This is a genomic window from Cryobacterium sp. N19 (assembly GCF_002929595.1).
In the GTDB taxonomy this organism is placed as follows: Bacteria; Actinomycetota; Actinomycetes; order Actinomycetales; family Microbacteriaceae; genus Cryobacterium; species Cryobacterium flavum.
Genome location: NZ_PJJR01000048.1, coordinates 170501 through 281747, shown reverse-complemented (window position 1 = coordinate 281747; position 111247 = coordinate 170501). Strand labels below are relative to the sequence as shown.

107 protein-coding genes (2 of these 107 cut by a window edge) are annotated in these 111247 nt (G+C 65.9%); 33 read left to right on the top strand and 74 right to left on the bottom strand.

All coding sequences use genetic code 11. From position 1 onward, the window contains the following. From CXY78_RS07570 to thyX, 6 genes are all read right to left on the bottom strand, one after another. Positions 1 to 2806, bottom strand: partial view of a DNA translocase FtsK gene (locus tag CXY78_RS07570; protein WP_104088839.1) — the 5' portion only. Its footprint begins 110 nt before the window's first position; 2806 of the gene's 2916 nt are visible here — the first part of the coding sequence; it begins with the start codon at positions 2804 to 2806; the stop codon falls past the left edge of the window. 107 nt (positions 2807 to 2913) lie between these two features. Continuing rightward, positions 2914 to 4140, bottom strand: a complete 1227-nt coding sequence (locus CXY78_RS07565; RefSeq protein WP_104088838.1) for an ABC transporter permease — start codon at positions 4138 to 4140, stop codon at positions 2914 to 2916. Continuing rightward, entirely contained in the window at positions 4137 to 4847 is a 711-nt protein-coding gene (locus CXY78_RS07560) for an ABC transporter ATP-binding protein (protein ID WP_092341030.1), read from the bottom strand. The genes CXY78_RS07565 and CXY78_RS07560 overlap by 4 nt, the downstream gene beginning before the upstream one ends. Further along, positions 4844 to 5905, bottom strand: a complete 1062-nt coding sequence (locus tag CXY78_RS07555) for an efflux RND transporter periplasmic adaptor subunit (protein ID WP_199182597.1) — start codon at positions 5903 to 5905, stop codon at positions 4844 to 4846. The genes CXY78_RS07560 and CXY78_RS07555 overlap by 4 nt, the downstream gene beginning before the upstream one ends. Positions 5906 to 6012: 107 nt before the next feature. Beyond that, a complete protein-coding gene (dapA, locus tag CXY78_RS07550; protein WP_092341106.1) occupies positions 6013 to 6990 on the bottom strand; it encodes a 4-hydroxy-tetrahydrodipicolinate synthase in 978 nt (325 codons plus the stop codon). 35 nt (positions 6991 to 7025) lie between these two features. Next, positions 7026 to 7736 (bottom strand): FAD-dependent thymidylate synthase, encoded by a 711-nt coding sequence (thyX, locus tag CXY78_RS07545; RefSeq protein WP_233206122.1) that lies wholly within the window; start codon positions 7734 to 7736, stop codon positions 7026 to 7028. A gap of 128 nt (positions 7737 to 7864) precedes the next feature. Between thyX and CXY78_RS07540 the strand changes: the two genes are divergently transcribed. From CXY78_RS07540 to CXY78_RS07525, 4 genes are all read left to right on the top strand, one after another. Then, positions 7865 to 8320 carry a thioredoxin family protein gene (locus CXY78_RS07540; protein ID WP_104088836.1) on the top strand — a complete coding sequence of 152 codons (456 nt, stop codon included), beginning with the start codon at positions 7865 to 7867 and terminating at the stop codon, positions 8318 to 8320. Between the two features lies 1 nt (position 8321). Further along, positions 8322 to 8801 (top strand): DUF4395 domain-containing protein, encoded by a 480-nt coding sequence (locus CXY78_RS07535; RefSeq protein WP_092341027.1) that lies wholly within the window; start codon positions 8322 to 8324, stop codon positions 8799 to 8801. Between the two features lie 154 nt (positions 8802 to 8955). Then, on the top strand, positions 8956 to 9387 hold the full coding sequence (locus tag CXY78_RS07530; RefSeq protein ID WP_092341026.1) for an OsmC family peroxiredoxin: 432 nt from the start codon (positions 8956 to 8958) through the stop codon (positions 9385 to 9387). 8 nt (positions 9388 to 9395) lie between these two features. Beyond that, complete coding sequence (locus CXY78_RS07525; protein WP_104088835.1) at positions 9396 to 10286, top strand: TIGR01777 family oxidoreductase; 891 nt, start codon at positions 9396 to 9398, stop codon at positions 10284 to 10286. 8 nt (positions 10287 to 10294) lie between these two features. Here the strand turns inward: CXY78_RS07525 and CXY78_RS07520 are convergent, their stop codons facing one another. Beyond that, entirely contained in the window at positions 10295 to 10711 is a 417-nt protein-coding gene (locus tag CXY78_RS07520; protein WP_369827280.1) for a hypothetical protein, read from the bottom strand. Between the two features lie 23 nt (positions 10712 to 10734). Continuing rightward, the gene (gene dapB, locus CXY78_RS07515) at positions 10735 to 11502 is read right to left on the bottom strand and encodes a 4-hydroxy-tetrahydrodipicolinate reductase (protein WP_104088831.1); all 768 of its coding nucleotides are present in this window, start codon (positions 11500 to 11502) and stop codon (positions 10735 to 10737) included. A gap of 56 nt (positions 11503 to 11558) precedes the next feature. Between dapB and CXY78_RS07510 the strand changes: the two genes are divergently transcribed. After that, entirely contained in the window at positions 11559 to 12074 is a 516-nt protein-coding gene (locus tag CXY78_RS07510) for a GNAT family N-acetyltransferase (RefSeq protein ID WP_104088830.1), read from the top strand. Here CXY78_RS07510 and CXY78_RS07505 read toward each other — a convergent pair. Both CXY78_RS07505 and CXY78_RS07500 read right to left on the bottom strand, forming a co-directional pair. Then, entirely contained in the window at positions 12071 to 12673 is a 603-nt protein-coding gene (locus tag CXY78_RS07505; protein WP_092341105.1) for a histidine phosphatase family protein, read from the bottom strand. The two genes, CXY78_RS07510 and CXY78_RS07505, sit on opposite strands and share 4 nt — an antisense overlap. 64 nt (positions 12674 to 12737) lie before the next feature. Beyond that, positions 12738 to 14081: a pitrilysin family protein gene (locus tag CXY78_RS07500; RefSeq protein ID WP_104088828.1), complete on the bottom strand. Its 1344-nt coding sequence runs from the start codon at positions 14079 to 14081 to the stop codon at positions 12738 to 12740. 213 nt (positions 14082 to 14294) lie between these two features. Between CXY78_RS07500 and CXY78_RS07495 the strand changes: the two genes are divergently transcribed. Continuing rightward, positions 14295 to 14885, top strand: a complete 591-nt coding sequence (locus tag CXY78_RS07495; protein ID WP_092341016.1) for a TetR/AcrR family transcriptional regulator — start codon at positions 14295 to 14297, stop codon at positions 14883 to 14885. Positions 14886 to 14895: 10 nt separating this feature from the next. Here the strand turns inward: CXY78_RS07495 and CXY78_RS07490 are convergent, their stop codons facing one another. Beyond that, positions 14896 to 15912: an aldo/keto reductase gene (locus CXY78_RS07490; protein ID WP_104088827.1), complete on the bottom strand. Its 1017-nt coding sequence runs from the start codon at positions 15910 to 15912 to the stop codon at positions 14896 to 14898. A gap of 328 nt (positions 15913 to 16240) precedes the next feature. On the opposite strand from CXY78_RS07490, the gene CXY78_RS07485 reads away from it, so the two are divergent. After that, positions 16241 to 17854: a peptide chain release factor 3 gene (locus tag CXY78_RS07485; protein ID WP_092341013.1), complete on the top strand. Its 1614-nt coding sequence runs from the start codon at positions 16241 to 16243 to the stop codon at positions 17852 to 17854. A gap of 66 nt (positions 17855 to 17920) precedes the next feature. On the opposite strand, the gene CXY78_RS07480 is transcribed toward CXY78_RS07485, so the two are convergent. Continuing rightward, positions 17921 to 19606, bottom strand: coding sequence for a ribonuclease J (locus tag CXY78_RS07480; RefSeq protein ID WP_104088825.1), 1686 nt, complete (start codon positions 19604 to 19606; stop codon positions 17921 to 17923). 272 nt (positions 19607 to 19878) lie between these two features. After that, the gene (locus CXY78_RS20990) at positions 19879 to 20055 is read right to left on the bottom strand and encodes a hypothetical protein (RefSeq protein WP_158253290.1); all 177 of its coding nucleotides are present in this window, start codon (positions 20053 to 20055) and stop codon (positions 19879 to 19881) included. 339 nt (positions 20056 to 20394) lie between these two features. Between CXY78_RS20990 and CXY78_RS07475 the strand changes: the two genes are divergently transcribed. Beyond that, a complete protein-coding gene (locus tag CXY78_RS07475) occupies positions 20395 to 20898 on the top strand; it encodes a glutathione peroxidase (RefSeq protein ID WP_092341012.1) in 504 nt (167 codons plus the stop codon). 103 nt (positions 20899 to 21001) lie between these two features. Here the strand turns inward: CXY78_RS07475 and CXY78_RS07470 are convergent, their stop codons facing one another. From CXY78_RS07470 to CXY78_RS07450, 5 genes are read right to left on the bottom strand one after another with little or no spacing between them, the layout of a single operon-like run. Beyond that, the gene (locus CXY78_RS07470; protein ID WP_104088824.1) at positions 21002 to 21925 is read right to left on the bottom strand and encodes a CoA ester lyase; all 924 of its coding nucleotides are present in this window, start codon (positions 21923 to 21925) and stop codon (positions 21002 to 21004) included. Further along, complete coding sequence (locus tag CXY78_RS07465) at positions 21922 to 22419, bottom strand: MaoC family dehydratase (protein WP_104088822.1); 498 nt, start codon at positions 22417 to 22419, stop codon at positions 21922 to 21924. The genes CXY78_RS07470 and CXY78_RS07465 overlap by 4 nt, the downstream gene beginning before the upstream one ends. Before the next feature lie 22 nt (positions 22420 to 22441). Next, positions 22442 to 23608, bottom strand: coding sequence for an acyl-CoA dehydrogenase family protein (locus tag CXY78_RS07460; protein ID WP_104088821.1), 1167 nt, complete (start codon positions 23606 to 23608; stop codon positions 22442 to 22444). Next, entirely contained in the window at positions 23605 to 25650 is a 2046-nt protein-coding gene (locus tag CXY78_RS07455; protein WP_104088819.1) for a biotin carboxylase N-terminal domain-containing protein, read from the bottom strand. Before CXY78_RS07455 ends, CXY78_RS07460 begins: the two co-directional genes overlap by 4 nt. A gap of 3 nt (positions 25651 to 25653) precedes the next feature. Next, positions 25654 to 27261 carry a carboxyl transferase domain-containing protein gene (locus tag CXY78_RS07450; RefSeq protein WP_092341103.1) on the bottom strand — a complete coding sequence of 536 codons (1608 nt, stop codon included), beginning with the start codon at positions 27259 to 27261 and terminating at the stop codon, positions 25654 to 25656. Positions 27262 to 27374: 113 nt separating this feature from the next. On the opposite strand from CXY78_RS07450, the gene CXY78_RS07445 reads away from it, so the two are divergent. After that, a complete protein-coding gene (locus CXY78_RS07445) occupies positions 27375 to 27971 on the top strand; it encodes a TetR/AcrR family transcriptional regulator (protein ID WP_104088818.1) in 597 nt (198 codons plus the stop codon). On the opposite strand, the gene CXY78_RS07440 is transcribed toward CXY78_RS07445, so the two are convergent. Continuing rightward, the gene (locus tag CXY78_RS07440; protein WP_104088816.1) at positions 27968 to 28591 is read right to left on the bottom strand and encodes a LysE/ArgO family amino acid transporter; all 624 of its coding nucleotides are present in this window, start codon (positions 28589 to 28591) and stop codon (positions 27968 to 27970) included. The genes CXY78_RS07445 and CXY78_RS07440 overlap by 4 nt on opposite strands. 69 nt (positions 28592 to 28660) lie before the next feature. Here CXY78_RS07440 and CXY78_RS07435 point away from each other — a divergent pair, with 69 nt between their 5' ends. Then, positions 28661 to 29560: a LysR family transcriptional regulator ArgP gene (locus CXY78_RS07435; RefSeq protein WP_104088815.1), complete on the top strand. Its 900-nt coding sequence runs from the start codon at positions 28661 to 28663 to the stop codon at positions 29558 to 29560. 3 nt (positions 29561 to 29563) lie between these two features. Here the strand turns inward: CXY78_RS07435 and CXY78_RS07430 are convergent, their stop codons facing one another. From CXY78_RS07430 to pdhA, 4 genes are all read right to left on the bottom strand, one after another. Beyond that, positions 29564 to 30226: a 4a-hydroxytetrahydrobiopterin dehydratase gene (locus tag CXY78_RS07430; protein WP_104088813.1), complete on the bottom strand. Its 663-nt coding sequence runs from the start codon at positions 30224 to 30226 to the stop codon at positions 29564 to 29566. 194 nt (positions 30227 to 30420) lie between these two features. Continuing rightward, a complete protein-coding gene (locus CXY78_RS07425; RefSeq protein ID WP_104088812.1) occupies positions 30421 to 31842 on the bottom strand; it encodes a dihydrolipoamide acetyltransferase family protein in 1422 nt (473 codons plus the stop codon). After that, complete coding sequence (locus CXY78_RS07420) at positions 31839 to 32798, bottom strand: alpha-ketoacid dehydrogenase subunit beta (protein WP_233206121.1); 960 nt, start codon at positions 32796 to 32798, stop codon at positions 31839 to 31841. Before CXY78_RS07420 ends, CXY78_RS07425 begins: the two co-directional genes overlap by 4 nt. 89 nt (positions 32799 to 32887) lie before the next feature. Continuing rightward, positions 32888 to 34000: a pyruvate dehydrogenase (acetyl-transferring) E1 component subunit alpha gene (gene pdhA, locus CXY78_RS07415; protein WP_092340997.1), complete on the bottom strand. Its 1113-nt coding sequence runs from the start codon at positions 33998 to 34000 to the stop codon at positions 32888 to 32890. A gap of 131 nt (positions 34001 to 34131) precedes the next feature. On the opposite strand from pdhA, the gene CXY78_RS07410 reads away from it, so the two are divergent. The 7 genes from CXY78_RS07410 to CXY78_RS07380 all read left to right on the top strand — a co-directional run bounded on the left by CXY78_RS07410 (position 34132) and on the right by CXY78_RS07380 (position 41840). Next, on the top strand, positions 34132 to 34593 hold the full coding sequence (locus CXY78_RS07410) for an Lrp/AsnC family transcriptional regulator (RefSeq protein WP_092340996.1): 462 nt from the start codon (positions 34132 to 34134) through the stop codon (positions 34591 to 34593). A 186-nt stretch (positions 34594 to 34779) separates the two neighbouring features. Beyond that, complete coding sequence (locus CXY78_RS07405) at positions 34780 to 35265, top strand: NADH-quinone oxidoreductase subunit B family protein (protein ID WP_092340995.1); 486 nt, start codon at positions 34780 to 34782, stop codon at positions 35263 to 35265. Further along, positions 35262 to 37280 carry a proton-conducting transporter membrane subunit gene (locus CXY78_RS07400; protein ID WP_104088809.1) on the top strand — a complete coding sequence of 673 codons (2019 nt, stop codon included), beginning with the start codon at positions 35262 to 35264 and terminating at the stop codon, positions 37278 to 37280. The genes CXY78_RS07405 and CXY78_RS07400 overlap by 4 nt, the downstream gene beginning before the upstream one ends. Beyond that, complete coding sequence (locus tag CXY78_RS07395) at positions 37277 to 38230, top strand: respiratory chain complex I subunit 1 family protein (protein ID WP_092340992.1); 954 nt, start codon at positions 37277 to 37279, stop codon at positions 38228 to 38230. The genes CXY78_RS07400 and CXY78_RS07395 overlap by 4 nt, the downstream gene beginning before the upstream one ends. Positions 38231 to 38242: 12 nt before the next feature. Beyond that, positions 38243 to 38902, top strand: a complete 660-nt coding sequence (locus tag CXY78_RS07390) for a hypothetical protein (RefSeq protein WP_092340991.1) — start codon at positions 38243 to 38245, stop codon at positions 38900 to 38902. Then, positions 38902 to 40350 carry a proton-conducting transporter membrane subunit gene (locus CXY78_RS07385; protein ID WP_092340990.1) on the top strand — a complete coding sequence of 483 codons (1449 nt, stop codon included), beginning with the start codon at positions 38902 to 38904 and terminating at the stop codon, positions 40348 to 40350. Before CXY78_RS07390 ends, CXY78_RS07385 begins: the two co-directional genes overlap by 1 nt. Continuing rightward, the gene (locus CXY78_RS07380) at positions 40350 to 41840 is read left to right on the top strand and encodes an NADH-quinone oxidoreductase subunit C (protein ID WP_198412797.1); all 1491 of its coding nucleotides are present in this window, start codon (positions 40350 to 40352) and stop codon (positions 41838 to 41840) included. Before CXY78_RS07385 ends, CXY78_RS07380 begins: the two co-directional genes overlap by 1 nt. A gap of 34 nt (positions 41841 to 41874) precedes the next feature. Here CXY78_RS07380 and CXY78_RS07375 read toward each other — a convergent pair whose 3' ends face one another. The 3 genes from CXY78_RS07375 to CXY78_RS07365 form a co-directional block, all read right to left on the bottom strand. Continuing rightward, complete coding sequence (locus tag CXY78_RS07375) at positions 41875 to 42210, bottom strand: metalloregulator ArsR/SmtB family transcription factor (protein ID WP_198412796.1); 336 nt, start codon at positions 42208 to 42210, stop codon at positions 41875 to 41877. A 51-nt stretch (positions 42211 to 42261) separates the two neighbouring features. Beyond that, positions 42262 to 43119 carry an SGNH/GDSL hydrolase family protein gene (locus CXY78_RS07370; RefSeq protein ID WP_092340989.1) on the bottom strand — a complete coding sequence of 286 codons (858 nt, stop codon included), beginning with the start codon at positions 43117 to 43119 and terminating at the stop codon, positions 42262 to 42264. Positions 43120 to 43286: 167 nt separating this feature from the next. Further along, a complete protein-coding gene (locus CXY78_RS07365) occupies positions 43287 to 45575 on the bottom strand; it encodes a polyribonucleotide nucleotidyltransferase (protein ID WP_092340988.1) in 2289 nt (762 codons plus the stop codon). Positions 45576 to 46204: 629 nt separating this feature from the next. On the opposite strand from CXY78_RS07365, the gene CXY78_RS07360 reads away from it, so the two are divergent. Next, positions 46205 to 47155: a GAF domain-containing protein gene (locus CXY78_RS07360; protein ID WP_158253289.1), complete on the top strand. Its 951-nt coding sequence runs from the start codon at positions 46205 to 46207 to the stop codon at positions 47153 to 47155. Here the strand turns inward: CXY78_RS07360 and CXY78_RS07355 are convergent. The 4 genes from CXY78_RS07355 to rpsO form a co-directional block, all read right to left on the bottom strand. After that, positions 47145 to 47966, bottom strand: coding sequence for a hydroxypyruvate isomerase family protein (locus CXY78_RS07355; RefSeq protein ID WP_198412795.1), 822 nt, complete (start codon positions 47964 to 47966; stop codon positions 47145 to 47147). The genes CXY78_RS07360 and CXY78_RS07355 overlap by 11 nt on opposite strands. Positions 47967 to 47985: 19 nt before the next feature. Further along, a complete protein-coding gene (locus CXY78_RS07350; protein ID WP_092340986.1) occupies positions 47986 to 48696 on the bottom strand; it encodes an extracellular solute-binding protein in 711 nt (236 codons plus the stop codon). Positions 48697 to 48783: 87 nt separating this feature from the next. Then, positions 48784 to 50298 (bottom strand): amino acid permease, encoded by a 1515-nt coding sequence (locus CXY78_RS07345; RefSeq protein WP_104088806.1) that lies wholly within the window; start codon positions 50296 to 50298, stop codon positions 48784 to 48786. Positions 50299 to 50659: 361 nt separating this feature from the next. Then, positions 50660 to 50929: a 30S ribosomal protein S15 gene (gene rpsO / locus CXY78_RS07340; RefSeq protein ID WP_092112143.1), complete on the bottom strand. Its 270-nt coding sequence runs from the start codon at positions 50927 to 50929 to the stop codon at positions 50660 to 50662. A gap of 206 nt (positions 50930 to 51135) precedes the next feature. Here rpsO and CXY78_RS07335 point away from each other — a divergent pair, with 206 nt between their 5' ends. Beyond that, the gene (locus tag CXY78_RS07335) at positions 51136 to 51468 is read left to right on the top strand and encodes a hypothetical protein (protein ID WP_092340984.1); all 333 of its coding nucleotides are present in this window, start codon (positions 51136 to 51138) and stop codon (positions 51466 to 51468) included. A gap of 1 nt (position 51469) precedes the next feature. Here CXY78_RS07335 and CXY78_RS07330 read toward each other — a convergent pair whose 3' ends face one another. From CXY78_RS07330 to CXY78_RS07320, 3 genes are read right to left on the bottom strand one after another with little or no spacing between them, the layout of a single operon-like run. Further along, complete coding sequence (locus CXY78_RS07330; protein WP_104088804.1) at positions 51470 to 54370, bottom strand: aminotransferase; 2901 nt, start codon at positions 54368 to 54370, stop codon at positions 51470 to 51472. Between the two features lie 57 nt (positions 54371 to 54427). Continuing rightward, a complete protein-coding gene (locus CXY78_RS07325; RefSeq protein ID WP_092340981.1) occupies positions 54428 to 55537 on the bottom strand; it encodes an AI-2E family transporter in 1110 nt (369 codons plus the stop codon). Between the two features lie 59 nt (positions 55538 to 55596). Further along, complete coding sequence (locus tag CXY78_RS07320) at positions 55597 to 56487, bottom strand: LLM class flavin-dependent oxidoreductase (protein ID WP_104088803.1); 891 nt, start codon at positions 56485 to 56487, stop codon at positions 55597 to 55599. A gap of 69 nt (positions 56488 to 56556) precedes the next feature. Between CXY78_RS07320 and CXY78_RS07315 the strand changes: the two genes are divergently transcribed. Beyond that, positions 56557 to 57708 (top strand): M4 family metallopeptidase, encoded by a 1152-nt coding sequence (locus CXY78_RS07315; RefSeq protein WP_092340979.1) that lies wholly within the window; start codon positions 56557 to 56559, stop codon positions 57706 to 57708. 9 nt (positions 57709 to 57717) lie between these two features. Next, positions 57718 to 57984 (top strand): protealysin inhibitor emfourin, encoded by a 267-nt coding sequence (locus CXY78_RS07310; RefSeq protein WP_092340977.1) that lies wholly within the window; start codon positions 57718 to 57720, stop codon positions 57982 to 57984. 50 nt (positions 57985 to 58034) lie between these two features. Here the strand turns inward: CXY78_RS07310 and CXY78_RS07305 are convergent, their stop codons facing one another. Next, on the bottom strand, positions 58035 to 59702 hold the full coding sequence (locus CXY78_RS07305; protein WP_198412799.1) for a BCCT family transporter: 1668 nt from the start codon (positions 59700 to 59702) through the stop codon (positions 58035 to 58037). A gap of 307 nt (positions 59703 to 60009) precedes the next feature. On the opposite strand from CXY78_RS07305, the gene CXY78_RS07300 reads away from it, so the two are divergent. Both CXY78_RS07300 and CXY78_RS07295 read left to right on the top strand, forming a co-directional pair. Further along, entirely contained in the window at positions 60010 to 60453 is a 444-nt protein-coding gene (locus CXY78_RS07300; protein ID WP_092340974.1) for a pyridoxamine 5'-phosphate oxidase family protein, read from the top strand. Between the two features lie 69 nt (positions 60454 to 60522). After that, positions 60523 to 60768 carry a DUF167 domain-containing protein gene (locus CXY78_RS07295; protein ID WP_092340973.1) on the top strand — a complete coding sequence of 82 codons (246 nt, stop codon included), beginning with the start codon at positions 60523 to 60525 and terminating at the stop codon, positions 60766 to 60768. Positions 60769 to 60783: 15 nt separating this feature from the next. On the opposite strand, the gene CXY78_RS07290 is transcribed toward CXY78_RS07295, so the two are convergent. The 3 genes from CXY78_RS07290 to CXY78_RS07280 form a co-directional block, all read right to left on the bottom strand. Then, complete coding sequence (locus CXY78_RS07290) at positions 60784 to 61155, bottom strand: FKBP-type peptidyl-prolyl cis-trans isomerase (RefSeq protein ID WP_104088801.1); 372 nt, start codon at positions 61153 to 61155, stop codon at positions 60784 to 60786. 183 nt (positions 61156 to 61338) lie between these two features. Then, the gene (locus CXY78_RS07285; protein ID WP_104088800.1) at positions 61339 to 62586 is read right to left on the bottom strand and encodes a PrsW family intramembrane metalloprotease; all 1248 of its coding nucleotides are present in this window, start codon (positions 62584 to 62586) and stop codon (positions 61339 to 61341) included. Between the two features lie 31 nt (positions 62587 to 62617). Then, positions 62618 to 64003: an FAD-binding oxidoreductase gene (locus CXY78_RS07280; RefSeq protein ID WP_092340969.1), complete on the bottom strand. Its 1386-nt coding sequence runs from the start codon at positions 64001 to 64003 to the stop codon at positions 62618 to 62620. Between the two features lie 75 nt (positions 64004 to 64078). Between CXY78_RS07280 and CXY78_RS07275 the strand changes: the two genes are divergently transcribed. Next, on the top strand, positions 64079 to 65668 hold the full coding sequence (locus CXY78_RS07275) for an AlkA N-terminal domain-containing protein (RefSeq protein WP_104088798.1): 1590 nt from the start codon (positions 64079 to 64081) through the stop codon (positions 65666 to 65668). Then, entirely contained in the window at positions 65665 to 66540 is an 876-nt protein-coding gene (locus CXY78_RS07270) for a fumarylacetoacetate hydrolase family protein (protein WP_166789992.1), read from the top strand. The genes CXY78_RS07275 and CXY78_RS07270 overlap by 4 nt, the downstream gene beginning before the upstream one ends. 216 nt (positions 66541 to 66756) lie before the next feature. Here the strand turns inward: CXY78_RS07270 and CXY78_RS21610 are convergent, their stop codons facing one another. From CXY78_RS21610 to CXY78_RS07250, 5 genes are all read right to left on the bottom strand, one after another. Further along, on the bottom strand, positions 66757 to 67386 hold the full coding sequence (locus CXY78_RS21610) for an MFS transporter (protein ID WP_233206116.1): 630 nt from the start codon (positions 67384 to 67386) through the stop codon (positions 66757 to 66759). A gap of 6 nt (positions 67387 to 67392) precedes the next feature. Beyond that, on the bottom strand, positions 67393 to 68127 hold the full coding sequence (locus CXY78_RS21605; protein ID WP_233197332.1) for an MFS transporter: 735 nt from the start codon (positions 68125 to 68127) through the stop codon (positions 67393 to 67395). 99 nt (positions 68128 to 68226) lie between these two features. Then, a complete protein-coding gene (locus CXY78_RS07260) occupies positions 68227 to 69084 on the bottom strand; it encodes a LuxR C-terminal-related transcriptional regulator (protein ID WP_104088797.1) in 858 nt (285 codons plus the stop codon). 53 nt (positions 69085 to 69137) lie between these two features. Continuing rightward, the gene (locus CXY78_RS07255; protein WP_369827279.1) at positions 69138 to 70565 is read right to left on the bottom strand and encodes an NCS2 family permease; all 1428 of its coding nucleotides are present in this window, start codon (positions 70563 to 70565) and stop codon (positions 69138 to 69140) included. 124 nt (positions 70566 to 70689) lie between these two features. Then, entirely contained in the window at positions 70690 to 72249 is a 1560-nt protein-coding gene (locus CXY78_RS07250) for a carboxylesterase/lipase family protein (RefSeq protein ID WP_104088795.1), read from the bottom strand. Between the two features lie 125 nt (positions 72250 to 72374). Here CXY78_RS07250 and CXY78_RS07245 point away from each other — a divergent pair, with 125 nt between their 5' ends. Continuing rightward, a complete protein-coding gene (locus tag CXY78_RS07245) occupies positions 72375 to 73652 on the top strand; it encodes a uracil-xanthine permease family protein (RefSeq protein ID WP_104088794.1) in 1278 nt (425 codons plus the stop codon). 96 nt (positions 73653 to 73748) lie between these two features. On the opposite strand, the gene CXY78_RS07240 is transcribed toward CXY78_RS07245, so the two are convergent. The 3 genes from CXY78_RS07240 to CXY78_RS07230 are packed head-to-tail and all read right to left on the bottom strand — an operon-like array spanning position 73749 to position 75749. Then, positions 73749 to 74081 carry a peptidase gene (locus CXY78_RS07240; RefSeq protein WP_092340960.1) on the bottom strand — a complete coding sequence of 111 codons (333 nt, stop codon included), beginning with the start codon at positions 74079 to 74081 and terminating at the stop codon, positions 73749 to 73751. Further along, positions 74078 to 75283, bottom strand: coding sequence for an inorganic phosphate transporter (locus CXY78_RS07235; RefSeq protein ID WP_233197330.1), 1206 nt, complete (start codon positions 75281 to 75283; stop codon positions 74078 to 74080). Before CXY78_RS07235 ends, CXY78_RS07240 begins: the two co-directional genes overlap by 4 nt. Continuing rightward, positions 75276 to 75749 (bottom strand): 8-oxo-dGTP diphosphatase, encoded by a 474-nt coding sequence (locus CXY78_RS07230; RefSeq protein ID WP_104088791.1) that lies wholly within the window; start codon positions 75747 to 75749, stop codon positions 75276 to 75278. Before CXY78_RS07230 ends, CXY78_RS07235 begins: the two co-directional genes overlap by 8 nt. Positions 75750 to 75806: 57 nt before the next feature. Here CXY78_RS07230 and CXY78_RS07225 point away from each other — a divergent pair, with 57 nt between their 5' ends. After that, positions 75807 to 76061 carry a mycoredoxin gene (locus tag CXY78_RS07225; RefSeq protein WP_092340957.1) on the top strand — a complete coding sequence of 85 codons (255 nt, stop codon included), beginning with the start codon at positions 75807 to 75809 and terminating at the stop codon, positions 76059 to 76061. Positions 76062 to 76166: 105 nt separating this feature from the next. Here the strand turns inward: CXY78_RS07225 and CXY78_RS07220 are convergent, their stop codons facing one another. The 10 genes from CXY78_RS07220 to CXY78_RS07175 all read right to left on the bottom strand — a co-directional run bounded on the left by CXY78_RS07220 (position 76167) and on the right by CXY78_RS07175 (position 88613). Then, a complete protein-coding gene (locus tag CXY78_RS07220; protein WP_092340956.1) occupies positions 76167 to 77195 on the bottom strand; it encodes a 6-phosphofructokinase in 1029 nt (342 codons plus the stop codon). Positions 77196 to 77200: 5 nt separating this feature from the next. Beyond that, positions 77201 to 79387: a DEAD/DEAH box helicase gene (locus CXY78_RS07215; protein ID WP_092340955.1), complete on the bottom strand. Its 2187-nt coding sequence runs from the start codon at positions 79385 to 79387 to the stop codon at positions 77201 to 77203. Positions 79388 to 79680: 293 nt separating this feature from the next. Next, positions 79681 to 80016 (bottom strand): DUF6804 family protein, encoded by a 336-nt coding sequence (locus tag CXY78_RS07210; RefSeq protein ID WP_233197329.1) that lies wholly within the window; start codon positions 80014 to 80016, stop codon positions 79681 to 79683. Then, entirely contained in the window at positions 80016 to 81926 is a 1911-nt protein-coding gene (locus tag CXY78_RS20985; RefSeq protein ID WP_158253288.1) for a DUF2207 domain-containing protein, read from the bottom strand. The genes CXY78_RS07210 and CXY78_RS20985 overlap by 1 nt, the downstream gene beginning before the upstream one ends. 55 nt (positions 81927 to 81981) lie before the next feature. Continuing rightward, positions 81982 to 82542, bottom strand: a complete 561-nt coding sequence (locus tag CXY78_RS07200; RefSeq protein WP_104088789.1) for a GDSL-type esterase/lipase family protein — start codon at positions 82540 to 82542, stop codon at positions 81982 to 81984. A gap of 85 nt (positions 82543 to 82627) precedes the next feature. Next, positions 82628 to 84148: an SDR family oxidoreductase gene (locus CXY78_RS07195; protein ID WP_092340950.1), complete on the bottom strand. Its 1521-nt coding sequence runs from the start codon at positions 84146 to 84148 to the stop codon at positions 82628 to 82630. Positions 84149 to 84235: 87 nt separating this feature from the next. After that, the gene (locus tag CXY78_RS07190) at positions 84236 to 85099 is read right to left on the bottom strand and encodes an aldehyde dehydrogenase (protein ID WP_092340949.1); all 864 of its coding nucleotides are present in this window, start codon (positions 85097 to 85099) and stop codon (positions 84236 to 84238) included. Next, the gene (locus CXY78_RS07185; RefSeq protein ID WP_104088788.1) at positions 85096 to 86637 is read right to left on the bottom strand and encodes an aldehyde dehydrogenase family protein; all 1542 of its coding nucleotides are present in this window, start codon (positions 86635 to 86637) and stop codon (positions 85096 to 85098) included. The genes CXY78_RS07190 and CXY78_RS07185 overlap by 4 nt, the downstream gene beginning before the upstream one ends. A gap of 9 nt (positions 86638 to 86646) precedes the next feature. Further along, positions 86647 to 87660 (bottom strand): deoxyribose-phosphate aldolase, encoded by a 1014-nt coding sequence (gene deoC, locus CXY78_RS07180; protein ID WP_104088786.1) that lies wholly within the window; start codon positions 87658 to 87660, stop codon positions 86647 to 86649. Then, the gene (locus tag CXY78_RS07175) at positions 87657 to 88613 is read right to left on the bottom strand and encodes a sugar-binding transcriptional regulator (protein ID WP_092340944.1); all 957 of its coding nucleotides are present in this window, start codon (positions 88611 to 88613) and stop codon (positions 87657 to 87659) included. The genes deoC and CXY78_RS07175 overlap by 4 nt, the downstream gene beginning before the upstream one ends. 115 nt (positions 88614 to 88728) lie before the next feature. On the opposite strand from CXY78_RS07175, the gene CXY78_RS07170 reads away from it, so the two are divergent. Continuing rightward, positions 88729 to 89673, top strand: a complete 945-nt coding sequence (locus tag CXY78_RS07170) for an ROK family protein (RefSeq protein ID WP_104088785.1) — start codon at positions 88729 to 88731, stop codon at positions 89671 to 89673. A 6-nt stretch (positions 89674 to 89679) separates the two neighbouring features. Here the strand turns inward: CXY78_RS07170 and CXY78_RS07165 are convergent, their stop codons facing one another. Both CXY78_RS07165 and CXY78_RS07160 read right to left on the bottom strand, forming a co-directional pair. Beyond that, positions 89680 to 90903 carry an MFS transporter gene (locus tag CXY78_RS07165; protein WP_092340941.1) on the bottom strand — a complete coding sequence of 408 codons (1224 nt, stop codon included), beginning with the start codon at positions 90901 to 90903 and terminating at the stop codon, positions 89680 to 89682. A gap of 9 nt (positions 90904 to 90912) precedes the next feature. Next, positions 90913 to 91566, bottom strand: a complete 654-nt coding sequence (locus CXY78_RS07160) for a ScbR family autoregulator-binding transcription factor (protein ID WP_104088783.1) — start codon at positions 91564 to 91566, stop codon at positions 90913 to 90915. A 120-nt stretch (positions 91567 to 91686) separates the two neighbouring features. Here CXY78_RS07160 and CXY78_RS07155 point away from each other — a divergent pair, with 120 nt between their 5' ends. Next, the gene (locus tag CXY78_RS07155) at positions 91687 to 91917 is read left to right on the top strand and encodes a hypothetical protein (protein ID WP_134343594.1); all 231 of its coding nucleotides are present in this window, start codon (positions 91687 to 91689) and stop codon (positions 91915 to 91917) included. Here CXY78_RS07155 and CXY78_RS07150 read toward each other — a convergent pair. Genes CXY78_RS07150 through truB form a run of 4 tightly spaced genes read right to left on the bottom strand, consistent with a single transcriptional unit; the run spans position 91914 to position 94633 of the window. Beyond that, positions 91914 to 92861: a bifunctional riboflavin kinase/FAD synthetase gene (locus CXY78_RS07150; protein WP_092340936.1), complete on the bottom strand. Its 948-nt coding sequence runs from the start codon at positions 92859 to 92861 to the stop codon at positions 91914 to 91916. The genes CXY78_RS07155 and CXY78_RS07150 overlap by 4 nt on opposite strands. Further along, positions 92858 to 93295, bottom strand: a complete 438-nt coding sequence (locus tag CXY78_RS07145) for a hypothetical protein (RefSeq protein WP_092340935.1) — start codon at positions 93293 to 93295, stop codon at positions 92858 to 92860. The genes CXY78_RS07150 and CXY78_RS07145 overlap by 4 nt, the downstream gene beginning before the upstream one ends. Positions 93296 to 93353: 58 nt before the next feature. After that, the gene (locus CXY78_RS07140; protein ID WP_092340934.1) at positions 93354 to 93722 is read right to left on the bottom strand and encodes a hypothetical protein; all 369 of its coding nucleotides are present in this window, start codon (positions 93720 to 93722) and stop codon (positions 93354 to 93356) included. Further along, positions 93719 to 94633 carry a tRNA pseudouridine(55) synthase TruB gene (gene truB / locus CXY78_RS07135; protein ID WP_092340933.1) on the bottom strand — a complete coding sequence of 305 codons (915 nt, stop codon included), beginning with the start codon at positions 94631 to 94633 and terminating at the stop codon, positions 93719 to 93721. The genes CXY78_RS07140 and truB overlap by 4 nt, the downstream gene beginning before the upstream one ends. 69 nt (positions 94634 to 94702) lie before the next feature. Between truB and CXY78_RS07130 the strand changes: the two genes are divergently transcribed. After that, positions 94703 to 95695, top strand: coding sequence for a ketopantoate reductase family protein (locus tag CXY78_RS07130; RefSeq protein ID WP_092340931.1), 993 nt, complete (start codon positions 94703 to 94705; stop codon positions 95693 to 95695). Here the strand turns inward: CXY78_RS07130 and CXY78_RS07125 are convergent. Next, the gene (locus CXY78_RS07125) at positions 95692 to 96294 is read right to left on the bottom strand and encodes a hypothetical protein (protein ID WP_092340930.1); all 603 of its coding nucleotides are present in this window, start codon (positions 96292 to 96294) and stop codon (positions 95692 to 95694) included. The two genes, CXY78_RS07130 and CXY78_RS07125, sit on opposite strands and share 4 nt — an antisense overlap. Before the next feature lie 23 nt (positions 96295 to 96317). Here CXY78_RS07125 and CXY78_RS07120 point away from each other — a divergent pair, with 23 nt between their 5' ends. From CXY78_RS07120 to CXY78_RS07110, 3 genes are read left to right on the top strand one after another with little or no spacing between them, the layout of a single operon-like run. Further along, a complete protein-coding gene (locus CXY78_RS07120; protein WP_104088780.1) occupies positions 96318 to 97217 on the top strand; it encodes an A/G-specific adenine glycosylase in 900 nt (299 codons plus the stop codon). 22 nt (positions 97218 to 97239) lie between these two features. Beyond that, complete coding sequence (locus CXY78_RS07115; protein ID WP_092340928.1) at positions 97240 to 98061, top strand: thymidylate synthase; 822 nt, start codon at positions 97240 to 97242, stop codon at positions 98059 to 98061. Then, positions 98058 to 98576 (top strand): dihydrofolate reductase, encoded by a 519-nt coding sequence (locus CXY78_RS07110; protein ID WP_104088778.1) that lies wholly within the window; start codon positions 98058 to 98060, stop codon positions 98574 to 98576. The genes CXY78_RS07115 and CXY78_RS07110 overlap by 4 nt, the downstream gene beginning before the upstream one ends. 122 nt (positions 98577 to 98698) lie before the next feature. Here CXY78_RS07110 and rbfA read toward each other — a convergent pair whose 3' ends face one another. The 12 genes from rbfA to CXY78_RS07050 form a co-directional block, all read right to left on the bottom strand. Next, positions 98699 to 99181, bottom strand: coding sequence for a 30S ribosome-binding factor RbfA (gene rbfA / locus CXY78_RS07105; RefSeq protein ID WP_104088776.1), 483 nt, complete (start codon positions 99179 to 99181; stop codon positions 98699 to 98701). Between the two features lie 221 nt (positions 99182 to 99402). Further along, positions 99403 to 102246, bottom strand: a complete 2844-nt coding sequence (infB, locus tag CXY78_RS07100) for a translation initiation factor IF-2 (protein ID WP_092340925.1) — start codon at positions 102244 to 102246, stop codon at positions 99403 to 99405. A 76-nt stretch (positions 102247 to 102322) separates the two neighbouring features. Further along, on the bottom strand, positions 102323 to 102580 hold the full coding sequence (locus CXY78_RS07095; RefSeq protein WP_092340923.1) for a YlxR family protein: 258 nt from the start codon (positions 102578 to 102580) through the stop codon (positions 102323 to 102325). An 8-nt stretch (positions 102581 to 102588) separates the two neighbouring features. Next, positions 102589 to 103626: a transcription termination factor NusA gene (gene nusA, locus CXY78_RS07090; protein WP_092340921.1), complete on the bottom strand. Its 1038-nt coding sequence runs from the start codon at positions 103624 to 103626 to the stop codon at positions 102589 to 102591. A 195-nt stretch (positions 103627 to 103821) separates the two neighbouring features. Further along, complete coding sequence (locus tag CXY78_RS07085) at positions 103822 to 105585, bottom strand: proline--tRNA ligase (protein ID WP_104088775.1); 1764 nt, start codon at positions 105583 to 105585, stop codon at positions 103822 to 103824. Positions 105586 to 105632: 47 nt separating this feature from the next. Then, complete coding sequence (locus CXY78_RS07080) at positions 105633 to 105869, bottom strand: hypothetical protein (protein ID WP_104088773.1); 237 nt, start codon at positions 105867 to 105869, stop codon at positions 105633 to 105635. Beyond that, positions 105866 to 106186 (bottom strand): winged helix-turn-helix domain-containing protein, encoded by a 321-nt coding sequence (locus CXY78_RS07075; protein WP_092340918.1) that lies wholly within the window; start codon positions 106184 to 106186, stop codon positions 105866 to 105868. Before CXY78_RS07075 ends, CXY78_RS07080 begins: the two co-directional genes overlap by 4 nt. 83 nt (positions 106187 to 106269) lie before the next feature. Further along, a complete protein-coding gene (gene ispG, locus CXY78_RS07070; protein ID WP_174774977.1) occupies positions 106270 to 107424 on the bottom strand; it encodes a flavodoxin-dependent (E)-4-hydroxy-3-methylbut-2-enyl-diphosphate synthase in 1155 nt (384 codons plus the stop codon). Positions 107425 to 107475: 51 nt separating this feature from the next. Then, on the bottom strand, positions 107476 to 108552 hold the full coding sequence (locus CXY78_RS07065) for an alpha/beta fold hydrolase (protein WP_104088772.1): 1077 nt from the start codon (positions 108550 to 108552) through the stop codon (positions 107476 to 107478). Beyond that, the gene (locus CXY78_RS07060; protein ID WP_092340914.1) at positions 108549 to 109445 is read right to left on the bottom strand and encodes an alpha/beta hydrolase; all 897 of its coding nucleotides are present in this window, start codon (positions 109443 to 109445) and stop codon (positions 108549 to 108551) included. The genes CXY78_RS07065 and CXY78_RS07060 overlap by 4 nt, the downstream gene beginning before the upstream one ends. Next, positions 109442 to 110134: a TetR/AcrR family transcriptional regulator gene (locus CXY78_RS07055; protein ID WP_092340913.1), complete on the bottom strand. Its 693-nt coding sequence runs from the start codon at positions 110132 to 110134 to the stop codon at positions 109442 to 109444. The genes CXY78_RS07060 and CXY78_RS07055 overlap by 4 nt, the downstream gene beginning before the upstream one ends. After that, positions 110131 to 111247, bottom strand: the 3' portion of a protein-coding gene (locus CXY78_RS07050; RefSeq protein WP_092340912.1) for a class I adenylate-forming enzyme family protein. The gene runs 446 nt beyond the window's last position; the window shows 1117 of its 1563 coding nt (coding positions 447-1563); its start codon lies beyond the right edge, outside the window; its stop codon occupies positions 110131 to 110133. The genes CXY78_RS07055 and CXY78_RS07050 overlap by 4 nt, the downstream gene beginning before the upstream one ends.

Sequence of the window (111247 nt, the reverse complement as noted above, 5' to 3'; positions counted from 1 at the left end):
GCGCGGAGGCAGCACGCGAATCGTCGGACTGCGCCTTGAGGGCGTGCTGTTCGTCGTCGGAGCCGCGCAGGCGGGCGAGCACACTCGGCAGCTGTTCCGCGTTCACGAGCACGTCGCGCGCCTTGGAGCCTTCGGAGGGGCCGACGATCTCGCGGGATTCGAGCAGGTCCATCAGGCGGCCGGCCTTGGCGAAGCCGACACGCAGTTTGCGCTGAAGCATCGACGTGGACCCGAACTGGGTGGACACGACGAGTTCCGCCGCGGCAAGCAGCACCTCAAGGTCGTCGCCGATGTCGGAGTCGATTTCCTTGCGCGGGGCGACCATGGAAACGTCGGGCCGATAGTCGGGACGAGCCTGCATGGTGACATGCTTGACGACCTTCTCGATCTCGTCTTCAGTGACCCAGGCGCCCTGCACGCGCACGGCTTTGGAGGCACCCATCGGCAGGAACAGTGCGTCGCCCTGCCCGATGAGCTTGTCGGCGCCGGGCTGGTCGAGGATGACCCGGGAGTCGGTGACGCTCGTCACAGCAAAGGCGAGGCGTGAGGGCACGTTGGCCTTGATCAGACCGGTGACGACGTCGACGCTGGGTCGCTGGGTGGCGAGCACGAGGTGAATTCCCGAGGCGCGGGCCAGCTGGGTGATGCGCACGATGGAGTCCTCGACGTCGCGCGGGGCGACCATCATGAGGTCGGCCAGCTCGTCGACGACGACCAGCAGATAGGGGTAGGGCTTGAGTTTGCGTTCGCTGCCGGCCGGCAGCACGATCTCGCCATTGACGACGGCCTTGTTGAAGTCGTCGATGTGGCGAAAGCCGAAGCTCGCAAGGTCGTCGTAACGCATGTCCATCTCTTTCACGACCCACTGCAGCGCTTCGGCGGCTTTCTTCGGGTTCGTGATGATGGGCGTGATGAGGTGCGGCACGCCGGCGTAGGCGGCGAGTTCGACCCGCTTCGGGTCGATCAGCACCATGCGCACGTCGCTCGGCTTGGCGCGCATGAGCAGGCTGGTGATCATGGAGTTCACGAAGCTGGACTTGCCGGATCCGGTGGAGCCGGCGACGAGCAGGTGGGGCATTTTTGCGAGGTTGGCGATGACGAAACCGCCGCCGACGTCCTTGCCGACACCGATAGTCATCGGGTGGGTGGCATTAGTGGCGGTGCTCGACCGCAGCACGTCGCCGAGGGTGACGATTTCGCGATCGGTGTTGGGGATCTCGATGCCGATGGCACTCTTGCCGGGGATGGGCGAGAGGATGCGCACCTCATTCGAGGCGACCGCGTAGGAGAGGTTCTTGCTGAGCGCGGTAACCCGCTCCACCTTGACGCCCGGGCCGAGTTCGATCTCGTACTGGGTGACCGTTGGGCCACGGGAGAATCCGGTGACCTTCGCGTCGACCTGGAACTGGCGCAGCACCTCGGTGATCGACTTCACGACGTCGTCGTTGGCGGCCGAGCGCGCTTTGGCCGGCGGGCCGGCGGTGAGAGTGGATGCCGCGGGCACGAGATAAGGAATGGCCGGGTGGGGGTCAGTGGAGGCGAGAGGGGGAAGGGCCGCGCCAGAGGCATCCACTGCCTGGCTGAGTTCGGGGAAGACGTCGTCGAAGCCGGGTAGTACTTCGGTGTGCCCGGCCGGGTCGTCGGAGTGCAGGCCGGTGGACGGACCGGTGCCGAGGTCGACTTCACCGGTGAATCGTTTGACGGCGAGCTCCGCCTTGCGCAGGTCTTCGAGCACCTCGGTGCCGTAGTGGTCGCGTTCGGGCGGAGCTGTGTGGTCGGTGACCTCCGATTCGATGGCGCTGTCGAAGCCGCCGCGCGATTGATTGCCGCCAAGCAGCACGCTGAGCGGGTCAGGAGCCACCTCAGCCGGGCCGGCCTTCGACTCGGTCGACAGCGCGCTGCCGAAGTCGGGGTCTTCCTCGCGCTTGCTGTTGTTGCGCCGCCACCACGGCAGCGCGCCTTCAGAATCGACGTCATCGCCTGAATCAACATTGAGCCCGTCAAGCTCGACCTGCGCGGTCTTGCCCGGCTTGCCGTTCTTGGTCGCTTTCGCGGCCGCTTGCTCTTCGTCAGCCGTCAGCTGGGCGCCGAACAGCCAGTCGTAGAGCTCCCGGGAACGCTGACCGACCCGGTTCGGCGGGGTCTTGGTGATGATGAATAGGCTCAGCAGCAACAGCAGGATGACGACGATTGTGGCACCGATCGACGTGGTGAGCATGATCAGCGGGGCGGCGATCATCCACCCGATGACCCCACCGGCCAGCGCGAGGGCCGGCATGCCGTCTTGCGGCTGCGGCTGCACGCCGAAGATATGGCAGAGCCCGGAGATGGTCACCAGCAGAAGGCTGAGTCCGATGCCGATGCGGCCGTTATCGTGCACCGAACTGGGTTTGCGAAACAGCCAGACCGAGAACAGCAGCAGAATGACCGGCAGGGCGAAGGCAACCCGGCCGAACAGGCCACCGAAGGTGTAGGCGTCGAGCCGCTGGGCGACGAGGTTGTTAATGAGGAACCACTCAACGATGGCGCCGGAGATGGCGAGCAGCACGAGAAAGAACGGCAGACCGTCGCGGCGTTCGTCTTTGGAGAGTTTTTCAGGGCCAAGGGCACGGGCTGCTGCGCCCGCGAGGTGGGCCAGGCCCATCCAGGCGCGGGCACCCAGGCTCGGCTTCACGTCGACAGCGGTGAATTTGACGGTCTTCTGCGCGGTGGTACCGCCGGCGCTCGTCGCCCTCGGTTTGCGCGCCGGAGCGCCCTTCGCTGCCGGGGTGCGGGCACGCCCGGTCGACTTAGTGCTCGTAGCCATGAAATAACGCTACCAAGCACCACCGACATTCGGCCGACCCCACGCCCACGGCCCTCGCGACAGGCGGGTATTGCGCACGCGGCAGCATCCGTTTGTCGCGCGCTAGTTTAGTAGCGGATGGCGTCGATCACCTTCACCCGCACCGCGACAAGTGCGGGGATCAGCCCGGCGAGGGCGCCGACCACGGTGGCGCAGACCAGGCCGAGCACGGCGGCTTCGACCGGGAACGGTGGAAAGTCGGTGACCTGGCCCTGGCTGATGAAGTCCTCGACGAACGGACTCTTGACAATGAGAACGGCGGCGATGACGCCGACGATGCCGGCGACGACGGTGGCGACAACACTTTCCATCATCACGGCGAAGAACACCCGACCGGCGGTCGCCCCGAAGCTGCGGCGAATGCCGATCTCTCGGATGCGCTGTTTGAGGGTGACCAGGGCGATATTGACCAGTCCGAGCGCTCCGAGCAGCAGCACCAGACCGGCGATGGCGCCGACAGTGAGTTTGAGCGAGAGGTAGGGGTCGCCGTCCTGGTAAGCCGCGAAATCTTGCCGGTTCACCTGCACGAACGCGTCAGCACCCAGGGCGCCCTGCACGTCACGTTGCAGAGCGGTCACGAGCTGTTCTGAGATGTCAACGGGTACCCACAGCTCGTAGGACGGCGGCCCGAATTGAAAATTGGGGTCGGTGACGACCGGCGTGATGGCGGTGAGTGCGTCGGCGAGCATGTACATCGCCGGCTCGGTCTCGTAGGAGAGGGCCGGATAGACGCCGGTGACGACGGCCGTCGTAGAGCCTTCACCGAGCAGGGTGGTGGTCGGGTGAGTGGCGAGGTCGGGTCGGCCGAGGCGGTCCCAGAAAATGGAGTTGATGAGCACAGCCGGAGCGAGCCGGGTCTGGTCGTCATCGGTGAACCAGCTCCCCTCTTCGAGAGTAATGCGGTGCATGGTGCCGTAGGGCGGATCCACCCCGATCGTCTGCACCGGTACGGCGCCGTCGGTGAATTGCACCGTCTGCTGCGTATTGACGACACGGCTGGCGTAGTCGATTTTGTACCGTTCGAGCGCGGTGCGCCAGATTTCAGGCATCTCGGTGGGGGTGGAGCCATCGTTCATCGACGCAGACAGGTAAAGGCTGGCCGGGCGGCCGCCCGATCGTTCGTTGGATTCCACGGTGGCCTGCTGCGCGACCCCGCCGAGGCCGACTACGGTCGTGATGGCGCAGACGGCGACGGCCACCCCGATCAGGGACAGCATGACGCGGGTCTTGTGGATGCGTACTTCCTGCCAGGCCTCGATGATGGCGCCGACCACGTTGCTCGCGAGGCGCTTCATGCTGGCACGCTACTGGCGGGCACGGTGCTGGCGACCTGCAATACGCCGTGGTCGAGCCGCAGATGCCGGGTGGCCCGGGCAGCGATGGCCGGGTCATGGGTGATGGTGACCAGCGCCGCCCCGGATTCGGTGGCGACCTCGTCGATCAAGTCCATCACCGTCTCGCCGGTTTCCAGGTCGAGGGCGCCGGTAGGTTCGTCGGCGAGAATGAGCCGCGGGCCGCGCACGAGCGAGCGAGCGATGGCCACGCGCTGTTGCTCACCGCCGCTCAACTTGTCGGGCAGTGAAGCCAGCCGATCTCCGAGGCCAACCCGTTCGAGCATCTCGGTGGCGATGCGGGCGCGCTGCCAGAATTGGCGACCCTCGGCGTAGAGCAGCGGGGTCATCACGTTTTCCAGGGCGGTGCGGCCCTGGAGCAGGTTGAACTGTTGAAAGATGAAACCCACCTCACGGCCGCGGAGGCGGTCGCGGGCGCCGGAGGACAGCGACTGCACCGGGCGATCTTCAAACAGCATGGTGCCGCTGGTGGGGTTGTCGAGCAGCCCGAGCAGGTTGAGCAGGGTGGTCTTGCCCGAACCGGAGCGGCCCACGATCGAGACACGGTCGCCCACGTCGACGTCGAGGTCGACACCGGAGAGAATCGTCAGCGGCGGCGCATCAATGAGCTGAACTGTGCGGGTCACGCCCTCCAGGTGTAGAAAAGTCAATGGGAGATCCCGCTGCTGGAGATGCTCGGCATGTAGCAGACTTGGCTACCATCGGGTTGTGTATCGCAGCCGTCGGCTCCCGGAGCCACGGGGGCGCCCGGCACGAATTGATTGATCAGGTCGCCCTCGACGAGGCCATCGATGACCTGCACGTTGGTGCCGTCGGTCATGCCGAGCGTGACCGGGCGTTCCTCGGTACCGCCGTCGGCCAACACGAACCAGACGACACCGGTCTCGGCCGACCCCTTGACCGCAGTTGTTGGCACGACAAGCACGTTTTCGGCGAGGCCGGCCGCGATCGTGATCTGCGCCGCGAGGCCAGAGAACACCGTCACCTCGGCCGGAATCGCGCATGTCACGGTCGTGCCACTCGTGCCCGTCTGGCCGCCGGTCCCACTGTCACCGCCGGCCGCTTCCCCAGCCAGCGGGGTGGTGATGGTCAGGCCCGTGCAGGTGAACGGCGCCGGCCCATTGGTGATCGCGACGGATGCTTCGGTCGGCTTGGATAGCAGCCGATACTGCTGCTCGGGGCTGAGCGCTCCGCTCACCGAGAAGCTCGGTGGTGCCACCTGGCCGGTCGAATCCCCCACGGCCACGCTTTGGCCGTGGATCACCGTGAGCGAGCTCAGGATGCCGGTGATCGGGGCCAGTACCTTGGCGAAGGTGATCACCGGTTTGGGCTGGGTGATGGTGACGTTACCGTCGGCATCCGTTGTTTCGACCGGGTCTTTGATCGTCTCGACCCGAATGTCGTAGATCTTGTCGTCTTTGTTCACGGCCTGGCCGGCAGCCACGAAGATCTCGTCGACCGTTCCGATGGCGGTCGCTTTGACGGCGACGGCCGGGTCGGCGCTGACCGTGCCCGGCAGGGTGACGTCGTTGCTGATGGTGCCGAGGGCAACCGGAATCTGGGGTTCGACGATGACGCCGGTCGGTTCGGCGGGATTACTGTTTACCGCGTTGTCGGGGTAGAACGCCAGCTTGACCAGCGCCACCGCGATGGCCGCGATGACAATCAATCGAAGAATAGGAAAGACCCATTTGCGTGCAACGTTCACGACACTCCCCACACGGCCGACCCGACTTGGTCGCGCTCGATGGGCTGATCCTAGCGTTTTACGAGCGGAGACGCCTCAGCCGACTCCGGCGCCGACGGCGCAAGCGCTTAGCGGGTGGTTCCGGCGACCTTGGGCAGCGATCCGCCGGCGGCCGCGTTGCGGTCGGGGCGGAAGTTGGAGAAGTCCACGCCGGGAATGTTCTGCACCAGCGACAGCTCGTCCTCGATCTGAGCGGCTTCAGAGTCCTCCGGGCCGACCAGGGGCAGGCGAACGCGTGGGCTGCCGATGCGGCCGAGGCCGTGCAGGATGTACTTCACCGCGACGGTGCCGGGAACGTGGGTCATCACGGCGCGCACGAGCGGTTCTAGCTGCTGGTGGGCTTTGGTTGCGACCTTCAGGTCACCGCGGTTGACGGCGTCGACCATGTGCCGGTACGGGGTCGCCGTGATGTTGCCGGTGACTCCGATCAGGCCGGTCGCACCGATCGAGAGGTGTGCCAGAACGTTGGGGTCGTCGCCGGAGAAGTACAGGAGGTCGGTCTGGTTAAGTACCCGGCTGACCTGCGCGAAGTCGCCCTTGGCGTCTTTGATGGCCAGGATGTTGGGGTGCTTGGCCGCGCGCAGGATGGTCTCGTAAGCGATTGCAACACCGGTACGGCCGGGGATGTCGTAGAGGATGACGGGCAGATCGGTGGCATCCGCGATCATGCGGAAGTGGGTGAGGATTCCGGCCTGGGTCGGCTTGTTGTAGTACGGGGTAACGATCATGTTGCCGTCGGCGCCGGCCTTTTCGCTCTGCCGGGCGAGCTGCATGGCGTGTGCGGTCTCGTTCGAACCACCACCGGTGATGATCTTCGCGCGGCCGTTCGCGACTGACTTGCCGACCTCGACCAGGCGGATCTTCTCCGGGTCGGTCAGGGTGCTCGTCTCACCGGTCGTGCCCGTGACGACGATGCCGTCGGCACCGGCGTTGATGACGTCGTCGATGTGCTTCTCCACCCCGGCCCAGTCCACTTCGCCATCAAAGGTAAACGGGGTGACCAGTGCGACCAGCACCTGGCCAAAGGGATTCGTAGAGGTAGACACGAAGTACAGGCTATCGCTTCGCCGCATCCGCTCTGCTACGGGGAGACTCGGCCGTTCTTATTGAATGCGGAGTAGGTGAGGGGCATCAAGGCCTCGAAGTGGGTTTCCATCTGCTCGGCGCACATTTCGATCTCGCGCTGCGGGAACGAGGGGAACGTCGTCCCCTGCCGTTTCGTGCGCAGGCTGAGAAAGTTCATCAGCGAGCGAGCGTTGAGCGTGACGTACATGGAGGAGTAGATGTTCAGCGGCAGCACGATGCGCGCGACTTCGCGTGCAACGCCAGCTTCGAGCATCCGCTGGTAGGCCTCGTAGGCGTGAATCGCGGCGGCGCGGGTCTGCTGCTGCACCAGCGCGGTCTGCTCGGCCGTGCCGGGCAGAAAGTCGTAGGCTCCCGGCTTGCCGACCTGCACGAGGTTGCGCTCTGCGGACGGCACGTAGAAAACGGGGTTCAGCTCCCGGTAGCGGCCCGATTCTTCGTTGTAGGAGGCAATGCGGTGTCGCATGAATTCGCGGAACACGAAAATGGGCGCGCGCACGTAGAACGTCATTGAGTTGTGTTCGAACGGCGAACCGTGCCGGTCGCGAATGAGGTAATTGATCAGCCCGCGGTCACGCTTCTCATCGGCCTCACTCGCTGAGCCGTCGAGCTGGCCCTGCTCGAGCGTCTGCTCTCCCAGGGTCGACACCCGGGCGGCAAACAGTACGTCGGAATCGTGAGCGCTCGCGCGCACCAGCTCCACGGTCATTTCAGATCGAAACTCAATTTCAGACACCGCCTCAGGCTAGCTGGTCTGCTCGCCGGCACGCCCGCGCGCAGCCGTAATCTCTTGTCACAGTCCCCCGAATAGACCCGCGCCCACGTAACGTCGACAACATGAACCCACTCGAAGCGATCGGACTGTTACTGGCCCTGTTAGCGGCCACGACCGTTCTTGGACTCGTCTGGCGAGCCCGCCAAGGACGCGTGGCCCGCGTTGCCGGCGACGTCATCACGCCAGCGGATGTCGCGGCCACGGCCCCGTTCGGCGCCATCGCTACCCTGCTGCAGTTTTCGACCGAGATGTGCGCCCGTTGCCCCGGAACCCGCCGGCTGCTGGGCGACGTGGCCGCTGAGCGCCCGGGAGTCGTGCACGTCGATGTCGATCTCACCCACCGCGCCGATCTCGCCAACCGCTATTCAATTCTTCAAACCCCGACGACCCTGATTTTGGACGCGACCGGGCGAGTGCGAGCTCGCGTGGGCGGCGCGCCGAACCGGGCCGCGATCAACTCGACCCTCGATGCGATCACGCAGCACTCCCACCCCTTCATTACCAGTCAACGGAGCTGACATGTCGACGTCGTCCCGCCCCCCGCTCGATCCGCGCGGCCCCCGCTTCGGCGCAGCCATCACGGCCCTGCTGTTACTCTCGGTCGTGTTTTTGTCGCTGACCGGGGCATCCGCTGCCGCACTGGCGCTGCTGGCTGTGATTACGGCCCTGTTCGCCTGGGGCGCGTTCGCCGGCGCCGGGCGGCACCCCTACGGCCTCGTGTTCAAGCGGTGGGTTCGACCGCACCTGGCGCCACCGACCGAGCTCGAGGACGCCGCGCCGCCCACTTTTGCCCAGGGCGTCGGCCTCGTGGTGACCCTGATTGGGCTGGCACTGGGCCTGGCCGGAGTTCCCGGCGCTATCCCCATCGCCGCGGCCGCAGCATTCGTCGCGGCCTTTCTCAACGCCGCCTTTGATTACTGCCTCGGCTGCCAGATCTACCTGCTGCTCGTGCGATTCGGTGTGCTCAACCGGGCCGGCCGAACCGTCGGGAACGCCTGAGCCACCCAGCCCAATGCTGCCGGAACACGCCCGGCAGGGTACCCCGCCTGCTCCCGTGGCGTGTCGGCTGGCTCTCAGGTAATTCCCAGACGGGACTCGTTCGCGGGGCAGGTGAGACGGTTAGGGTGGAATTCAATCACCTGGAGGTAACACCATGCCCACGACGCTCACCAGTGAAGCAACCACCGTCTGGACCGGCGATCTTCCGACCGGCTCCGGCACCGTCACCCTGGATTCCTCGCACGCCGCCGAATTCTCGGTGAACTGGAAAGCCCGCGCCGAGGGAGTGTCGAACACGACCAACCCGGAGGAACTGCTCGGTGCAGCCCACGCGGCCTGCTTCTCCATGGCCCTCGCCAACGCACTCGGTTCGGCCGGCCACACTCCGGAGAGCATCCAGACCACCGCGGCCGTCACCTTTGCGGCCGGCACCGGGGTCATTGGAAGCCACCTTCTGGTCAGCGCCAAGATTCCGGGCCTTACCGAGGCCGAGTTCGAGGTGTTCGCCCAGGATGCCAAGGACAACTGCCCGATCTCGAAGGCACTCGCGGGCATTCCCATCACCATTGAAGCCGAACTGGCCTAGGTCAGGGCGTGCGCGTTCTGATCGCCGGAGCCTCCGGCCTCATCGGTCGGGAGCTTAGTCGCCAGCTGGCCGCCGCCGGGCACACCCCGGTGCGGCTGGTGCGGCGGGAAGCCCTCGGCAAGAACGAGGTTCGGTGGGACCCCGCAGCCCATGCCCTCGACGTGAACGTGCTCGACACCATTGACGCGGTCGTCAACCTCTCGGGTGCATCACTGGCGCGGCTGCCGTGGACGGCGGGGTATCGCAAAGAGATCCTGAGTTCACGGCTGTCGGCCACCCGCACGATCACCGATGCTCTTGCCCAGGCCGCCACTCCCCCGACGGTTCTCCTGAACGGTTCTGCCGTTGGGGTCTACGGCGATCGGCCCGGGGAGATCCTGAGCGAAACATCCGCTGTGGGAACCGATTTTCTAGCCGACGTCGTTACTCAGTGGGAGGCTGCGGCCCAGCTGGCGCCGGAGCCGACCCGCGTTGTGACGCTGCGCACCGGCCTCGTTCTGGCCAAGGGCGGCGCGCTGAAACCGGTGCTTCCCCTGGCCAAGCTCGGCCTGGCCGGACCACTCGGTGGCGGACAGCAGCACTGGGCCTGGATCAGCCTGCACGACGAGGCCGCGGCCATCGTGCATCTGCTGACCTCGACGTTGTCCGGCCCGGTAAACCTGGTCGGGCCTACCCCGGCGACCTCGAACGACATCATCAAGGCGCTGGCCACGGCGCTGCATCGACCGTTCGTCGTGCCGGTGCCCAAGCAGATCCTGACGCTGCTGCTGCAGGATGCCGCCCGCCAGCTGCTGCTCGCCGACCAGCAGGTCAGCGCCCAGAAGCTCCTGGACGACGGGTTCGATTTCTTTCATCGCAATCCGGCGACCGCGATCGCCTGGATGCTGCGCCAGCCGTAGCCTACTCGTTACTTCGGCGTGCGCTCGAGTGCAATCGCGGTGCGGATCGCACCGCGAGCGCGCTTGCGGTCACCGGACGCGTCGTAGGCGAGGCCGAGGCGCAGCCAGGCGTGCCAGTTCTCCGGCTCAGCATCGACCGCAGCCTGTGCCGCCGGAAACTGCTCGTCGGCGGCATCCCGGTAGGGGCGACCACTCGGACGCATCGGCAGATCGGTGCCGGGAAGCTCCCCCAGGTCGTCGAGCTGACGCACCAGGCGTTCAGAGCGGATGCCGAACGCAACTTCACGCGCCAGCGCCCAGAAGCCGATCAGCGGCAAAATGAGCAGTGCGAGCCCGATGGCGATGCCGACCGGCTCGCCGCTCTGAATGAACGCGACGGCCCGCACTCCGGCCAGCACAAGGTAGAAAACCAGCAGCACCGCCATGACGACGACGGAGATCTTGCCCTTCACTGGAAAGCCTTTTCGGTGGTGCCGGCAATGCCAAATCCCAGATCGACCACCTGATCGAGGCCGACTGTCACCCCGGTAGCCGTTCGGGTCGCATTGAGGGCCAGCAGAATGCCGCTCTCGTAGGCGTTCGGCGAGAGTGTGTTGTGGCTGATCGTGAGGGTTTCGCCGGTACCGCCGAGAAACACGTCCTGACGGGCCAACAGTCCGGACAGGCGCAGGCTGTGTACGGGCACGCTCGACACCTGCTGCCCGCGGGCACGTTGGTCGGTGTGCGGCGCGGAGACCGGACCGAGTTCGGCGCGCGCCCGGCCGATCAGTTCGGCGGTGCGCACCGCGGTCCCAGACGGTGAATCGACCTTGGATGGCTGATGGGCTTCAACGATCTCGATGGAATCGTAAAACCGGGCGGCGAGGGCCGCGAACGCCGTGGCGAGCACCGAGCCGATCGAGAAGTTCGGAATGATGATGACACCGGTATCGTCACGACCGGCGAGGCGGCGGTCGAGCGAATCGATGCCGTCCTGGCTCCAGCCGGAGGTGCCGACGAGTACGCGCAAACCGTGCTCGGTCGCAAAGTCGACGACGCTCCGGCTCACGTCCGGTCGGGTGAGGTCGATGGCAATCTCTGCCCCGAGCATCTCACTGAGCTCGCTCTTCGAGTCCAGTCGGGCGACGACCTCAAAACCCTCGGTTCGGTCGACCAGGTCGGAGACCAGGCGGCCCATCTTGCCCGTTGCGCCAATGATGGCCACCGTCGTTGTCATGAGACCAATCTACCAATTGATCGCGCCTGCACTTGCCCGCGCAATAGCCTTGGCAGATGCCTCAGTTTCACGCCGTGTCCGTCGCGGATGCCGCGGCCCTCACCCTGCTCACAGAATATTTCAGCAGCCCCGAACTGTCGTTTCGGCAACCCCAGGGCACCTACCACCCGACCTATCCGCTCGCGGAGCAGTTCGTGCCGCCGCAGGGCATCTTTCTCGCGGTGCTCGACGAACCCACGAGCGATGGCCCGGCGGGCAACGACGCGAGCGGCGCGTATGTCGGGTGCGGGGGCATCCGTCGGTTGGGTAGCGCCGAAGGAGAGAACGGACCCGTTCGCTTCGAGGTCAAACATTTGTGGATTCAACCCACAACCCGCGGGCGCGGATGGGGGCGCCTGCTGCTGGCCGAGCTCGAGCGGCGGGCGGCAGAACTCGGAGGCGCCGAAGTGGTGCTCGACACCAACGTGAGTCTCGCCACCGCCGGGGCGCTGTATCAGAGCACGGGCTACGAAAGCATTCCGTCGTACAACGACAATCCCAATGCAACGCACTGGTATTGCAAGCGACTTTAGAACATCAGGGGTTCCGGCAGCCCGGTACGCAGCTCGACCGGCAGGTGGCCAAGGTCGTTGTGGGTGACCAGGGTCCAGGGACGGCCCGGCTTTTGCTGCAGCACGGTCAAGCCGCAATTGGCCTGATTGATGCCGACCCAGCGCCAATCGGGAGCGCCGAGAACCTCACGCACAAACCAGGCGATCACGAAATTGTGGGTGATCAGCAGGTCGTGCCGCTGGCTGCGGCGCGGTTGCAGAAATTCGGCGACGGCGTCTTCCATCTGCGCTCGTCCGGCCGCGATCTCATCGTCGGTGACGGAGCCGAAGAACGGGTCGTAGGCCGACGGCGTTTCGGCTGCCCGGCCAGAGGGGATGCAGTCGAACAGCAGCGCCGACGATTCGCTGTGCAGGGCGGGCAGTCGTTCCGCCATGATCTCGGCGGTCTCAGCAGCCCGCTGCAGCGGTGAGTGCCAGGCACCGGTGAACGGAACCCCGCTCAGGCGGTCGGCGATCAGCAGCGCCTGGCGTTTGCCGCGCGGTGACAGCGGACCGTCGTGCAGGCCGTGTTCGGCATCCTGCTGCTCGCCATGGCGTACCAGGTAGATGTACTGGGGCATCATCGTCCATTTCAAAGTTCAGAAGTCCGCCGGGGCGGATGGAGCACAAGCTGTGGGGTGAAGGTCAGCCTGGAAGGATCGCGGCGAAGGCATCATCCTCGAGGGCCCCGACCGCGGCGATCGAGACCGGACCGCTCGCGAGCTCGGCGGCGAGCTCCTGCACATCGGCCGCTGTGACGAGCGCAAGGCGGCGCAGTGCTTCGTCGAGATCGGCGAACTCGCCGAGGGTGATCTCGGACCGCCCCAGCCGAGACATGCGGGTGTCCGAGTCTTCCAGGGCCAAAGCGGATGCCCCGCTCAGCTGGCCGGACGCACGTTTCATCTCGTCAGCCGTGACACCGTCAGTGGCGAGGTGGTGCAGTTCACTCAGCATGAGCTCAGCGACCTGCCCGGCCTTGGCGGGCGTGCACCCGGCATACATGCCGAACAGGCCGGCGTCGGAGTAGCCGGGCGCGAAGGAATAGACGGAATAGGCCAGGCCGCGCTTCTCACGTACTTCTTGGAACAGTCGGCTCGACATTCCCCCACCGAAGATCGAGGTGAGCACGCTCATCGTGACGCGACGGTCGTCGGTTGCCAGCAGGCCGGGCATGCCGAGCAGCAGGTTGGCCTGCTCGAGCGGACGTTTGACGATCGTCAGGGCCTGTCCTTGGCGGATTTCGGCCGGCGCACCGCCACGGCGGCTTACCGGAGTTTGCGCGATGCTGAGGTCCCAGCCGGCCCGTTCGAGCGCGCGGGTGACGGCGTCGACCAGCTGGTCGTGGTCGACGGCACCGGCCACCGTCACGACGAGGTCCTGCGGGCGATAGTTGGCCTGGTAGTGCTCCCACACGGCCGTGCGGGAGGCCGCGCGAATATCGTCGGCGCTGCCGCCGATGGGGCGGCCCAGCGGATGTTTTCCCAGCACGGCTTCGAAAAATCTCTCGTTGGCGACATCGGCCGGATCATCGTCGGCCATGGCGAGTTCCTCGAGAATGACGCCACGCTCGGTTTCGAATTCACCTTCATCCAGTTTGGAGGACGTCAACATGTCGGTGAGTACATCGATGGCCATGCCGAGGTCCCGGTCCTGCACCTTGGCGTAGTAGCAGGTGTATTCCTTGGCGGTCATGGCGTTGTGTTCGCCGCCGACCGCGTCGAACGAGATGGCGATGTCCAGTGCTGACCGCGTCGGCGTGCCCTTGAACAGCAGGTGCTCAAGAAAGTGGGTGGAGCCGAAATGCCCCGGTTGTTCGTCGCGGGAACCGACGGCCACCCAGTAACCGATCGTGAGGCTGCGGGCGCCCGGCACTTGCTCGCTGAGAATGCGAACACCGCTCGGCAAAACGGTGCGCCGCACGAGGGCATCGCCGGCGGCCCGAAACGAGAGTTCGGCCTGGTCTAGGGGAAAGTCGACTGCACCGTTCATATCATCCACCACCTTACAAGACCCGATCGGGGCGGCCGCCTCTCCCGTGGGAACTCGCTGGCCTACCCCCAGTTTGGCCGGAATGCTCCGTTGGGTCGATTGCGACAGACTGGTCTGTCTAGGGTGTGTTACAGTCTGGGAGCCGACCGGGGAAAACTCCCGGATTTGCGCTCATCTGGGGCTGTTTTCTGCCCCCTCATAAAGGAGTGCCGCATGACCACGCTGACAGCTGAAGCCGTTCGGCCGGCGACGCACGCCAAGGTGCGCATCCTCGCCACCGCCGACCGACTCTTCTATACCGAGGGTGTTCACACCGTGGGTGTGGACCGCATCATCAGCGAGTCGAAGGTCACCAAAGCAACTTTCTACAAGTACTACCGCTCGAAGGATGCCCTCATTGTCGTGTACCTGCAGGGCCGCGACCGCCTGGCTCGCGATTTTCTCGCCAGCCTTGACACGCGATACGACACCCCGGAACAGCGATTGCGCGGAGTCGTCAACGAGATCTCGGCGCAGGTCATCCGCGAAGGCTTCCACGGCTGCCCGTTCATCAACGCGGCCGCCCAGTTCACCGACCCGGCCCACCCGGTGCGCCAGGCCGTGTCTGCACACCGGGACTGGTACGGCCGGTCGATCGAGGACATGTTCCGCGGCATGGGCCACGCCCGGCCCGGGGACGCCGCCGACGACTTCTTTCTCGCCCGCGACGGCGCCTTCGCCGGTGCCAACCTCGGCGACCCGATCGGTGCCCACACCGCCCTGCTGCGCGCCATCCAGCGAGTACTCGACGAGTCGGGCGCCTAACGCTGCGAGGTCAGTAGGCCGATACCCGGTCGAGGTCGAGCAGGTCGTTACGGCCGAGACGGATGCCCGTCGCCGCGACCAAAGACTGCACCTGGTCGGCCCGGCCCGCGCCGGCCACCGGCGCCACCACGTCGGGCCGGGCGAGCAGCCAGGCCAGGGCGATCGACGCCGGGGCCGTGCCCTGCGCTGCGGCGATGCGGTCGACCACGGCGAGAACGCGCAGCGATCGACGGTTGAGGTAGACCTTGGCGAGCTGACCGCGGGCGGTGTCGGCGGCATCCGCTTTGTTGCGGTACGCGCCGGCCAGAAAACCGTGGGCAAGGGCGAAGCCGGGCATCAGGGCCAGGTGCTGGGCGCGGGCGACGACCGCGACGTCTTTTTCGAGTTCGGCGCGATGTACGAGGTTGTACGGGGTTTCGGCGGCGACAAACTTGGGCAGGCCGAGGGCTGAGAGCACCCGGGCTTCCATGAGCCGTTCCGCCGAGAAGTTCGAGGCACCCAGGTAGCGCACCTTGCCGGCGCGCATCAGCGCGTCCACGGCAACCAGGCTCTCTTCGAGGGCGACGGTCTTGTCGTCGAAGTGAAAATAAAGCAGGTCGACGTAGTCGGTACCGAGCCGCACCAGGCTCGCCTCGACAGCGGCGACGATGCTGCGCTGGGTCAGTCCGGGGTTGTCGAGATTGCGGCCGATCTTCGTGGCCAGCACGGTTTCGGCCCGCGCGCCCCGAGAACGCAGCCAGGACCCAATGATCACTTCGCTGCGGCCGGCCGCGAAGCTGTCGGCTGTGTCCAGAAAATTGCCGCCGAGATCGCGGTGCGCGTCGAGAATGGCCAGGGAGGCATCATTTGTCGCGGTCCAGCCGAAGGCGTTGCAGCCCAGGGCGAGTGGATGCACGCACAGATCGGTTCCCACAATCTGCCGGCGAACCGGGCGCGAACCCACGGTCGTCTCGGACGGCCCCGTCTCGGCCTGTACGCGGTCGACCGACATCGCATCCATAGATGATGAGACCACCTGTCGGGGCATTGCGTTCTCCTCCCGGGGTGTTCGCCCGACCTGTGCGTTCTGCCGGGTTTTCTCGTCGTAAAGTGCTCTTGGGCCGACTTTAGGCGAGGCCACCGACATTTCCCGGCGGCACGCTAAACCGTTACCAAAATGTACGTCGCGGGCGGCCGAACAGGGGGCGGTGGCTGCCGACCGCCAGTCGGTGCGCCCCCGATTTGTTAGACTGAAGATTGCGCAAAAATTGGGCTGCCTGTGCAGGTGCACATCCGCCCTGGGCCGCCGCCTGTCGAATCACGTGATCGATCGGCTGGCAAGGTATCCTGCCCGAATCAGCCGCAGGAAAGCAGCCATGACCACCGACGCCTCCGTGCCCAACCCCCAGGTTCCCCGCGAGGCCCTCCGTCGCCGCACCTTCGCGGTGATCAGCCACCCCGACGCGGGCAAGTCCACTCTGACCGAGGCCCTTCTGCTGCACGCCCGCGCCATCACCTCCGCCGGTGCCACCCACGGCAAGGCCGGCCGTAGCGGCACCGTCTCGGACTGGATGGAGATGGAAAAGGCCCGCGGCATCTCGGTCACCAGCGCCGCCATTCAGTTCGAATACCACGACGCCGTGATCAACCTCGTCGATACCCCCGGGCACGCCGACTTCTCGGAGGACACCTTTCGGGTGCTCTCCGCAGTGGATGCCGCGGTGATGCTCGTCGACGCGGCCAAGGGTCTCGAGCCGCAGACCATGAAGCTGTTCGCCGTATGCAAGCAGCGCGGCCTGCCGGTCATCACCGTCATTAACAAGTGGGACCGCCCCGGCGACACTCCCCTGGCCCTGATGGACGAGATCCAGACCCGCACCGGCCTGCTGCCGACCCCGCTGAACTGGCCGGTCGGCGAAGCCGGCGACCTGCGCGGCGTGCTCGATCGCCGCTCCGGCGACTTTCTGCGCTTCACCCGCACGGCGGGCGGAGCGACAGTGGCCGAATCGGTGCGGCTGGATGCCGCCGACGCGGCGATCGAGGAAGGCCCGGCCTGGGCATCCGCTGTCGAAGAATCCGAGCTGCTCGACGCTGAGTCGCAAAATCACGACTCCGAGCTGTTTCTCGACGGCCAGACCACCCCGGTGCTGTTCTGCGCGGCCGTGGCCAACTTTGGCGTACAGCAGCTGCTCGACACCCTGGTGGAGTTCGCGCCGCCGGCCGAAGCCCGCATCGACATCGACGGCAACCCGCGAAAGGTCACCTCACCGTTCTCCGGTTTCGTGTTCAAGGTACAGTCCGGCATGAACTCCGCGCACCGCGACCACGTGGCCTTCGTGCGCGTGTGCTCGGGCGAATTTCGCCGCGGCATGATCGTCACGCACGCGGCGACCGGGCGGCCCTTCGCCACCAAGTATGCCCAGCAGCTGTTTGGCAAGGAACGCACCGTCACCGACCAGGCCTGGCCCGGCGACATCGTGGGGCTCGTCAACGCGTCGGCGCTGCGGGTGGGCGATTCGATCTTTGAAGACGAGCGGGTGGAGTTTCCGCCGCTGCCGCTGTTCTCCCCCGAACATTTTCGGGCGATCCGCCCCGTGGACTCGAGCAAGCACAAGCAGTTTCGCCGCGGCATCGACCAGCTCGACCACGAGGGTGTCATCCAGGTGATGCGTTCCGAGGTGCGCGGCGAGCAGGCTCCCGTGCTCGGCGCCGTCGGACCGATGCAGTTCGAGGTGGTCGAAGACCGCATGGTGCACGACTTCCACGCGGACATCCGCATGGAAGCGCTGCCCTACCAGGTGGCCCGCAAGACCGACAAGGAGAGCGCGCTCGTGCTCGCCGGAACCCGCCAGGTGGAGGTATTCACCCGCTCCGACGGCACCCTGCTCGCCCTGTTCAGCACTCCGTGGCGCCTGCAGGCCATTGCCAAGGAGAACCCGAAGCTTGTGCTGATCGACATCGCGAACGCGACCGCCGAAGACTTCATGTAGCTGGTTCGTTCAACCAGAAAGGGCCGCATCCTCGTGGAGGATGCGGCCCTTTCTGTTCGGTGCTGCTTACGCGTCGACCACCACGGAGGTGATGACGGGGCTGCGACGGTACTTGCGGTTCATCCAGCGGCTCACGGACTGCGTGAACAGGTCTTCGAGCTCGGCGCCGTCGACGATCTTGATGCGGTTCGCGGCCTTCATGGCCTCGTCGATGACCTTGGTGGCTCCCTTGACCCACTCGTCGTCGTGCACGAATCCGCGCGCCAGGAACTCGACCGGCTCGGAGAGCGTGCCGGTCTTGGCGTTGAGAATTCCGAGGATGGTGATGGTGCCGTCCTCGGCGAGCTTACGGCGATCTTCCATCGCAGCGGATGCTGCCCCGCCTACGGTCATCCCGTCGACGAAGACGTAGTCGGCGACAACACGGCCGGTGACCTTGGCGTGACCGTCGATGAGGTCGACGACAACGCCGTCTTCGACGACGATGACGTTCTCTTCGGCAACACCGGTCGCGATGGCGAGGTCGGCGTTGGCCGTCAAGTGACGCCATTCGCCGTGGATCGGCATGACGTTGATCGGCTTGACGATGTTGTAGCAGTAGACAAGCTCGCCGGCACTGGCGTGACCGGAGACGTGCACCTTGGCGTTGCCCTTGTGCACGACGTTCGCGCCCCAACGAATCAGACCGTTGATGACGCGGTAGATGGAGTTTTCGTTTCCGGGGATCAGCGAGCTCGCGAGCAGCACGGTGTCGCCCTCGCCGATCTTGATGACGTGTTCGCGGTTGGCCATACGCGACAGCGCAGCCATCGGCTCACCCTGCGAACCGGTGCAGATGAGAACGACCTTGTCGTCCTTCATGCGCTCGAGCGCCTTCATATCAACGAGCAGGCCCTTGGGAATGTTGAGGTAGCCGAGCTCGCTCGCGATGCCCATGTTGCGCACCATGGAGCGGCCGACGAAGGCCACCTTGCGGTTGTGCTTGACGGCAGCATCGATGACCTGCTGGATGCGGTGCACGTGGCTGGCGAAGCTCGACACGATGATGCGGCGCGGGGAGGTGCGGAACACGGTGTCGATCGCCGGTCCGATGTCCTTCTCGGCGGTGGTGAAGCCGGGAACCTCGGCGTTGGTCGAGTCCGTCATGAACAGGTCGACGCCCTCTTCGGCCAGGCGTGCGAAGGCGCCGAGGTCGGTGAGGCGCTTGTCGAGCGGGAACTGGTCCATCTTGAAGTCACCGGTCGCCAGCACAAGGCCGGCTTCGGTACGAATGGCGATGGCCAGGCCGTCGGGGATGGAGTGGTTGACGGCGATGAACTCGAGGTCGAACTGGCCGATCGTGCGGCGCTCGCCTTCTTTCACCTCGATGAAGTTCTGGCTGAGGCGGTGCTCCTGCAGCTTTGCAGCGAGGAAGGCCAGGGTGAGCTTGGAACCGACGACGGGAATGTCGCCGCGTTCCTTGAGCAGGTACGGCACTGCGCCGATGTGGTCTTCGTGGCCGTGGGTGAGCACGATGGCCTCGATGTCCTGCAGACGGTCACGGATGGCGGTGAAGTCGGGCAGGATCACGTTGATGCCGGGCTGGTTGTCTTCGGGGAAGAGAACGCCGCAGTCGATGATGAGCAGCTTGCCCTTGTGCTCGAAGACGGTCATGTTGCGGCCGATCTCGCCGAGGCCTCCGAGCGGGATGATGCGCATGCCGCGAGCCGGCAGTGCCGGCGGAGTGCTCAGGTCGAGGTAGTGGTTATTCATGAATCTCATTTCGTTGTCTGCGGTACTGCATGTCCAGGTGTGTGGGGACCGAGATCGGGCATACCGAAAGCCAGCGAGCAATACTCAGGGGGCTTCAGCGCGCATACGCGTACCTCGTGTCGTGCCTGGCGGGCAAGAAAAATACCGGCCAGGTACCTCACTAGTCTACCGATGCATCAACACGCAGCGTTTTCGGTCACAAAAAAGGGACCCCGCACGTGGCGGAATCCCTCTTTTGGTGTTGCTCACCGCTCAAGCGGCCTGGCCGGTGGCTACGCGGCGCGGCGCCCGGCAGCGCTCGGCTGCGGCGAAACGTAGTCGCCGGCTTCGAGGTGCTGCGCGGTGCCGCTGACGTAACCGGTGGCAGTGATCGCGCGACGAACGTCGTGCGTGACGTACTCGTTGGCGGTGGTGGCGCGCTTGGTGGACTTCGATACGTAGGAATTCATGGTGCTCCTGGTGAGATTAGTACTAGCGGATGCCGACGGCTAGTCAGAGCACACAGTTTCATTCGAGAGTGACAGCGGCACACATTGGCGCAGCTGATTCGACTGAAACTGGGGTGTTGGCCCGGTCGGCGGAAGAATGCGCTGCGCCGCGCGGGCTGCAGAAACCCGGATCCTCTAGTGGACCGCCATGATTTCTGAGCTGATATCAGGATACCTGAGCCTGCCACCCATTTGGGGCAAATACACGATCTACACAGGCGCCGTGCAGGTACAGGATGGCCTGCAGCTACACAGGTGCCGTGCAGCCAGCATGGAGGCTTTCGTCGATAACATCTTTCAATGACTTCTTCTGCGCTGTACGACATCCCCCTCACCCTCATCGACGGAACAGAAACAACCTTCGGCGCCTACCAGGGCAAGACCGTTCTCGTGGTCAATGTGGCCTCGAAGTGCGGCTTCACGCCGCAGTACGCCGGGCTGGAGGCGCTGTACCAGCGCTTCGCCGACGCGGGACTCGTCGTGCTCGGGCTGCCGAGCAACCAGTTCATGGGCCAGGAACCGGGCACCGAAGCGGACATCGTGGAATTCTGCGGCATGACCTACGGGGTGACCTTTCCCATGACGGCCAAGGTCGATGTGCGGGGCAAGCACCAGCATCCGCTCTATGCGGAGCTCACCAAGTTCAAGCGGGGACTGCTGCCCGGCCTGATCAAGTGGAACTTCGAGAAGTTCCTAGTGACCCCGACCGGTGAGATCGTCGACCGTTTCGCCTCCTCGGTCGAGCCGGAGTCGACCGAGATCGTCGAAGCCATCGAGAAGGTTCTGGCCGCCAAGGCCGCCTGACCCGCCCTTCTCTTGTGGACGGGGCCAGGCCCCGTGCACGGGCCCAGTTTATAAACTGGGCCCCGGGCTACAAGGCGGGCCCGGTGAATTTAGCGCGCGGCCGTCAGCGGGCGGCGCGGCGCAACACGGCCTCGGCGTGACGCAAGACCGGGCCGTCGATCATGCGGCCCTCGTGCTGGAAGACGCCGCGCGCGCTTGCGGCGGCCTCGAGCAGCCCGAGGGCATAGTCAACCTCGGCTGCCGTCGGCTGGTAGGCGGCGCGAATGACGGCGACCTGGCTCGGGTGGATGCACGCGGTGGCGGTGAAACCGCTGGCGACGGCATCCGCTGCCTCAAGCTCGAGCCCTGCCGTGTCGGTGATGTCAAGGTGCACCGTGTCGATCGCCGCCTTGTCGTGCGCACGGGCGGCCAGCAACACCTGGGAGCGGGCCTGGCGAGCGACGTCGCGGTAGCGACCGTCCTCAAAACGGCTCGACGTGCCTCCAAGCGAGGCGACGAGGTCTTCGGCGCCCCACATGAGCCCGACAACGTTGCGCTCGGCGGCGATCTCGGTCGCCGAGATCACACCGGCGGCGGTTTCACACAGGGCAATCACCCGAAATACTTCGAGCCGCTCGACCTGGCCGGCGCTGACCGTCTTAGCGAGCATCACGTCGCGATACTCCGTGCGGGCCAACGCGGCCAGATCGAGTGCGAAATCGTCGGTGTCGGCCGGATTGATGCGCACGATTGTCGTGGCCGGGTCAAGCGGATGCTCGATCAGCGCGCGCCGCGCCGCCGCCCGGTCAGCGGGCGTGACGGCGTCTTCCAGGTCGAGGATGACGGCGTCGGCGCGCTCGGCGGCCTTCTCGTAACGCTCCGGCCGGTCGGCGGGGCAGAACAGCAGGGCTGGACCGAGGGTGAACGGGGCCGGCGTGAACGGGCTGAGACCGGCGGGGCTGTCGTCGAAGGGGTCGAGGCCGGCCGGGTCGCTGTAGTCGTCGAAGGAGCTCGCATCGAACGGGTCGCCATCGAACGGGCCGCTCATGCTGCTCCCTCGCGGCACCAGACCAGCACGGTGCGCACGGCCGAGCCGACGACCACTCCGTGCTGGTTGCGTCCGGTGTGTTCGAGCGTAATGATTCCCTGACCGGGGCGACTCTTCGACAACCGTTTGTCGGTGACGATGGTCTCCGAATAGAGGGTGTCGCCGTGGTGCAGCGGATGCGGAAACGTCACGGCCGAAAATCCCAGGTTCGCCACGATCGTGCCCTGGGTCAGCTGGGCGACCGAACTGCCGACCATGGTCGACAGGGTGAACATGGAATTCACCAAGCGTTCGCCGAACGGCTGGGTGGCCGACCACGCCGCATCGAGGTGCAGCGCCTGCGTGTTCATGGTCATCGTCGTGAACAGCACGTTGTCGGCCTCGGTCACGGTGCGACCCGGACGGTGCTGGTACAGAGCATCGAGGTCAAACTCCTCGAAGTAGAGGCCGCGCTGCTGAACCAGGTGGCGTTCTGGGGTACCGGGGTCGGTCATCCGCTTCTCCAATTCAGTCAGGTCAGGCCGCGAAGCCCAGCGCCCGCGAGATGACCATGAGCTGCACCTCGGTGGTGCCCTCGCCGAGTTCGAGCACCTTCGAATCACGATAGTGCCGCGCGACCGGATTCTCATTCATGAAGCCGTATCCGCCGAAGATCTGCGTGGCGTCGCGGGCATTGTCCATGGCCGCTTCGCTGCCTACCATCTTGGCGATCGATGCCTCCATCTTGAACGGCTTGCCGTTGATCATCTTCAGCGCTGCGTCATAGTAGGCGAGGCGTGCGGTGTGCACGCGCGCCTGCATCCGGGCGATTTTGAAGGCAATGTGCTGGTTGGAACCGATTGAACGGCCGAAGACGTTGCGGCTGTTCGCGTAGCGAATCGATTCCTCCAGGCAACCCTGCGCTGCGCCCGTGCAGAGCGCGGCGAAGGCGACGCGGCCCTCGTCGAGGGTCTGCACGAAGTTGGCGAACCCGCGGCCGCGTTCGCCGAGCAGGTTGGCCTCCGGTACGCGCACGTTGTCGAACACGAGCGGATGCGTGTCGGAAGTGTGCCAGCCGACCTTGTCATAGGGTGGCAGCGCCGTGAAACCGGGGGTCGGGGTCGGCACCAGAATCGCGGTGAGTTCCTTCTTGATCGAACCGTCGGCTCGAGTGGACTCCCCCGTGACGGCGGTCACCGTGACGAGGCGGGTGATCTCCGACCCGGAGTTGGTGATGAACTGCTTGGTGCCGTTGATCACCCATTCGCCGGCCTCCAATAAAGCAGTGGTCTTGGTGCCTGCGGCGTCTGAGCCGGCATCCGCTTCGGTGAGGCCAAACGCGGCGAGCGCCGAGCCACTCGCGAGGCGGGGAACCCATTCCTGCTTCTGCGCCTCGGTGCCGCTGCGGTAGACCGGCATGATGCCGAGGCCCACCCCGGCCTCGAGGGTGACGGCGATGCTCTGGTCGGCACGGGCTAATTGTTCAACCGCGAGGCAGAGCGAGAAATAGTCGCTGCCCTGACCGCCATATTCCTTTGGGAACGGCAAACCGAACAATCCCATCTCCCCCATCTGGGCGATGATGCCGTAGGGCAGGCGGCGCTTGGTGTCGTACTCGTAGGCGGCCGGGGCGACGACGGTGTCGGCGAAGTCGCGCACCATGTCGCTGAGGGTCTGCTGGGTAGGGGTGAGTTCGTAGCTCATTCTGTGTCTTCCTTGTCTGAAGAGGTTTCGGGGGTCGTGATCGTTTCTGGAATAACGGTGGCGACGATCTGGTCGAGTGCCACGAGATCACCGGTCTTGAGGTTCACGGTGACGCGGCCGGCCGTGGCGGCCACGAGTTTGTGTTCCATCTTCATGGCCTCGACCACAAGGAGGGTTTGGCCCGCGCTGACCACGTCGCCGGTGGCGGCGTGCACCGCGATGACGGTGCCGGGCATCGGCGAGCGTACGTCGGGGCTGAGCGCCCCTGGTACCCGGCCGCGGCTGGCGAGGTGTTCCGCGAGCTGCTCGGCCCGGGATCGGTGCCGCAGTTCGAGCGAGAAGCCGTCAGCGCCGATATACACGCGCGTTCCGAACTTCTCGATCGCGAACACCCGGGTCTGGCCGTCGTAGTCGACGCTGAACGTGCCATCTCCGACGCGAACGAGTCCGGCCGGCACGGCGGTGCCATCACCGACCGAAACGGATGCCGCCCCCGGCTCCCCCACAACCCGCACCTCCACGACGTCGGTCGCGCCCACCCCCAGCGCGTACTTCACGGGACGCGGCGAACCGGCCCGCCATCCGCTCGGCCGCGTCCAGGCCACGTTCGTGCCGGCGGCGGACACCGCGAGCCCGTGCAAAAACAGCGCCCCGGCGGCAAGCAGGTGCTCCTCGGCGCCGCGAAACTGGAGGTCGGGAAGTTTGCGTTCGATCAAGCCGGTGTCGAGGCGGCCGGCGCGCACGTCGGCATCCGCTAACAGCAGCCGCAGGTATTCGGTGTTGGTCTGCACGCCGAGCACGACGGTGTCGGCGAGCGCCCGGTCGAGCCGGTTCAGCGCTTCCAGCCGGGTGGGAGCCCAGGCGATCACCTTGGCGAGCATCGGGTCGTAGTGCGAGGCGATCGTCAGCCCCAGACTCAGCGAGCTGTCCACCCGCACGCCCTCACCAATGGCCTCGTGCAGCTGCAACACCCTGCCCGTGGTCGGCAGAAAACCGCGCTCGGGATTCTCGGAGTAAACCCGGGCCTCGATCGCATGCCCCCTGAGGCATATATCGGACTGCGTTACCGTGAGCGGCTCCCCCGCTGCGATGCGCAGCTGCCAATCCACGAGGTCGAGGCCGGTGACCAGCTCGGTGACCGGGTGCTCTACCTGCAGTCGGGTGTTCATCTCCATGAAGAAGAACTCGTCGGGCGCGGCAGCGGAGACCAGGAATTCTACGGTGCCGGCGCCGCTGTAGCCCACGCTGCGGGCGGCAGCGCAGGCCGCCTCCCCGATGCGCGCCCGGGTCGCCTCGTCGAGCAGCGGCGAGGGCGCCTCCTCGATGACCTTCTGGTGCCGGCGTTGCAGCGAGCACTCGCGCTCACCGAGGTGAATCACGGCGCCGTGGTTGTCGGCGAGCACCTGCACCTCGATGTGCCGCGGGGTCGCCACGAGGCGTTCGAGCAGCAGGGTATCGTCGCCGAAGGCACTCAGCGCCACGCGCCGGGCGGTCTCGAGGGTGGCGGGCAGGTCTTCAACGCGTTCCACCACGTGCATGCCCTTGCCGCCACCGCCGGCGGACGGCTTGATCAGCATCGGGTAGCCAACGTCGACGGCGGCCACGATCAGCTGCTCATTGCTGAGGCCCGGCTCTGCCACCCCGGAAATGACCGGCACCCCGTAACCGGCCACATGGTTCTTCGAGCGGATCTTGTCGCCCATCACGTTCAGCGCGTGCACGCTCGGCCCGATGAAGACGATCCCGGTGTCGGCACAGGCCTGCGCGAAAGCCTGGTTCTCGCTCAGAAATCCGTAGCCGGGGTGAATCGCCTGGGCTCCGGTTCGCGCCGCAGCAGCCAGCACGGCCTCGACATTGAGATAGCTGTCGGCCGGGGCGGCGGCGCCGAGGCGCACCGCGGCATCCGCTAGCGACACATGTAGGGCGTCACGGTCGGCGTCACTGTAGACGGCGATAGAGCGGATGCCGCGTTCCCGCAGGGTGCGGATGATGCGGCAGGCGATTTCGCCGCGGTTGGCGACCAGAACGATGTCAAATGTCATGGCTCACATCCGGAACAGGCCGAAGGCGGACTCGCCGAGCGGCGCGGTGGCGCAGACGGACAGGGCGAGGCCCAGTACCGTGCGAGTGTCGGCTGGGTCGATGACGCCGTCGTCCCAGAGCCGGGCGGTGGAATAGTACGGGCTGCCCTGAGTCTCGTATTTCGTCAGGATCGGATCCTTGAACGCGGCTTCCGCCTCGGCCGACCAGGTGTCGCCGACGCCCTCGATCTGCTCACGCTTGACGGTTGCGAGCACGGACGAGGCCTGCGGGCCGCCCATCACGGAGATGCGGCTGCCCGGCCACATCCAGAGAAAGCGCGGGGAGTAGGCGCGGCCGCACATGGAGTAGTTGCCGGCGCCGAAGGAGCCGCCGATCACGACGGTGAGCTTGGGCACCCGGGCGGTGGCGACGGCGGTGACCATCTTGGCGCCGTGCTTGGCGATGCCGCCGGCCTCGACCTCTCGGCCCACCATGAAACCGGAGATGTTCTGCAGGAAAACGAGCGGAATTCCCCGCTGGTCGCAGAGTTCGATGAAGTGCGCGCCCTTCTGCGCGGACTCGGCGAACAGGATGCCGTTGTTGGCAACGATGCCCACCGGGTGGCCGTGGATGTGCGCGAACCCGGTCACGAGGGTGATGGCGTATTCGCGCTTGAATTCGTGGAATTCGCTGCCGTCGACGAGGCGCGCAATGACCTCGCGCACGTCGTACTGGCCCTGCACGTCGACCGGGACGGCTCCGTAGAGTTCGCCCTCATCGGCGACCGGGTCGACGGTGGCGATCACTTCCCAGGCGGGGGCCTGGGAACGCGGCAGGGTCGAGACGATGTCACGCACGATCTGCAGGGCGTGCTCGTCGTTCTCGGCGAGGTGGTCGGTGACGCCGGAGACGCGGGCGTGCAACTCGCCGCCGCCGAGCTCCTCGGCGGTGACGATCTCGCCGATCGCGGCCTTCACCAGGGGCGGTCCGCCGAGAAAGATGGTGCCCTGGCCCCGCACGATCACGGTCTCGTCGCTCATCGCCGGAACGTAGGCGCCGCCGGCGGTGCAGGATCCCATGACCGAGGCGATCTGCGGAATCTTGGCCGCGGACATCCGTGCCTGGTTGTAGAAGATGCGGCCGAAGTGGTCGCGGTCGGGGAAAACCTCGTCTTGCAGGGGCAGGAAGGCTCCGCCGGAGTCGACGAGATAGATGCAGGGCAGTCGGTTTTCGAGGGCGATCTCCTGGGCGCGCAGGTGCTTTTTCACCGTCATCGGGTAGTAGGTTCCGCCCTTGACCGTGGCGTCGTTGGAGATCACGAGTACGTAGCGGCCGTGCACGAGGCCGATGCCGGCGATGACGCCCGCGCCGGGACTGTCGTCGTTGTAGAGGCCGGTCGCGGCGAGGGGCGCGATCTCGAGGAAGGGGCTGCCGTCGTCGAGCAGCTGGTCGATGCGCTCGCGGGGCAATAACTTGCCGCGGTCGAGGTGCCGCTGCCGGGACTTCTCCGGACCGCCAAGGGCCGCCGTGGCGAGGCGCTGTTTCAGGTCGGCCACTAGCTGCCGCTGGGCGGCGTCATTGGTCGCAAAGGCCTGAGCGGAGGAGTCGAGCTGGCTCGCGAGTGTCTCCATCGACATCTTTCCGTTTGTGGGGCCGGAGCGCCCGGCATCAACTACAGTTAGTGTTTACTAACTGAAATTCAGGTTAGTCATGATTAACTGAAATGTCTAGTTGAAAGGCTCGCATGAGCACACCGACCGAAACGACGCCGCGCAGCCAGGCCAAGGCCGACCGCAGGGACGCCCTGCTCGGCGCTGCGGCAACCCTGTTCGCCCGCTCGGGCTTCAACGGCGTCTCGATCGAGGACCTCGGTGCAGCCGTCGGGATGAGCGGACCGGCGGTCTACCGTCATTTCAGCGGCAAGCAGGCCGTTCTCGCCGCCCTCCTCATCGATGTGAGTGAGGATCTCGTGGCCGGCGGCCACACTGTCGTGACCGAAACAACGAATGCCGCGGCCGCCCTGCCCGAACTGGTGCGCTTTCACGTGCGCTTCGCCCTCTCCAACCCCGATGTGATCCGGGTGCAGGATCGCGACCTCGACAGCCTCGCCGAGGCGGACCGGCACCGGGTGCGCCTGCTGCAGCGCGAGTACGTGGAACTGTGGGTGGAGGTGCTGGGGCGCGTGCACCCGTCGAACGACGAAGCCCTGCTCCGAATTCGAGCCCACGCAACCTTCGGACTGCTGAACTCAACACCACACAGCGCCCGCGCCTCCTCGAAGGCGGCCGTACGCGCCCTGCTCGAGGAAATGGCGCTGGCGGCTCTGGGCCTGCGGAGCTAGTGCCCGAGCGCGAGGCGCACACCGAGGGCGATCATCACCACGGCAATGACCGCATCAAGCACTCGCCAGGACGCCGGCTTGGCGAACATCGGCCGCAGCAGGCGCGCCCCGAAGCCAAGCGCGGAGAACCAGACGAAGCTGGCCGCAATGGCGCCTCCCGCCCACCACCAGCGTTCCGTTGCGCCCTGCTGGTTGGCGACAGCGCCGAGGAACAATACGGTGTCGAGGTAGACGTGCGGATTCAGCCAGGTGAGGGCCAGCACGCTCACGACCGCGACCCGCATGCCGGTCGTGGCCACGACCCCCGAGACGACGAGTGCACCAGGGCGAATTGCCCGACGAGCCGCGACGAGCCCGTAGATTATGAGGAAGGCAGAGCCGAGCACGCGGATCACGATGATCGCCACCGGCGCTGCGGCGACGACTACCCCGAGCCCGAGCACGCCGGCCAGGATGAGCACGGCGTCCGACACCGCGCAGATCGCGACGACGGGAACGATGACCCGGTTGTGCCCCTCGATGCCGAGTCGCAACACGAATGCATTCTGCGATCCGATCGCGATGATGAGGGAGAGCCCGGTGGCGAGGCCGAGCAGGACTGGCAGAAAAGTTGAGGTCACTGGTGTAACGCTAGGCGCTCGCGATAATTCAGTACAGCTATTGTTTCTTAGGCTGGATAAGCTGGTCTAATGCAACGATTTACGCTCGAACAGCTCGCGACTCTGCTCGCGCTCGTGAGCGAGGGGTCGTTTGAGGCGGCCGCTGCCCGGCTGCACGTGACCCCCTCCGCGGTGTCGCAGCGCGTCAAGGCGATGGAGCAGACGAGCGGGCGGGTGCTCGTGCAGCGCACGACCCCGGTCCGGCTCACCGACGCCGGCGACGTGCTGCTGCGCTACGCGCGCCAGGTGGAACTGCTCGAGGCCGACACCGTGCGCCAGCTGCACGAGGGCAGGTCCGACGGTCGGGCGTTTCCTGTGTCGCTCGCGGTGAATGCGGACAGCCTCGCCACCTGGTTTCTCGATGCCCTCGCCGGACTCGGAGAGACCCTCGGTGTGGCCTTCGACCTGCACCGGGAAGACCAGGAACACACGACGAGACTGCTGCGCGCCGGGACGGTCATGGCAGCAGTGACCTCCACGCGGGAGGCCGTGCAGGGTTGCATCACCGAGCCGCTCGGTCAGATGCGCTATCACGCCGTCGCGACGCCCACGTTCATCGACCGCTGGCTGCCGACACATGGCGGCCTGATCGCCCTTCCCCGCGCACCCGTCGTCGCCTTCGAGCGCAACGATGACCTGCAGGAATCGTTTCTGCGCGACCATGCCGACAGTGGCAGCAGCGGGCCGATCCACTACATTCCGACGTCGAACGACTTCGTGCGGGCTATTCTGCTGGGCTTCGGCTGGGGCATGCTGCCCGAACAGCAGTGCGCTGTCGAGATCGCCGATGGTCGTCTGGTCGATCTGGCCCCCAAGTCGGCGGTCGATGTTCCCCTGTTCTGGCAGCGGTGGAACCTCTTTTCGCCCCTGCTGGATGCCGTCTCGACGGCCGTGCGAGCCGAAGCCCGGACGACCCTTCGGCCGTTCTAAGCGTCAGAAGGCGGCGGTGCAGACGCAGAGCTCGTTGCCCTCGACGTCGACGAGCACCCACCAGTCGGGTGCGTGCTCGTCGGTGAGCAGTACGCCGCCGACTTCAAGCACGGCCGCGACCCGTTCCTCGGCGTCGTTACTTGGCACGTAGACGTCGAGATGGATGCGGTTGCGGTCGGTGCGGGCGATCTCCATGTGCTGAAACCAGACCTTGGGGGCGAGGCCGCGCGGGTCCACGAGTTCGATGCCGTCGTCGCCGGCCACCTCGGTGTAGCCGAGGCCAGCGCGCCAGAATGGGCGCACGGCATCCGCGTCGGTGCAGTCGATCGCGATGTCATAGCGCGTCGGCTGCGCGGGACGCGAGGTAGCACCGAGGGTGTCGGCGATCTGCTGCACGCGGGCGGCGAGCTCGAGGTCACGCGCGGTGACTCCCCCGGCGTCGTGCGAGGTGAGGGTGAGTGAGACGGTGCCGTAACCCAGGCGTACGTCGGGGTGGTGGTTCATCTGCTCGGCCACGTCGCCGACCCGGTTGACCAGTTCCAGGGCAGAGACGAAGTCCTTGGTGCGGAAAACGGCGTGCAGGCATCCGTCGAGGTGCACGAAAGCTGTGCCCGTCAGCTGCTTCTTCGTCGTGAAGGGGGCTAGGAGTGCACGTTGAGCGTTCATGCCTCCACTCTGCTCCGCCGCCGCACCCCGGTCAACTACCCGTCTGGTGCATAACTCCTGCAATTTGCAGAGCCAAAACTCGGATGCCCCGGAATTCCGCGGAACTCTTTGGGCGAGCTAACAAATTGCAGGAGTTATGCGCACCAGAGTGGGTAAAGACGACTAGTGCAGGGGAGGGAGCGGATCGGCCAGGGTTAGACCATGGTCAGCACGCGGGCCGGGTCGGCCAGGATCGTACCGATGTCGGCGAGAAAGCGGGAACCCTGCTCGCCGTCGACCAGTCGGTGGTCGAACGACAGGCTGAGCGTGAGCACCTTGCGCAGTGCGACCTCGCCGCGATACTCCCACGGCCGAGAACGGATGGCGCCCATCGCCAGAATCGCCGCCTCGCCAGGGTTCAGGATGGGCGTGCCGGCATCGATGCCGAACACTCCGATATTGGTGATGGTGATCGTGCCGCCGGACAGCGCCGCCGGGGTGGTGGTGCCGGACCTGGCCGCCGTGGTGAGTTCGGCGAGCGCGGCAGCCAGGCCACGCAGGTCGAGCCGGTCAGCATCGACGATGTTCGGCACGAGCAGCCCACGCGGGGTTGCGGCAGCGATGCCGAGGTTCACGTGGTGGAACTGCACGATCTCACCGGCCGGCTCGTCCCAGCGGGTGTTCACCGAGGGGGTGCGCCCGACGGCGAGGCAGAGCGCTTTGGCCACCACGGTGAGGATCCCGATGCCGGCGCCTTCGAACTGCCGGTCGGTGCGCAGGGAATCGAGCAGTTCGACGGTCGGTGTGACGTCGATGGTGAGGAACTCGGTCACGTGCGGCGCGGTGAACGCGCTCTGCACCATCGCTGCCGCGGTGAGCTTGCGCAGGCTCTTGATCGGCGAGCGGGTCTCGCGCACGTCGTCGCCGCGGCTCGTGGCCGGTGCCGCTGTGGGCGGTACCGCTGTGGGCGATACAGCCTCCCCGTGCACGGCGGGAGTCGGCACGGATTCGGTGATGTGGGCGCGAACGTCGTCCCGAGTGATCAGACCGTCTTTTCCGGTTCCGGTCACCGTAGTGAGGTCGATACCGAGGTCGCGGGCCAGGGCCCGCACCGGCGGCGTCGAGCGCGGGCGTTCGGCAAGTGGTACCGGGACGGGTGCCTCGGCGGGCTGGTCGGTGGATACTGCGGCCGGCGTCACCGCGGGCACCGGCGCGGCGGTCGTCGAAGTTGCGGGAGCGGGCACCGATTCCGCGCCACCCGCGCGGGCCCGACGCTGGGGGTGGCCGCCGCGCTCGACGGCGGGGCCATAGCCGACCAGGTTGGCCTCGCGCTGCTCAGCCGGAGCGGCGGCGCCGGCCGTGGTATCCGTTGGTGCCGTAGAAGTCGGTTCGGCCCCGCCGCCGATGTCGAAGCTGACAATGGGTTCGCCGACGTGCACGACCACACCGGCCGGCTGGTGCAGCACGCTGACCACTCCAGCGAACGGGCTCGGCAGTTCGACCACGGCCTTGGCGGTTTCCACGTCAGCGATGTGCTGGTTGAGCGTGACCTCGTCGCCCGGAGCTACGAGCCAGGCCACAATCTCACTCTCGGTGAGACCCTCACCGAGGTCGGGCAGTTTGAATACCTTGATCATCGACGCCCCATGACCCGGTCGACACCGTCGAGAATGCGGTCGAGGTCGGGCAGGTAGTGGCTCTCCAGCTTGGCTGGCGGGTAGGGCACGTCGAAGCCGGTCACCCGCACCGGGGCGGCCTCCAGGTAGCTGAAGCAGCGTTCGGTGATGGTCGCGATGATCTCCCCGCCGAGTCCACCCGACTGGGCTGCCTCATGGGTCACCACCACACGCCCGGTCTTTCGAACGGATGCCTCCACCACCGCATAGTCCACCGGTGACAGCGACCGCAGGTCGATGACCTCGATCGAGATTCCCTCGTCGAACGCGGCCAGCGCCGCGTCCTTCGCGGTGGACACGAGCGCGCCGTAGGTGAGGAGCGTGACATCCGTTCCCGGAGTCACGATGACGGCTTGCTCCATCGGGGCGCCGAGCTCCGGCACGACCTCACCCTTCACGTGGTAGCGACGCTTGGGTTCGAAGTAGAGCACCGGGTCGTCGCTGGCGATGGCCTGGCGAATGAGGCTGTAGGCGTCTTGGGCATTGGAGACGGCGATCACGCGCAGTCCGGAGGTGTGGGTGAAGTAGGCCTCGGGTGATTCGGAGTGGTGTTCGGCCGCTCCGATTCCGCCGCCGAATGGCACCCGGATGGTGATCGGCATGCGCACGGCTCCCTGGGTGCGGTAGTGGAACTTCGCGACCTGGCTGACGATCTGGTCGAAGCCGGGAAAGATGAAGCCGTCGAACTGAATCTCGCAGACCGGGCGGTAGCCACGGTAGGCCAGGCCGACTGCGGTGCCGATGATTGCCGATTCGGCGAGCGGTGTGTCAATGACCCGGCGAGCGCCGAACTGGGCGAGCAGGTCGCTCGTGACCCGGAAGACACCGCCGAGGGCGCCGATGTCCTCGCCGAGGAGCACCACCTTGGGGTCGTCGAGCATGGCCTGGCGCAGGCCCTCGTTGATGGCCTTGCCCATGGTGAGGGTCTTGGTCTCGGTCAACGGGACTGGCTTCGGGGCATCAAGGCCGGGCAAGGTGGTGGGGGTCGTCAGGGTGGTCATGGTCATCACACCGTTCCATTTTGTTCAGCAATATCGAATTGTGTTCCAAAGCTCGTGAGATACCCGGCATACTCGGCGCGCTGGCGCTCCAGGGTGGCGTTGGGAGTGGAGTAGACATGGTCGAATACGCTGAGCGGCTCGGGGTCCGGCATGCCGATGCAGCCGGCGCGCAACTCGGCGGCCGCGGCATCGGCGATCGCCTGGGTGGCCGCTTCAACCTCGGGGGTGATTTCACCGAGCTTCGTCAGCAACCGGTGCAGGCGCAGCAACGGGTCGCGGGTCTTCCACTCGGCCAGTTCGGCCGGGTCTCGGTAGCGGGTGGGGTCATCCGCTGTGGTGTGCGGTCCCATGCGGTAGGTGACCGCTTCGATGAAGGTGGGGCCGCCGCCGGTGCGGGCCCGGTCGAGTGCGATTCGGGTCGCGGCCATGACCGCGATCACGTCGTTGCCGTCGATGCGCAGGCTCGGGATGCCGAAACCCGGCGCGCGATCGGCGATGTTGCGGTGAGCCTGTACCCCGACCGGTTCGGAGATGGCCCACTGGTTGTTCTGGCAGAAGAAGACGACCGGGGCCTGGAAACTCGCCGCGAAGACCATGGCCTCGTTAACGTCCCCCTGGCTCGTGGCGCCGTCACCGAAGTAGGTGATGGCCACGGCATCTGTTTCGTCGCGCTGGGCGCCGAGGGCCCAGCCGGTGGCGTGCAGGGTCTGCGCGCCGATGATGATGTTCGGGGTGGCCATCTGGACGGTGTACGGGTCCCAGCCGGACTGGGCGTTGCCGCGCCAGACCTTGACGATGTCGGTGAGGTTCACGCCGCGACAGTAGGCGACCGCGTTCTCGCGGTAGCTCGGAAAGATGAAGTCGTCGCTGCGCAGGGCGCGAGCGGAGCCGACCTGCGCGGCTTCCTGGCCGAGCAGCGGCGGCCACAGGCCGAGCTCGCCCTGGCGTTGCAGGGCGGTCGCCTCGGTGTCGATGCGGCGCACCACGACCATGTCGCGGTAGAGCGCCAGAAGGGCCAACCCGTCGAGATCGTCGACCCACGGGTCGAAGTCGGGCCGGGGCATCCGCTCGCCGTCAATCGAGAGAAGCTGCACCAGCTGGGGGGAGAAATCAATCATGGGTCGCTCCGAGCGTCATTGCTAAAGTTGACGTGAGCCTATGTCGACCCGACAGGGAGCACAACCACTGTGAAAAATAGTGAGCAGAGTGCCCTATTCAGGCTCGCCAGACCGTGTTAATGTTTTGCACTATGTACAGCCTTGACAAGACCGACACGAAGCTACTCCAAGCGCTCTCCGCCGACCCGCGCAGCACCTTCGTCGCGCTCGCCGACACCCTGGGCCTCTCCCGCAACACCGTGCAGGCGCGCATGAAGCGATTGGAAGACTCTGGCGCCTTTCTCGGCTTCGATCGCCGGATCAATCCGGCCGCCCTCGGCTACCCGCTGACCGCATTCATCGAGGTGCACGTGCAGCAGAAAAGGCTCGCGCAGATCGTGATCGACCTCGCGCTGATCCCCGAAATCGTGCAGGCGCACGGCATGAGCGGGCAGACCGACCTGCTGGTACGGGTCGTCTGCACGGATGCCGCCGACCTGTTTCGCATCGACGGCACGATCCTCGCCTGCGAGGGTGTCGAACGCACGGAGACCTCGCTGGCCATGGGCGAGGTCATCCCGTATCGCCTCACCCCGCTGCTCGACCGTGGCTAGTCGTCGGGATCTATTTGCTAATTTCTTTATATAGTTATATAAAGAAGTAATGAAGTTATTTGCGCTGGTAGTCTTTCACTCAACCAGACGCACCGCAGAATCCGTCGCCTGCCCAACACCTTCGACTTTCGCGCTCCCCACAGAAGGCACCAGCTTCGTGAACATGCATGCACACCGGGGACTCGTATGAGCTTCCTGCGATTGGCCACCCTTATTCGTAACGGCTCACGCATCGCCGAACCGGCCCCGCCCGCCCCGCCACTGTTGGCGGGAGCTGAAGTGTTCGGTGGCAGCGTGCAGGTGCGGTTCATCAACGCCGGCGGCTGCAACGACTGTGCGCTCGAAGTGTCCGCAGCCTTCGGCCCGGTCTACGACGTGGAACGCTACGGCGTGCGCCTCGTGCCCTCACCGCGGCACGCCGACGTCCTACTCATCGTCGGCAGTGTCACCCGCAATATGGCGGAGCCGCTACGTCGGACGATTGAGGCCACCCCGACCCCCCGGTTTGTGATCGCGGTCGGCGACTGTGCCCTGCACGGCGGTGCCTTCCGCGACGGCTACGGCATCATGGGTCCGGTGTCCGACTTCGTGCACGTCGATATCGAGGTACCAGGCAGTCCGCCGGAACCGACCGAAATCGTGCAGGCCCTCCGCCGGATGACCGGCCGATGACCGGCATCGGAGCTGGGCTCCTCCTGCAACTGGGCCTCGGCGCGCTGGCCGTCACGAGCGCCCTTCTGGCGGCACCGTCCCTGCGGTCACGGGCGGGCGGCATCCTCTGTACCCTCATCGCCGTCACCGGCTTTGTGACCGGCCTCGGCGCCCTGCTCGGCGCCACCGGCGGCCTGCTCATTCCGATCGCCCTGCCAATGGACCCGCTACTGCTGGCTCCCGACCGCCTCGGCGGCCTGTTCATGCTCGTGGTTTCCGGCGTCGGCATTCTCGTGTCGCTCTACTCGATGAGTTCCACCCGCGGCCCCGACGCCAGCCGCACCGCCTGGGTGGCGATGCCGGTATTCCTCGTGGGAATGCAGCTGGTACCGGCCGCGACCGACTCGGTGTCGTTCCTGCTGGCCTGGGAGATCATGACCCTCGGCTCCACCGTGCTGCTGCTCGCCGACCATGCCAGCCGCGCCACCGTCGCCTCGGCCGGCATCTGGTACTCGGCCATGTCCCAGTTGAGCTTCTTCTTCATTCTGGCCGGATTCGCCGTGCTCGCTGCCGCGTCGGGCGGAACCAGCTTCACCAACCTGCAGGCGATCGAACCCGGCTCGTGGGCGGCGAACGTGGCCTTCGTGCTGTTCCTACTCGGTTTCGGCGGCAAGGCCGAACTGGTGCCGCTGCACGTCTGGGTCCCCCGGGTGCTGCCCGAAGCTCCCAGCCACGTCTCGGCCGCGATGAGCGGGGCCATGGTCAAGATCGGCGTGTACGGCGGCCTGCTGGTCTGCGTACGGCTACTCCCCGACGGTCCGGCCTGGTGGGGAATCGCGATCATGCTGGTCGGAGGCGCATCCGCTCTTTACGGCATTCTGCAGGCGTCCGTGTCGAGTGACCTCAAGGTGTTGCTCGCCTACTCGACCACTGAGAACATGGGCCTGGTCTTTCTCGGCCTCGGGGCGAGTATGCTGCTGCGCGGCTACGACGCCACCGCAGCAGCAGATGCCGCGCTCGTCGCCGCCCTGCTCCTCGCCGTCAGCCACGCCGCGTTCAAATCCACGCTGTTCCTCGGCGCCGGCGCCATCATCCACGCCACCGGCGAGCGCAACCTGGACCGCCTCGGCGGACTCGGCGCCCGCATGCCGGTCACCGCCGCCGCGTTCGGCATCGCGAGCCTCGGCGCCGCCGCCATTCCGATCACCAGCGGCTTCGTCGCCGAGTGGATGCTGCTGCAGTCGCTCATCCACGGTGGTCGTCAGGGCGGGGCGGTCGTCTCGGTCGCGGCATCCGTCGCCATGCCCCTGGCCGTCGCCGTGATCGCCCTCACCGCGGGCCTGGCCCTGCTCACCTTCGTCAAGGCCTACGGCATTGCCTTCCTGGCCCGCCCCCGCAGCGCCCCAGCAGCGGATGCCCGCGAGGTGCCGCCGCTCATGCAGCTCTCCCTCGCGCTCGGCGCCCTCTCCGTGCTCGCTCTCGGGCTGCTCCCCGGGCCGATCGCCGCGCTCGTGGCGAACACGGTCAGCTCGAACCCCACCGCCGCAGTGCAGTCGGTCGGTCTGGGCGGGGTGTCGCTACCCGGTATCGGGGTGGTACTGGACCCGATCATGCTCGTCGTGCTCTCCGCCCTCGTCGCCATCCCGGTGGTCGTGTCGATCGTCGTGTCGGCCCGGCGGCATCCGCATCGCACCGTCGACCTGCCCTGGGGTGGCGGCGGTTCCCGGGCGCGGCCGCGCATGCAGTACACGGCGACGTCCTACGCCGAACCACTGGTGCGGGTCTTCGACGACGTGCTCAAGCCGTCCCGTGATGTGCAGGTCACCCACGTGGCTGAGTCGCGCTATCTGGTGGAAAAAGTACGGGTCGAACAACACGTCTCCGACGTGATTGAAACCCGGCTGTATCGGCCGGTACTCAACCTGTTCCAGCGTTACGGCATCGTCGTACGGCATGTGGCCAACGGCAGCATCCACCGCTATCTGTCCTATTCTTTCGTTGCTCTGCTGATCGTGCTGATTGTGGTCTCGCTATGAACGCCGTCGTCAGCGCCATCATCATCGCTTTCGTGCAGGTCCTGCTGTTCGTCTTCCTCGCCCCGCTCCTCATGGGCGTGATCCGCCAGGTGCGGGCCACCATCGAAGGTCGAGCCGGTGCCGGAATCTGGCAGCCCTGGCGCGACGTGCGCAAACTGCTCGCGAAGAATCCGGTGCGTGCCGAAGGCAGCAGCTGGATGCTCAAGGCAGGCCCGGTCGCTCTGATGGTCTCCAGCCTGCTGCTCTGCGTGCTGCTGCCGCTCGTGGGGACCATACCGTTCCCGTCCATTCCGAGCGACCTGTTCGTGATCGTCTCGGTCATGCTCATCGGCGTGGTCGCGCTCGCTCTCGTCGGACTCGACGGTGGTACGGCCTTCGGCGGCATGGGATCCAGCCGACATATGACCGTCGCGGCCCTGGTCGAACCCACCCTGTTGCTCTCGGTCTACGCTCTGTCGATTCCGGCCGGAACCAGCACAATCTCGGCGATCGTCGAGACCCGGCTGTTCTCCCCCGAGGTGATCATCTCGCCCGTCAGTGTGTTGGCGCTCGTGGCATTGTCGATTGCGATTATGGCTGAAACAGCTCGGCTGCCCGTCGATAATCCGGGCACCCACCTCGAACTGACTATGCTGCACGAGGCAATGACCCTCGAAGCGAGCGGCCGCGACCTGGCCTGGCTCGAGGTCGGTTCCTGGCTGAAACTGGCCGCCCTGCTCGGCTTGGTCAGCAACCTGGTCGTGCCGTGGGGTGTCGTCACCGATTTCAGCGCTCTGGGCCTCGCGATCGGCGTGGTCAGCATCGCCGTGAAAGTGCTCGTGCTCGGTGTTCTGCTCAGTGTCGGCGAGATCTTTTTGGCCAAGGTGCGCCTGTTCCAGGTCCCCGAGCTTCTCGCGGGTTCCTTTGCCCTCGCCTTCCTGGCCGTCACCGCCTCCTACCTGGTCGCCTGAGGAGCATCCGTCGTGTTTGAAACTTTCTATCCCCAACTGATCGGCTTCTGCACCGGCGCCCTGCTGCTCACGAGCGCGCTGATGGTCTGGCGTCATTCCCTGCTCGCCTCGATTCGCCTGCTCGCCCTGCAGGGGGTAGCCCTCGCCGCGCTCGTGGCGGTGATCGGCATCGCCGAGGGCGAGTCCGAACTGGTGCTGGTGTCGCTGCTGATCCTGTCGGTGAAGGGCGTCGGCCTGCCCTGGGTGCTCGCTCACCAGTCCAAGGCGTCGATCAAGCAGATTCAGGAATCGCCCCGACTCAACCCGACCGCCGCGCTGCTCGCCGTCACCCTGCTGACGATTCTCAGCTACGTCGTGGTCAGCCGCGTCTTCGGCCTCGGCGACAGTGAGACCGGCCACGCCGCACCGATCGGCCTGGCCATGGTGCTCATCGGCTTTCTGCTGCTGATCAGCAGGCGCCGTGCGCGCTCCCAGCTCATCGGCTTTCTGCTGCTCGACAACGGCATCGCCACCATCGCCTTTTTGACCAGCGGCGGCGTGCCTATTCTGCTCGAGTTCGCAGTCTCCCTCGACGTTCTGCTGGTCGTGCTCATTTTGCACGTGTTCGCCGGCCGCATGCGCACCAAGTTCGGCGGCACTGCCGTTGATCAGCTCAGAGAGTTGCACGACTGATGTCATTTGTTCTGTGGATTCCCCTGGTCGGCCCACTGGCCTTCGCCGGCCTCAGCCTGCTGCTGCGCGGATCGGCACTGCGCCGTTTCGTCGGAGTCGCCGCGTCGAGCGCGGTGCTCGTCTCCGGCCTGCTGCTGGTCAGCGCGGTGCTCGACGGTGCCGTGTTCGAAAGCGGCGGCGGCATGCTGCGTGCCGACGCCCTCTCGGCCTACATGCTCAGCGTCGTCGGAGCGGTCGGACTCATCTCCACCTGGGGTGGCCTCAGCAGCGCGGCGTCGAGCCGCACCAGGGATGCCGCCGGCTACGAGGCGCTCATCGCCTTGTTCCTGGCCGCGATGTCACTCGCCGTGCTGGCCGACAGCATCGGCCTGATGTGGGCCGCCGTTGAGGCAACGACCATCGCCACCGCATTCCTGGTCGGCCACCACCGCACCCGCCGGTCCCTCGAAGCAGCCTGGAAATACGTCATCCTCGGCTCGGTCGGTGTGGCCATCGCGCTGCTGGGTATCGTGCTGATCTACGCTGCCTCGGTCGGTACCGACACCCCGACCCTGTCCTGGGTGCTCCTGAGCCAGGCCGACCGCGGCCTCGACCCGGCGCTGATCACCGCCGGCGGCGCCCTGGCCGTGCTCGGTTTCGCCACCAAGTCGGGTCTCGCCCCGATGCACAGCTGGCTGCCGGATGCCCACAGCCAGGCCCCAGCTCCGGTCTCCGGCCTCATGTCGGGCGTGCTGCTCTCGGTCGCGCTCTACGCCATCCTGCGCATCCAGTCGATCACCAACCTCGTGATCGGCCCGGAGTTTCTGCGCACCATGCTCAGCATCGGCGGCCTGCTCTCCCTGCTCGTGGCCGCGTCACTGCTCATTCGCCAACGCGACTACAAGCGGATGCTCGCCTACTCCAGCATCGAACACATGGGCCTGATGGCGATCGGTGTGGCGATCGGCCCGGCCGCGCTCCCCTCGGTGCTGCTGTACATTCTCGGCCACGGCCTGATCAAGGCAACCCTGTTCGTGATCTCCGGTCGTATCCTCAAGGTCGAGGGCACCCCGGTGATCTCGGACGTGCGCGCATTGTTGGTGCGACGGCCTGGCCTCGCCGTACCCTGGCTCATCGCCATGGCCGCCATCGTCGGCTTTCCCCCGTTCAGCATCTTCTTCTCCGAGGTCGGCATCATCATGGCTGGCTGGTCGGTGGGCCTGGGCGGCGTCGTCGGAGCGGCCCTCGTGCTGCTTCTGGTGATCTTCGCCGCGTTCACCCGCCTCACCGTGCAGATGACCATCGGCGCTCCCCCGGACGGCGCCGCGTTCACACCCGACTATTCGACCCACGGCCCGCGCCTGCCGATCATCCTGGCCCTGGTCACGACAGCCACGATCGCTTTCGTGGCCGAACCGGTCGGCACTCTACTGTTGCAGGCCACAGCCGTTCTCGGAGGTACCAACTAATGGCTGACGAACTAATGCCGGGCGAACTCCGCCACCTCGACCGTGCGGAATTGCCGGCCGCCGCCGGGGCGCTGCTCGATGCCGGCAGCCGGCTGGCCCTGGTCGCCTGCCACGAAGACGACGACCACTTTCGCATCGTCTATTCCTTCGTCGGGGCCGCATCGTTGCGGGCCGACCTGGTGGTCACTGTGCCGCGGGACGATGCCTGGATTCCCAGCCTCGCCGAGATCTCCCTGCCGGCCGGCAACTTCGAGCGCGGCATCCGCGACCTGTACGGCGTCGTTCCCCGCAACCACCCGCAACCGCACCGCCTGGTTCGCCACGGCCACTGGCCGCGCGGCTGGTACCCGATGCTGCGCGCCAACGCCATCGTGCCCGAGTTCGAGCCCGACGTCGAGTCATTCCCCTTCGTGCCGGTTGAGGGCCCCGGCGTCTATGAGATCGCCGTCGGTCCGATTCACGCCGGCATCATCGAGCCCGGCCACTTTCGCTTCTCGGTCGTCGGCGAGACCATCGTGCGCATGGAAGCCCGCCAGTGGTACCTACACCGTGGTGTCGAGAAGGTGTTCGAGGGCAAGACTGCGGGCGAAGGCGTGCTTCTGGCCGAGCAGATCAGCGGCGACACCGCCGTCGGTCACTCCCTCGCCTTCGTCATGGCTGTCGAGCAGGCCGCCGGTATCGAGGTGTCGGAGCCCGACCGGCTGCTGCGTGCTCTGCTTCTGGAACTCGAGCGTCTCTACAACCACGTGACCGATCTTGGTTCCCTGGCCAACGACGTGGGGTTCAGCATCATTGACGCGCACGCCCAGGGGCTCCGTGAGCAGCTGCTGCGCATCAATAAGTCGGTCACCGGACACCGACTCCTGCGCGGTGCGCTGAGCGTCGGCGGCACCCGTGTGAACGCGCTCCCCGAAGCCGCCGATCTGGTGCGCATTGCCGCAGCCATGGCCGAACTGGCCGGCATCACGCTCGGCCATGCCATCGTGCGCGGCCGTTTCACCGGCACGGCCCGGCTCTCCAACGCGCACGCGACCCAGATCGGAACGCTTGGCTACGTCGCGCGCGCGTCGGGTATCGACACGGATGCCCGCAACGAGCATCCGTTCGTCAATCTCGGCGAAGTCTTTCACGTCGTGACCGAAGACAGCGGCGACGTGCTCGCCCGGTACACCGTGCGCGCCCGCGAGGTCGAGGTGTCGACCGCGGTCGCCGTCGACCTGCTCCGACGCCTGCAGGGCCACACCGGAACCGCGTTCAGCGTGAACCCGACGAGCGCTGGCACCGGGCTCGCCCTGGTCGAAGCGTGGCGCGGAACGGCAACCCACCGAGTTGAACTCGCCGCCAACGGCACGCTCGCCCGCGTCAAGGTCGTCGACCCGTCGTTCCTGAACTGGCCGGCCGTACCGGATGCCCTGTCGGAAACCATTGTTCCCGACTTTCCGCTGGCCAATAAGAGCTTCAACCTCTCCTACGCCGGCAACGACCTGTAGGCCGGCTCAGGCCCGTTCGGGCGCAAAGCAGCAACTACTCTTGCTCGAGGTGGCGGAGCAGGGCGTGCGAGTCGGTGAGGTTGGCCAGCACCATACGCTTGGCCGCGGCCAGCAGCTCAACCGCGCTCGGGTCGCGCAGGGCATAGAAAATGGAGTTACCTTCCCGGCGGGTGACGACGACGCCGGCACGGCGCAGTACGCCCAGCTGCTGGGACAGGTTGGACAGCTCGCAGCCGAGTGCTTCGGCGAGTGACCCCACCGAGCGTTCGCCGGCGACGAGCTGTTCCAAAACCTGCACGCGCAACGGATGCCCGAGCGACTTGAACAAGTCGGACTTCAATTGGGCAGCGGGCAAACCTGAAGACAACACAAGTTTAGTATATCGTTACCTTATGATTCTTTCAACTAGATAGGGCCGCTCTCACCTGCGGCGCAGCAGCCCGTCATTCACGAGGGCACGCGCGTAGCCGAGGCTGTTGCCGAGGGCGTTCGGGTGAAAGTTGGCCGACGCGAATGGGTTCAGCGGATCAAACGCGAAGTATGGTACTCGCGAACCTACACCGTGCGCGGCGAATTCCTGCGAGGCATCAACGAAGCGGATGCGCGGGATCGCCATCGCAGCGACGGATCCGGCAATCACCGTGTTCAGCGCGTCTGTGGCCCCATTGAGTACATCGCCCAGCTGGGAGAATCCGGGCTTGAACTGGCGCGGGTAGCTCAAGACCGCGATCTTCGCCTGCGGCAGCGTTGCCGCTACCAGGCCATACGTGCCCACGAGCTTGGGAGCGAGAACGCTCAGCTGAGCCACGCTGTTGTTGATTGCACCGAGGCAAACCGGACTGGCCGGGTCGGGCGCACAGGCCGCCAACACGACGTTGGAGCCGGCATCGATGCCGCCAACGGTGAGGGTGACGAGGGCGGTACTGGGGCTCACTCCGAGAAGTTGAGCCGGGATATCCGCTGTGCTGGCCCCGGAACAGGCATTATTCGACACAAGTCGATAGGGGCTGATTACGGCCGAGAAGATCGGGTAGCTCGCCCGCTTGGAACGCAGGCAAGCGGTGCCGTCGAACATGTACGGCGGCGCGCCCTGACCAGAGGTGAATGAGTCGCCCAGGGCGACATAGCCGGGAGCGGATGCGCCAACCGAGGCTGCGGGACCGGAATTGGTCTCAGCCAGTGCCGGGGCGCTCACCGCGCCAGCGAGCAGGGCGCCCGTGAGTACAGCGACGGCACCGAGGCGTTGCAGGAATCGTAAAACTAATCGTTGATTTGTCATGCCGCGAAAGTAGACCCGGTCATCAGACCCCGCAAGGCGTTGTCAACGACTCAGATTCGGGCCGCGCGCGAAAAGGCCCGCACTGCAAGCAGTGCGGGCCTTCCGTCTACCCGACCGACCTGGCGAGAGGTGATCGGGAGATCTATTGGGACCGGTCTTCGTAAGTACTAGACCTCGGTCGAAGCGTCTGTGCTGTCGGAGGCCGCAGCGCGACCCTCGGTGTCAGCAGCCTCTTCGAGTACCGGGGCGAGCGAGAGCTTTCCACGGTCATCAATCTTCGTGATTTCCACGAGAACCTTCTGGCCGACGCCGAGCACGTCTTCGACGTTCTCCACGCGCTTGCCACCAGCAAGTTTACGCACCTCAGAGATGTGCAGCAGACCGTCCTTGCCCGGGAGCAGAGAAACGAAGGCACCGAACGCGGCGATCTTGACGACGGTTCCGAGGAACTGCTCGCCAACCTCGGGGTTGGTCGGGTTCGCGATGGCGTTGACCTGGGCGCGTGCGGCCTCAGCCGACGGTCCATCAACGGCACCGATGTACACGGTGCCGTCTTCCTCGATCGAGATGTCGGCACCGGTGGTGTCCTGGATCGAGTTGATCGTCTTGCCCTTCGGGCCGATCAGCTCGCCGATCTTGTCAACGGGGATCTGCACGCTGATGACGCGCGGCGCGGTGGGCGCCATCTCGTCGGGAGCGTCGATCGCCGCGTTCAGCACGGAGAGGATCGTGGTGCGGGCATCCTTCGCCTGCGTCAGCGCGCCGGCCAAAACCGAGGCGGGGATGCCGTCGAGCTTGGTGTCGAGCTGGATCGCGGTGATGAATTCGCTCGTGCCGGCGACCTTGAAGTCCATGTCGCCGAGGGCGTCTTCGGCGCCGAGGATGTCGGTTAGTGCCGCATAACGGGTCTGACCGTCGACGGTGTCGCTGATCAGGCCCATGGCGATACCGGCGACCGGGGCGCGCAGCGGCACTCCGGCGTTCAGCAGGGACAGGGTGGAGGCGCAGACGGAACCCATCGAGGTGGATCCGTTGGAGCTGAGCGCCTCGGAAACCTGACGGATGGCGTAGGGGAATTCCTCACGCGTCGGCAGCACGGGAACCAGGGCACGCTCAGCGAGCGCTCCGTGGCCGATCTCGCGACGCTTCGGCGTTCCGACGCGACCGGTCTCACCGGTCGAGTAGGGCGGGAAGTTGTAGTTGTGCATGTAGCGCTTCTTGGTGACCGGGCTCAGCGAGTCGATCGACTGCTCGAGCTTGAGCATGTTCAAGGTGGTGACGCCCAGGATCTGGGTTTCGCCGCGCTGGAAGATGGCCGAGCCGTGTACGCGTGGGATGACCGCAACCTCGGCGTCGAGCGGACGGATGTCTGCCAGCCCACGACCGTCGATGCGGATGCCCTCGTTGAGCACGCGTGAGCGCACAACGAGCTTGGTGACCGACTTGTAGGCCGCGTTGACCTGGTTGTTGGCGCTCGCGTCGAGCTCGCCGGCGTCGACCTTGGCCGCGATGGCGGTCTTGACGGATGCCTTGAGCGCGTCGTCGGCGTTCTGACGTTCGACCTTGTCGGCGATCGTGTAGACCGTCCCCAGCTGGTCGTACGACAGCGCCGCGACGGCGTCGTAGGTGGCCGGCTGGTAGGGCGGGAACAGGGCGAAGTCCGCGGTGGGCTTGGCGGCGGCATCCGCTACCTGCTGCTGCGCGAAGACGAGCTGCTTGATGAAGGGCTTGGAAGCCTCGATGCCCTGGGCAACGACCGCTTCGTTCGGCGCGATGGCGCCACCCTTGATCAGGTTCCAGGCGGCGTCGGTGGCTTCGGCCTCGATCATCATGATCGCGACGTCCTGCACTCCGGCGGCGTCCGTTACAACGCGGCCGGCGACGACCATGCTGAACACGGCATCATCCAGCTGCGAGTGCTTCGGGAAGGCAACCCACTGGCCGCCACCGTTCTCGTCGGGAATGAGGGCAACGCGAACGCCACCGATCGGTCCGGAGAACGGCAGGCCGGCGAGCTGGGTCGACATGGAGGCCGCGTTGATCGCGAGCACGTCGTACAGTTCGTCGGGCTCGATGGCCAGAACGGTGATGACGACCTGGATCTCGTTGCGGAGACCGTCGACGAAAGACGGGCGCAGCGGGCGGTCGATCAGGCGGCAGGTGAGGATCGCGTCGGTCGAGGGACGACCTTCACGACGGAAGAAGCTGCCCGGGATGCGACCGGCGGCGTACATACGCTCTTCAACGTCGATAGTGAGCGGGAAGAAGTCGAAGTTGTCCTTCGGCTGCTTGCTGACGCTCGTGGCGGAGAGCAGCATCGTCTCTTCGTCAATGTAGGCGGCGGCAGAACCCTGCGCCTGCTGGGCGAGACGCCCGGTTTCAAAGCGGATGGTGCGCTTGCCGTACTTGCCGTTATCGATAACGGTTTCGGCGAACGTGATTTCTGGACCCTCCATGTGGGGGTTTTCTCCTTTAAGTTTGCTTCTCGCCATGCTGGCGACGAAGGCTCGCGTGCCCGTATGACAGGCGAGTGGGACGAGGAGCTCGACCAGGCAGGACTAAGCCGCGTTTCAACAATCTCTGTGTAAACACTGTCGTTTTGCTGGCCACCAGTAGAAATTCACCAGAAGCTGCGCGCCTGAAATACGCGAGTCTGGGAAACCACCACCGAGGACCAGCTTCCTGCCAGTTGCGCTCCGGTTGCTCGGCCGCTTCCGAAGAAGGACCGTCACCAAGCCTATCAGACACAGAATCGACCCCGAACTGGTGCCACCAAGTCGGCGGGCACGGTCGGAGTCTCGGGCAGAGTGATAGGGACTGAAATGAGGGTGCGACGGTGCAGGGACTCAGACGACTGCTGGTTGTCGGAATCATGCGCGCCTGGATGGAATTCATTCGCCAGGACAGCGCGAGCGTTCCGCGCCCCACCGGCACCCCCGAGGCGCACGCACCCGGGGCCAACAGCGATCGTGTGCTCATTCTCGGCAGCGGCCCGGCTTCGGGCTGGGGCGTCAGCAGCCACGACCTTGCCCTTCCCGGGTCACTGGCCCGTGCGCTATCGGCTCGAACGGGGTGCGGTGCCGACGTGACGCTGGTCGCCGACCCTTTTGGGAGTCTGGAAGGACTTCCGAATCTGCTGGCGGGACACGCCCTGGGCCGGTTCCAGGCGGTCGTCGTCTTCGTCGGTGTCAACGACGCGGTGACGCTCACCTCGGAAAAGTCGTGGGAACGAAACATGGGCCGACTGCTCCGGTCCCTGGAGCGGGACACTCTCGACAGCACGAACATCTACGTCATGGGCATTCAGCCGATTCGAACGGTCCCCGTATTTGATAGCCTGTTGGGTTCCGTCGCCAACACGCACGCACGACGGCTGAACGTGCGGACGGAACGGGTCTGCCGAACCGTGCCGCATTCGGTCTATCTTCCCCTGACCGATAACGCCTTCATAGTCTCGGGCCGGTACCTTAATTCGACGGATTACCGGTTATGGGGAGAGTTTCTCGCCGACGAAATGGCCGCTCGACTCGATCTGGTCCGCGACCGCCACGGGTCGAACATGGTCAGTCCGGTGCAGATCACAGCGCCGCCCGAAGTCGAAGCCGGTGTGGAATCACACCTGCGAGAGACCCGCTTTGATCCTGTCCTCGCGTTGGCGCAACAGTCCTTCGGTACCGAGTCCGCGGCCTTCGTGCTTCGCGACCATTCCGGGTTGCGAGTGGTGGCAAGTGTTGGGCCCACGGGTGTCAATCCGGCGAGATCCGATTCGATGTCGGCGACGGTCGTTATCCAGCCGGGAGCACTCGTCGTGGGCGATACCGAGACAGACGAGCGTTTTCGCGGCAAGCCCTACGTAACGGGTCCGCCGTTCATGCGATTTTTCGCGGGTTTTCCGATCGAATCACCGTCGGGTGAACGAATCGGAATTCTGTGCGTGTTCGACCCAAAACCACGCAGTCGTGCGGATACTGACATCGTGCTCCTGCGGCAACTGGCCCTCATAATTCAGCACGAACTGCAGGCGATCAGATCGTAAAGGCATCACGCCAGGCCAGGCCAGCGACGGTCTCCTTGGCTGGCCGATACTCCAGGCCGATCCATCCGTCATAACGAAGAGTGCGCAGTTCGGCAAAGAACGAATTCCAGCCGATCTCGCCGGTGCCCGGCTCAGTCCGGCTGGGCGGGTCGGCGATCTGCACGTGGGCAACGTGCTGAAAGAGATTGCGCAGGCGGCTGATCACATCGCCCTGCTGCACCTGGGCGTGGTAGACGTCATAGAGGATTCCGAGGGACTCGCTGCCGATGGCTTCAACGACCGAAGCGGCCTGCTCTACGGACTCGAGCACGAATCCGGGAGCATCTCCCTGATTCAAAGCTTCGAGCACGAGGATGACGTCGGTCGACGCCGCCTGCTCGGCCGCCCAGGCCAGGTTGGTGACATAGGTCGCGAATGCGCGATCCCACCGCACACCCTCGGGCACGAGGCCGCCCATGACGTGGATGCGCGTCGCACCGAGACCAGTGGCGTATTCCAAGGATCGGGAGATGCCATCGCGGAATTCGCCAACCGCGTCAGGCAGGCAGGCGTAGCCGAACCTCGTCAGAGAGCAGCTCGCACCCGCTGGCGTATTGATCAGCACCTGGTGCAACCCGGCGTCCGCCAAGCACCGGCGCAACTGCGCGAGTGGAAAGTCGTAGGGGTTCGCGTATTCGACGCCGGCGAAACCGGCCGCGGCCGCGGCATCGAAGCGTTCCAGAAACGGTCGTTCCGTGAAGAGCCATTTGAGGTTCGCGTCCAGGCGGAGCGGAATGAGTTCGCGCATGGTTTGTTCTCCGTCGACAGTCATCTGCGGATGCAACTTGCCACTAAACGGCGCGAAGACCGCTACGTTCGTAGGCGGCGCGGGCGACGTCACCGTTCAAGAATTCCAGCAACGCCAGCGCCTCCGGCTTCGCCGCCGCCGCGTTGCTCAGGGCTGCTGCGAATTCGGTGAGGTGCTGGACCTCGTCGGGGAATGGTCCGACAATGGCAATTCCGGGCACGAAGGCGAGCTCGCTGAGCTGCTGCACCGCGAGATCAGCACGGCCGTCACGGACGGCCACGCCGGTAAACCCCTTCGCGAGTGGCGTGGCCCTGGCATCCACTTCAGCGGCTATGCCGAGTCGCTCGATCAGGGTGCGAAAGTAGATGCCGCTCTGACCGGCCTGAGAGTAGGCGACCGAACGGGCGTTGCGCAGTGCGCTGGTGAGCGCCGGCACGGTAGAGATATCGGGTTTGTCGGCACCGTCGGCCACGCCGATTCCGATGCCGGTCGTCACCAGGGGGACGACGGTTGAGGGGTCGATGACACCGTCGGCCGCCAGACTCGCGAGGGCCGGGGTAGCGACGATGACAATGTCCGGCCGCTCGCCGGCCGCGAAGCGGCGTTGCAGTTCGGTGGTCGGGTCGAAGTGGGCATCGATCGCTATGCCTGTTTCAGTCGTGAACGCGGCGAAGATTTCGGCCTCGAGGGCCTTCTGAGTCGCCAAGCCGCTGAACAGTACGACGCTCGGTTTCGTGTCGATCGGGTTGCTCATGATAGACATCCTGCCGTCGTTGGTGGAACTTCTGGCCGAGCGAGAACATATTGCCGACGCACTCCAACTATAGGGGCAGTTTGTATCCTATAGCGGCTTGGAGGAGTCGACCGGAGTGTTACTGGCGGCCGCACGCTGCTTGATGCCGAGCACGGAGTGGCTGCGTCCGTAAGCGAAGTACACGATGAAGCCCACGACCAACCAGACCGCGAAACGCACCCAGGTGAGGGTCGTGAGATTCAGCATCAACCAGATGCACAGCACGGCAGAGAGAATCGGGAGCACCGGTGAAAACGGTACCTTGAAGGCGCGCGGCAGCTCGGGGCGCTTCTTGCGCAGCACGACCACGGCGATGCTGACCAGCACGAATGCCGACAGTGTGCCGATATTGATCATTTCTTCGAGCACACCCACGTCGGTGAGGCCGGCGATCACAGCGACGGCGGCGCCGGAGATAATCTGAATGCGCGCCGGAGTGCGGCGTTTCTCGCTCGTCACGCTCAGCCAACGCGGCAGCAGGCCGTCGCGGCTCATCGCGAACAGCACCCGGGAGAGGCCGAGCAGCAGCACCATGATCACCGTCGTGAGACCGACCAGGATTCCAATAGAGATGACCTGGGCAGCCCAGCCGGCACCGACAGCGACGAAGGCCGTGGCGAGGGATGCGTTCGGGTCGTCGGCCAGCACCGTGTACGGCACCATCCCGGTGAGCACGAGACTCACGCCGAGGTAGAGCACCGTGACGATGGCGAGCCCCGCGAAGATGCCACGCGGCAGAGTCTTCTGCGGGTTCTTGACCTCTTCGGCGCTCGTGGCCACGACGTCGAAACCGATGAACGCGAAGAACACCAGGGACGCACCGGCGAGCAGGCCGAACAGGCCGTACTGGGCGGGAGCTGCACCGGTCATGAAGGAGAACAAGGACTGCATCCAGACATCACCATCGCCGCCCGTCGTGGGCACCTCGGCTGGAATGAACGGGCTGTAGTTTGCCGTGTTGATGAAGAAGGCGCCGACGATAATGACGAAGACGACGATGGCGACCTTGATGATCGTGAACACGCTCGCGACCCGGGCCGACAGCTGGGTGCCGAGCACGAGCAGCGTGGTGAAGATCGCGACGATGACGAAGGCGCCCCAGCTGACGTCCAGGCCGAGCACCGGGATCGTGGCCGGGACGTTCCAGCCGGCCAGGTCGAACACTGTGCTCAGGTAGATACCCCAGTATTTCGCGATTACTGCGGCCGCGGTGAGCATCTCCAGGATGAGGTCCCAGCCGATAATCCAGGCCAGCAACTCTCCGAGGGTGGCGTAGGTGAAGGTATAGGCGGAGCCGGCGACGGGCACGGCCGAGGCGAATTCGGCGTAACACATGATCGCCAGCGCGCAGGTGAACGCCGCCAGCAGAAAGGCCAGGGTGACCGAGGGCCCGGCGTAGCTGCCGGCGGCCTTGGCGCCGACCGAGAAAATTCCCGCTCCGACGGCCACGGCGACACCCATGATCATGAGGTCCCAGGTACCGAGGGTGCGTTTAAGGCTGTGGCCCTTCTCCAGCGAGTCTGCTATCGAATCTTCAATACTCTTGGTGCGCCAGAGACTCATGCGTTGTGGTATCCGTTCGTTATTGCCAACCCCTTATGCTAGCAACCCCGTTCTACCCCCGTCTGGCGCTTGGCTGCGGCGGAGCAGCATGAGGGGAGAGCGCCAGGCGTGGGCAGAGTGTCACGGCCTCGTCGGCCGCCGACAGCAGGTGCGGGGGCACGGGGGCGTCGGATCCGCTGCCCGTTTGACGCAAATTGCCCAGTGCGAGCGGGTAGCCCCAGTCGTCACGCCCGAATGCACGCTCCTTGAGTGTTGCATTCGGGTATACACAACGGGCCGCCACCTACAAGGTGACGGCCCGTTGAGAAGAAGTTCGCGTTGTCAACGCTGCTTCGCTACGTGCAGTTGAGCTGCACGGTAATTAGCGACGCAGGCCGAGGCTGCCGATCAGTGTGCGGTACCGAGTGATGTCGATGTCCGACAGGTAACCGAGCAGACGGCGACGCTGACCAACCATGAGAAGCAGGCCACGACGTGAGTGGTGGTCGTGCTTGTGCTCTTTCAGGTGCTCGGTGAGGTCGAGAATGCGTTGCGTGAGCATTGCAATCTGAACTTCCGGGGACCCGGTGTCGCCTGGGTGGGTAGCGTACTTTTCGATGATCGCCTTCTTAGCATCTGGTTCGAGTGCCATAAAGTGGGATCCCCTTTCTCTCACTGCGCGGTGCCCTTGGCCAAATGCCTGAGCTCTCTTTATCCGCGGCCGTTGAACGGCAACCTTCATACTTTAGCAGAGTGGTCGGCCGACGCGGTCACGCTGCGGGAATTGTCGGCGATGAGCGGGTCTGTCCCCTCCCCCGGCTACCGCTACAGTGGTGGAATAATCGAGGAGGTGCACGTATGGGTACATTGCTTTACGGCAATCCGGGCATCGTGATCACCTTCGACGATCGCGCCCTCATGCACTTGCAGATCGTGATCAGTACCAAGCTGCGCCGGCGCGAAAGTTTTGTGTTCACCTGGACCGATTCCGCCGACGTCGGCAGCGGCCGGAGCGCGATCTGGCTCGACCCCACGAGCACGCTCTACTACCGGTATTTCGGCAGCCGAATCCCGTCGATCAATCGGGACTGGATCGAAGCGCTCATGCTCTCGGCCAACAGCGCCGGCGGACTGGTCTTCATCGCCGAGCCCGACCCGACGGCACCCCTCCCGGAGAAAACACGCCGCTAGCTCAGCCCGCGAGCTCGCCGAGCACGTCTTCGAGGGCGTGCAGAAAATGGTCGGCGCTGGCGACGGTGAGGCAGAGCGGCGGCTTGATCTTAAGCACGTTCTTGAAGTCGCCGGTGGGCTGCACGATGACGCCCCGCAACAGCAATTCGTCACAGAGCCGGGCGGCTACGGCGGTGGCTGGCGTGAAATCGACCCGGTCGAGCACCAGTTCGACGCCGAGGTAGAGCCCCATGCCGTAGACCGCGCCGACCAGGTCGAACCGTTCGCCGAGCTGTTCCAGCTCCCGCTTGAGGTGCCCGCCGACGACCTCGGCATTGCCTTGCAGGCCCTCATCGCGCATGATGTCGAGCACGGTCAGGCCGATGCGGCAACTGAGCGGGCTGCCGCCGGCCGAAGAGAAGAACGGTCCCTCCAGGGCGAAGCGATCGGCTATGTCGCGGCGGGTGATGACCGCGCCGAGCGGATGCCCGTTGCCCATCGCCTTCGCGATGGTGATGATGTCGGGAACCACGTTCTGCTGTTCAGTCCCCCAGAAGTGGTGACCGAGGCGCGCGTAGCTCACCTGCACCTCGTCGGCGATGCAGAGCCCGCCGCGGGCGCGAACCTTCTCGTAGACGCCGGTCAGGTAGCCGTCGGGCAGCAGCACTCCGCCGGCGTTGCCGAACACCGGTTCGGCAATGAATGCGGCGACGCTGTGGCCCTCGTCGTCGAGGGCGGCGAGGTCGCCATCGAGGTCATTCAGGTACTGCGGCGCCGATTGCATGCCCCGATACTTGCCGCGCACGGCGTTCGGCGCCTCGACCAGATGCACCCAGTTTGGCCGGGTCTGAAGGGCCTTGGGGTTGTCGGCGACCGAGGAGGAGACGGCATCCGCTGCCATCGACCAGCCGTGGTACGCCTCCCGCACCGAGAGTACGGTGTCATGGCCGGTGTACGTGAGCGCCAGGCGCAGCGCGAGGTCCACGGCCTCGGTGCCGCTGTTGACCAGAAAGACGGTGTCGAGCGGGTCCGGCGCGAGCTCGGCAAGTCGTTCGGTGAAGCGCACGAGCTCGTCGTAGTGAAAACGCGAGTTGGTGTTCAGCAGCGACCACTGGCTTCGGGCTGCTTCGGCAATGCGTGGGTGTCCGTGGCCGACGGTCGTGACATTGTTGACCATGTCGACGTAGCTCTGCCCGTGCATGTCGATCAGGTGGTGCTTCCAGCCGCGCTCGATCTGCGGCGGGGCCGCGTAGTAGTGCTCCTGCACGCGCGCGAACGACGCATCACGGCGCTCAAGCAGCGCGGCCGGGTCGGCGAGTGGTCGGGCCGTCTCCAGCCCGATCAGGGCTGAGGGGTCGGGGCAGACCCGCTGCCATTGCGCGGCACCCGAGGGTGCGACGAAAAATGGCGGGCGGATGCCGCGCAGCCGGCTGGCCTGCACGGTCACCCGGGCGCCGGTCGTTCCGAGGCCGGATCCGGCCTGAATCCGCTGGCCGTCGAGCCCTCCCCCGTGAACCCCGGTCAGCCACAGGTCGTAATCTGCGCCCTCGAGCCGCACGGTGTCGGCATCCACCACCACGATGGTCCCGTCGATCGGCGCTGCCACCGGGCTGCCGGCCGGTAGATACATCTCGACCCCGAGGGCCAGGGTGACCGACTCCTCGGCCGTGTCGATGCGGGTCTGCGACAGGCGATACTCGCCGTAGCGGGTGACTGCGTGCCCTGAGCGGGCGGCGGCATCCGCTGCCACGCGCCCGTCAATGCCGGGTTCGAGCCAGATTCCAGCGTCGAACGCTGCGCTGGTGACCGACAGATCGATGATCGCACCGGGGTCGACGGTGCCCGCCAGGGGGTGATCAGTGGCCACGATCGGCGCCGGCTCGCCGGTCACCACGAAACGGATGAGGGCCTCGAGCTCTGCGCCGTCTTGCTCCGCCGCGGTGGCGAACGCGAGCCACTCGCGAGAGCGGTTGGCGTCGGCGTAGTCGTTATCGTGATCGAGGTGCACCTGCTGCTCGCCGCTCACCACGAGCACCGCGGTGCGCAGCACGATCAGCGGCCAGAGGGCGGCGAGTTCGGTGTCGGTGAGCGGTACCCTCTGGGTGAACGCCTCGATTGCGTCGAGGACGGCGAGCGGATGCCGCGGACTGCGATACAGCACGCAGGCGCAGGTCGCGGCGAGTTCGGCGACGAGCCAGCCCTGGGCCACGTCCCCGAAGTCGATCACTCCGGTGATCGTCTCGGCGTCGGTGCGGCTGACCACGTTGTCGTCGGTCAGGTCACCGTGGATGGTCTGAACGCGCAGGTCGGTCGCGACGCGGTCGACCTGCTGCCGTGCGACCTCGGTTACGGTGCGGAGCCGTTCGCGGCGCACGTCGTCGTCAACGTAGCCGAGGAGGGCATCGATGACCTCCCCGCCGCGCCGCAGATCCCACTGTGACAAGCGGTCCGTTCCCGGGTGTTCGAAGTCGGCGAGGCCCTGAACCAGGCGCCCGGCCACGTCACCGAGCCCGCGAATCTGCCCGACCGACAGACGCACGGCATCGGTCAGCGGATGCCCGTCGACGTAGGTCAACAGGCGCAGGTTAAGGTTCTGCCCGTCGATCGTGACACGCTGAACCTCGCCTCCATCGATCCCGGCTATCACGGCTGGCAGGTCGAGACCCAGGTTGCCGAGGTGCCCCAGGTTGGCGAGGTGCCCCAGGGCAGCGTTCTGGGCCTCGAGCTCCACCGTCAAGATGGCCGGGTTGGCGACTTTGAGAACGAGGGAACCGGCATCCGTTTCGATCCGAAAATTGCGGTCCTGATTACTGCCGAGCTCGGTGACAACGCCCGCCACTCCGAACCGGTCCCGGGCCAGCTCGGTCGCCTGCTCGGGCGTCAGGCGCGGGCGCGGCAGGTGATAGGGGCTCTGCTCGGTCATGGTTCTCCAGTCATGCAGGGGGCAGCGGTGGCACGAGCAGGGTTGAACAGATGCCGGTCAGCGCTTTAGCACGCGACGCTTCGGCGGCATGGCGCGCGGGGCATCCGGGGTGTTCCAGGCCTTGGCGATGGCCCAGGTGACGGCCGCGATCGGCACCGAGAGCACGGCGCCGACGATGCCGCCGAGAATGGTTCCGGCGGTCAACCCGACCAAAATCACCAGCGGATGCAGCTTGAGGGACTGCGCCATGACGACCGGCTGCAGAAAGTTTCCCTCGAGCTGGTTGACCGCGATCACGATGATGATGACGATGAGCGCGACGCCCGGACCGCTCGCGACGAGGGCCACCAGGGCGGCGAGCACGCCGGCCGCGGTCGCGCCGATCAGCGGAATGAACGCGCCGAGGAACACGATGACCGCCAGTGGCAGAGCCAGCGGAACCTGCAAAATGGCCAGGCCGATACCGATCGCCGTGGCATCGACAGCGGCGACGATGGCGGTGCCGCGCACGTAACCGCCGAGCACGCGCAGCGAGGTGTGGCCAATGCGGCGTCCGCGGGCGAGCCGCTCGCCCTTGAACGGCGTGAGGAAGAAGTTCCAGATCTGGCCGCCATCCTTGAGGAAGAAGAACAGAATGACCACGAGCAGCACCGCCCCGGTGATCAGTTCGAACACAGCGGATGCCCCGGCGAGCGCCCCGGTACCGAACTGGCTGCTGGTGAGAAAGTCCACGACGGCGGTGCGCGCCGTGTCGATCTGCTTCTCATCGACCTGGATCGGTCCGTCGATCAGGAACTGCTGAAGATGGTCGATGCCCTCCGAGGCCGAGGAGAACAGCTCGTTCCACTGGTCACGCACCGCCAAAACGATGAGGGTGATGATTCCGCCGAAGACGACGATGCCGCCGAGCAGGGTGATCCAGGTGGCGAGGATGGCGGCGACTCCGCGCTTGCGTAGCCCGTTGATCACCGGGCTGAGCGCTGAGGCGAGGATGATCGCGATCAAAACCGGGATGACGACGAGCTTCAGCTGCACCAGGCCGAAGACGACCACGGAGGCCAGCAGGATGACGAGCAGAATCTGGCCGCTGCGCAGGCCGAGCCACCCGAGCCGATCAGTCAGCGGGGTGCGGGGAACGATGGGCCTGGGGTCGTCGTGTGCGCGCATGAAACCAGCCTAGACATCCGCTGGCCGGAAACCCCGATCGACCGCCCTCTTTGGCCGATTCAGTTCAGGGTTGCCGCGACCGTATCGAGGATGGATTCGTCGCCGGCGTAGATGCCGTGCTCGCGTGGCCAATGGCTGATCACGTCGGTGAAACCGAGCTCGGCGGCCCGGCCGACGGCATCCTCAAACGCGTTCATGCTCTGCAGGGAGTATGTTCCGCCGCTGTCGAGTGAGAGGTAACGGTCAATCGTGGCGGGGTCGCGGCCGGCTCCGCTGACGACGTCGTCGAGGCGCATGGTCAGGCCGCGCACACTGGTCCACCATTCTTCTCCCTCGACACCGTCCTGTCCGGTGGTCACCCAGCCCTGCCCGAAACGGCTGACCAGCCCGAGACCCCTCGGCCCGTTGGCCGCGATCAGGAACGGTACGCGGGAGCGTGCCGGGGCGCTGGCAGCGGAGTGCACCATACGGGCGTTGTGGGCGGTATACCACTCGCCGGTGAAACTGATTCCGTCAGTGGAGCCCGGTTCTTCGCCGCGTAACAGCAGGTCGAGGTCCGTGATGAATTCGGCGAACCGTGCGTGACGTTCACGGGGGGTGTACTCCGGCTGGCCGAGCACGCTCGCGTCAAAACCGGTGCCGCCCGACCCGATGCCGAGCAGAAACCGCCCGCCCGAGACGTCGTCGACCGTTGCGACATCTTTAGCGAATGGCACCGGATGCCGAAAGTTCGGCGACGAGACAAAGGTGCCCAGTGCTATCCGTTCGGTCACGGCCGCAGCGGCGGTGAGGGTGGGGATGGTCGCGTTCCACGGCTCGTCAGCGAGCGAGCGCCAGGACAGATGGTCGTAGGTGAAGGCGTGGTCGAAGCCGTACTGCTCGGCGCCGAGCCATTTTCTGCGGGCGACCGGCCACGGGTCCTGGGGAAGAATGACGATTCCAAAGCGCATGAGGCGAGTCTATTCAGCGTGACCAAAACGCGCGGTTGCAATGTCGGCGGCCGGTGCCAGACTCTGCACATGGACACTCGCGAGCTCCACACCACGTGCACGATCGTTCCGCCCTACCTGCTGGTGCGGCTGGCGAAACTTGATGATCCCCGATTTGCGCAGGCCGCGGCGGCCGCCCGGGCCTCGCTGCTGCGGGACTCGCAGATTCGCCAGTTGCGGGGCGGGGCGCATCCGTTTCCCTACTCGGGGGCGCGCACGCTGCCGGCTCGAACCCCCGGTGAGTCTGACCGCACCATTTCGGATGCCGGTGGCCAGGAACGCCTGCCGGGTCGCCGGGTGCGCGCCGAGGGCCAGCCTGCCGGCACCGACCCGGCCACGAACGAGGCGTACGACGGGCTCGGTGCCACCCAGAACCTGTTCTGGACGCAGTTCGGGCGCGACAGCATCGACGGCAACGGACTGCCCATGGATGCGACCGTGCACTACGGCAAGCAGTACGACAACGCCTTTTGGGATGGCGAACGTATGGTGTTCGGCGATGGTGATGGGCAGGTCTTCACTCGCTTCACGATTTCGCCCAGCGTGATCGGGCACGAACTCACCCACGGAGTCACCCAGTTCACCGCCAATCTCACCTACCAGGGCCAGTCGGGGGCGCTCAACGAATCCATCTCCGACGTGTTCGGTGCCCTGGTCGAGCAGCACGTCAAGAACCAATCGACGGCCGATGCCAGCTGGTTGATCGGGGAAGGGCTGTTCACCGACCAGGTGGAGGGCGTGGCCCTGCGTTCAATGAAAGCGCCAGGTACCGCATACAACGACGATGTGCTCGGCAAAGATCCGCAGCCAGACACCATGGCCGGGTACGTCGAAACCGAGGACGACAACGGTGGAGTGCACCTCAATTCAGGCATTCCCAACCGGGCGTTCTATCTGGTCGCCGATGCCCTCGGCGGCAACGCCTGGGAGACGCCGGGCCACATTTGGTACGAGACTCTCACCGGCGGTGCGCTGGCCAGCACGAGCGATTTCGTGGCGTTTGCCGCGGCCACGGCCGATACCGCGGCGCGTCTCTACGGCAATGGCGGTGCCGCCCACGACGCGGTAATGCGCGCGTGGGCGACGGTGGGCGTGGTGGCGGCGATTCCGTCGCCGCTTCCCCAGCAACCAGCCCCGCCACCACCCCCGAGCCGGCCAGGCGTACCCCGGCCACCGGAGTAGCATCGCGGTATGAAAGTCATCGTCTCCCGCAGCGGCGGGACGGCGGGTATCCGCCTGACCTGGGAAGTGCGAGTTGAAGAACAGCCCGACCCGAATACCTGGGCTGAGTTCCTGAACTCCCTGCCCTGGGACGACGTCACCGACAGCGAGGCCACCCCCGACCGGTTCGCTTACCGCATTCGGTGCGCCCCGCACGAGGTGGTGCTCGCCGAACCCCAGGTGAACGGGCCGTGGCGTGATCTGGTCAACCGGGTCAGGGCAGCCAACGGCATGTAGCGGCTGCCCGTCCCACACCCTGTCCCGGTTCAGGCCTCTGGCCTCAGGCCTCAGGCCTTCGGGCGACGACCCCACCGCGGTCGGCGGGCCGGATCGTCGGTCAGCGCTGCCTCGATGTGGCCGTCGACCTGCTCACCGAAGTGGTCGTCGAAGTTCTCCTCGAGGTGCGCGGTGACGGTCTTGCCGATGCGGCGGGCCATTTCCTCCCGGCGTTGACGGCGTTCGGCAGCCACCAGAACCTCGTGCTCGATGCGGAACGCCTTGTAAATGGCAATACACATACCGATCATGACGATGCTCACCGGAATAGCGGTCAGAATCGCGCCGGTCTGCAGGGCGGCCAGTCCGCCAGCCAACAGCAGGGCGATAGCCACGAGCCCGCCGAGGCTGGCCCACATGATGCGGCTCCACTTGGGCGGATTGGTGTCTCCGCCAGAGGCCAGCATGTCGATGACGAGTGAACCCGAGTCGGCCGAGGTGATGAAGAAGATCGCGATGACGATGACCGCGATCACCGAGAGGATCACGCCAAACGGCAGGGTGCCCAGAAAGTTGAACAGTACGTTCTCGGGGATGATGCCGACCTTGGGGTCGAACAGACCACCGCCGTCGCCCTCCCAGGCCTGACGGATGGCGCTGCCGCCCATGACCGCGAACCAGACGAATGTGACCAAGGTCGGAACGAGCAGCACGCCGGCGATGAACTGGCGAACCGTGCGTCCACGGGAGATGCGCGCGATGAACACGCCCACGAACGGTGCCCAGGAGATCCACCAGCCCCAGTAGAAGACGGTCCACGCGCCCTGGAAGTCGAGGCCGGCCTGGCCGGTGAATGCTCCGGTGTCGAAGGTGAGTCCGACCACGTTCTGAAAGTAGCCGCCGACCGATTGCACCAGCAGACGCAGCAGGTACATTGTGGGGCCGAGCAGCAGCACGGCCACGAGCAGCAGGCCGGCCATGCCGAGGTTGATGTTGGAGAGCCACTTGATGCCCTTGCCGACGCCGCTGACCACAGAGGCCGTTGCGATGATGGTAATCACGACGATCAAAACCACGAGCAGGGTATTGGTGACGTCGCCGACGACACCGAGGTAGCTGAGGCCTGCGGCGATCTGCTTGACCCCGAGGCCGAGGGAGGTCGCGACACCGAACAGGGTACCCACGATGGCGATCACGTCGATTACGTCACCGAGACGACCCTTGACCCGTTTGGTACCGAGAAGCGGCTCCAGTGCCCAGCGGATCGAAACCGGACGCCCCTTGCGGTGGATCGAATAGGCCAGGGCCAGGCCGACAACGGCGTAGATGGCCCAGGCGTGGAATCCCCAGTGCAGGAAGGTCTGCGACATCGCGGCGGAGGCGAGATCTGCGGAATCGCCGGTCACCCCGGGCTTGGGTGTCGTGAAGAAGGTGAGCGGTTCTGAGGCGCCCCAGAAGACCAGGCCGATACCCATCCCGGCAGCGAAGAGCATCGAGAACCAGCTCGTCAGACCGAATTCGGGTTCGTCATCGTCTTTGCCGAGCTTGATGTCGCCGAAGCGGCTGAGGCCCATCCAGATGGCGAAGACCACAAACGCCGCCACGATGACGACATAGTACGGGCCGAGGCCGGCCACCACCCAACCCTGCAGCAGGGCAAGAACGCTGCCCGTGCGCACCGGAAAAGCGATGGCCACGATGACGACGGCCAGAATGATGCCGAGTGCGGGATAAAACACTCGAGGTGCCGGAACGACGAATCGACGGGATTTGGGTGGACTGCTGTTCGGCGTTTTCGCCGGTACTTCGGGTAGTGCACTCACGGTGGAACTTTCTCAAAGAAATAGTTTGCGGCACACGGCAATTTAACTGTGGACTAAGCCGCTCTGGCACCGCCAGGTACCTGCCCCGCTGGGCAAATTTCCAGCTTACAGGTAAACCACCCTGCATTGGGGGCAATATGTTTTCGGTGCCAGGTCTGCCTGCCAGCGTGCAAAACGCGCTTCTCCGGCTCGCCCTGAGGCTCGGGGCGTGTGACGATGGACCATGACTTTCAACGACGTGAACGCGGCTGCATCGGCCGTGCAGAATCTCAGCGAAGAGGAATGCTGGAATGCCTTACTGTCGGCCAGTCTGGGCCGCCTCGCCGTGGCCGTCGGTGGCATCCCGGATATTTTTCCGGTCAATTTTGTGGCCGCCGACCGGCACCTGCTGTTTCGCACCGCGTCCGGCACCAAACTGATCGAGCTCACGGTCAACAACCGAGTCGCGTTCGAAACGGACGGCGTGGGTCGCGACGACGCGTGGAGCGTCGTCGTGCACGGAACAGCCAGAGCGCTCAACACCCAGCGGGAGATCGACGACGCCGCCGCCCTGCCGTTACGGCCGCTGATCCCCACGGTCAAGCCGGTGTTCGTCGAGATCGTGCCGGAGTCGATCACCGGACGGCGCTTTCTACTCGGCCCGGAACCAACGGCGGCTTTGCTCTAGCCTTAGCACGTTAGCGTTAACGAGCGCCCCTCACCACGAACCGGGGCAAACAGGAGTGCCGTGCCCGCCATGCTCAATCTCACGGTGCACGTGAAGCCTGGAAGCCGCAAAGGCCCGCTCGTGGTGGACGACCCGGAGAGTACGCCGGAACACGCATCCGTTACGGTCTTTCTGCAGCAGCGAGCCGTGGAGGGCGCCGCGAACGACGCCCTCGTGGCTCTGCTGGCCAAGCACTTCAAGGTGGCTAAACGCGACGTGAGCATCATCCGCGGTCACACCTCGAAGATCAAACACCTGCGCATCAACCGCTCGTAATCAGGGTCGAACGACTCAGCTCACGCCGAGCAGGTCGATCACGAAGATCAGGGTCTGGCCGGACAGTCGGTGTCCGGAACCGGCCGGTCCGTAGGCGAGGTGCGGGGGTACAACGAGCTTGCGACGGCCGCCGACCTTCATGCCGGGAATACCTTCCTGCCAGCCGGCGATGAGTGAGCGCAGCGGAAAGTTGATCGACTGGCCGCGGTTCCAGGACGAGTCGAACTCGTCGCCGGACGCAAACTCGACGCCGAGGTAGTGCACATCGACGGTAGCGCCGGCGGTAGCCTCGGCACCGTCACCGACGACGACATCGGTGATCTTGAGTTGTTCGGGCGCAGCGCCCTCCGGGAAGTCAATTTCGGGCTTGGAATTCAAATCAGTCATACCCCCATCCAACCGGATCGCGCGCAGAAATGCACACCGGCGACCCACCTGGCAGGTCGAAAAAAATAATGCTTGCGCCGGACCGCTCGCGGGTGCACTCTTGGTGTACACCAACTCGTCGCATCGGGAGAGTCGTCGGCACCGCCACACCACCGAAGCGGCGAGTTTCTGTTGGTTCCGCGCCTACGGTACCGCTGGTGCCGTACCCGGCCGCACCTGCCCCAGCACATCGGCCCGATGATTCATCAACCGTCCGAGCAGGCGAGCCTCGTGGGCGTGCAGCGCCGGTGTGCTCTGGCCACGCACCAGGCGGTCACGCACGAAGGCGAGGCGGGTCGCGTCCGCTATGAACAGGCGCATGGCAAGCTTCTTGGGTCGTTGCTGCCGTCGGCCCCAGGCGAGCGCCTGACGTCGGCCGGCGCCCGTGCCGAGCATCGAAACCTCCGCGGCGGTGAACCAGCCGGCCTGCGAATATTCGTGCAGCCGCCGCAGGGTGATGCGGGCTTCCTGCCGGCGGAGAAACACCACGACGAGAATGGCGACTATGAACAGCGGCACCTGCACGACCGCGTAGTAGATGAGCACGGAGGCATCACCGCTCAGCACAAAAGTGGAACCGTTCCACAGTGCGTGCAGCAGGATCGCGGGGATGAGGCCGAGCAGAAAATAGCCGACCGCGCCGCCCTTGCTCGCGCTGCGCCGTGCGGCCAGCCCGAGGGCGAGCCCGGTACAGATCGTGAACGTGACGTGCGCGAACGGCGAGAAGACCCCGCGCAGCAAGAACGTGATGCCGAGGCCCTGCGCGTTGCCCTCGGTCATGGCCAGGCCGAAGTATTGAATGTTCTCGGAGAACGCAAAGCCGGCCGCAATCGTCGCGGCGTAGACGACGCCGTCGACCGGGCCGTCGAAGTGCCTCCGAACCGCCCAGAACAGCACGAGAATGCCGAATCCCTTGGCGACTTCCTCCACGATCGGGGCCTGAATGACAGCGGATGCGAAATCACTCCCGGTCAGTGCCCCCGCGCTGGCCGCGATCGTGATCTGAACGCCAAGGTCGAAGAGCAGTGCGGTGACGATGGAGATGCCGGCACCCCACAGCAGGGCGAAGATGAGGGCCGGCCGCGGCTCCGGATCCCAGCGGTCGATCCAGCGCACCGCGAGCAGCACGACAGCGAGCGGCAGAAGCGCCAGGATCAGCCCGACCAGCAGGGCGCCGGCGCCGAGGAACGTAGTGAGGTACAAGAACACGGCGAGCAGGGCCAGCCCGGCGAGCACGATGCCGATCACGGCCAGTACGATCGGGCCGGCGCGAGACGGGCGTACCGGCTGGCTCCAAACCGGCTGCACCGGGGCCGGACTCTCCTGCACGGGCTGCTGCTGGGATGGCTGCTGCGGGGCTGGCTGCTGGCCCGGTGGCTGGTCGAGGCTCATTGTTCGAGAATACCGGCCCGGGCGGCCCAGCTCAGGCGGCAAACATGGTGCCGGGGTTCAGAAGACCGAGCGGGTCAAAGACCGCTTTGAGCTGGCGTTGCAGCTCGAGGCTCGTGTCGCCGATCTCATCGCGCAGCCAGCGACGTTTCAGCACGCCGACGCCATGTTCGCCGGTGAGCGTGCCGCCGAGGGCCAGTGCGGCCTGGAACATCTCGTCGGCGGCGGCCCAGATCTCGTCGGGCACCGCCGCATCCGCTTCCCCGCCACGGGGAATGACGAAGTTCGGGTGCAGGTTGCCGTCACCGGCGTGGGCGACGGTGGGGATGGGGATGCCGGTGCGGGCGCTGATCTCGGCGATCGCGGCGAACATCTCGGCCATGCGCGAGCGCGGTACGGACACGTCCTCGATCAGCACCCGGCCGAACTGCTCCAGGGCTGGGTGCATGGCGCGGCGGATGGCCAGCAGGCGGTCGCCGGAGGCAGCATCCGTTGACAGGCTGGCTTCGCCTCCTGCCGCCCGCAGCACGGCAACGGCCTGTTCGGCTTCGGCGAGCGCCGCCGGACCGTCGGTCTGCACCAGCAGGAACGCGCCGCGACCGAGCGGCAGACCGGCCGAGCCCTCAGGCCCCAGGTAGGCGGCGACTAGACCGAGCGCGACCGGGTCGATCAGTTCCATCACGGCGGGGCGGATTCGTGCGGCCGTGATCGCCGCGCTGGCTGCGGCCGCCGCCGTGACCGTGTCGAAAACCGCACCGATCGTGGCAACGGCGCCCGCCGTGAGCGCGCGCACCCGCACGGTCGCCTCAACGATGACGCCGAGGGTGCCCTCGGAGCCGGTGAGCAGCGCCGTGAGATCGTAACCGGTGACGCCCTTGACCGTGCGGTGCCCGGTGTGCAGCAGGCTGCCGTCGGCGAGTACGACGGTCAGACCGAGCACCGCCTCCCGCGTGACGCCGTACTTGGCGCAGAGCAAGCCGCCGGCGTTCGTGGCGATGTTGCCGCCGACGGTGGAGATGGCTTTGCTGGCCGGATCGGGGGCAAACCACAGGTCCTGCTTCGCGAGCTCGTCGTTGAGGTGCTGGTTGATCACTCCGGCCTCCACGACGGCGAGTTCGTCGTCGGCGTTGATTTCGAGGATGCGGGTGAGCCCGGCCACGCTCAGCACGATGGCACCGTCGGTGCCGCAGGCTCCGCCGGACAGTCCCGTTCCAGCGCCGCGGGTGACCACCGGCACCCGGCATTTGGTGGCGATGCGCAGCACGGCCTGCACGTGGGCGACCGTGGTGGCACGCACCAGGGCGAGGGGGGTACCGTCGGCGATCCAGCCGGATTTGTCGGTGCGGCTGGCCGCGAGGTCGAGTGGTGCAGTGCTGACGATGTCGCCAAGCTCGGACTGGAGGCGCAGCAGTGCGTTCATTCCCCCAGCCTATCGACGAGCACCCATGTCCGATTTCCGCTACCACCCCGCGCCCGATCGTGACAGGCTCGAGGTATGACGTCCGCCGTTTCAGCCGATCAGGTCTTCGCCGAGCGGTACCGCATAATGTGCTCGCGCGACAGTCGTTTCGACGGCCAGTTCATCACCGGCGTGCACACGACCGGCATCTACTGCCGGCCGAGCTGCCCGGCCGCAACGCCCAAACCGGGCAATGTGTCCTTCTACCTCACCGCGGCGGCCGCCCATGAGGCCGGGCTGCGAGCCTGCAAACGGTGCCTGCCCGACGCCGTGCCCGGCTCACCGGCCTGGAATCTGCGGGACGACCTCGCCGCCCGCGCGATGCGACTGATTTCTGACGGCGTGCTCGAACGCGACGGCGTGCCGGGGCTCGCCGCCAGCCTCGGCTACACTCCCCGGCATCTGACTCGGGTGTTGGTCGCCGAGCTCGGTGCCGGTCCGCTCGCCCTCGCCCGCGCGCATCGTGCGCAGACCGCACGCCTGTTGTTGCTGGGCACCGACCTGAAGATCACGGATGTGGCGTTCGCCGCCGGCTTTGGCAGTGTGCGCCAGTTCAACGACACCGTCACGGCCATCTACGAACGCACCCCCACCGAGGTGCGAGCGACCCGGCGCCCACTGCTGACGCACTCGGTCCCCGGCGTCGATCCCGCCGAAACCAGGATCACCCTGCAGCTGCCGGCCCGAACGCCGTTCGACGGCCCCGGGCTGCTGCGCTTTCTCGCAACCCGCGCCCTCCCGGGCGTCGAAACGGCCACCGCAACGAGCTACGCCCGCGCCGTGCGGCTACCGAACGGCACGGCCACCATCGACGTGACCCTGGCGGGAACGGATGCCGCCTCCGCGCTGGCCTGCAGCATCCGTCTGACCCAGCTCGCCGACCTGGCACCGCTGGTGAGCCGGGTGCGTCGACTGTTCGACCTCGATGCCGACGCACAGGCCATCGATCATCATCTGGCCGCGGACCCGGCGCTGGCCGTGTCGGTCGCCCGGGCCCCTGGCATCCGTGTACCGGGCAGTATGGACGCCGAGGAGACACTGTTCCGGGCGCTGATCGGGCAGCAGATCTCGGTCGCCGCGGCCCGCACCGCGTTGACCAGGCTGGCTGACACGCTTGGCGAACGCCTGCCCGGGGCCAAGTCTCGGCTGCTCTTTCCCACCGCGGCGCAGATCGCCGCCGGCGGCCGCGGCGTGCTGCGCGGGCCGGGCGCTCGCATCGAGACGATCCTGCGGGTCGCGGAGGCGCTGGCTTCGGGAGAATTGCAACTGTCAGCCGGGCAGACCCGCACCGAACTCGAAGCACGTCTGGTCGCGCTGCGGGGAATCGGACCGTGGACGGCCGGGTACGTGGCCATGCGCGTGCTCGGCAGTCCGGACATCCTGCTGACCAGCGACTTGGCACTGCGGCAGGGTGCCGGCCGACTCGGTCTGCCGGTTCAGGCCCGGGCTCTGGCCGCGCGCGGGGCTGACTGGGCGCCCTGGCGGAGTTACGCCGGAATGCACCTGTGGCGCGCTGCCGGTGTACCCGCTTTACCGCAGGGGCCGTTACCTCCAAGCAGACCGACCGAGGGTTGGAGCACCTCACAGGGCAACCCGCAGGCTGAGCCGGTTAGCCTAGAAGAGTGAAATTTGCGCATTTGAGAGTTGACGGCTCCTCCGTTCCCCGATTGGCCGTGATCTTCGACGATGCGGCACTGTTTCTCGACGACGTCATGGACGACGCCCCCCGCGACCTGCAAGATCTGCTCGAACGCGGCGACGCCGGCTACGAGCGGGTGCGCGCGATCAGCCTCGACGCAGTCTCCAACGGTGCCGTGCTGACGCAGGTCGACGAACTGCGGCATTCCTCCGCGGTGCTGCGCCCGCCGCAGATCATCGCCATCGGCGCCAACTACGCCGCACACTCCTCCGAGCTGAGCCTGCGCCTCGAAACCGCCGCTACCGTGTTCTCGCTCTGGCCCAACTCGCTCACCGGGCACGGCTCAACCATCACCTGGCCGCGCGACCTCACCACACAGGTCGACTACGAGGCTGAACTCGGTGTGATCATCGGTCGCCCGGCCCGCAACGTGACGGTCGCCAACGCCCTCGACTACGTCTTCGGCTACACCGTCGTCAACGACATCACCGCGCGCGACCTGCAATTCTCCGAAGCGCAGTGGTCACGGTGCAAATCCTTCGACGGCTTCACCCCGACCGGACCGCTCGTCGTCACCGCCGATGAGATCGGCGACCCGCAGAACCTGTGGCTGACCACGCACGTCGACGGCCGCATCCTTCAGGACGCCTCGAGCGGCGACATGGTGCGCACCGTCGCGGAGATCATCTCCTACCTGTCCAAAACGTCAACCCTCATGCCGGGAACCCTGATCTCCACCGGCAGCCCGGGCGGCGCCGGATACAGCCGCAAACCCCCGATCTTTCTGCGCGACGGGTCCACGGTGACCATCTCGATCGACAAGATCGGCATGCTCACGACGCACTGCCGCGAAATCTAACAGCGCCGATATCTACCCGACGTCGCTGCCTCCGGCGGCACCGTGCTCGAGACCATCGACTCCCCCCGGGCCGCGTTTGCGTGCATCCGCGACCCTCAGGGCACCGAGTTCACCGTGAGCGAGTTTCGACCGCCGGCCTGATCGCATCCGCTCACGACGAAACGGAGGTTGCCCGCCGGGATAACCGACGAGCAACCTCCGGCTGCGGGCCTGGTATCAGCTCCTGACCGGCACCCGCGCTTCGGCCTCGGCGACCGTTTCCAGGTTGACGCCTTTGGTCTCCGGCAGGCCGAACGTCGCGAGCAGGCTCACCAGGCTCACTCCAGCCAGGAGCAGGCCGATCGAGGCACTGCCCGCCGTGGCGATGATCGACGCTGCAACCAGCGGGGTGATGCCTCCGCCGACCAGGGCACCGAGGTTGTAGGCCATCCCGGCGCCGGTGTAGCGGTAACGGGTGGCGAACAGTTCGGGCAGGAACGCGCCGACCGGGCCGTAGATCCCGGCGACGATGAGCAGCGTGCCGGAGAGTCCGAGGCCGAAGGACCAGGCCGTTCCGATATCAAGGATGGGAAACAGCACGAGCGACCACGGCACCGCCACGATGCAGGACGCGACGATGACCGCCCGGCGACCGACCCGGTCAGAGAGGATAGCGCTCGCGATGGTGCCGACGGCGAAAACGAGGGCTCCGATGATGCCGAGGGTTAGGATGGTCGGCCGGCTGTGGGCGAGGCCCTCGGGGTTGGTGCCGTAGCTGGAGAGGAATGCGGTGCCGGTGCAGAAGAAGGCGAACAGCATCATGGTCGACGCTCCCCCGAGCAGAATCTGGCGGGGCTGCTTGCGCACGACTTCTCAAACCGGAAGTTTGCGGGCAACGGGCGCGGCACGCCTGGCATCCGTTGCGGCCTTGAACACGGGCGTCTCTTCGATCTTGAGCCGGATGTAGAGGCCGACGATCACGAGTACCGCGCTCAGAATGAACGGGATACGCCAGCCGTAGCTGAGGAAGGCGTCGGAGGCGTCACCGAGGGTGAGGTTGATGATCAGAAAGGTCATGCTGGCCAGGGCGAACCCGATGGACGGGCCGAGCTGCGGAAATGCGGCGTACAGCCCGCGACGCTTCGGCGGTGCGTACTCGGCGGCTAATAATGCCGCTCCGGCCCACTCGCCGCCGACTGCGAAGCCCTGCAGAAACCGCAGCAGCACGAGAATGATCGGGGCGGCGAGCCCGATCACACTGGCGCTCGGCAGCAAACCGATCGTGACGGTCGCGAAACCCATAATGAGAAGGGTACTGACCAGGGTCTTCTTGCGCCCGAGCCGGTCTCCGAAATGCCCGAACAGAATGGCGCCGAGCGGGCGCGACACGAACGCAACCGCGAACGTTCCGAACGAGGCGAGCGTGCCGGCCCCGGTGCCGAGCTCCGGGAAAAACACCTGCGGAAACACCAGTGCGGCGGCCGTGCCGTAGATGAGAAAGTCGTAAAACTCGATGATGCTGCCCATGGAACTGGCGACGGCCACCCTGGCCATCGAGGTGCGGCGCGGCGTCGGCCGAGCCTGCCGGATTGCGGTGCTTTCGAGCATGCGATATCTCCCTTGACATCGTGAGACACAACGCTGTTGTCGTGACGAATGTCAGCGTGGCAGCGGGCGCCGGCGGCCACCACCTCCCGGGGGAGGCGGTCAGGGCAGAAGCCGGAAGGCGCGGGCGATTCGCACGGCCTCGGTTCGGCTGTGCGCGTTGAGCTTGGCCATGATCGCCTGCATATACCCCTTCACGGTTACCGCCTGCAGGGCCAGACGGTCGCCGACCTCCGCATAGGAGCAGCCCAGGGCTACCTGCGCGAGCACGTCGGTCTCGCGGGGCGTGAGGTGCGGCACATCCGCTGGGGCACTCGCCGAACCGACCAGCCGGGCGGTGACGGCGAGGATTCGCGCGGACAGGTCGGGGTCGCTCGTGATGCTCGCGACCGAGAGCAGTTCGGTGTGGGCGAGGCGAACGACCTCGATCAGGTCGCGGTCGAGCGGTTCGGCGGCGAGACTGCCGACCACCTTGAGAATGGCCACCCGGTGATCGACCTCGTCGCGAATCTGCAGTTCACGGGCGATGCGCTCCCCGCCGGCATTGAGCTCGCCAACCGTGCGTTCGCCGAAAGAGGTGCGGTCGCGGGTGGCCGCATAAAGGATGCTGCGCCCCCGCCCGTCGACCAGTACCGGCAGCGCGACCATGGTGCGCAGACCGTCGATACGCACGGCCTGGTCATGGTGGTGGGTGATGCGGTGCGAGTCGAAGTAGTCAGCGACGCCGACCGGCCGGGACTGGTGCAGGGCCCGCCCGCCGACGCCCTCACCCGGCTGCACGTTGAGATTCTTCAGCCCCTGCGTCGTGGTGCCGACGAACTCGGTGATGACGAGTTCGCCATGGTTGACCAGCCCGGCGAAGATCACCGCAATGCCGGTTTGGGCAGCAAGCTGCCTGATCGCGCCCTTGAGCAGGTCGCGATCGCTCGGGCGGTAAACGTCGTCGTTTGCTGCGTGCATGATTCCCGGCTGACGAATCGGATCGGTGACCGGATGCTAGCAGGTGCCTCGGTTCAGCCGATCAGCGCTTCCACCGGGCCGCGCACGAAGAACAGCACGAAACCGACCGCGACGACCCAGAGCAGCGGGCTGATCTCGCGGCCCTTGCCGGAAAGGCTGCGCACGAGCACCCAGCTGATGAACCCGGCCCCGATGCCGTTGGCGATCGAGTAGGTCAGCGGCATCACGATGATGGTCAGAAAGATCGGCAGCGTGCTGGAGAACTCGGTGAAGTCCAGGTGACGAATCTGCGAGACCATGAGCGCCCCGACGATGACGAGAGCGGCAGCAGCCACTTCGAGCGGCACGATCTGGGTCAACGGCGTGAAGAACACGGCGGCCAAAAAGAGGATGCCGGTGATCACGTTGGCCGCGCCGGTGCGAGCACCCTCGCCGATTCCGGCACCGGATTCGATGAAGACGGTGTTCGAGGAGGCGCTCGTGGCGCCGCCGGCGACGGCGCCGATGCCCTCCACGATCAGGGCGGACTTCAGCCGGGGAAACTTGCCGTCCTGGTCGGCGAGGCCGGCCTCACTGGCCAGGCCGGTCATCGTGCCCATGGCGTCGAAGAAGTTCGTGAACACGAGGGTGAAGACGAGCATCACTGCGGCGAGCATGCCGATGCGTTCGAACGCGCCGAAGGACACCTGGCCGATCAGGCCGAGGTCGGGCAGCGCCACGACGCTCGTCGGCAGCACGGGGGCGTTCAGGTTCCAGCCGGCCGGGTTCGTACCGAGCGAGGGGCCGACCTTGAAGATGGCCTCGAGGATCACGGCGATGGCGGTAGTCGCCACGATGCCGATCAACAGCGCTGCCTTGACCTTGCGGGCCAGGAGCACGCCGATGATGATGAGCCCAATCACGAAGACCGTGGTCGGCAGGGTAGCGATCGAGCCGGCGTCGCCGAGCTGAACGGGCGGTGAGTTCGCGCCGCTGGCCCGCACGAAGCCGGAGTCGACCAGTCCGATGAACGCGATGAACAGGCCGATGCCGACCGTGATGGCGATCTTCAGCGGACGAGGGATGGCATTGAAGATGAGTTCACGCAGGCCGGTCGAGGCCAGCAGCACGATGATGAGGCCGTTGATGACGACCAAGCCCATCGCTTCCGCCCAGGTGACCTGGCCAACGACGCTCACAGCGAGGAACGAGTTGATGCCGAGCCCGGCAGCGAAACCGTAGGGCAGTCGGGCGATGAGGCCGAACAGAATGGTCATGACGCCGGCGGTCAGGGCGGTGACGGCGGCAACCTGCTCGTTGGGCAACCATCCGCCTTCCACGTCGACGGCGGCCTGGTCGGCGCTGAAACCGCCGAGAATCAGCGGGTTCAAAATGACGATGTAGGCCATCGTGACGAAGGTCACGACGCCGCCGCGAAATTCCCGCGACCAGGTGGAGCCGCGGCTGGTGATCTCGAAGTAGGAGTCGACCCGGGCCCTCAGGCCACGTGCTGCCGGTTGCGGCGAGGCCGCAGTGGTGGGTGTTTCAGTGCTCGAAATGGTGTGCTCCCAGTGCCGTGGCCTTTAACGCAAGGTTCCAGTCTACGACCGGGCCAGCCGGGTCAGCTCAAACGTGCGGCACGAACCGTCCCCAGGCCAGTCGTCGTTCCTTGTGCGGATCGGATTCAACGTGGTCTGTTTGGTCGATGATGAGCGTTTCCCGGGTGCTTTCGTCGTAGCGCGGCCAGGCCGCCGATGGCACCCCGCCGGCGACGAAACCCAGCCACCAGCCCTGCATCCTCGTGGCAATGTCCAGAAAAGTGCGGCGCCCGCCGAGCGCCGTCATGCCGCGGCCGAACCAGCCGTCGAGCCGGTCGAACAACGGAAACAGTTCGAGGCCGTGGGTCGCGTCGAGGCCCATCAGACGCAGCAGCCGCGGCGCGGCGTCGAACCGGTAGAAGTACACCGGCGCGTAGCGCGAGTGTCGTTCTGCGACCTTCACGCTCGGATACCAGAACGAATAGTCGCCGCCGAAATCGAGCGCCGCCCGCAACGCGGGAATACCCGGGTACTGCGCCTTGAGGGCCTTTTTCGCCTTCTTCTTGGTTTTCTTGAATATCGCGCGGATCCGCGCCGGGGTCGTCGCCAGAATGTCGATCCGGCCGCTGAACAGTGATCCCTCCCGCGCGTTGGTGCCGATGATCAGCGGGATGCGCGCGGCCCGGCCGTCCCGAAAGGCATCGAGCGGTCGCTCGGGCAGAAAATCGCCGTCAATGACGGGGCAGAGCGGGATCGTGCCCGGGTCTTGGTCGGGAGTGCGCACGGTCAGCGCTGTCGTCGCTGCGGCCAGTTGCGCGGGGTCGGCCGCGAGGAGCAGTCGGGCGGCATCCGCGTCGCTGTACGGGCCGTCGGTCAGGCTGTCGACGAATTCGCCGGCCCAGCGCGCGGTGAGATCGCTCGGGTAGACCGCGTTCGGCGGCGCACTCTGCGCGATCGCCCGGTGGAACAGTCCGGCCGCGCTCGGCACGGTCATCAGCGTGGTGACCGCGTTGCCGCCGGCCGACTCGCCGAACAGGGTGACGGCATCCGGGTCGCCGCCGAAGGCATGAATGTTCTCGTGCACCCATTGCAGGGCGGCGACCTGGTCTCGTAATCCCAGGTTGCTCTCAAACGGATGCTCCGTCGTGGCATACCGGGAGAAGTCCAGGTACCCGAGGGCCCCGAGCCGGTAGTTGATGCTGACGTAAACGATGCTGCCCCGTCGCACCAGGCCCTCCCCCTGCCGCGGAACCTCACGGCTGGAGCCGACGCTGTAGGCGCCGCCGTGGATGAACACCATCACCGGCCGCAGCGCGTCCTGGAGCTGCGCGCCGGGGCGCATCCGCTCGTCTGGCGCGATCACGTTGAGGTTGAGGCAGTCTTCGCCCTGCGGAATGCGCGGGTGAGCGCCGCGAAACTGGCCCTTGTGACTCTGCGGGGCGATCGGGCCCCACTCGCTCGCGTCGCGCACGCCGTGCCAGGCCGGCGCCGGCTGCGGCGCACGAAATCGTCGCTCACCCACCGGAGCCGCCGCATAGGGAATACCGCGCCAGGCCAGCACACCGCGCTCGCGCACCCCACGGAGCAGTCCGTTGGCCACTCGCACCTCCAGCCCCGTCTCGGTGGTGGGATCAGCGAGTTGACTCATGCGCCCGAGTCTATTCCGCCGTGCTGTGAGGACCGTGCCGTGAGGACCGGTTGTCGGCTGCGACTACGCTCGACTGTGATCAGGCAACAGGACTGATCACGCAGCATAAAGAAACGAGAACCGCAATGGCACTGCCCTGGACCCTGCACGGCGACGGAAAAACAGTCGGGGCACAGGAAGTCGTCGGTCCGGGCGAACGCCTGAGCTGGCCGCTGACCATCGGCATCGGCTCGCAGCACGTCGTGGCCATGTTCGGTGCGACCTTTCTGGTGCCGCTGCTCACCGACTTTCCGCCGAGCACCACACTGCTGTTCTCCGGTATAGGAACCCTCCTGTTTTTGCTGATCACCGGCAACAAACTGCCCAGCTACCTCGGCTCGTCGTTCGCGTTCATCGCACCGATCACCGCGGCAACCGCCTCGACCGGCATGGGCAGCGCCCTGTTCGGCATCATGGCCGTCGGGGTACTCCTCGCCCTGGTCGGCGTGATCGTTCAGCTCACCGGCACCGAGTGGATCGACCGGCTCATGCCGCCGATCGTGTCGGGCGCCATCGTCGCGCTAATCGGATTCAACCTCGCCCCGGTGGCCAAGGCCAACTTCGACAAGGCACCGCTCACCGCTCTGATCACCCTTGTCGCGGTGATTCTGTGCACGGTGCTGTTTCGCGGCATCCTCGGTCGACTGTCGATCTTTCTCGGCGTGGTCGTTGGCTACGTCGCGGCCGTCTTCTTCGGCGAGGTCGACTTCAGCCGCGTCGCCGACGCCGCCTGGATCGGGCTGCCGCCGTTCACCGCCCCGGCCAACCCGTTTGAGAACCCGGCCGCAGTCTTCGGGGTGCTGCCCGCTTTTATCCCCGTCGTCCTCGTGCTGATCGCCGAGAACGTTGGCCACATCAAGGGCGTCGCCCAGATGACGGATGCGAAGGTGAACCGGCTCACCGGACGGGCCCTGCTCGCCGACGGCCTCGCCACCATGCTGGCCGGTTTCGGCGGCGGCAGCGGAACTACGACCTACGGCGAGAACATCGGCGTCATGGCGGCCACCCGCATCTACTCCACGGCGGCCTACTGGGTGGCCGGCATCGTCGCGATTCTGCTCGGCCTCTCCCCCAAGGTCGGGGCGATCATCTTCACCATCCCCGACGGGGTGCTCGGCGGTGTCACCACTGCGCTCTACGGGCTGATTGGTGTCATCGGCGTCAAGATCTGGCTTGACAACAAGGTCGACTTCTCCAAGCCGGTTAACCAGTTCACGGCCGCGACCGCGCTGATCATCGGCATCGCCGACTTCACCCTGAACGCGGGCACCCTGAGCTTCAACGGCATCGCCCTCGGCACCGTGGCGGCCATCACGATCTACCACCTGATGACCCGGCTCGGCCGCCTGCGCCAAACCGCCTGACCCACCCTCACACGGACGGGGCCCAGGCCCCGTCCGTGGGCCCAGTTTATAAACTGGGCCCGGGGCCCGGGCCCGGGCCCCGTCCGTGGAGGCAGGCTATCGGTGCAGGGCGGGCACGATCAGGTAGACGCCGTAGAGCACGGCGATGCCGCACAGCACGAAACAGGCATAGCCGGCGTAAAGCGCCAAGCGCTTCAGCCCGGGCGCGAGCGGGTTGGCCGCGGCGGCCTTGCGCGCTCGTTTGACCTGTTTCGCGGCCTTCTTCGGGCTCAGCACGGTGATCGCGCCGGTGAATTCGTGCGGCTCCACCAGCGGGATGCGACCGGCCGTGGTAAGCAAGCGCAGGCCCAGCGAGTAGAGGCTCACGAGCAGAGCGGCCGAGAACAGTGACGCGGCCGAGACGATGAGAAAGGCGCTCCAGTCGATCACAGCGATACCTTCTTGCGGTCGCCGCGGCCACGCCGCGTGGGCCGGCGCGGCGTCTTCTTGATGTTGACCACCCGTCCGGCATCATCGATGTCGTTGAGCAGGGTGTGGTGCGAGACCCGGTTGCGACGCGACCAGCGGAACAGGGCCATGATGACGATCGTTCCGATCACCATGTCGAGCACGATGCCGATCGGCCCGAGCAGGGCGAGTCCGGCGGCGAATGCGCCCATGATGGCCGAAGCCGGCAGGGTCATGACCCAGCCGAGAGCGATGCGGCCGGCCATCCCCCAGCGGATGGTCGACCCGCGGCGGCCCAGGCCGGAGCCGATCACCGAGCCGGAGGCAACCTGGGTGGTGGAGAGGGCGAATCCGAGATGGCTGGAGGCGAGGATCGTGGCCGCGGTGCTGGTTTCGGCGGCGAAACCCTGGGCCGGCTTGATCTCGGTCAGGCCGGTGCCCATGGTGCGGATGATGCGCCAGCCGCCGGTGTAGGTGCCGACGGCAATGGCGAGGGCGCAGGCGGCGATGACCCAGAAGGTGGGCCCGCTGCCGACTGCCTGAAACCCGCCGGCGATGAGGGTGAGGGTGATCACTCCCATGGTCTTCTGGGCATCGTTGGTGCCGTGGGCCAGCGCGACGAGCGAGGAGGAGAAGATCTGCGCGTAACGGAACCCGCCGCGGCCGTCTGGCTTGCCGACGTCGCGCCGGGTGATCGTGTAGGCCAGGCGGGTGGCGACGAGCGCCACGCCTCCCGCGATCAGCGGCGCGATCAGCGCGGGCAGGATCACCTTGGCGGCCACGACGTTGTAGTCAACGGCCTGGGTACCGACGCCGATGATCGTGGCGCCGATCAGCCCACCGAACAGGGCGTGGCTCGAGCTGGATGGCAGGCCCATCAGCCAGGTGACCAGGTTCCACACGATCGCGCCGATCAGGCCCGCGAAGATGAGTTCGGGGGTGATCAGTACCCCGCCGTCCCCCTCCTTGATAATGCCGCCAGACACTGTGCGGGCAACCTCGGTCGAGAGAAAAGCACCGACCAGGTTGAGAATGGCGGCGACGCCAACGGCAACCTTGGGCTTCATCGCGCCGGTCGCGATCGGGGTGGCCATGGCATTGGCCGTGTCGTGAAAACCGTTGGTGAAGTCGAAGATGAGTGCCAGCGCAATGACCAGCACGATGATGAGGCTGAATTCAGGCACGAGACACCACGCTTTCCAAGTCGGCTCCGAAGGTGAACGTGGCGCGCACCGGCACTCCGTCGAGCACCCCGGGCAGCCAATGCCGGGCGTCGTCCCACATCTCATCGACCGGCAGGCTCGCCACGTCGAACCAGACGGGGTTCAGCTCGTTCGATTCCCGCGGCGTTCCGGACCAGTCGTCGCAGACGAACACGGTCGATTCCTGGCTCCACTCCTGGCGGTGCGGAAACAGGTAGGTGAGATACCCCAGTTCCGTCAAAGCGGATGCCGCCACCACCAGCCCGGATTCCTCTTCGATTTCGCGCACGGCAGCATCCACTGCACTTTCGCCGATTTCGAGCTTGCCGCCAAGGCCGACGATGTTGCCTACGCCGAGGCCTTTCTTCTTGCGGCCCAGCAGTACCTGCCGGTTGCCTTCGGGAGATAGTCGAGTGAGGTAGCACACGCATACCTGGGGCAAAGTCATTGCTTCATCTTAACGCGCACGCGGTGCATTCGGATGCGGCTCGGATAAGCTTGCAGCATGGACTTTGTACCCGCGACCGGAACCATCACCATGTTCACCACCGATTGGTGCGGCTACTGCAAACGATTGAAGAAACAGCTCGACACCGCCGGTATCGGCTACACCGAGGTGAATATCGAGCAGGTTGACGGCACACCCGAACTCGTGATGAGCCTGAACAACGGCAACCAGACCGTGCCGACCATTCTGTACCCCGACGGATCGGCCGCGACCAATCCCTCGCTGGCCCAAGTGCAGGCCAAACTCGCCTGATCAGCCCGCCGGGCCCAGCTCGGCACCTCGCGGCACTCGTTTGAGAAGCTGGCACTGGTTTGAACTCGTGCCACGAGCTCAAACGCGTGCCACGAGCGCACTCTTCTAGCCGAAGAGTACGGCAGCCTCGTCGTAGCGGGCCGGTGAGACCCGCTTGAGGCCGATCGTGGCCGATGCGATGCTCACGACGTCGATCTCGGTGCCGCGCAGCGACACCATGGAGCCCCACTGGGAGTTGTGGATCGCGTCGACCGCCGCCATACCCAGGCGGGTGGCGAGCACCCGGTCGTAGGCCGACGGTGCGCCGCCGCGCTGGGTGTGGCCGAGCACCGTGGCCCGGCTTTCGATGCCGGTGCGTTCTTCGATCAACGGGGCGATGATCTCGCTGATTCCGCCCAGACGAGGCCGATGAAAGGCGTCGAGGCCCTTGGTGGAGTGCGCCTTCTCCATGCCGGAGAGCAGAAAACCCTCCGAGACGACGATGACCGGGGCCCGACCGCGGTCGCGAACGTGCTCGACCCAGTCGCAGATCTGCTCGATCGACTTGGGTTGCTCAGGAATGAGGATGGCGTGGGCGCCGCCGGCCATGCCGGAGTGCAGCGCAATCCAGCCGACGTGGCGTCCCATGACCTCGACGACCATGCAGCGCCCGTGCGATTCGGCGGTCGTGCGCAGCCGGTCGATGGCTTCGGTGGCGATTTCGACGGCGGTGTTGAAGCCGAACGAGTAGTCGGTGGCCTCGAGATCATTGTCGATGGTTTTCGGCACGCCGACAATGTTGAGTCCGGCCTCGGTGAGGCGGTGCGCTGCGGTCAGCGTGCCCTCCCCGCCGATCGCGATCACGGCGTCGATGCCGTTGGCGTCGAGGGTGCGCTGGATATTCTCCGGGCCGCCGTGCTCGCCCTCGAACGGGTTTGTGCGGGAACTGCCCAAAATGGTGCCGCCCTGGCGGGACAGGCCGCGCACGCTGTGACGATCGAGTTCCATGAACTCGCTCTGCACGAGTCCGCGCCAGCCATTGCGGATTCCGACGAACTCGAAATCGTGCGTGCGCACACCCTTGAGCACGGCGCCGCGAATGACCGCGTTCAGTCCGGGGCAGTCGCCGCCGCTGGTGAGAATACCGATCTTCATGCGGGTTACAGCTTTCCGTCGAGGGCCTGGGTGAGCAGGAAGATGAGCGCACTTGCCTGCACCGATTCGGTGGCCGAAAACTCTGCCTGAGACCCATCGAGGGCGCGGGCGGCCAGACCCTCTTTGCTGCCGATCAGGTCGGCGATACGCGCATCGATGGTGTGCGCGGCGATGATGCGCCACGCGGTGACCGGCTCGTCCTGGCCGATGCGGTGCACCCGGTCGATGGCCTGGGTCTGCTCGGCAGCGGTCCAGCTGAGTTCGGCGAGCACCACGTTGGACGCGGCCTGCAGGTTCACGCCGACACCGGCCGCGGTGAGCGAACACACCGCGATCGCGACGTCGGGATCATTGTTGAACGAGTCGATCGCCGCCTGGCGGGCCAGGGCACTCTGGTCGCCGCGCAGCGAAACCGTTTTCAGGTCGCGCTTGGCGAAGATCTCCTCCGCGGTGTCCATGACGTCGATGTGCTTGGCGAAGAACACCACCTTGCCCACCGAGCGGGCGAGTTGCGCAGCGTAATCGGCTGCGAGCCCGGCCTTGGCCTGACCGATCTTGCGCACCATCGTGAAGACGTTTTCGCCAGTGGTCTGGCCCTTGGAATCTTCGAGCTCGGCGTGGGCGACGGCGCGAATGTAGGCATCCCGCTGGTCTTCGTCGGGAACAGCTGGACCGCCGGAACCGGCATGGCGGGCAGCCACGAGCGCCTGGTAGCGGGTGACCAGACGGGCACCCAGCTCACGTTCGGCTTGACGAATGGATCGGCCGAGGTCATCGTCGAGTTCCACCGGCAGGTCGGCGATGCGCTTGGCCGGCAGGTCGGCGGCGACGTCGACCTTGCGGCGACGCACGATGCCCATATCAATGACAGCGGCGCGGGCTTCCTTGTAGAACCCCATGTCGGCGGGAGTCAGCCCGGTCTCTTCGAGGCGTTTCAGAAGGGCGGGGGCCGGCTTGTCGCCGTCGATCCAGCCGAGGAACTGCCAGATGGCGCGAAAATCATCGACGTCGTTGATGAGAGGGGTGCCGGTGAGCGCCATCAGCAGCGGGTTGCCGCCCGGAGTACGGCGGCGGATCTGGTCGGCGAGCGACAGCACGTGTTTGGACCGCTGCGAGGACAAATTCTTGATGAAGTGCGCCTCATCGACGACCATGCCCTTGAACCCGAGCGTGCCGAGCCAGGCCAGGTGGCGGTCGAGCACGTCGTAATTCACCACGACCACGTCGGCGAACGCGTCGAGGGTGTCTCCGTCGCCGTGGATGACGGTGGCCCGCCGGTTCGGCGTCCACAGCTCAACTTCGCGGGCCCAGTTCATCTTGACCACGTTCGGCACGATGGCCAGCAACGGGTAGGCGTTGGCAACGGATGCCGCCAGCAGGCTTTGCGCGGTTTTGCCGAGGCCAGGCTCGTCGGCGAGCAGGTAGCTGCGGTGGCCGAGGCGGGCGCTCTCGATGAAACGTGCCTGGTGCCGCATGAGCTCCATGCCGCCCGGGGAGAGCCGGTCGAGGCGGGGGGCTTCCGGCATGTCCATGCTGGCCGCCTGGCCGCCTGAACCGTACTCGAAAGATTTGAACAGGGGGCCGAGCAGTTCCCAGTTGGCGAGTCGACGCGGGTGCACGATCGGCTGGGCCGCTGCGCTGAAGTCGGGGGCCAGGAACGGGTTAGCCAGCTGCCGGGCTTTCACCGACTGCGGGATGACCTGGTTCTGCAGCACGACCGGTGCGGCCTCGGGCTCACGGGTGATGATGAGTTCGTCGGGGCTGAGCTCGGCACCGGATTCGAGCAGCCAATCGCGCCGAAACCGCTGGGCGACGGTGGAGACGCCCGCATCGGGTTCGAGCAGGGTTATCAGGCTCGTGTCACGGGCGGCCGTCTTGGCCAGAATCTGGGCGATCCCATCGAGGCGTTTGAGCAGCTCTGCTCGGTTCGCGTCGGAGAGCTCTTTGTCGCCTTTGACCCGGGCGCGTTCCTCCCGCATCAGCAGGGCGATGACCTGGTATTTCGTGCGGTTGGTCGGCCCGAGCTTGGTACCGGACTGCGCCTTCGCTTCGACCTCGCGCACCTTGCGGGCGAGAATCGGAATGATCGGCGCATCATCGTCGCGGGAACGCGGGTGAGCCCGATTGCGGGTGGACCCACTACGACCGAGGTTGTTCCGGCTGCTCGAGGCATCGGTGCGGGTATAAGCCATTGTTCTCCACTTCGAAGCAGCACGGTACGGGTACCGGCTGTACCTATCCGAGCGTGCCGGTCACGGCATTCTGGTGTTACCGAAACGCGCAGTGCGCGCACACCGTTTCTCCGGCGTGCAGAAACAGGTGGTACACGAAACACAGCACGGGCCCTGATCATGACGCCCGACCCAAGGTCAAGCGGATGCTGTCGCAACGGTGGTGCAGATATGACAGGTACTGCCACCGAATGCGAGAGCCAGTAGAGATCTGATCGAGTTCTCTCAACGCGATAGTAGTCTACGCCCGACGTTCAATCCTTGCGAATTGGCACTTTGGTGCGCAGACCGACGACGATGAAAACGATCGCCGCGATGAACTGAGCCGAGACCCAGCCCTGACCGCTGAGGTCGATGATCACGACCGGGTTCCACAGGATAGCCATCGGAACGAGACCGAGCAGCCAGTACCAGGACCGGGCCTGAATCACGAAGACGCAGATGATGAGCGCCAGAATACTGACCGCGTAGCGAATGATGATGAAACTCTCGCCGTCCAGAAGCGCGAGTCCGGCGAGCAGAACGATGGCGCCCAGCAGGCCAGGCGCGAGAGCCGAGCGAGTGAACGTCGGTGCGGCTGGAGTGCCCATCAGACTCCTCCCCCGCCCCCGCCGCCGCCTCCGCCGCCCGAGAAACCGCCGCCGCCTCCACCGGAGCTCGATGAGCTCGTGGCGCTGCCCGACCAGGACGCCGTCGTGGCGGCCTGGAAGGAGCTGATCGCACCCGCGAAGTACGCCGCCTGGAAAATTCCGGACCCGTAATACCAGTCGGGCTGGGTGTTGCTCTCGGCGTAGTACTGGCTCAGCACGCCGGACCAGTCCTTCTCCTGCCCGAACAGTACGGCCAAGGGCAGCACGCGTTCGTAGAGTTTCACGATCTGTACGGCGGGGGCATCCGCTGTCGCGGTGGCAAGGCCGAGATTTGGCCGACCGTTTTCCGGCCGATAGACGGAACGCACGGCTCCCTCCGGACTCTGCAACACTCGCAGCCGATCGGCTTCGGCGAGACCTATATACAACTTGACGCCCTTCAGATAGTCACGCAGTTCCGCACCACTTTCAGTGAGCGTTCTAAAATTGGCGACCAACGCGATCGTGGCAACGACAGCCACGACGCCCAGCGCGATGATCAGCAGGGGCCAGAACCCGCCCACCACCGTGATGACGGCGCCCAGGCCGGCCACGACGGCGACACCACCGCTGACCACGGCAATCCCCATGAGCACACTGCGCAGGGCGACGTTTTTCTGTTCCCGCAAACCCAAACGCAGAGATTCCGCGTGGCTCGCCGTGCGTTCCTTCGCCAGCGCCTTGCTCAACGAAATGCTCTTCTTCTTCAGGTCACGTTGGTCGCCGGGCTGCAGTCCGGGAAAGAGCTTGCCGAGAATGCGGCTCTCGGTCTCGTCGACGCCGTCGGCGTGCACGAATTCGAGCAGAAAGTGACTCTTCTTGTCGCTGGTCTCGAGAATACGCACGTTGCCACGCACCGCGAAGCTGATGAACTGGGCCGCCATCGCCTTGCTCGAGGCACCGACGATGTCTCCGGAGGTGAGCAGGTTCACCCCTCGCGGCGGAAGATACTCGGCGATGATGGTGAATCGACCACGCGCGTCACGCAATCGGGTGGCGCGTAACAGTGCGGCCAACAGGGCCGTCAGCAACGCCACGATGGCGGCGGCCAGCCCAATGCTGGGGAAGGCGTTGGCGGTGAAGGAATCATCGCGCGGCACAAAGGTACCCGGCTGAAACTCGACATCGATGGTCAGGTTCTCCTGCGGCCCGAGCTCGCGGGTAACCGCGGAGACGGTCGGTTCAGTGTCGGACCCGGTGAAACGGATGCTGTCACAGGGCAACTGAGAATCATCCCGCCCCTGAAAACACCGCAGCTTGCCGCTCAACCGGTCGACGAGCTCCGGATCGAACCGCACCGTTGCGGTGACCAGGCCGAACGGCTGGTCCCATCCGGTGCCGTTTACGTCCCAGTAGAACTCTTCGGTTTCGGCGTTGTCGGGATACAGCGTGACGTTGGATTGCGCGTACGTGATCACGTAGGTCTCTGCACCGTGCACGAATTCGTCGGCGGCACTCGTCACCACGAGAAACTCTTCATCGCGGTCTTCGCTGGTGGTCTCGGTGCCAAACGGTCGGGGCGTGCCGTTCTCGTCGGTGACGCTCTCGATCACGATGTCGGTGGGACGCCCCCGGTAGTGCGTGGGGATGGCGCGCTGAATGCCGTGGTTTTGGTCGACCTCTGGGAAGCGGGCCACGATGGTCTCGACGGTTGTCAGCGTTGACCGGCCGTCAGCGTCCAGGCCAAGGTCGTATTGGGCGTCGAAGGAGTCAAAGCTGAAGTCGTTGACGCCTGCGCCCACCAGGCTGAGCGGAGCGGTGGCGGCCTGCGCTGGCGGCGTCGGGGCGAGCGCGGCTCCCCCGATGACCAGACCCCCGCTAATCAGCGCACCGAGAGTGAGGACGAGTGCGGGGCGAACCGATCTGAGCATGAGTCCACTCTACCGAGCGTGCCAAGCAGGCAGCCGCGCGCTCGTCCCTGGCGGTTCAGGCGTGCTGGATGGGAATCGATGTCGTCGACGGCGGGCGTTCGAACAGCATCTCCAGCCCCGGCTTCAGTTCGGCGAGCCAGGCCGCGTACCCGGCCGGATTCAGGTGCAGGCGGTCGATACCGAGTGCCGGGTCGAGCTCGCCGTCCGGCAGGGCGAGAGCCGGCCAGAGGTCAAGGTATTGCACGTGCTGGGTGGGTGCATACTGCCACACGTGCCGGTTTATTGAGCGGATGGTCTCGGCAAAGTCCCGGTCACGCGGTAAAACAGACTGCACCATTATGCGGGTCTCTGGCAGGGCTCGACGGAGGGTGTGCAGGATGGTCTCGACGTTGCGCACGACGTATTCGTCGGACTTGCGCCAGCCGAGATCGTTGGTACCGACCCCGATCACGATGGCGTCCGGCCGCAACTCAATCACCCGATCAATCTGCGCGATCACCTCATCGGTGGTGTTTCCACTGGCGGCCAAATTGTGCACATCGTGCTCGGGAAACCACTCGTCCCACAGACCGCTCGCGACAAGGCCGTCGCCCAGAAAGGCGAGAGAAACTGACATAGTGGCCTCCTACTCGTAACCATCATGCCCCGAACCAGGCCGAGCCGCCAGAATTCTCAGAGTATACGCACGTTCTACTGAAACCTCAGTTATCCTCAGAGCGAGATACTGCGCCGAGCGGATGCGGCACCTCGGTTTTCCGCTCCACCGCCGCCGTGGCCGTGATGCGGGTGGCCATGCCCTCGAAAATGATGCCGTGGAACGGCAGGATCGCCGCCCAGTACAGCCTCCCGCCGAGGCCGCGGGGAAAGAACACCGCGCGCTGGCGGTAGAGGGAGCCGCCGGCATCCGTTGGTGTCACGCTCATTTCGAGCCAGGCCCGGCCTGGGACGCGCATTTCGGCGCGGAGGCGCAGAAAGCTTCCGTGGTCGATCTGCTCGACCCGCCAGAAATCGAGCACCTCACCGTTATGCAGGTGGTCGGGGTTGCGGCGGCCGCGGCGAAGACCGACCCCGCCGACGGCCTTGTCCATGAGACCGCGAACGGCCCAGGCCAGCGGAAAGGAGTACCAGCCGTTTTCGCCGCCGATGCTCTCGATGACCCGCCACAGTGCTGCGGGGTCGGCCGGGGTGGTCTTCTCGCGCAGGTCGGTGTAAACGGAGTGGCCGGCCCAGTTCGGGTCGCTCGGAAGCGGGTTGCTCGACGCACCCTCGATCGAGGAGTTGCGCCAGCTGGTCTCCACGTCGCCGTCTCGCATGCGGCCGAGGGCCAGACGCACGGCGCGACGATAGCCGGTGAGGCCGCCCTCCGGCTGCGGAATGAACTCGTCGATATCACTCTCGTGCACGACGCAGTCGTATTGCAGCGAGGCGATGATGGGGATGGCGAGGTTGCGTGGAATCGGCGTGACCAGGTTCACCCACTGCGAGGCGAGCCACGGGGTGAGTACCGGCAGAGCCGCGATGGCCCGCTGCTTGAGGCCGGCTTCGAGGGCGTAACCGTTCATCATCTGGCCGTACCGCAAGACGTCCGGACCGCCGATGTCGAAGGTGCGGTTCACCTCGGGCGGCAGGTCGGCCGCGGCCTGCAGGTAGTAGAGCACGTCACGCACGGCGATCGGCTGGATCTTGTTGCGCACCCATTTGGGCGCGGGCATGTAGGGCAGCACGTCGGTCAGGTGGCGGATCATCTCGAACGAGGTGGAACCTGAGCCGATCACGACGCCGGCCTGGAACGCGATGGTGGGCACGCCACTGTCGATCAGGATGCGGCCGACTTCCATCCGGGAGCGCAGGTGAGCCGACAACGTCTGCGTGTCGGGGTGCAGCCCGCCGAGGTAAACGATCCGTCCGACGTGGGCGGCGAAGGCCGCCCGGGCGACGTTCTCCGCCGCCGTGTGCTCGGTTTTTTCGAAGTCGCCGGCCGCACCCATCGAATGCACGAGATAGAACAGCACGTCGATATCGACGCACGCGCGCTCAACCGAGGCCAGGTCGCCGAGGTCTCCCTCGACTACCTCGACCTGATCGGCCCAGGGCACATCGCGCAGTTTCGACGGCGTGCGCACGAGCACCCGCACGGTGAAACCGGCGTCGAGAAGTTTGGGAACGAGACGTCCACCGATGTAGCCCGTCGCGCCGGTGACGAGTGCTCTGCGTAAGGTCATGGGCCGCAGCCTATCGCGGCCTGGGACACCCGTTGCACGGTCACAGCGGATGCCCGGGCGGCGGCCAGCGGATACCCGGGCGACAGGCTAGAGGATGGCCTTGGTGTGCCAGACCGTTTTGACTTCGGTGAAGGCGAGGATGCGGGACAGGGCGGGGGCTGCGGCATCCGCTCCCGACTCGGGTGGGAGTACCCGCTTGAGCGTGTCGGCGGCGCTGATCTGCAGCTCCACCCAGTCGAGGTCGCCGGCACCGACGAGGTCGAGCGCGTTGACGTCGGCGTGGCTGGCCAGCCACGGCGCGATTTCGGCCGGCGAACCGGTGACGATGTTGACGACTCCGCCGGGCACATCGCTCGTGGCGAGCACCTCGCCGAGACTGATCCCCGACAGCGGTGCGAGTTCGTTGGCGACGACGACGACGGTGTTACCGGCCACGAGGGCCGGTGCGATGGCGCTGACCAGTCCGAGCAGCGATTCGCCGCCCTGCGGGGCGATGATCGCGACGACGCCGGTCGGTTCGGGCACCGACAGGTTGAAGAACGGACCGGAGACCGGGTTGGCGTTGCCAGCGACCTGCACGTACTTGTCAGCCCAGCCGGCGTACCAGACCCAGCGATCGATGGCCTCGTCGATTTGGGCACTCGCTGCGGCGGCGTTGACGCCCTCGCAGCTCTCGATCTCGTCGATGAACTGCGCCCGGCGGCCCTCGAGCAGTTCGGCGATGCGATACAGCACCTGGCCACGGTTATAGGCCGTGGCACCGGCCCAACCACCGAGGGCGCTGCGGGCGGCAACGACGGCGTCGCGGGCATCCTTGCGGCTCCCCTTCGCGGCGTTTGCGAGAAAGTCGCCTTTGTGCGAGAGCACCTCGTAGACGCGGCCGGATTCGCTGCGCGGAAACTTGCCGCCGATGTAAAGCTTGTATGTCTTGGGAATGGCGAGGCGGTTCACTTGGTGGCCTTCTCTGCGGATGCGGACTTCTTGCTGGCGGATGCGGACTTCTTGCTGACCGGAGCGTGCTCCGCGGCCGGGATCGACCGCGACCCGGTGCGTACGGCGGGCTTGAGGTACGCAGCGAGGCCGTGGCGGCCGCCCTCGCGGCCGTAGCCGCTCTCCTTGTAGCCACCGAACGGGCTGGACGGGTCGAATTGGTTGAAGGTGTTCGCCCAGATCACGCCGGCGCGCAGCTTGTCGGCGACGGCGAGGATGCGACTGCCCTTGTCGCTCCAGATTCCGGCGGAGAGACCGTACGGGGTATTGTTCGCCTTGGCAATTGCTTCGGCCGGGGTGCGGAAGGTCAGCACGGAGAGCACCGGGCCGAAGATCTCATCGCGCGCGATGCGGTGGCTGGTGGACACGTTGGTGAAGATGGTCGGCGCGAACCAGAAACCGTTCTCGGGAATGACGCAGTCGGTGCTCCAGCGTTCGGCGCCTTCCTGCTGGCCGAGATCGGACAGTTCGCGAATACGGGCGAGCTGTTCTGCACTGTTGATGGCACCGATGTCGGTGTTCTTATCGAGCGGGTCGCCCAGGCGCAATGTCTGCATGCGGCGCTTGAGCCGCTCGATGACGTCGTCGTGGATGCTTTCCTGCACGAGCAGGCGGCTGCCGGCGCAGCAGACGTGACCCTGGTTGAAAAAGATGCCGCGCACGATGCCCTCGACAGCCTGGTCGATCGGGGCGTCGTCGAAGACGATGTTGGCGCCCTTGCCGCCGAGCTCGAGGCTGAGCTTTTTGTCGGTTCCGGCGACGGAACGGGCGATGGCCCGACCGACCGAGGTCGAGCCGGTGAAGGCGACCTTGTTGACGCCTGGGTGGTTGACCAGGGTCTGCCCGGTGCTTCCGTCACCCGTGATGATGTTCACGACGCCGGCGGGCAGGTCGGCCTGCTGCAGAATCTCCGCGAACAGCAGCGCGGTGAGCGAGGTGGTTTCGGCGGGCTTGAGCACGACCGTGTTCCCGGCGGCAAGGGCAGGGGCGATCTTCCAGGCGAGCATCATGAGCGGAAAGTTCCACGGGATGACCTGCGCGGCGACGCCGAGCGAGGCCGGGTTCGGACCGACTCCGGCGTGGTCGAGCTTGTCGGCCCAGCCGGCGTAGTAGAAGAACCAGGCGGCGACCAGGGGAATGTCGACGTCGCGGGTTTCCTTGATCGGTTTGCCGTTGTCGAGGGTCTCAGCGACGGCGAGTTCGCGGGCGCGTTCCTGCACCAGGCGGGCGATGCGAAACAGGTACTTGCCCCGGTCGCTGCCGGAGAGGCGGGACCAGACGCCATCGTAGGCGTGACGGGCGGCCGCGACTGCGGCGTCGACATCCGCTTCGTTGGCGGTGGCGATCATGGCGATCTGCTGCTCGGTAGCCGGGTTGATGGTTTGGAACGGGGTTCCGCGACCGGCCGTGAAATCGCCGTTGATGAAGAGGCCGTAGTCGCTTTTGAGGTTCAGCAGGGCCTGCGACTCTGGGGCCGGGGCGTAGTCAAGAAATTTCATGGTTGTTCCCTAATCGATCGTCACGTAGTCGGGGCCGGAGTAGTGCCCGGTCGTCATCTTTTGGCGCTGCAGCAGCACGTCGTTGAGCAGGCTGGAAGCCCCGAAGCGAAACAGGTGCGGCGTGAGCCAGTCCTCTCCCGCGGTTTCGGCGACCGTCACGAGGTATTTGATGGCGTCCTTCGACGTACGGATGCCGCCGGCCGGTTTCACGCCGATCTGCACCCCGGTGAGGCGGTACCAGTCGCGCACGACCTCGAGCATCGACAGCGTCACGGGCAGCGTCGCGGCCGGGGCCACCTTGCCGGTGGAGGTCTTGATGAAGTCACCGCCGGCCAGAATGGCCAGCCAAGAGGCGCGGCGCACGTTGTCGTAGGTGTTCAGTTCGCCGGTCTCGAGAATCACCTTGAGGTGAGCCATCGAACCGTCGACCCGACGGCAGGCGTCTTTCACGGCGACGATCTCGTCGTAGACCTGGCCGAACCGGCCGGCCAGAAAAGCACCACGGTCGATGACCATGTCGATTTCGTCGGCGCCGGCCGCGACCGAGTCGCGCACGTCGGCGAGCTTGATCGCCAGGGAGGCGCGGCCGCTCGGAAAAGCGGTGGCGACGGCGGCCACGTTGACTCCCTCCGTGCCGCCGGCGGCATGGGCAGAGCCGAGCGCGTTGACGGCGGTACCGACCATGTCGCCGTAGACGCAGACCGCGGCGACACGGGGGGTACCGGGGTCGCTCGGGTCTGGCACCTGCGCCTTGGCGACGAGCGAGCGCACCTTGCCGGGGGTGTCAGCGCCCTCGAGGGTGGTGAGGTCGATCAGGCCGATGATGGTGTCGATCGCCCAGCGTTTGGAGCTGGTTTTGATCGAGCGGGTGCCGAGGTCGGCGGCGCGAGCTTCGAGGCCGACGGCGTCGATTCCGGGGATTCCGTGCAGGTACCGGCGCAGGTTGGCGTCGGTGGCCTCCCCGCCGATCAGCGCGAGGGCACGCTGTTCCGGCTGGTAGGTAGCCAGGGGGGTGTGAGTCATGGGGTGTCCTTTTCCTGGAGCAGAGCGTTCGCGGTGTCTTCGTCGGTCACCAGCACGGTGCACAGGCCGTTACGCACGACGGCGCGAGCGATGGCGTGCTTGTTGTTTCCGGAGATGACGGCGATGGTGAGCGGGGCGCGGCGCAACTGGTCGATCTGGATGCCGACCGTGCGTTCGTTGAGTTCGGGGTCGACGATGCGGCCGTTGGCATCGATGTACCGGCCGACGACATCGCCGACCGCGCCGCGGGAGACGAGGTCGTCGATCTGCTCCACGGTGAGGTAGCCGCTGTCGACGAGGGCGGAATTCGCATCCGCCTGCCCGGCGCTGAAAACGTAGGCCTGCGCGTTGCGGGCCAGGGCGAGCACCCCTGCGACGGTGCGGTCGGCTTCCATCGCCTGCTTGGTTTCGAGGCGTTCGAAGATGGCGGGGCTCGGCAGCAGAGTGGCCGAACCGTCGGCCTTGTGGGCGATGGTGACGGCAGTGGATGCCGCGGTGCCGGTGCGCTGGTTCAGGCTGACGCCGCCGTTGATCTGCACCACGTTCACCCCCGGAGCCCACCCCTGTTTGAGGTGCAGGGAGACATCGTGCAGGGTTCGACCCCAACTGATGCCAAGGGTGCGCGGAATCGGGCGGAGGCTGGTGAGGTAGTCGGCGGCGGCCTGCGCGGTGCGGGACTGCAGTTCGGCGTCACTCGATACGCCGGCGGAGGAGACCACGATGGCGTCGGTGAGGCCGGTCGATTCGCGGAGGCGGCGTTCGATCGGCAGCCGGCGGGCGCGCGGATGCACGATCTCGATGCGGATGAAACCGTTGGCCTTGGCACTGGCCAGCAAGCGGCCGACCTTCCACCGAGTCAGGCGGAGAATCACGCCGATCTCGTCCTGGGTCTGATTCTCTTCGTAGTAAAGCTCGGCGGCGCGGATGGACAGGAGTTCGTCGGTGTCGCTCATGGAAAGATCGCGGTCCAATCGTTTGAACCCAGCCTACGACGGTCCGCGGCACGAATCAACAGCCGTAGGGATTGTTGCTCATCTGAGCAGATGCGCGATCTTCTACGATGAGTGCATGCCCGCCATTGAAGCCTCCACGTACGTTCTCGCCGTCGATGTGGGAGGCACCAAGGTCGAAGCTGCCCTCGTAAATGACCTCGGAGTCGTGCTCGGTACCAGCCGACACCGCGCACCGACCGGGGCGCGCGCGACGAGCGACGAACTGGCATCCGCTGTCAGTGGCGTGGTGCTGCAAACCCTGGCGAGCCTGCCGCCGGAATATCCGTTGGTCGGGGTCGGTATCGGCTGTGCCGGGCCGATCCAGCTGGCGCAGGGGGCGGTGTCACCGTTGAACCTGCCGGTCTGGCGCGAGTATCCGCTCAAGGAGCTGGTGGTCGGCCTCGTTCCCGGCCTGCCGGTGCGCCTGCGCATGGACGGGCTCTGCATCACCCTCGCCGAGCACTGGGTCGGCGCCGGCCAGGGCGTCGACAACCTGATGGGCATGATCGTGTCGACCGGCATCGGCGGCGGCCTGATCCTCGGCGGGGTGACCGCGTCGGGGCCGACCGGAAACGCCGGGCATATCGGCCACATCGAGGTCGGCGGTTTTGGCGACCCCTGCGCCTGCGGTGGAGTGGGCTGCATCGAGGCCATCGCCTCGGGGCCGAAGACCGTCGCCTGGGCACGCAGCCAGGGCTTCACCGGCGAGTCGGGCGAAGACCTCGCGGCAGCCTACGCGGCCGCCGATCCGATCGCGGTCGCCGCCGTTGCACGCAGCGGCGGGGCGCTCGGTCAGGCCCTCGCGTCCGCAGCAACTCTGCTCGACCTTGACCTCGTGGCCATCGGCGGCGGCTTCTCCAACGTCACCCCCGACCTGCTCGAGTTCGCCCGCGAGGCGATCAAACGGCGGGTGCAGTTCGCCTATGCCACCCGGGTGCGAGTGGTTCCGTCAGCGCTGTCGGGCGACGGCCCGCTGATCGGTGCTGCGGCACTGATCCACCGAGCCGAACTGGTGCCCTGAGGTCCGTCAGCGTGAGCGTTCCAGATCGTCCTCGAGCATGTGCGGACGACCGATCACGGTACCCGCGATGATGATCGCCAGAGCGGTGGCGAGCAGAAAGCCGAGCGGCCAGGTCCAGCCGCCGCTGAGCTCGTGCAATAGACCGAAAACCAGCGGCCCCAGGGCTCCCAGTGTGTAGCCGACGCTCTGCACAAAGCCGCTGAGAGCCACAGCGCCAGCATGGGTGCGGGTGCGCAGGTTGATCAGCACGAGCGCGAGCGGAAAGAACAACGGCCCCAGGCCCGCAAAGCTGACCCAGAGCCAGGTCAGGGTCTCCGGCGCGAACAGTAGACCGAGATCACCGGCCACGAACAGGAACACTCCGATATAGACAAGCGGCCCGACGTTGGCCATGCGGGCGGTGAGCACCGGAATGATCAGCGCGCACGGTATTCCCATGCCGGCATAGACCGCGAGGAGGGTTCCAGCCTGGGCCGGACTGACCCCCGCAGTATCGACGAGCAATTGCGGCAGCCAGGCGAACATGGCGTAAGCATTGAGCGACGAGGCCGCAAACACCCCGGCGATCGCCCACGCGATCGATGATTTCCAGAGGCGACCGAGAATGGCAGCGTCGGCCTCGTCGACGACCGGGCCGGGGGTTTGCGTGATGCGATGCCGCAGGAGCATGGTGATCCACGGCACCAGAGCCAGCAGGGCCAGCAGCATCCATATGCCGAGCGAGACCCGCCAGCCGGCGGCATCCGCTACCGGAACGGCGATCAGGGGCGGCACGAGGGCGCTCAAGGACACCACGGTGACGTAGACGCTCGTCATGAGCCCGACGCGGTCCGGAAAGTACTTCTTGACCAGTGGCGGCAGGAGCACGTTGCCGATGCCGAGTCCGGCGAAGGCGATGACACTGCCGATAATGAGCATGGTGATCGAGCCGGACAAGCCTCGAGTGAGGTGACCGAGAAGAATCGCGATGAGGGCGAGCACGAGTGGCGCTTCGAGTCCGTGGCGGCGGGTGATCATGGGGGTGAAGATGCCGAACAGCGCGAAGCAGACCGGTGGGAGCATGCCGAGCACCCCGATTGACACCGTGCTCAGGGGGATATCGACGTTGATCTCGGTCACGATCGGCGAGAGCGCTGCGACAGCGTTGCGCAGGTTGGCCGCCACGAAAATGATGCCTAGCAGGGCGAGGCCGCGCCCCGGCCACAGTCGGCGGGAGGAGGCGGTATTCACTCGGTCAGTCTAGGGCTGCGGTCGGCTGCGTTCCCGCTGCACCTCGACGGCCAGATTCTTCAAGTCGTCCCAGCGTTCGGGGGCTACGAGACCGGGCAGCATCAGCGACCACATCTCGGTCAGTCGCTGGTCGATGTCGCCGCGCCTGGTCAGAACGTCCGAGACGACCTGCACGCCGGTGAAACCGGCGGTGAAAAAGCGTGCTGCAGCCGGCACATCGACCGTTGGCGCCACATCCCCGTCGGCGATCCCCCGGCGCAAAAATTCCTCACAGGCGACCATCCAGTCGAGATAGGGAGCCGACACCGGCGTGGAAAAATTGACGGCCTCAATGGTCAGGCGCACCCCGGCGCTGACGATGAGGTCATCGCGCAACTGGCGAGCCAGCTCGTAGGACATGGAGACGAGGGCGCGCAGGCCCGGCACGTTATCGTCGAGCAGCGCTCGGCCGGCACCGACCGATTTCTCGTGCTGGGCATCGATAATGGCCACCGCGAGGGCTTCCTTGGAATCGAAGTGAAAGTACAGGGCCCCCTTGGTTACCCCGGCGGCAGCACTCACCTGCGCGAGGGACGTGCTCCCGTATCCGCGTTGCTCGAAAGCTTCCGCGGCACCGCGAATTATCGCTGCGCGCGTTTCTATTGCTCGTGCTTGTTGTGACATAAAACCCCCAGGAAATTACTCGTGATCCCAGCGTACCGGGGCGAAGTAGCCCCCACGCGATGACCCCGGAGGCCTCCACCATTCTCTGTTTGTGACTGTACAATAAAAATACTATTTGGTATGGTTTCTGACATGGGGGATGTGGGCGATAACGGCTGGGTGGGCATCATTGTGGCGGTGTGTGCCGGCGTGATCGTGCTCACGCTGTCGCTCGTGGCCATGATTCAGATCGGGCGGGCCGCGCACCTGCGCCCCAGCGTTCGTACCAACTGGGTACTGGCGGTCCTGCTCGCCCCGTTGTTCGGCGCGACGGCCTGGTTCGCCGTCGGCAACCGGCTGCGGCTGGACTAACGCGCGTTCGTGCGGCTCAGAATTGCCCGAACCCGCGCGACGTCATCGCGGATTTGCTCGATTAACGGGTCGATGCCCGAATAGGCAACCATGCCGCGAATCCGCTCCACGAACGATACGTCGACGACGTGGTCATAGAGGTCAAGATCCACTTCGTCGAGCACGTACGCTTCGACCTGCTTCGGGGCCACGCCGTCGAAGGTGGGGTTGTTGCCCACCGAGATGGCTGCCGGGTAGCGGGATCCCGCATCGCTCAGCCAGCCGGCGTACACGCCGTCGGCGGGAATCAGGCCGTCGGAATCGGCTGACAGGTTGGCGGTGGGAAAACCGAGCTCGCGGCCCCTGGCGGCACCGTGCACGACGACGCCGCGAACGGTGGGCAGGTGGCCGAGCAGTTCGCCGGCTTCGGTGACCTCGCCGCTGCCGAGCAGCTCGCGGATCCAGGTCGACGACACCCTTCGGGCGCCGTCGGGCTTCAGGTCGTCGATCAGGCGCACTTCGTAGCCGAACTCGGTGCCGAGCTCACGGAGCAGGGCCACGTCGCCCGCGCCCTTCGCCCCGAACCGAAAGTCGCGACCGACCAGCACAAACCGGGCATGCAGCGCGGTGACCAGGATGCGCTCGATGAAGTCACGCGGAGGCAGGCTGGAGAGTGCCTGGTTGAATTCGAGCAGCAGCGTGGCATCAACGCCGGTCTCGGCGATCAGGTTGAGTTTCTGTTCGGCGCTGACCAGCGCGCTCGGGCAGGTGGCCGGCGAAAGCAGGGCGAGCGGATGCCGGTCGAACGTGACGACGACGGTCGCGAGTTGTTCCCGGGCCGCGATGGTCTTGAGTTCGGCGATGACCGCGCGATGCCCGGCGTGCACACCATCGAACTTGCCGATGCTCACGGCCGACTTGGGCCAGTCGATCGGCACCGAGTCGACACCATAGAGGATTTTCATGAGCGTCCCTCGGCCAACGCGACCGGGTGACGTCGAAGCCACCACATGCCCAGTAGCGGGAGTACCAGCGGAATGAAGACATAGCCGCTGCCGTAGACCGACCACACGGTGGCATGCTGGAACAGCGCCGGGTCGACCAGGCTCAGCGTTCCCACGACGAGAACTCCGAGCAGTTCGAAGCTGATCGTGGTCCAGGCGATGCGATACCAGAGGGCGCTGCGTTTGATCAGGGCGATCGTGGCCACAATGTAGACGACGGCAGCGAGAGCCGACAGTGTGTAGGCGAGCGGCGCTTCATCGTAAGCCCGCACGATCTGCACGAACGAACGCCCGGTGGCCGCGAGGGCCAGCACGCCGTAGACAGCAATCAAGAGTCGACCGATGCCGCTCACTCGGCTGGAGGGGGCTGGCGTTCCGGTGTCTGATTGTGTCATTGCTCGGCATTCATCTGGTTCTGTAATTATTGCAGCATCGGAGCGAACCTGGAACCGCTTAGCTGCCCTGCACGTTCCAGATCTGGTTCATGCGGTACAGCATGACGGCGACCGACAGGCAGGTGACGCCGAGGATCACCGTGCTCCAGCGGCTGCGTTCGACCAGTGCCCAGAATCCGGCCGCGACCGGCAGCAGGATGGCGCTGATTAGGTAGGTGTAGAACTCGAGCAGGCTGCCGGTGGCCGTGTTGCCGGCCAGCGGCGCCGCGATCGCGGCCGCGAGCTGCACGATCAGCAAGAGTTCGACGAGTGCTGTCGCGCCCATGGTGAGGTCGGTGGGTTTGCGCCCGAACAGGCCCAGGACGACACAGAGCACGCCGCCGGGCACGGCGATGGCCAGTTGCAGCCAGGTGAACCATTCGATCATGGGGTGGGTGTCGATTCGCTCGGTTCATCGGGTGGAAAGTTCAGCAGAGACTTGGCCTGGTCGCCGCGGTATTCGACCAGTCCGACCAGGCGGCCGTCGGGAGCGATGGCAGCGACCGGTCCGGTGCGGGTGGCATCCGGCTCGACCGTGATGCGTTTGCCATGGCCAAGGTCGACGGCCTGCTCGCGGGTCAGCGTGAGGCTCGGGAGCAGCCGGGTGGCGGCATCCGCTGGCGAAATGAGTTGGGCGGCGACGTCGACTTGTTCGAGGGTCGCCGCTTTCTCGATGCGGAACGGGCCGATCCGGGTGCGGCGCAGCGCGGTGAGGTGCCCACCGACGCCGAGCGAGCGCCCGAGGTCGCGGGCGAGGGCTCGAATGTAGGTGCCGGATGCGCACTCTACGCGCACCTCGAGGTCAAGAAATCCGTCGCGGCGGGTGCTGGAGAGCAGTTCGAATTCGCTCACCGTCACCGGCCGGGACGGCAGCTGCACGTCTTCACCGGCACGCACCCGGGCGTAGGCACGCTTACCGTCGACCTTGATGGCGCTGACCGCGCTCGGCTGCTGGCTGATGTCGCCCGTGAGGTCCTTTATGCCGGCAGCGACGGCCGCGGGGGTGATACCGGCGACCTGCTCGGCGGTGGCGCGGGTGAGGCAGTCGCCCTCCGCGTCGTCCGTTGTGGTGGACTGGCCGAGGCGGATGGTGGCAAGGTATTCCTTGTCGAGGCCGACGACGTAGCTGAGCAGCCGGGTCGAGCTGTTGATGCCGAGTACGAGCAGCCCGGTAGCCATGGGGTCGAGGGTGCCGGCGTGGCCGACCTTGCGGGTTCCGGCCAGACGCCGGGTTCGGGCGACAGCGTCATGGCTGGTCCAGCCCTGCGCCTTGTCAATGAGTAGAAGGCCGCTGGTCACTTCCTGAGGGTACCAGCGTGCGACTGGGGCCGCGGTGCGAATCGGCTAATGAGCCGTAGTATATGAGCCGTGAGAATCTCGGTGATCGGTGCTGGCGCCCTGGGGAGTACGTTCGCCTGCCTGCTCGCGGCCGAAGGGCATGATCTGGTGGTCACTGCCCGCGGGGCGGCGCTGCCGGCTCTGCTGTCCGAGGGCATCCGCTTGACCGGGGGCTTCGGCGATCGGCTCGCGCGGCCGCTCGCGGTTGAACGGCTGACGGAACCGTGCGATCTGGCGCTGATCTGTACCAAGGCGCAGGATGCCGCGGCGGCAATTGCCGAGAACTCAGCCGTGCTCGACGGCACGCCGGTGATCGTCGTGCAGAATGGGCTCGACGGGGTCATGACAGCGCGCAGGCTGCTGCCGCGGTCGGACTGCTTTGGGCTGATCACGATCATTGCCGCGCACTATGAGGGGCCGGGCCGGGTGCGGGTCACCACGGCCGCCCAGAGCTATCTCGGCCGCGGCGATGGCAGAGCGGATGCGGCCACCTTGCGCTGGCAAGCGCTGCTGGACGCCGCCGTGCCCACCCTGGCCCTGGATAATTTCGTTGGTGCGCAGTGGACCAAGCTCGTTGTCAACATGCTCAACGCCCTGCCGGCCATCACCGGGATGAGCGTGCAGGACGTGATCGGTCAGGCCGGCCTTCGCCAGCTCATGACCTGGAGCATGCGCGAAACCGTGCGGGTCGGCCGAGCCAGCGGAGTGCGGTTTGGCTCGTTGCAGGGGCTTTCGCAGTGGCGCCTGCGTCTCTTTGCCCTCGCGCCGGTCTGGGCCGGGCAGGTGCTGCCACTCTCGATGCGCACCCGCATGGGCACTGTGCCAAACCAGGGTTCGACCCTGCAGAGTCTCGCGCGCGGTCAGCGCACCGAGATTGATTTTCTGAACGGCGCCGTGGTGCGGGCCGCGGCGGGGGCCCGCACCACGGCGCCGGTGAACGCGCGACTCACCGAGCTGGTGCACGAGGTCGAGCAGAGCGGTGTCTTTCTTACGCCGGCCGAAGTACGGGGCCGGTTTCGCTAGCAGCGGTCGGTCAGCACGCGGCGCGGGGCCTGCGGGTTGGTCTCGTCGACCACGGCCGACACGATATCGCGTGGGTGCACCTCAGCGAGGTAGCGCGTTTGGGGCTCGCTGCCCCGTTCGCCCTCCAGCAGCACGCTGAACAGCCAGAGCCCGTGCAGTTCGGGGCGGTTGATGTAGTCGCCGTCGATGATCAGCGTGGCATCGGCGGGCGCGGTCTGCCAGGTCGGCTGAATCCAGGCGTCGCGGTCGGGGTCGAATTCCTCGGTGACGAAGCCGGTACTGCCGCCCATCCGAAACGGTTCAACCAGTACCCGGCGGAGTGCGGAGTAATCGTAGCCGACTCGGTAGAGCCGGTCTGGTGTGTCGGGTGCAAGGCGCTCTTGTTCGGCGCGGGAGTGCTGAAAGTAGCGCAGGCTGGCCCGAAACACGTGCCGCTCCTGTTCACGAAAGACCGCGGCGAGGTCGTCGGCGAAAGTGGCGCGAGCGGCGGCATCCGTTCCGTCGATGGCGATGATCGTGCGGCCTCGACCGTAGTTGTGCAGAATCTCGGCGGCGAGGGTGCGCAGAAAGTCGATGCGCGGTGTGGAAACCAGCTTCATGAATCGAGCCTAGGTTAGAACGGATGAACGTCACACCCTCTCCGCAGACCAATGCGGCCTCTGTCAGCGCCACGCTCAACGCCTGGTTCACCGAGAACGCCCGCGACCTGCCGTGGCGCCGCGACGGCTTCGGGGCCTGGGGCATTCTGGTGAGCGAGTTCATGCTGCAGCAGACGCCGGTGAACCGGGTCATTCCCCGGCTGGAAGAGTGGCTGGCACGCTGGCCCACACCCGCTTCTCTGGCCGCGGTTCCGCCGAGCGAGGCGGTACGGGCCTGGTCCAGCCTCGGCTACCCGAGGCGCGCGCTGTGGCTGCACGCCGCGGCGGTGCAGATCACCGAGCTGCACGGGGGCGTCGTACCGTCCGACCTTGACGATCTGCTGGCCCTGACCGGCATTGGGGATTACACCGCGCGGGCGGTGGCGACGTTTGCGTATGGCTATCGGCATCCGGTCGTGGATACCAACACGCGGCGGGTGATCGCCCGGGCGATTGCCGGCGCCGGCGAACCCTCCCCGCCCAGCCGAGGCCGCGACCTCGAGTCGATGGGCAAGTTGCTGCCGCAGAGTGCCCAGGAGGCGGCCCTGTTCAACGCCGCGATCATGGAACTCGGTGCGGTGGTGTGCACCAGCCGCAGCCCACACTGCGATGTATGCCCGATTCGGAATGTGTGCGCGTGGCGGGCCGCTGACTACCCGGAATACACCGGCACCCGCAAGGCCGGGCAGAAGAAGTTCGAGGGCAGCGACAGGCAGGTGCGCGGCCTGATCATGGCCGAACTGCGGTCCACCCACCGTTCGGTGACGGATGCCGAGCTCGACACACTCTGGCCGGATTCAGTCCAGTTGCGGCGCGCGCTGGTCAGCCTCCTGGCCGACGGCCTGGCCATGCGGGCGCAGGGCGGCTACACCCTGCCGGTGTGAGCGCATCGCTTACGATTGACCGGTGACCGTTACTACTTCTTCAACCGCCGATGCCCAGTACTCAGCGCTACTGCGCGACACCCTCGCGAACGGTGCCCGCAAGGCCGACCGCACCGGAACCGGCACCCGCAGCGTGTTCGGCCGTCAGCTGCGCTTCGACCTGGCCGCAGGCTTTCCGCTTGTGACTACGAAACGGGTGCACTTCGCGTCGATCGCCTACGAGCTGCTCTGGTTTCTGCGCGGCGACTCCAACGTCACCTGGCTGCAGGAGAAGGGTGTGCGCATCTGGAACGAGTGGGCCGACGAGAACGGCGAGCTCGGCCCGGTCTACGGGGTACAGTGGCGGTCCTGGCCCACCCCGGGCGGTGAGACCATCGACCAGATCAGCCAGGTGCTCGACACCCTGCACACCGATCCGGATTCACGGCGCATGATCGTCTCGGCCTGGAACGTGGCCGACCTGCCGAAAATGGCCCTCGCCCCCTGCCATGCCCTGTTCCAGTTCTACGTGGCCGACGGCAAGCTGTCCTGCCAGCTGTATCAGCGCAGCGCCGATCTGTTTCTCGGCGTGCCGTTCAACATTGCCAGTTACGCCCTGCTCACCCAGCTCGTCGCCGAGCAGGCCGGCCTCGAACTCGGTGAATTCGTCTGGACCGGCGGGGACTGCCACATCTACGACAACCACGTCGAGCAGGTCACGGAGCAGCTCTCGCGCGCTGCGTTCCCCTCCCCCACGCTGCGCATCAAGCCGGGCCGCGCGAGCCTGTTCGACTACGAGTACGACGACCTCGTGCTGGAGAACTACCAGCACCATCCCGCCATCCGCGGCGCGGTGGCGGTATGACCCTTGGCCTGATCTGGGCGCAGACGCTCGGCGGCGTCATCGGGGCGGATGGGGTCATGCCCTGGCACCTGCCGGAGGACCTCGCCCATTTTCGTGCCGTCACGAGTGGCAGCGCCGTCATCATGGGCCGGCGCACCTGGGATTCCCTCCCCGAACGATTCCGCCCCCTTCCGGGCCGAAAGAACGTGGTGATCACCAGGCAGCGCGGCTGGGCCGCGGCGGGGGCATCCGTTGCCCACACCCTGGAAGACGCTCTCGCCCTCACCGAGGGTGACCTGTGGGTGATCGGCGGCGCTGAAATCTATGGGCTCGCTCTGCCCTACGCCGACGTGCTCGAGGTGACCGAGATCGATGCCTCCATTGCCGGAGACACCTACGCCCCCGCCATCACGGCCGCCTGGACCCGCGTGACCGCAAACCCGCCAAGCGGATGGCTAAGCTCGACCACGGCACTCCCGTACCGTTTCGCGCGTTACGAGCGCACCCCCGCACCCGTCCCGGCCCCGACGTCCTAGCCCGCCGCAGCCGCCGGGAGTGCACCCCTCAACTCGGACGGGGCCCAGGCCCCGTCCGAGGGCCCAGTTTATAAACTGGGCCCGGGGACGGGGCCTGGGCCCCGTTCAGTGTGCTGGTGGTGCTAGTGCTTCGCGGTGCTCGCGGCGTCAGACTCATCGTCATCAGAGTCGTCGTCGAGGTCGTACTCGCGTGGCTTCTTGTACGGGTCGGCGTCGCCGGCGTACGTGGCCGTGCCCTTGCTGTCCTCGGTCGCACTGTCGCGGTCGTGCGCTTCGCGCAACAGATCGTCGATGAGCGCCGCGTTCTCCGGGATACCATCCGCGATGAACTCGATCGACGGTGTCAGCCGCGCGGTGATGTTCTTTCCCACTTCGCTGCGCATCAGCCCGGTCGCAGCCTTCAACGCCGCTGCGCTGTCGGTACGCTCCTCGATCGAGCCGTACACGGTGTAGAACACCGATGCGTGCTGCAGATCGCCCGTGACCTTCACGTCTGTGATGGTCACGAACCCGAGCCTCGGGTCGCGAAGTCCCCGCTCCAGCCGCTTGGCGATGATGACCTTAATGCGGTCCGCCATCTTTCTGGCGCGTTCCGGATCTGCCATGACTTACTCCTTGTTAGCCGGCACCGAAGCGCCAGGTACTTCCGTTTTTTCACCGTATTAAACGGATGCTGCCTACCCAACTGAGGGTCGGGGCAAATTTTCCCTTGAAAAGGGAATCGGGGTAGGGGTCCCCGCTCTTTCCTTTTCAAGGGGAAATTTGCGGAGACCCGACCCAATGCGGAAGTCGGGCTCCGTGAGAAGCCCGACCCCCCAAACCAACGCTAGACGCGCGGCTTCTCCTTCATTTCGATGGTCTCAATCTCATCGCCAATTCGGATGTCGTTGAACTTGCCCAGTCCGATACCACACTCGAAGTCCGTACGAACCTCGGTGACGTCGTCCTTGAAGCGACGCAGCGACTCGATGCCCAGGTTGTCCCCCACCACTATGCCCTCGCGAATAACGCGAGCCTTGGCATTTCGGGTGATGGTACCGGAGCGCACGATGACACCGGCGACGTTTCCGAACTTCGACGAGCTGAAAACCTCGCGAATTTCGGCGATACCGCTCTGGATCTCCTCGTACTCGGGCTTGAGCATTCCCTTGAGGGAATTCTCGATGTCCTCGAGGGCGGAGTAGATGACGGAGTAGAAGCGCACGTCGACGCCTTCGCGGGCAGCACGCTCGCGGGCCTTCGTGTCGGGGCGAACGTTGAACCCGATGATGATGGCGTTGTCGACGGTAGCGAGGTTGACGTCGCTCTCCGTGACCGCACCGACACCACGGTGGATGATGCGCAGCTGAACCGAATCGTCGACCTCGATCTTGAGCAGCGACTCTTCCAGGGCCTCAACGGCACCGGAAACGTCACCCTTGATGATGAGGTTGAGCGACTCGACCTTGCCCTCTTCGAGAGCACGGGTGAAGTCTTCGAGGCTGATGCGCTTGCGGGCCTTGGCCAGCAGCGCGTTGCGCTCGGCGGCTTCACGCTTCTCAGCGATCTGACGGGCTGTACGGTCTTCCTCGATGACGAGAAAGGTGTCGCCGGCGCGGGGAACGCTCGACAAACCCTGCACCTGAACCGCGCGGGACGGCGTGGCGGCGAGAACGGCAACACCGTTTTCGTCGGCCATCGCACGAACGCGGCCATAGGCCGTTCCGGCGACGATGGAGTCTCCAACGTGCAGCGTTCCGGACTGGATGAGCACGGTTGCCACCGCGCCGCGGCCCTTGTCGAGGCGAGCCTCGATGGCGACACCGCGGGCATCCTTGTTCGGGTTGGAGCGCATGTCGAGTCCGGCGTCAGCGACCAGGAGCACGGCGTCAAGGATTTCCTTGATGCCGGTCTTGTTCTTGGCCGACACGTCGACGAACATGACGTCTCCGCCGTATTCTTCGGCGACGAGGCCGAATTCGGTGAGCTGCTGACGCACCTTCTGCGGGTTGGCGCCGGGCTTGTCGATCTTGTTCACTGCGACGACGATCGGCACGTTGGCGGCCTGGGCGTGGTTGAGCGCCTCAATCGTCTGCGGCATGATGCCGTCATCGGCAGCGACCACGAGGATGGCGATGTCGGTGACCTGCGCACCACGAGCACGCATGGCGGTGAACGCCTCGTGACCCGGTGTGTCAATGAAGGTCAGCGCGCGGTCGATACCCTCGTGCTCGGTGATGATCTGGTACGCACCGATGTGCTGCGTGATTCCACCGGCTTCACCCTCGGCGACCTTGGCGTTACGGATCGCGTCAAGGAGCGCGGTCTTACCGTGGTCGACGTGGCCCATGACGGTCACGACGGGAGGACGAATCTCGAGGTCTTCATCGGTTTCGTCTTCGAGTTCCTGGTCGATGTCGATGTCGAACGCGAGCAGCAGCTCACGGTCTTCGTCATCGGGCGAGACCATCTGGATCTTGTAGCCGAGCTCGCTGCCGAGCACGTCGAACGTGGCCTCATCGAGGGACTCCGTTGCCGTGGCCATTTCACCGAGGTGGAACAGTACGGTAACGAGGTTTCCTGGGCTGGCGTCAATCTTGTCGGCGAAGTCCGTAATGGATGCTCCGCGACGCAGACGCACAACGGTTCCGCCGTCGCCGCGGGGTACTGATACTCCACCCAGCGACGGGGCCTCGCGCAGCTCGAACTCTGCTCTCTTCGTACGCTTCGACTTGCGCGCCTTGTTCTTGCCGCCACCGCGACCGAAGGCACCAGCGGTGCCACCGCCCGGGCCGCGACCGCGACCGGCTCCGCCTCCTCCACCGGCGGGGCGAGGCGGGCCGAAGCCGGGAGCTCCGGCGGGAGCGCCGGGACGAGTGAATCCGGGGCGTGCGGCGCCGGCTCCACCCGGAGCGCCGCCTGGACGCTGGAAAGCGCCCGGACGCTGTCCGAAACCGGTCGGGCGTGCAGCCTGGCCGGGTCCGCCAGGGCGCGGGGCGCCTGGGCGAGGCGCCGGAGGGCGCGGAATGTTGCTCGGGGTGGGTGTTGCGGGGCGCTGGCCCATGCCCTGCGCACTCGCGAACGGGTTGTTACCCGGACGCGGCGGCTGGGCCGGACGCTGACCCATGCCCTGGTTGCTGGCGAACGGGTTATTGCCCGGTCGTGCAGCTCCGGGGCGAGGCATACCCGGCTTGACCGGCGTAGCCGATCCTGCCGCGGTCTTCGCTTCCGGGGTATCGGTGCTGGGCTTGTCGGCGGCCTCAGCGGCGGCGGCCTTGTCGGCGGCAGCAGCCTTCTGGGCAGCGGCAGCCTTCTCGGCGGCCTGGGTCTGGCGCTCAGCGACGGTGAGCGGCGCGACCGGAAGGGGCGCGGCATCCACTGCGGGAGCGGCCTCGGACGCAACCGGGGCGACCGGTTCGGCAGCGGGCTTCGGGCCCGGACGAGCTCCCGGCTTGGCGCCGTGGCTCGGACGAGCCGGAGTTGGGGTACTGGCAGCGGGCGCGGGCGTTGCAGCCTTGGCGGCGGCGCTGACGGCTTCAAGAGCGACGCGGAGGCGACGCGCTACGGGCGGTTCAACACTGGAAGACGGCCCTTTGACGAACTCGCCCATTTCTTTCAATTTAGCAAGGACATCCTTGCTTTCGAGTCCGAGTTCGGTAGCGATCTCGTGCACGCGTGGTTTCGCAGCCACAATTCTCCTGTTCCGGGCCTGCACCCGGAAAGGGGCAGACCGTTAGTAACGGACGGGTCTCATTTCGAGCCGCTCATTAGTTATCCATAAGCCAATTCAGCCTGTTCTCTAGTTGTTTCGCGTCCAGTGACCTGGTCACGCGAAAGGCACGCCCGAAAGCGTGTCGCCTTACGGCATCCTGAAAGCACGATTCACGGGCGTGCAGCCACGCACCTCTACCGGGGATTGTGGCGGTTTCATCCACCACAACTTCTGATTTCCCAGCAACGATCCGCAAAAGTGAGGATCGAGGGGCGCGCGAACGGCAGCCAATACACGTTCTTACGGAGTCCATCGTACCCCCTATTCGGCATCCTCCAGAATGCTGTCCGGCTGAATGTCGATTTTCGCGCCGGTGAGCTTTGCCGCGAGGCGGGCATTCTGGCCCTCCTTGCCGATGGCGAGCGAGAGCTGGTAGTCGGGCACGAGGGCTCGCACTGCCTTGATCGACTGGTCGATCACATAGGCGCTGGTCACCTTGGCCGGAGACAGTGCGCTCGCGACGAAGGTCGCGAGGTCGGGCGAGAAATCGACGATGTCTATCTTCTCGTTGTTGAGTTCGACGGTCACGGCGCGCACACGCTGGCCGAGTTCGCCGATGCAGGCGCCCTTGGCGTTGACGCCCGGCTCGGTCGCGCGCACCGCAATCTTGGTGCGGTGGCCGGCTTCGCGGGCGAGTGACACGATCTCGACGACTCCGCTGGCAATCTCGGGCACCTCGAGTGCGAACAGCTTGCGCACGAGCGACGGGTGGGTGCGCGACACGGTGATCTGCGGGCCCTTGAGCCCGCGACCGACGGCCGTGACGAACACGCGGATGCGCGCTCCGTGCACGTAGCTCTCGGTGGGGACCTGCTCCTCGGGGGGCATGATCGCTTCGATGGTACCGAGGTCGACGTGGATCATGCGCGGGTTCGGACCCTGCTGGATGATACCGGCGACGATGTCGCCCTCGCGGCCTTTGAACTCGCCGAGCACTGCATCGTCGGCCAGGTCGCGCAGACGCTGGTTGATGACCTGCTTGGCGGCGAAGGCCGCAATACGACCGAAGTCGGTCGGGTTGTCGACGGCTTCGCCGATGACGTTGCCCTCGTCGTCATGCTCGGGAATGTAGATATCCACGTGCCCGGACTTGCGGTCGAGAACGACGCGCGCTTCGGGCACTTCCTGGATATCGTGCTTGGCTTCAGCAATCTTCGACGCCTCAAGCTTCGACACGTCCTGCTGGGTGTGCTTGACATAGGCGGTCAGAATCGCCTGTTCAATGATTTGCACGAGTTCCTCGAAGGGAATCTCTTTTTCGCGCTCCAGTAGCCGCAAAACACTGAGGTCGATGTCCATGGCCGGCCTCCTCTACGTACGATCTAGTCGCATGATCTTGCCGCCGCGAAACCGCGCAGCGGGCTGAATACTACGGTACCCGAATCTGCGGCGCCCCGTCACCCACTCGCCCGGGCTGGTCCGGTCCTGCTGGGTTCGCTGCAGAACGGATGCTGCCGGCTGGGCCAGGCAGCATCCGTTCTCGATACTGACTCGTTAGACGAAGTGCTTGGCGACGTCAGCGACGTCGACCTGCTCGCGATCGCCGGTGCGGCGGTTCCACAGTTCGACGATGCCGTCGGCGGCGCCGCGGCCGACGATGACGATCCACGGCACGCCGATGAGCTCGGCGTCACCGAACTTAACACCCGGCGACACCTTGCGGCGGTCGTCGTAGAGCACCTCCCGGCCGGTGGCTTCGATGGCGGCGACGACGGCCTCCGAGGTGTCGAAGACGATCTCGTCCCGGCCGGTGGCGATCACGTGCACGTCGAATGGCGTGACCGATTCGGGCCAGATCAGGCCCTTCGCGTCGTTGTTGAGTTCGGCGATGACCGCGAGGATGCGGGTGACGCCGATGCCGTATGAACCCATCGTGACCGTGACCAGCTTGCCGTTCTCATCGAGAACCTTGAGGCCGAGCACTTCGGCATACTTGCGGCCGAGCTGGAACACGTGACCGATTTCCATACCGCGAATGAGCTCGACCGGGCCGCTTCCGTCGGGGGCGGGGTCGCCGGCGCGCACGTCAGAGGCCTCGACCACATCGTCGATGGCGAAGTCACGGCCGGCGACGAGGCCGAACACGTGCCCATTGTCTTCGTTGGCACCGGTGATCCACTCGGTGCCCGCAACCACGCGCGGGTCGACCAGAAAACGGATTCCGGTGGTCGATTTGGTACCAAGAACGGCGCCCTGGGCGCCCCACGGGCCGATGTACCCCTTGACCAGGCCGGGGTTCTTGGCGAAGTCGCCCTCGTTGGCCGCCTCGACCTCGGCGGGGGCGAAGGCGACCTCGACGCGCTTGAGGTCGACCTCGCGGTCGCCGGGAACGCCGATCGCGATGAGTTCCCGGGTGCCGTCGAGGTGCGTGAGCGCGAGCACGACGTTCTTGAGGGTGTCGGCTGCGGTCCACTCGCGACCGTCGAGGCGCGGGTGCTCGGCGTTGGCCTTGTCGACCAGGGTCTGGATGGTCGGGGTGTTCGGGGTGTCGAAGATCTGCGCGGCGGGCAGCGCGCTGAAGTCTTTGCCTTTCGGAACGAGCGTGCGAAACGCCTCGATGTTGGCCGCGTAGCCGCCGGGGCTGCGCACGAAGGTGTCCTCGCCGACGGGGGTGGGGTGCAAAAACTCTTCGCTCTTGGAGCCACCCATGGCGCCGGCATCCGCTTGGACGATCTCGTATTCGAGGCCGAACCGGTTGAAGATGCGCTCGTAGGCGTCGCGCTGCAGCTGGTAGCTCAGGTCGAGGCCGGCGTCGGTGTAGTCGAAGGAGTACGCGTCTTTCATGGTGAATTCGCGGCCGCGCAGCAGTCCGCCGCGTGAGCGTGCCTCGTCGCGGTACTTGTCCTGAATCTGGTAGATCGACAGCGGCAGGTCCTTGTAGCTGCTGTACAGGTCTTTCACGAGCAGCGCGAAGACCTCTTCGTGGGTCGGCGCGAGCAGCATGTCGGAGCCCTTGCGGTCCTTCAGGCGGAACAGGCCCTCGCCGTACTCGTCCCAGCGGCCGGTCAACTCGTAGGGCTCACGCGGCAGCAGGGCCGGAAAGTGCACCTCGTGCGCGCCGGCCGCGGTCATCTCCTCACGGATGATGCGCTCCACTTTTGCCTTCACCCGCAGGCCGAGTGGCAGCCAGGCGAAAATACCCGGGGCCTGGCGACGGATGTAGCCGGCCCGCACGAGGAGGCGGTGGCTGGTCACCTCGGCGTCGGAGGGGTCTTCGCGGAGAGTACGGAGGAAGTAGTTGGAGAGACGTGTAGGCACCCGTCTACCTTACGCGCGCGCCGCGATCCGCTCCCCCACGGCCTGGTTCAGCCGACCTCGCTCAGGGTGCGCTCGATGGCGACCAGTCGCGTATCCAAAGAAGTCAGTTTTTCGAGCAGGGCGGCGTTGGTCGCGTTGCTCTCCGCCAGCGCGTGAGTCAGGGCGGTTGAACCCTCGGAACCGGCTGCCTGCCGACGCGACTTGAAGTACAGGTTGAAGATCGCGTAGGTGATTCCGCCGATGATCGCAACGATGGGAACGAGGTAGGCGAAGTCGAAGTTCATGGTGTTTCCCCCTGCTGGTTGGACGCCGCGGCGTGTGCCACGGCGTCGGTGATGGTGTCGATGGTGATGCGGAGTGAGAACGGTGCCAAGGCGACGTACTTGAGAGCGGTCCCCTCCGGGGAGAGTTCCAGCGACGTCGTGACGAACCCGCTCGCCTCCAGCTTTGCGAGGTGCATGTAGAGCAGAGCACGCGACATCCCGACGCGTCGTGCCAGCTCACTGACGTGCACGCGACCGCCCTGCAACTCGGCGAGAATGAGCATCCGTTGCGGACTGGCGACCGCAGCAAGGGTGGCACTGAGCTGTTCAACATTCATTGCAACACCTCCTGACAGGTGCAACTATATTCTGACACCCGAAAGAAAAGCAAGCAATCATCCGCTTTCGCGGATCAGGAGAGTTACTTCGCGCCGACGGAGACCGTGGGGCTGCCGAGCGCGGCAGCGGGCATCTCGGCGGCGAGCCGGTTGGCCTCTTCGATGAGGGTCTTCACGATCTCGGACTCTGGCACGGTCTTGATAACCTCGCCGCGCACGAAGATCTGGCCCCTGCCGTTGCCGCTCGCGACACCGAGGTCGGCTTCGCGAGCCTCACCCGGTCCGTTGACGACGCAGCCCATGACGGCGACGCGGAGCGGCACGGTCATTCCCTCGAGCCCGTCGGTGACATCATTGGCGAGCTTGTAGACGTCGACCTGTGCCCGGCCACAGCTCGGGCAGGAGACGATCTCCAGCTTGCGCTCGCGCAGGTTGAGCGACTGCAGAATCTGCAATCCCACCTTGATCTCCTCGACCGGCGGAGCGCTGAGCGAGACGCGGATGGTGTCGCCGATGCCTTCGCCGAGCAGGATGCCGAACGCCGTTGCGCTCTTGATCGTGCCCTGAAAGCTGGGACCGGCCTCAGTCACGCCGAGGTGCAACGGCCAGTCGCCGCGTTCGGCGAGCAGGCGGTAGGCCTTGACCATGATCACCGGGTCGTTGTGCTTGACCGAGATCTTGAAGTCGTGAAAGTCGTGCTCCTCGAACAGGCTCGCCTCCCAAACGGCGCTCTCCACGAGCGCCTCCGGGGTGGCCTTGCCGTATTTCTGCATGAGACTCGGCTCGAGCGAGCCGGCGTTGACGCCGATGCGCAGGCTGACACCGGCGGCCTTGGCGGCCGCAGCGATCTTGCCGACCTGGTCGTCGAATTTGCGGATGTTGCCGGGGTTGACCCGCACGGCGGCGCAGCCGGCGTCGATCGCGGCGAAGACGTAGTTCGGCTGAAAGTGGATGTCCGCGATCACCGGAATCTGGCTCTTCTTCGCGATGATCGGCAGCGCCTCGGCGTCATCGCGAGTCGGCACGGCAACACGCACGATGTCGCAGCCGGTCGCCGTGAGCTCGGCGATCTGCTGCAGCGTCGCGTTGATGTTCGTTGTCGGAGTGGTCGTCATCGATTGCACGCTCACTTGAGCATTGCCACCGACCAGGACCTTTCCGACCTTGATTTGACGGGATTTACGTCTGGGAGCGAGTACCTCAGGTACTTTGGGCATCCCCAAGTTGATTGCAGCCACTTACCTAGCTTAGTTGTCGTAGTGCGAGCGAAGCTGAATGCCGCCAGCGGATCAGCGTTCCAGCTGGGCCAGCAGCGCCGCCAGAAACTCGGCCGGGTGTTCGAGGTGCGGTGAGTGCCCACAGTCGGCCAGTTCCAGCTCGGTCAGCGTGCCGCCGGCGGCCTGGTAGGCGCCAAGCACAGCCCGGGTCTGCTGGATCATCGGCTGGGGAGGGGCCACCTCAGCGCCAGGCCAGCCTGGAATCACGCCGAGCTGCCCAAGATAGTTGAGGTCGAAAAACGAGGTGTCCGACACGATGACGTCGTCGCTGCCGTGAATCCAGAGAATGGCCGGCTTCTTGGCCAGGTCGACAATGCCGCTCGTGTTGAAATGACTGGGAGACATGGTGTTGAGCACGCCGCTGTCGCCGGGGGCGAATCCGGGCCAATTCTCTGAAACTGTCGAATCCCCGGGGTAGTTACCGACGCCGGTGGCCGTGGTCAGCATGGAGTCGATCCAGATTTCATCGTGGTCCGAGCTGAACGGCGGCTTGACGTAGGTGGTCTGGTAGACGGTGCGGGGGCTGGTCTGGTCAGCGCCGTGGTCACCGTCATGCAGCCTGGCGACGAAGTCGGGGTTGGCTCCGCCGGCGCCCGTTCCGGCGTCGTCAACGCTCAGCCGATGGCCATCCGCTCCCCCGGTGCCGCCGAAGCCGTAGGGGGAAACCGGCGCGACCAGGGTCAGGGACGCCGCGAGGCCGGGGTGATCGAGCAGCAGCTGCATGGTCACACCGCCGCCCATACTCCAGCCCACGAGGTGCGCTCCGTCGACGCCGAGTTCGGTGAGCACAGCGGCGATATCGTCGGAGTAGTCGGCCAAGCCGCGGGTGGCATCGACCGGCAGGGTTTCGCTGCTGCCGAAGCCGCGCAGGTCGATGGCGAGCGCCCGCACCGACGTGGGCAGGGCCAGCATCAGCGGCTGCCAGAACAGCGATGACGACACGTTGCCGTGCACGAAGACGACGGTCGCCGCGGCCGTTCCTGTTGCCGGCCGTTCGAGCACTCCGGCGCGCAGGCGCGGGGTGACAACGCTGTGCGCGGTGATGCCGTCGAAAATGTTGCCCGTACTGGTGGTGATGGTGTCGCTCATGATCGGGGTCCTCTCGGGTAGCTGGCGGGGGCGTACAGGTTCACGGCCCGGGCGACTTGGTCGGCGCCCCGGTCGCTCATCACGATCGTGTAGTGGTTGACGTCGTCGACCTCCCGCACGGTCAGCCGCGGCAGTCGTGTCGCCCAGTCGGCGACAACCGCCCGGTCGTACAGTGCGGTCGGCTCGTCCAGCAGCCCGCGCGGGGCACGCAGAAATTCGATCGGCAGACTGAGGTCGGCGAGCGCCTCCGCGTAGCCGTCGGCACCGTTGAGCTCCAGCGCATTCGCGGCCACCGCCTCCAGCCGCGCCGAGGGGTGCAGAGCCGGCGCCGTGCCATCGAGGTCGTAGCGGGCAAAATCGGCCACCCGCGATGACCAGTCGGCGACGAACGCGGGGTGGTTCTGCCAAAAGTCCTGGTAGGCCTCGACCGTCTCGAAGGTCTGCGATAGCCGTTTGGCGGCTGGGCCGAGCATGAGCAGGGGGTCGATGCCCACGTCGCGTGGAATCGGCAGGCCACCGTCCACCAGAACGAGAGAGTCAACCCGGTCGGGATAGAGGTGGGCGAGCCATACGGCGACAAACGCGCCCATCGAGTGCCCGACCACGACCGTACGGTCGACCTCCAGAAAGTCCAACAGCCGGGCCAGGTCTTCGGCATGATGCCGCAGCCCGTAGGGCGCCGGCAGGGCGTTGCTGCGAGCGCGACCGCGCAGGTCGGGAGCGATCACCCGCGAGCCCGGCAGGCGTTCCACCAGCCACGGCCAGCAGAGGTGCGAGGCGGTGATGCCGTGGATTGCCAGCACCGTCGACTGCCCCTGGGCAGCGCGCCACTGGCCACCGCGCAGGTCTCCCCCAGCGACCCGAGCCCGGAACGGCTGATAGTACTCACTCATCGCTGCCTCATTTCCACGGTGCTGCCGGAGACGGTGCTGCTCGAGACGGTGCTAGCGGCACCCAGTGCACCCTCGATGAACCGCATCATCTGCTCGAAAACGTGCTCGGGCACGGCACGGGTTCCGCTCGCGAACGGATCGGACCCGGCCCCTTCGAGCGCCTCGTCATCTCCCCAGAGCACCCAGCGCATGCCGATCATCTCGCCGATTCCCATGAGCGCCCATGCTGCAACGGTGGGATCGATGTCGCTGATCTCGCCTGCCGCGCCGGCCGCGCGCAGCCCCGCTATGTAGCCCTCGACGATGCGCGTGTAGTGCAGGCGCAGAGCGCCAGGCGAGACGAACTCTGCCTCACGAATCACCCGGTACAGCGCGGGGTGGTCGGCGGTGAATTGAAAAAAGGCCCGAAACCCGGCGCGCTCCGAATCGATCCGATTTTCCGTAGCAGCGGATGCTGCACTCATCGCCAACCGCACGCGGTGGTTGAGGTCTTCGACCAGTTCGTTGAAGATCTGCAGTTTCGAGTCGAAGTAGAGGTAGAACGTGCCCTGGCCGATGCCGGCGGCATCCGTTATGCGCGAGATTGACGCATCGGCGTAGCCGACCCGCGAGAACACCTGCTCGGCTGCTTGGATGAGTTTGCGCTTGGTTTCTTCGCCTCGGGCGGTTCGCGGCATTCCGGCGCTCATAGTTTGTTTCCTATCTTTTCAAAATCAAGTCCGTGTTTCCAGTTCTCCAGCAGCTGGCGCCGCAGCACCTTGCTGCCGAGGGATCGCGGAATTTCCGGTACGAAGCGCACGAACGCCGGAACCTTGAACGCGGCCAGTTGGGTGCGGGCGTAGGCCAGAATGCCGAGCTCATCGGCCGCGAATCCGGGTGTCAGCACGATGAAGGCCACACCGACCTCTCCCCACCGATCGTGCGGCACCCCGATGACCGCCACCTCGGCGACCGCGGCGTGTTCGATCAGCACGGTCTCCACCTCGGCCGGTGCCACGCTCTCGCCGCCCGAGATGAAGATGTCGGTGAGCCGGTCGATCACGGCAAAGTAGCCGTGCTCGTCGCGGCGCACGAGGTCACCGGTGTGCAACCAGCCACCGCGCAGGGTGCGAGCGGTCTGCTCGGGAGCACGAAAATAGCCCGAGAACACGCCGGGCCCACGCACCAGCAGTTCACCCGTCGCGGCCCCGCCGAGCAGGTCGCCGGTGATCGGATCGGCCACGGCGACCTCCACGTGCGGATACGGCTTGCCGGCGTAGCCGACCATGCTGCGGGCTTCGTCGTCGGGCAGACACAACACGTTCGGGGAGGCCTCGGTCAGACCGTACCCCTGGGTGAGTGCAACTCCGCGGGCATGCCAGGTACGCAGCAGCTGCGCGGGCATTGGTGCGCCACCAACCACGGCGTGATTCAGGCTGGACAGGTCGGTCGCAGCGAAATCGGGGTGCTGCGCGAGGAACAGGTAGTTCGCCGGAACGCCCATCATGGTCGTGATGCGACGGTCCTTGATCAGGTGCAGCACCCGGCCTGGGTCGAAGGTGCGCTCGAGCACGACCGTGGCCCCCATCCACCAGGCCAGCAAAGGCTGAATATTCCAGCCGCCCACGTGATACTGCGGCATGACCGAGAGCACCACATCTTTTCTGGTGATCTCGGTGATACGCGAGAGCGACAGGTTGGTCCAGAAACAGTTCGCGTGGGTCAGAACCACGCCCTTGGCCGGGCCGAGCGTGCCGGAGGTGAATACGATCAGCAGGGCGTCATCGTCACGAACCGTGCGGGTCACCAGCTCATCGTCCGGG

Excerpts from the sequence above, each read along its gene's own strand:
- CXY78_RS07565 (WP_104088838.1), bottom strand. The coding sequence starts at position 4,140 with ATGAAGCGCCTCGCGAGCAACGTGGTCGGCGCCATCATCGAGGCCTGG.
- thyX (WP_233206122.1), bottom strand. The coding sequence starts at position 7,736 with ATGACCGTGGAGCTGGTGCGCGCGAGCGCTCACGATTCCGACGTACTG.
- CXY78_RS07540 (WP_104088836.1), top strand. The coding sequence starts at position 7,865 with ATGAACCCACTCGAAGCGATCGGACTGTTACTGGCCCTGTTAGCGGCC.
- CXY78_RS07535 (WP_092341027.1), top strand. The coding sequence starts at position 8,322 with ATGTCGACGTCGTCCCGCCCCCCGCTCGATCCGCGCGGCCCCCGCTTC.
- CXY78_RS07530 (WP_092341026.1), top strand. The coding sequence starts at position 8,956 with ATGCCCACGACGCTCACCAGTGAAGCAACCACCGTCTGGACCGGCGAT.
- CXY78_RS07520 (WP_369827280.1), bottom strand. The coding sequence starts at position 10,711 with ATGGCGGTGCTGCTGGTTTTCTACCTTGTGCTGGCCGGAGTGCGGGCC.
- dapB (WP_104088831.1), bottom strand. The coding sequence starts at position 11,502 with ATGACAACGACGGTGGCCATCATTGGCGCAACGGGCAAGATGGGCCGC.
- CXY78_RS07510 (WP_104088830.1), top strand. The coding sequence starts at position 11,559 with ATGCCTCAGTTTCACGCCGTGTCCGTCGCGGATGCCGCGGCCCTCACC.
- CXY78_RS07505 (WP_092341105.1), bottom strand. The coding sequence starts at position 12,673 with ATGCCCCAGTACATCTACCTGGTACGCCATGGCGAGCAGCAGGATGCC.
- CXY78_RS07500 (WP_104088828.1), bottom strand. The coding sequence starts at position 14,081 with ATGAACGGTGCAGTCGACTTTCCCCTAGACCAGGCCGAACTCTCGTTT.
- CXY78_RS07495 (WP_092341016.1), top strand. The coding sequence starts at position 14,295 with ATGACCACGCTGACAGCTGAAGCCGTTCGGCCGGCGACGCACGCCAAG.
- CXY78_RS07490 (WP_104088827.1), bottom strand. The coding sequence starts at position 15,912 with ATGCCCCGACAGGTGGTCTCATCATCTATGGATGCGATGTCGGTCGAC.
- CXY78_RS07485 (WP_092341013.1), top strand. The coding sequence starts at position 16,241 with ATGACCACCGACGCCTCCGTGCCCAACCCCCAGGTTCCCCGCGAGGCC.
- CXY78_RS07480 (WP_104088825.1), bottom strand. The coding sequence starts at position 19,606 with ATGAATAACCACTACCTCGACCTGAGCACTCCGCCGGCACTGCCGGCT.
- CXY78_RS20990 (WP_158253290.1), bottom strand. The coding sequence starts at position 20,055 with ATGAATTCCTACGTATCGAAGTCCACCAAGCGCGCCACCACCGCCAAC.
- CXY78_RS07475 (WP_092341012.1), top strand. The coding sequence starts at position 20,395 with ATGACTTCTTCTGCGCTGTACGACATCCCCCTCACCCTCATCGACGGA.
- CXY78_RS07470 (WP_104088824.1), bottom strand. The coding sequence starts at position 21,925 with ATGAGCGGCCCGTTCGATGGCGACCCGTTCGATGCGAGCTCCTTCGAC.
- CXY78_RS07465 (WP_104088822.1), bottom strand. The coding sequence starts at position 22,419 with ATGACCGACCCCGGTACCCCAGAACGCCACCTGGTTCAGCAGCGCGGC.
- CXY78_RS07460 (WP_104088821.1), bottom strand. The coding sequence starts at position 23,608 with ATGAGCTACGAACTCACCCCTACCCAGCAGACCCTCAGCGACATGGTG.
- CXY78_RS07455 (WP_104088819.1), bottom strand. The coding sequence starts at position 25,650 with ATGACATTTGACATCGTTCTGGTCGCCAACCGCGGCGAAATCGCCTGC.
- CXY78_RS07450 (WP_092341103.1), bottom strand. The coding sequence starts at position 27,261 with ATGGAGACACTCGCGAGCCAGCTCGACTCCTCCGCTCAGGCCTTTGCG.
- CXY78_RS07445 (WP_104088818.1), top strand. The coding sequence starts at position 27,375 with ATGAGCACACCGACCGAAACGACGCCGCGCAGCCAGGCCAAGGCCGAC.
- CXY78_RS07435 (WP_104088815.1), top strand. The coding sequence starts at position 28,661 with ATGCAACGATTTACGCTCGAACAGCTCGCGACTCTGCTCGCGCTCGTG.
- CXY78_RS07430 (WP_104088813.1), bottom strand. The coding sequence starts at position 30,226 with ATGAACGCTCAACGTGCACTCCTAGCCCCCTTCACGACGAAGAAGCAG.
- CXY78_RS07425 (WP_104088812.1), bottom strand. The coding sequence starts at position 31,842 with ATGATCAAGGTATTCAAACTGCCCGACCTCGGTGAGGGTCTCACCGAG.
- CXY78_RS07420 (WP_233206121.1), bottom strand. The coding sequence starts at position 32,798 with ATGGGCAAGGCCATCAACGAGGGCCTGCGCCAGGCCATGCTCGACGAC.
- pdhA (WP_092340997.1), bottom strand. The coding sequence starts at position 34,000 with ATGATTGATTTCTCCCCCCAGCTGGTGCAGCTTCTCTCGATTGACGGC.
- CXY78_RS07410 (WP_092340996.1), top strand. The coding sequence starts at position 34,132 with ATGTACAGCCTTGACAAGACCGACACGAAGCTACTCCAAGCGCTCTCC.
- CXY78_RS07405 (WP_092340995.1), top strand. The coding sequence starts at position 34,780 with ATGAGCTTCCTGCGATTGGCCACCCTTATTCGTAACGGCTCACGCATC.
- CXY78_RS07400 (WP_104088809.1), top strand. The coding sequence starts at position 35,262 with ATGACCGGCATCGGAGCTGGGCTCCTCCTGCAACTGGGCCTCGGCGCG.
- CXY78_RS07395 (WP_092340992.1), top strand. The coding sequence starts at position 37,277 with ATGAACGCCGTCGTCAGCGCCATCATCATCGCTTTCGTGCAGGTCCTG.
- CXY78_RS07385 (WP_092340990.1), top strand. The coding sequence starts at position 38,902 with ATGTCATTTGTTCTGTGGATTCCCCTGGTCGGCCCACTGGCCTTCGCC.
- CXY78_RS07380 (WP_198412797.1), top strand. The coding sequence starts at position 40,350 with ATGGCTGACGAACTAATGCCGGGCGAACTCCGCCACCTCGACCGTGCG.
- CXY78_RS07370 (WP_092340989.1), bottom strand. The coding sequence starts at position 43,119 with ATGACAAATCAACGATTAGTTTTACGATTCCTGCAACGCCTCGGTGCC.
- CXY78_RS07365 (WP_092340988.1), bottom strand. The coding sequence starts at position 45,575 with ATGGAGGGTCCAGAAATCACGTTCGCCGAAACCGTTATCGATAACGGC.
- CXY78_RS07355 (WP_198412795.1), bottom strand. The coding sequence starts at position 47,966 with ATGACTGTCGACGGAGAACAAACCATGCGCGAACTCATTCCGCTCCGC.
- CXY78_RS07350 (WP_092340986.1), bottom strand. The coding sequence starts at position 48,696 with ATGAGCAACCCGATCGACACGAAACCGAGCGTCGTACTGTTCAGCGGC.
- CXY78_RS07345 (WP_104088806.1), bottom strand. The coding sequence starts at position 50,298 with ATGAGTCTCTGGCGCACCAAGAGTATTGAAGATTCGATAGCAGACTCG.
- rpsO (WP_092112143.1), bottom strand. The coding sequence starts at position 50,929 with ATGGCACTCGAACCAGATGCTAAGAAGGCGATCATCGAAAAGTACGCT.
- CXY78_RS07335 (WP_092340984.1), top strand. The coding sequence starts at position 51,136 with ATGGGTACATTGCTTTACGGCAATCCGGGCATCGTGATCACCTTCGAC.
- CXY78_RS07330 (WP_104088804.1), bottom strand. The coding sequence starts at position 54,370 with ATGACCGAGCAGAGCCCCTATCACCTGCCGCGCCCGCGCCTGACGCCC.
- CXY78_RS07325 (WP_092340981.1), bottom strand. The coding sequence starts at position 55,537 with ATGCGCGCACACGACGACCCCAGGCCCATCGTTCCCCGCACCCCGCTG.
- CXY78_RS07320 (WP_104088803.1), bottom strand. The coding sequence starts at position 56,487 with ATGCGCTTTGGAATCGTCATTCTTCCCCAGGACCCGTGGCCGGTCGCC.
- CXY78_RS07315 (WP_092340979.1), top strand. The coding sequence starts at position 56,557 with ATGGACACTCGCGAGCTCCACACCACGTGCACGATCGTTCCGCCCTAC.
- CXY78_RS07310 (WP_092340977.1), top strand. The coding sequence starts at position 57,718 with ATGAAAGTCATCGTCTCCCGCAGCGGCGGGACGGCGGGTATCCGCCTG.
- CXY78_RS07300 (WP_092340974.1), top strand. The coding sequence starts at position 60,010 with ATGACTTTCAACGACGTGAACGCGGCTGCATCGGCCGTGCAGAATCTC.
- CXY78_RS07295 (WP_092340973.1), top strand. The coding sequence starts at position 60,523 with ATGCTCAATCTCACGGTGCACGTGAAGCCTGGAAGCCGCAAAGGCCCG.
- CXY78_RS07290 (WP_104088801.1), bottom strand. The coding sequence starts at position 61,155 with ATGACTGATTTGAATTCCAAGCCCGAAATTGACTTCCCGGAGGGCGCT.
- CXY78_RS07285 (WP_104088800.1), bottom strand. The coding sequence starts at position 62,586 with ATGAGCCTCGACCAGCCACCGGGCCAGCAGCCAGCCCCGCAGCAGCCA.
- CXY78_RS07280 (WP_092340969.1), bottom strand. The coding sequence starts at position 64,003 with ATGAACGCACTGCTGCGCCTCCAGTCCGAGCTTGGCGACATCGTCAGC.
- CXY78_RS07275 (WP_104088798.1), top strand. The coding sequence starts at position 64,079 with ATGACGTCCGCCGTTTCAGCCGATCAGGTCTTCGCCGAGCGGTACCGC.
- CXY78_RS21605 (WP_233197332.1), bottom strand. The coding sequence starts at position 68,127 with ATGCTCGAAAGCACCGCAATCCGGCAGGCTCGGCCGACGCCGCGCCGC.
- CXY78_RS07260 (WP_104088797.1), bottom strand. The coding sequence starts at position 69,084 with ATGCACGCAGCAAACGACGACGTTTACCGCCCGAGCGATCGCGACCTG.
- CXY78_RS07250 (WP_104088795.1), bottom strand. The coding sequence starts at position 72,249 with ATGAGTCAACTCGCTGATCCCACCACCGAGACGGGGCTGGAGGTGCGA.
- CXY78_RS07245 (WP_104088794.1), top strand. The coding sequence starts at position 72,375 with ATGGCACTGCCCTGGACCCTGCACGGCGACGGAAAAACAGTCGGGGCA.
- CXY78_RS07230 (WP_104088791.1), bottom strand. The coding sequence starts at position 75,749 with ATGACTTTGCCCCAGGTATGCGTGTGCTACCTCACTCGACTATCTCCC.
- CXY78_RS07225 (WP_092340957.1), top strand. The coding sequence starts at position 75,807 with ATGGACTTTGTACCCGCGACCGGAACCATCACCATGTTCACCACCGAT.
- CXY78_RS07220 (WP_092340956.1), bottom strand. The coding sequence starts at position 77,195 with ATGAAGATCGGTATTCTCACCAGCGGCGGCGACTGCCCCGGACTGAAC.
- CXY78_RS07215 (WP_092340955.1), bottom strand. The coding sequence starts at position 79,387 with ATGGCTTATACCCGCACCGATGCCTCGAGCAGCCGGAACAACCTCGGT.
- CXY78_RS07210 (WP_233197329.1), bottom strand. The coding sequence starts at position 80,016 with ATGGGCACTCCAGCCGCACCGACGTTCACTCGCTCGGCTCTCGCGCCT.
- CXY78_RS20985 (WP_158253288.1), bottom strand. The coding sequence starts at position 81,926 with ATGCTCAGATCGGTTCGCCCCGCACTCGTCCTCACTCTCGGTGCGCTG.
- CXY78_RS07200 (WP_104088789.1), bottom strand. The coding sequence starts at position 82,542 with ATGTCAGTTTCTCTCGCCTTTCTGGGCGACGGCCTTGTCGCGAGCGGT.
- CXY78_RS07195 (WP_092340950.1), bottom strand. The coding sequence starts at position 84,148 with ATGACCTTACGCAGAGCACTCGTCACCGGCGCGACGGGCTACATCGGT.
- CXY78_RS07185 (WP_104088788.1), bottom strand. The coding sequence starts at position 86,637 with ATGAAATTTCTTGACTACGCCCCGGCCCCAGAGTCGCAGGCCCTGCTG.
- deoC (WP_104088786.1), bottom strand. The coding sequence starts at position 87,660 with ATGACTCACACCCCCCTGGCTACCTACCAGCCGGAACAGCGTGCCCTC.
- CXY78_RS07175 (WP_092340944.1), bottom strand. The coding sequence starts at position 88,613 with ATGAGCGACACCGACGAACTCCTGTCCATCCGCGCCGCCGAGCTTTAC.
- CXY78_RS07170 (WP_104088785.1), top strand. The coding sequence starts at position 88,729 with ATGCCCGCCATTGAAGCCTCCACGTACGTTCTCGCCGTCGATGTGGGA.
- CXY78_RS07160 (WP_104088783.1), bottom strand. The coding sequence starts at position 91,566 with ATGTCACAACAAGCACGAGCAATAGAAACGCGCGCAGCGATAATTCGC.
- CXY78_RS07155 (WP_134343594.1), top strand. The coding sequence starts at position 91,687 with ATGGTTTCTGACATGGGGGATGTGGGCGATAACGGCTGGGTGGGCATC.
- CXY78_RS07150 (WP_092340936.1), bottom strand. The coding sequence starts at position 92,861 with ATGAAAATCCTCTATGGTGTCGACTCGGTGCCGATCGACTGGCCCAAG.
- CXY78_RS07145 (WP_092340935.1), bottom strand. The coding sequence starts at position 93,295 with ATGACACAATCAGACACCGGAACGCCAGCCCCCTCCAGCCGAGTGAGC.
- CXY78_RS07140 (WP_092340934.1), bottom strand. The coding sequence starts at position 93,722 with ATGATCGAATGGTTCACCTGGCTGCAACTGGCCATCGCCGTGCCCGGC.
- CXY78_RS07125 (WP_092340930.1), bottom strand. The coding sequence starts at position 96,294 with ATGAAGCTGGTTTCCACACCGCGCATCGACTTTCTGCGCACCCTCGCC.
- CXY78_RS07120 (WP_104088780.1), top strand. The coding sequence starts at position 96,318 with ATGAACGTCACACCCTCTCCGCAGACCAATGCGGCCTCTGTCAGCGCC.
- CXY78_RS07110 (WP_104088778.1), top strand. The coding sequence starts at position 98,058 with ATGACCCTTGGCCTGATCTGGGCGCAGACGCTCGGCGGCGTCATCGGG.
- rbfA (WP_104088776.1), bottom strand. The coding sequence starts at position 99,181 with ATGGCAGATCCGGAACGCGCCAGAAAGATGGCGGACCGCATTAAGGTC.
- CXY78_RS07095 (WP_092340923.1), bottom strand. The coding sequence starts at position 102,580 with ATGGACTCCGTAAGAACGTGTATTGGCTGCCGTTCGCGCGCCCCTCGA.
- nusA (WP_092340921.1), bottom strand. The coding sequence starts at position 103,626 with ATGGACATCGACCTCAGTGTTTTGCGGCTACTGGAGCGCGAAAAAGAG.
- CXY78_RS07080 (WP_104088773.1), bottom strand. The coding sequence starts at position 105,869 with ATGAACTTCGACTTCGCCTACCTCGTTCCCATCGTTGCGATCATCGGC.
- CXY78_RS07075 (WP_092340918.1), bottom strand. The coding sequence starts at position 106,186 with ATGAATGTTGAACAGCTCAGTGCCACCCTTGCTGCGGTCGCCAGTCCG.
- CXY78_RS07065 (WP_104088772.1), bottom strand. The coding sequence starts at position 108,552 with ATGAGCGACACCATCACCACCAGTACGGGCAACATTTTCGACGGCATC.
- CXY78_RS07060 (WP_092340914.1), bottom strand. The coding sequence starts at position 109,445 with ATGAGTGAGTACTATCAGCCGTTCCGGGCTCGGGTCGCTGGGGGAGAC.
- CXY78_RS07055 (WP_092340913.1), bottom strand. The coding sequence starts at position 110,134 with ATGAGCGCCGGAATGCCGCGAACCGCCCGAGGCGAAGAAACCAAGCGC.